General features: G+C 60.3%; 101 protein-coding genes, 1 tRNA gene, 1 other RNA gene and 1 pseudogene. 36 read left to right on the top strand and 68 right to left on the bottom strand.

Features of this window, described 5'->3' with window-relative positions; translation table 11 throughout:
* The coding region (locus BJP06_RS12200; RefSeq protein WP_218161314.1) for a hypothetical protein at positions 1-212 on the top strand (212 nt) is incomplete at its 5' end.
* Between the two features lie 95 nt (positions 213-307).
* Here BJP06_RS12200 and BJP06_RS04405 read toward each other — a convergent pair.
* From BJP06_RS04405 to BJP06_RS04390, 4 genes are read right to left on the bottom strand one after another with little or no spacing between them, the layout of a single operon-like run.
* Complete coding sequence (locus BJP06_RS04405; protein WP_070362871.1) at positions 308-1063, bottom strand: ABC transporter ATP-binding protein; 756 nt, start codon at positions 1061-1063, stop codon at positions 308-310.
* Positions 1060-2082 carry an iron chelate uptake ABC transporter family permease subunit gene (locus BJP06_RS04400; protein ID WP_071572938.1) on the bottom strand — a complete coding sequence of 341 codons (1023 nt, stop codon included), beginning with the start codon at positions 2080-2082 and terminating at the stop codon, positions 1060-1062. The genes BJP06_RS04405 and BJP06_RS04400 overlap by 4 nt, the downstream gene beginning before the upstream one ends.
* The gene (locus BJP06_RS04395; RefSeq protein ID WP_071572937.1) at positions 2075-3049 is read right to left on the bottom strand and encodes an ABC transporter permease; all 975 of its coding nucleotides are present in this window, start codon (positions 3047-3049) and stop codon (positions 2075-2077) included. The genes BJP06_RS04400 and BJP06_RS04395 overlap by 8 nt, the downstream gene beginning before the upstream one ends.
* Positions 3049-4071, bottom strand: a complete 1023-nt coding sequence (locus tag BJP06_RS04390; RefSeq protein ID WP_071572951.1) for a siderophore ABC transporter substrate-binding protein — start codon at positions 4069-4071, stop codon at positions 3049-3051. Before BJP06_RS04390 ends, BJP06_RS04395 begins: the two co-directional genes overlap by 1 nt.
* A 413-nt stretch (positions 4072-4484) precedes the next feature.
* Here BJP06_RS04390 and BJP06_RS11830 point away from each other — a divergent pair, with 413 nt between their 5' ends.
* Positions 4485-5186 (top strand): hypothetical protein, encoded by a 702-nt coding sequence (locus BJP06_RS11830; protein WP_143110537.1) that lies wholly within the window; start codon positions 4485-4487, stop codon positions 5184-5186.
* Between the two features lie 138 nt (positions 5187-5324).
* Positions 5325-5465 carry a hypothetical protein gene (locus tag BJP06_RS12050; RefSeq protein ID WP_177224258.1) on the top strand — a complete coding sequence of 47 codons (141 nt, stop codon included), beginning with the start codon at positions 5325-5327 and terminating at the stop codon, positions 5463-5465.
* A 436-nt stretch (positions 5466-5901) separates the two neighbouring features.
* On the opposite strand, the gene BJP06_RS04375 is transcribed toward BJP06_RS12050, so the two are convergent.
* On the bottom strand, positions 5902-6588 hold the full coding sequence (locus BJP06_RS04375; protein WP_071572934.1) for an NAD(P)H-binding protein: 687 nt from the start codon (positions 6586-6588) through the stop codon (positions 5902-5904).
* 1349 nt (positions 6589-7937) lie between these two features.
* On the opposite strand from BJP06_RS04375, the gene BJP06_RS11825 reads away from it, so the two are divergent.
* Positions 7938-8714, top strand: a complete 777-nt coding sequence (locus BJP06_RS11825; RefSeq protein WP_143110536.1) for a hypothetical protein — start codon at positions 7938-7940, stop codon at positions 8712-8714.
* A 632-nt stretch (positions 8715-9346) separates the two neighbouring features.
* Here BJP06_RS11825 and ssrA read toward each other — a convergent pair.
* From ssrA to prfB, 6 genes are all read right to left on the bottom strand, one after another.
* Positions 9347-9738, bottom strand: a transfer-messenger RNA (tmRNA) gene (gene ssrA, locus BJP06_RS04365).
* 63 nt (positions 9739-9801) lie between these two features.
* Positions 9802-10446, bottom strand: coding sequence for an SDR family oxidoreductase (locus BJP06_RS04360; RefSeq protein ID WP_071572932.1), 645 nt, complete (start codon positions 10444-10446; stop codon positions 9802-9804).
* A 12-nt stretch (positions 10447-10458) separates the two neighbouring features.
* Positions 10459-10953, bottom strand: coding sequence for an SsrA-binding protein SmpB (gene smpB / locus BJP06_RS04355; RefSeq protein ID WP_071572931.1), 495 nt, complete (start codon positions 10951-10953; stop codon positions 10459-10461).
* Between the two features lie 15 nt (positions 10954-10968).
* A complete protein-coding gene (gene ftsX, locus BJP06_RS04350) occupies positions 10969-11871 on the bottom strand; it encodes a permease-like cell division protein FtsX (RefSeq protein WP_071572930.1) in 903 nt (300 codons plus the stop codon).
* Positions 11872-11873: 2 nt separating this feature from the next.
* Complete coding sequence (gene ftsE, locus BJP06_RS04345; protein ID WP_071572929.1) at positions 11874-12566, bottom strand: cell division ATP-binding protein FtsE; 693 nt, start codon at positions 12564-12566, stop codon at positions 11874-11876.
* A gap of 25 nt (positions 12567-12591) precedes the next feature.
* Positions 12592-13695, bottom strand: coding sequence for a peptide chain release factor 2 (gene prfB, locus BJP06_RS04340; protein WP_071572950.1), 1104 nt, complete (start codon positions 13693-13695; stop codon positions 12592-12594).
* 57 nt (positions 13696-13752) lie between these two features.
* On the opposite strand from prfB, the gene BJP06_RS04335 reads away from it, so the two are divergent.
* On the top strand, positions 13753-14565 hold the full coding sequence (locus BJP06_RS04335; protein WP_071572928.1) for an inositol monophosphatase family protein: 813 nt from the start codon (positions 13753-13755) through the stop codon (positions 14563-14565).
* The gene (gene hisN / locus BJP06_RS04330) at positions 14549-15337 is read left to right on the top strand and encodes a histidinol-phosphatase (protein ID WP_071572927.1); all 789 of its coding nucleotides are present in this window, start codon (positions 14549-14551) and stop codon (positions 15335-15337) included. The genes BJP06_RS04335 and hisN overlap by 17 nt, the downstream gene beginning before the upstream one ends.
* On the opposite strand, the gene BJP06_RS04325 is transcribed toward hisN, so the two are convergent.
* Entirely contained in the window at positions 15334-16191 is an 858-nt protein-coding gene (locus tag BJP06_RS04325; protein WP_143110534.1) for a S1 family peptidase, read from the bottom strand. The genes hisN and BJP06_RS04325 overlap by 4 nt on opposite strands.
* 172 nt (positions 16192-16363) lie before the next feature.
* Between BJP06_RS04325 and BJP06_RS04320 the strand changes: the two genes are divergently transcribed.
* The 6 genes from BJP06_RS04320 (at position 16364) to BJP06_RS04295 (ending at position 21196) form a co-directional block, all read left to right on the top strand.
* Positions 16364-17596, top strand: coding sequence for a DUF418 domain-containing protein (locus BJP06_RS04320; RefSeq protein ID WP_071572926.1), 1233 nt, complete (start codon positions 16364-16366; stop codon positions 17594-17596).
* Positions 17559-18005, top strand: a complete 447-nt coding sequence (locus BJP06_RS04315; RefSeq protein WP_071572925.1) for a GNAT family N-acetyltransferase — start codon at positions 17559-17561, stop codon at positions 18003-18005. Before BJP06_RS04320 ends, BJP06_RS04315 begins: the two co-directional genes overlap by 38 nt.
* Before the next feature lie 75 nt (positions 18006-18080).
* Positions 18081-19082 carry an ABC transporter substrate-binding protein gene (locus BJP06_RS04310; protein ID WP_071572924.1) on the top strand — a complete coding sequence of 334 codons (1002 nt, stop codon included), beginning with the start codon at positions 18081-18083 and terminating at the stop codon, positions 19080-19082.
* Between the two features lie 2 nt (positions 19083-19084).
* Entirely contained in the window at positions 19085-20068 is a 984-nt protein-coding gene (locus BJP06_RS04305; protein ID WP_071572923.1) for an iron ABC transporter permease, read from the top strand.
* The gene (locus BJP06_RS04300) at positions 20068-20838 is read left to right on the top strand and encodes an ABC transporter ATP-binding protein (RefSeq protein ID WP_071572922.1); all 771 of its coding nucleotides are present in this window, start codon (positions 20068-20070) and stop codon (positions 20836-20838) included. Before BJP06_RS04305 ends, BJP06_RS04300 begins: the two co-directional genes overlap by 1 nt.
* Positions 20839-20866: 28 nt before the next feature.
* A complete protein-coding gene (locus BJP06_RS04295) occupies positions 20867-21196 on the top strand; it encodes a helix-turn-helix transcriptional regulator (RefSeq protein WP_071572921.1) in 330 nt (109 codons plus the stop codon).
* Here BJP06_RS04295 and BJP06_RS04290 read toward each other — a convergent pair whose 3' ends face one another.
* The 8 genes from BJP06_RS04290 to BJP06_RS04255 all read right to left on the bottom strand — a co-directional run bounded on the left by BJP06_RS04290 (position 21197) and on the right by BJP06_RS04255 (position 27673).
* The gene (locus BJP06_RS04290; protein ID WP_071572920.1) at positions 21197-22075 is read right to left on the bottom strand and encodes an urease accessory protein UreD; all 879 of its coding nucleotides are present in this window, start codon (positions 22073-22075) and stop codon (positions 21197-21199) included.
* Positions 22076-22079: 4 nt separating this feature from the next.
* Positions 22080-22700, bottom strand: a complete 621-nt coding sequence (ureG, locus tag BJP06_RS04285) for an urease accessory protein UreG (protein ID WP_070362890.1) — start codon at positions 22698-22700, stop codon at positions 22080-22082.
* A 22-nt stretch (positions 22701-22722) separates the two neighbouring features.
* Positions 22723-23439, bottom strand: a complete 717-nt coding sequence (locus tag BJP06_RS04280; RefSeq protein WP_071572919.1) for an urease accessory protein UreF — start codon at positions 23437-23439, stop codon at positions 22723-22725.
* Positions 23420-23893, bottom strand: coding sequence for an urease accessory protein UreE (locus tag BJP06_RS04275; protein ID WP_071572918.1), 474 nt, complete (start codon positions 23891-23893; stop codon positions 23420-23422). The genes BJP06_RS04280 and BJP06_RS04275 overlap by 20 nt, the downstream gene beginning before the upstream one ends.
* 100 nt (positions 23894-23993) lie before the next feature.
* Entirely contained in the window at positions 23994-25706 is a 1713-nt protein-coding gene (gene ureC, locus BJP06_RS04270) for an urease subunit alpha (RefSeq protein ID WP_071572917.1), read from the bottom strand.
* Between the two features lie 33 nt (positions 25707-25739).
* A complete protein-coding gene (locus BJP06_RS04265; protein WP_071572916.1) occupies positions 25740-26048 on the bottom strand; it encodes an urease subunit beta in 309 nt (102 codons plus the stop codon).
* Between the two features lie 13 nt (positions 26049-26061).
* Positions 26062-26364, bottom strand: a complete 303-nt coding sequence (locus BJP06_RS04260; protein WP_070362895.1) for an urease subunit gamma — start codon at positions 26362-26364, stop codon at positions 26062-26064.
* Positions 26365-26497: 133 nt separating this feature from the next.
* Positions 26498-27673 carry a DMT family transporter gene (locus tag BJP06_RS04255; RefSeq protein ID WP_071572948.1) on the bottom strand — a complete coding sequence of 392 codons (1176 nt, stop codon included), beginning with the start codon at positions 27671-27673 and terminating at the stop codon, positions 26498-26500.
* A gap of 480 nt (positions 27674-28153) precedes the next feature.
* On the opposite strand from BJP06_RS04255, the gene BJP06_RS04250 reads away from it, so the two are divergent.
* Complete coding sequence (locus tag BJP06_RS04250; RefSeq protein ID WP_071572915.1) at positions 28154-29083, top strand: cation diffusion facilitator family transporter; 930 nt, start codon at positions 28154-28156, stop codon at positions 29081-29083.
* Here the strand turns inward: BJP06_RS04250 and BJP06_RS04245 are convergent.
* On the bottom strand, positions 29080-29445 hold the full coding sequence (locus BJP06_RS04245) for a hypothetical protein (protein WP_071572914.1): 366 nt from the start codon (positions 29443-29445) through the stop codon (positions 29080-29082). The genes BJP06_RS04250 and BJP06_RS04245 overlap by 4 nt on opposite strands.
* 54 nt (positions 29446-29499) lie before the next feature.
* Between BJP06_RS04245 and BJP06_RS04240 the strand changes: the two genes are divergently transcribed.
* Genes BJP06_RS04240 through BJP06_RS04230 form a run of 3 tightly spaced genes read left to right on the top strand, consistent with a single transcriptional unit; the run spans position 29500 to position 33316 of the window.
* The gene (locus BJP06_RS04240; protein ID WP_071572913.1) at positions 29500-30951 is read left to right on the top strand and encodes a DASS family sodium-coupled anion symporter; all 1452 of its coding nucleotides are present in this window, start codon (positions 29500-29502) and stop codon (positions 30949-30951) included.
* Positions 30952-32862 (top strand): sensor histidine kinase, encoded by a 1911-nt coding sequence (locus tag BJP06_RS04235; RefSeq protein ID WP_083433193.1) that lies wholly within the window; start codon positions 30952-30954, stop codon positions 32860-32862.
* Positions 32837-33316 (top strand): response regulator, encoded by a 480-nt coding sequence (locus BJP06_RS04230; protein WP_070975980.1) that lies wholly within the window; start codon positions 32837-32839, stop codon positions 33314-33316. The genes BJP06_RS04235 and BJP06_RS04230 overlap by 26 nt, the downstream gene beginning before the upstream one ends.
* Here BJP06_RS04230 and BJP06_RS04225 read toward each other — a convergent pair.
* From BJP06_RS04225 to BJP06_RS04185, 9 genes are all read right to left on the bottom strand, one after another.
* Positions 33313-34095 (bottom strand): ABC transporter ATP-binding protein, encoded by a 783-nt coding sequence (locus BJP06_RS04225; RefSeq protein WP_070476951.1) that lies wholly within the window; start codon positions 34093-34095, stop codon positions 33313-33315. The genes BJP06_RS04230 and BJP06_RS04225 overlap by 4 nt on opposite strands.
* 4 nt (positions 34096-34099) lie before the next feature.
* The gene (locus BJP06_RS04220) at positions 34100-35101 is read right to left on the bottom strand and encodes an iron ABC transporter permease (RefSeq protein ID WP_083433192.1); all 1002 of its coding nucleotides are present in this window, start codon (positions 35099-35101) and stop codon (positions 34100-34102) included.
* Entirely contained in the window at positions 35094-36269 is a 1176-nt protein-coding gene (locus tag BJP06_RS04215; protein ID WP_071572911.1) for an ABC transporter substrate-binding protein, read from the bottom strand. Before BJP06_RS04215 ends, BJP06_RS04220 begins: the two co-directional genes overlap by 8 nt.
* A gap of 157 nt (positions 36270-36426) precedes the next feature.
* Positions 36427-37611 (bottom strand): acetylornithine transaminase, encoded by a 1185-nt coding sequence (locus BJP06_RS04210; protein ID WP_071572910.1) that lies wholly within the window; start codon positions 37609-37611, stop codon positions 36427-36429.
* The gene (gene argB / locus BJP06_RS04205; protein ID WP_071572909.1) at positions 37608-38543 is read right to left on the bottom strand and encodes an acetylglutamate kinase; all 936 of its coding nucleotides are present in this window, start codon (positions 38541-38543) and stop codon (positions 37608-37610) included. The genes BJP06_RS04210 and argB overlap by 4 nt, the downstream gene beginning before the upstream one ends.
* A gap of 9 nt (positions 38544-38552) precedes the next feature.
* Positions 38553-39713 (bottom strand): bifunctional glutamate N-acetyltransferase/amino-acid acetyltransferase ArgJ, encoded by a 1161-nt coding sequence (gene argJ / locus BJP06_RS04200; protein ID WP_071572908.1) that lies wholly within the window; start codon positions 39711-39713, stop codon positions 38553-38555.
* A 60-nt stretch (positions 39714-39773) separates the two neighbouring features.
* Positions 39774-40829: an N-acetyl-gamma-glutamyl-phosphate reductase gene (gene argC, locus BJP06_RS04195; RefSeq protein WP_071572907.1), complete on the bottom strand. Its 1056-nt coding sequence runs from the start codon at positions 40827-40829 to the stop codon at positions 39774-39776.
* Positions 40830-40993: 164 nt separating this feature from the next.
* Complete coding sequence (gene gdhA / locus BJP06_RS04190) at positions 40994-42340, bottom strand: NADP-specific glutamate dehydrogenase (protein ID WP_071572906.1); 1347 nt, start codon at positions 42338-42340, stop codon at positions 40994-40996.
* A 135-nt stretch (positions 42341-42475) separates the two neighbouring features.
* Complete coding sequence (locus BJP06_RS04185) at positions 42476-43105, bottom strand: LysE family translocator (protein WP_071572905.1); 630 nt, start codon at positions 43103-43105, stop codon at positions 42476-42478.
* Between the two features lie 182 nt (positions 43106-43287).
* On the opposite strand from BJP06_RS04185, the gene BJP06_RS04180 reads away from it, so the two are divergent.
* Positions 43288-44031: a hypothetical protein gene (locus BJP06_RS04180; RefSeq protein ID WP_071572904.1), complete on the top strand. Its 744-nt coding sequence runs from the start codon at positions 43288-43290 to the stop codon at positions 44029-44031.
* Positions 44032-45468: 1437 nt separating this feature from the next.
* Here the strand turns inward: BJP06_RS04180 and BJP06_RS04175 are convergent.
* The 8 genes from BJP06_RS04175 to BJP06_RS12420 all read right to left on the bottom strand — a co-directional run bounded on the left by BJP06_RS04175 (position 45469) and on the right by BJP06_RS12420 (position 54358).
* Positions 45469-48312 (bottom strand): DNA methyltransferase, encoded by a 2844-nt coding sequence (locus BJP06_RS04175; RefSeq protein WP_071572903.1) that lies wholly within the window; start codon positions 48310-48312, stop codon positions 45469-45471.
* A 96-nt stretch (positions 48313-48408) separates the two neighbouring features.
* A complete protein-coding gene (gene efeB / locus BJP06_RS04170) occupies positions 48409-49659 on the bottom strand; it encodes an iron uptake transporter deferrochelatase/peroxidase subunit (RefSeq protein WP_071572902.1) in 1251 nt (416 codons plus the stop codon).
* 1 nt (position 49660) lies between these two features.
* On the bottom strand, positions 49661-50923 hold the full coding sequence (efeO, locus tag BJP06_RS04165) for an iron uptake system protein EfeO (protein WP_071572901.1): 1263 nt from the start codon (positions 50921-50923) through the stop codon (positions 49661-49663).
* Complete coding sequence (locus tag BJP06_RS04160; RefSeq protein WP_071572900.1) at positions 50923-51906, bottom strand: FTR1 family protein; 984 nt, start codon at positions 51904-51906, stop codon at positions 50923-50925. Before BJP06_RS04160 ends, efeO begins: the two co-directional genes overlap by 1 nt.
* Before the next feature lie 487 nt (positions 51907-52393).
* On the bottom strand, positions 52394-52720 hold the full coding sequence (locus BJP06_RS04155) for a hypothetical protein (RefSeq protein WP_071572899.1): 327 nt from the start codon (positions 52718-52720) through the stop codon (positions 52394-52396).
* Between the two features lie 358 nt (positions 52721-53078).
* Positions 53079-53576, bottom strand: a complete 498-nt coding sequence (locus BJP06_RS04150; RefSeq protein WP_071572898.1) for a hypothetical protein — start codon at positions 53574-53576, stop codon at positions 53079-53081.
* 42 nt (positions 53577-53618) lie between these two features.
* Positions 53619-54071: a hypothetical protein gene (locus BJP06_RS04145; protein WP_071572946.1), complete on the bottom strand. Its 453-nt coding sequence runs from the start codon at positions 54069-54071 to the stop codon at positions 53619-53621.
* 41 nt (positions 54072-54112) lie between these two features.
* On the bottom strand, positions 54113-54358 hold the full coding sequence (locus tag BJP06_RS12420; protein WP_369822199.1) for a type IIL restriction-modification enzyme MmeI: 246 nt from the start codon (positions 54356-54358) through the stop codon (positions 54113-54115).
* Positions 54359-54493: 135 nt separating this feature from the next.
* Between BJP06_RS12420 and BJP06_RS04140 the strand changes: the two genes are divergently transcribed.
* Both BJP06_RS04140 and BJP06_RS04135 read left to right on the top strand, forming a co-directional pair.
* A complete protein-coding gene (locus BJP06_RS04140; RefSeq protein WP_071572945.1) occupies positions 54494-54748 on the top strand; it encodes a type II toxin-antitoxin system prevent-host-death family antitoxin in 255 nt (84 codons plus the stop codon).
* Between the two features lie 9 nt (positions 54749-54757).
* Positions 54758-55027 carry a type II toxin-antitoxin system RelE/ParE family toxin gene (locus tag BJP06_RS04135; RefSeq protein WP_071572897.1) on the top strand — a complete coding sequence of 90 codons (270 nt, stop codon included), beginning with the start codon at positions 54758-54760 and terminating at the stop codon, positions 55025-55027.
* A gap of 74 nt (positions 55028-55101) precedes the next feature.
* Here BJP06_RS04135 and BJP06_RS04130 read toward each other — a convergent pair whose 3' ends face one another.
* Positions 55102-57693 (bottom strand): excinuclease ABC subunit UvrA, encoded by a 2592-nt coding sequence (locus BJP06_RS04130; RefSeq protein ID WP_083433190.1) that lies wholly within the window; start codon positions 57691-57693, stop codon positions 55102-55104.
* 297 nt (positions 57694-57990) lie between these two features.
* Between BJP06_RS04130 and BJP06_RS04125 the strand changes: the two genes are divergently transcribed.
* Complete coding sequence (locus BJP06_RS04125; protein WP_071572896.1) at positions 57991-58734, top strand: hypothetical protein; 744 nt, start codon at positions 57991-57993, stop codon at positions 58732-58734.
* A gap of 163 nt (positions 58735-58897) precedes the next feature.
* Here BJP06_RS04125 and BJP06_RS04120 read toward each other — a convergent pair whose 3' ends face one another.
* The 14 genes and pseudogenes from BJP06_RS04120 to BJP06_RS04065 form a co-directional block, all read right to left on the bottom strand.
* On the bottom strand, positions 58898-59377 hold the full coding sequence (locus BJP06_RS04120) for a hypothetical protein (protein WP_071572895.1): 480 nt from the start codon (positions 59375-59377) through the stop codon (positions 58898-58900).
* Between the two features lie 885 nt (positions 59378-60262).
* On the bottom strand, positions 60263-60844 hold the full coding sequence (locus tag BJP06_RS04115) for an NADPH-dependent FMN reductase (RefSeq protein ID WP_022862715.1): 582 nt from the start codon (positions 60842-60844) through the stop codon (positions 60263-60265).
* Positions 60845-60884: 40 nt separating this feature from the next.
* Entirely contained in the window at positions 60885-61157 is a 273-nt protein-coding gene (locus tag BJP06_RS11820; RefSeq protein ID WP_133065267.1) for a hypothetical protein, read from the bottom strand.
* Complete coding sequence (gene nrdF / locus BJP06_RS04110; RefSeq protein ID WP_034666259.1) at positions 61138-62163, bottom strand: class 1b ribonucleoside-diphosphate reductase subunit beta; 1026 nt, start codon at positions 62161-62163, stop codon at positions 61138-61140. The genes BJP06_RS11820 and nrdF overlap by 20 nt, the downstream gene beginning before the upstream one ends.
* A 51-nt stretch (positions 62164-62214) precedes the next feature.
* Positions 62215-64410 carry a class 1b ribonucleoside-diphosphate reductase subunit alpha gene (gene nrdE / locus BJP06_RS04105; RefSeq protein ID WP_070362917.1) on the bottom strand — a complete coding sequence of 732 codons (2196 nt, stop codon included), beginning with the start codon at positions 64408-64410 and terminating at the stop codon, positions 62215-62217.
* 67 nt (positions 64411-64477) lie between these two features.
* Positions 64478-64927 (bottom strand): class Ib ribonucleoside-diphosphate reductase assembly flavoprotein NrdI, encoded by a 450-nt coding sequence (nrdI, locus tag BJP06_RS04100; RefSeq protein ID WP_052093126.1) that lies wholly within the window; start codon positions 64925-64927, stop codon positions 64478-64480.
* Between the two features lie 116 nt (positions 64928-65043).
* A complete protein-coding gene (locus tag BJP06_RS12395) occupies positions 65044-65724 on the bottom strand; it encodes a metal-dependent transcriptional regulator (RefSeq protein ID WP_022862719.1) in 681 nt (226 codons plus the stop codon).
* Positions 65725-66093: 369 nt separating this feature from the next.
* Positions 66094-66513, bottom strand: coding sequence for a single-stranded DNA-binding protein (locus tag BJP06_RS04090; protein WP_070362918.1), 420 nt, complete (start codon positions 66511-66513; stop codon positions 66094-66096).
* 85 nt (positions 66514-66598) lie between these two features.
* Entirely contained in the window at positions 66599-66742 is a 144-nt protein-coding gene (locus BJP06_RS12045) for a hypothetical protein (protein ID WP_165482993.1), read from the bottom strand.
* 165 nt (positions 66743-66907) lie between these two features.
* The gene (locus tag BJP06_RS04085) at positions 66908-67927 is read right to left on the bottom strand and encodes a DUF4192 family protein (protein WP_070362919.1); all 1020 of its coding nucleotides are present in this window, start codon (positions 67925-67927) and stop codon (positions 66908-66910) included.
* Positions 67928-68096: 169 nt separating this feature from the next.
* Entirely contained in the window at positions 68097-68669 is a 573-nt protein-coding gene (locus tag BJP06_RS04080; RefSeq protein ID WP_070362920.1) for a recombinase family protein, read from the bottom strand.
* A gap of 15 nt (positions 68670-68684) precedes the next feature.
* Complete coding sequence (locus BJP06_RS04075) at positions 68685-69860, bottom strand: DUF262 domain-containing protein (protein ID WP_071572894.1); 1176 nt, start codon at positions 69858-69860, stop codon at positions 68685-68687.
* A gap of 3 nt (positions 69861-69863) precedes the next feature.
* Positions 69864-71089: pseudogene (locus BJP06_RS04070) on the bottom strand (adenine-specific methyltransferase EcoRI family protein).
* Positions 71090-71424: 335 nt separating this feature from the next.
* On the bottom strand, positions 71425-71814 hold the full coding sequence (locus BJP06_RS04065) for a heavy metal-responsive transcriptional regulator (protein WP_071572943.1): 390 nt from the start codon (positions 71812-71814) through the stop codon (positions 71425-71427).
* Between the two features lie 112 nt (positions 71815-71926).
* Here BJP06_RS04065 and merA point away from each other — a divergent pair, with 112 nt between their 5' ends.
* From merA to BJP06_RS04030, 7 genes are all read left to right on the top strand, one after another.
* Positions 71927-73351, top strand: coding sequence for a mercury(II) reductase (merA, locus tag BJP06_RS04060; protein ID WP_071572893.1), 1425 nt, complete (start codon positions 71927-71929; stop codon positions 73349-73351).
* 34 nt (positions 73352-73385) lie between these two features.
* Complete coding sequence (gene merB / locus BJP06_RS04055; RefSeq protein WP_070362923.1) at positions 73386-74039, top strand: organomercurial lyase MerB; 654 nt, start codon at positions 73386-73388, stop codon at positions 74037-74039.
* Between the two features lie 126 nt (positions 74040-74165).
* Positions 74166-74381, top strand: a complete 216-nt coding sequence (locus BJP06_RS04050; RefSeq protein WP_071572942.1) for a hypothetical protein — start codon at positions 74166-74168, stop codon at positions 74379-74381.
* Between the two features lie 38 nt (positions 74382-74419).
* A complete protein-coding gene (locus tag BJP06_RS12250; RefSeq protein WP_070762601.1) occupies positions 74420-74983 on the top strand; it encodes a mercury transporter in 564 nt (187 codons plus the stop codon).
* A complete protein-coding gene (locus BJP06_RS04040; RefSeq protein ID WP_071572892.1) occupies positions 74980-75936 on the top strand; it encodes a cytochrome c biogenesis CcdA family protein in 957 nt (318 codons plus the stop codon). Before BJP06_RS12250 ends, BJP06_RS04040 begins: the two co-directional genes overlap by 4 nt.
* A 559-nt stretch (positions 75937-76495) precedes the next feature.
* Positions 76496-77974 carry a relaxase/mobilization nuclease domain-containing protein gene (locus BJP06_RS04035; protein ID WP_255365784.1) on the top strand — a complete coding sequence of 493 codons (1479 nt, stop codon included), beginning with the start codon at positions 76496-76498 and terminating at the stop codon, positions 77972-77974.
* A gap of 37 nt (positions 77975-78011) precedes the next feature.
* Positions 78012-78488 (top strand): hypothetical protein, encoded by a 477-nt coding sequence (locus BJP06_RS04030; RefSeq protein WP_012359769.1) that lies wholly within the window; start codon positions 78012-78014, stop codon positions 78486-78488.
* Between the two features lie 169 nt (positions 78489-78657).
* On the opposite strand, the gene BJP06_RS04025 is transcribed toward BJP06_RS04030, so the two are convergent.
* Entirely contained in the window at positions 78658-80181 is a 1524-nt protein-coding gene (locus BJP06_RS04025; protein WP_071572891.1) for a SulP family inorganic anion transporter, read from the bottom strand.
* A 204-nt stretch (positions 80182-80385) separates the two neighbouring features.
* Here BJP06_RS04025 and BJP06_RS04020 point away from each other — a divergent pair, with 204 nt between their 5' ends.
* Positions 80386-80790 carry a MerR family transcriptional regulator gene (locus tag BJP06_RS04020; protein ID WP_034664654.1) on the top strand — a complete coding sequence of 135 codons (405 nt, stop codon included), beginning with the start codon at positions 80386-80388 and terminating at the stop codon, positions 80788-80790.
* A gap of 333 nt (positions 80791-81123) precedes the next feature.
* On the opposite strand, the gene BJP06_RS04015 is transcribed toward BJP06_RS04020, so the two are convergent.
* Together BJP06_RS04015 and BJP06_RS04010 are read right to left on the bottom strand one after the other, a co-directional pair.
* Positions 81124-81200, bottom strand: a tRNA-Met gene (locus BJP06_RS04015).
* A gap of 134 nt (positions 81201-81334) precedes the next feature.
* Positions 81335-84289 carry a UPF0182 family protein gene (locus BJP06_RS04010; RefSeq protein WP_071572890.1) on the bottom strand — a complete coding sequence of 985 codons (2955 nt, stop codon included), beginning with the start codon at positions 84287-84289 and terminating at the stop codon, positions 81335-81337.
* Positions 84290-84404: 115 nt separating this feature from the next.
* On the opposite strand from BJP06_RS04010, the gene BJP06_RS04005 reads away from it, so the two are divergent.
* Both BJP06_RS04005 and BJP06_RS04000 read left to right on the top strand, forming a co-directional pair.
* The gene (locus BJP06_RS04005) at positions 84405-84902 is read left to right on the top strand and encodes a PPA1309 family protein (RefSeq protein WP_071572889.1); all 498 of its coding nucleotides are present in this window, start codon (positions 84405-84407) and stop codon (positions 84900-84902) included.
* A gap of 19 nt (positions 84903-84921) precedes the next feature.
* Entirely contained in the window at positions 84922-85593 is a 672-nt protein-coding gene (locus BJP06_RS04000) for a hypothetical protein (RefSeq protein ID WP_143110532.1), read from the top strand.
* Here the strand turns inward: BJP06_RS04000 and BJP06_RS03995 are convergent.
* Positions 85590-86678 carry a PDZ domain-containing protein gene (locus tag BJP06_RS03995; protein WP_071572940.1) on the bottom strand — a complete coding sequence of 363 codons (1089 nt, stop codon included), beginning with the start codon at positions 86676-86678 and terminating at the stop codon, positions 85590-85592. The two genes, BJP06_RS04000 and BJP06_RS03995, sit on opposite strands and share 4 nt — an antisense overlap.
* 93 nt (positions 86679-86771) lie before the next feature.
* On the opposite strand from BJP06_RS03995, the gene BJP06_RS03990 reads away from it, so the two are divergent.
* Positions 86772-88166 carry a zinc-dependent metalloprotease gene (locus BJP06_RS03990; protein ID WP_071572888.1) on the top strand — a complete coding sequence of 465 codons (1395 nt, stop codon included), beginning with the start codon at positions 86772-86774 and terminating at the stop codon, positions 88164-88166.
* Here BJP06_RS03990 and BJP06_RS03985 read toward each other — a convergent pair.
* Positions 88163-88672: a M48 family metallopeptidase gene (locus tag BJP06_RS03985; RefSeq protein ID WP_071572887.1), complete on the bottom strand. Its 510-nt coding sequence runs from the start codon at positions 88670-88672 to the stop codon at positions 88163-88165. The genes BJP06_RS03990 and BJP06_RS03985 overlap by 4 nt on opposite strands.
* A gap of 55 nt (positions 88673-88727) precedes the next feature.
* Here BJP06_RS03985 and BJP06_RS03980 point away from each other — a divergent pair, with 55 nt between their 5' ends.
* Entirely contained in the window at positions 88728-89567 is an 840-nt protein-coding gene (locus BJP06_RS03980) for a hypothetical protein (protein WP_071572886.1), read from the top strand.
* 14 nt (positions 89568-89581) lie between these two features.
* Here the strand turns inward: BJP06_RS03980 and BJP06_RS03975 are convergent, their stop codons facing one another.
* Genes BJP06_RS03975 through BJP06_RS03940 form a run of 8 tightly spaced genes read right to left on the bottom strand, consistent with a single transcriptional unit; the run spans position 89582 to position 101904 of the window.
* A complete protein-coding gene (locus BJP06_RS03975; protein WP_071572885.1) occupies positions 89582-91630 on the bottom strand; it encodes an ATP-dependent DNA helicase UvrD2 in 2049 nt (682 codons plus the stop codon).
* Complete coding sequence (locus BJP06_RS03970; protein ID WP_071572884.1) at positions 91631-92392, bottom strand: NAD(+) diphosphatase; 762 nt, start codon at positions 92390-92392, stop codon at positions 91631-91633. It lies immediately after the preceding gene.
* Between the two features lie 7 nt (positions 92393-92399).
* Complete coding sequence (locus BJP06_RS03965; protein ID WP_176754828.1) at positions 92400-93497, bottom strand: TrkA family potassium uptake protein; 1098 nt, start codon at positions 93495-93497, stop codon at positions 92400-92402.
* A 10-nt stretch (positions 93498-93507) separates the two neighbouring features.
* Positions 93508-96807, bottom strand: a complete 3300-nt coding sequence (locus BJP06_RS03960; protein ID WP_071572883.1) for an ATP-dependent helicase — start codon at positions 96805-96807, stop codon at positions 93508-93510.
* The gene (locus BJP06_RS03955; RefSeq protein WP_071572882.1) at positions 96800-99862 is read right to left on the bottom strand and encodes an ATP-dependent DNA helicase; all 3063 of its coding nucleotides are present in this window, start codon (positions 99860-99862) and stop codon (positions 96800-96802) included. Before BJP06_RS03955 ends, BJP06_RS03960 begins: the two co-directional genes overlap by 8 nt.
* An 18-nt stretch (positions 99863-99880) precedes the next feature.
* Entirely contained in the window at positions 99881-100624 is a 744-nt protein-coding gene (locus tag BJP06_RS03950) for a hypothetical protein (RefSeq protein WP_071572881.1), read from the bottom strand.
* Positions 100625-100678: 54 nt separating this feature from the next.
* Positions 100679-101629 (bottom strand): DUF3152 domain-containing protein, encoded by a 951-nt coding sequence (locus BJP06_RS03945; protein ID WP_083329465.1) that lies wholly within the window; start codon positions 101627-101629, stop codon positions 100679-100681.
* A gap of 20 nt (positions 101630-101649) precedes the next feature.
* Positions 101650-101904 (bottom strand): DUF3107 domain-containing protein, encoded by a 255-nt coding sequence (locus BJP06_RS03940; RefSeq protein ID WP_353935606.1) that lies wholly within the window; start codon positions 101902-101904, stop codon positions 101650-101652.
* A gap of 48 nt (positions 101905-101952) precedes the next feature.
* On the opposite strand from BJP06_RS03940, the gene BJP06_RS03935 reads away from it, so the two are divergent.
* Together BJP06_RS03935 and BJP06_RS03930 are read left to right on the top strand one after the other, a co-directional pair.
* On the top strand, positions 101953-103278 hold the full coding sequence (locus BJP06_RS03935; RefSeq protein ID WP_071572880.1) for a DEAD/DEAH box helicase: 1326 nt from the start codon (positions 101953-101955) through the stop codon (positions 103276-103278).
* Positions 103275-104486: a hypothetical protein gene (locus tag BJP06_RS03930; RefSeq protein ID WP_071572879.1), complete on the top strand. Its 1212-nt coding sequence runs from the start codon at positions 103275-103277 to the stop codon at positions 104484-104486. Before BJP06_RS03935 ends, BJP06_RS03930 begins: the two co-directional genes overlap by 4 nt.
* Positions 104487-104535: 49 nt before the next feature.
* On the opposite strand, the gene BJP06_RS03925 is transcribed toward BJP06_RS03930, so the two are convergent.
* Complete coding sequence (locus tag BJP06_RS03925) at positions 104536-104991, bottom strand: hypothetical protein (RefSeq protein WP_252932065.1); 456 nt, start codon at positions 104989-104991, stop codon at positions 104536-104538.
* Positions 104992-105456: 465 nt separating this feature from the next.
* Here BJP06_RS03925 and BJP06_RS03920 point away from each other — a divergent pair, with 465 nt between their 5' ends.
* On the top strand, positions 105457-105720 hold the full coding sequence (locus BJP06_RS03920; protein ID WP_070362936.1) for a WhiB family transcriptional regulator: 264 nt from the start codon (positions 105457-105459) through the stop codon (positions 105718-105720).
* Between the two features lie 132 nt (positions 105721-105852).
* On the top strand, positions 105853-105927 hold the full coding sequence (locus tag BJP06_RS12415) for a 50S ribosomal protein bL37 (protein ID WP_100227335.1): 75 nt from the start codon (positions 105853-105855) through the stop codon (positions 105925-105927).
* A gap of 437 nt (positions 105928-106364) precedes the next feature.
* On the opposite strand, the gene BJP06_RS12035 is transcribed toward BJP06_RS12415, so the two are convergent.
* The coding region (locus BJP06_RS12035; RefSeq protein WP_218161313.1) for an LEA type 2 family protein at positions 106365-106948 on the bottom strand (584 nt) is incomplete at its 5' end.

Here is a 106948-nt window from a genome sequence, read left to right as displayed (position 1 = left end):
CGCAACCAAAAGTCAATGCAATCAAAAAAATAAAAAGTACATTGGCACACTATCGAGTTCTCAAACAACAACCGCACACCCAACAACCAACCCCAACCAGAGCCAGCGTCAAGCAGCTGAAACAAAGCTACACACCCGTAAACACAAAGTCAAATCCAACCAAACCAGCCAGACCCGAAACCGCCCACAAGCAGCAACTTTATTCACTTTGATCATTCCCTCCAAGCGGCCAGGCCGCTCGTCGGCAACGAGGGATAACTTAACCACGAACCAACAAACAACACAAATCGCCTGCGTAACGAGCATTTTAGTGATATGTAGCGAGTGGCCCATCCGGGCCCTCAATTACATGCACGGGCGTGTTGAAGATTTGCGTGAGCAACTCGTCGTTCATGATTTCGCGCGGAGTCCCAAACGCGGCGATCTGACCATCCTTGGTGGCGCAGATGTAGTCGGCGTACTTCGCTGCGAAGTTGATGTCGTGCAGCACGATGATGATGGTCCGCCCGAAGTCCCTCGCGGCGGAGTACAGGTGCTTCATCATTTCCACCGAGTGTGCAATGTCGAGATTGTTTAGTGGTTCGTCGAGAAGAACATAGTCAGTTTCCTGGCAGAGCACCATCGCAACGTAAGCGCGCTGACGCTGCCCTCCTGAGAGCTGATCCAGGTAACGGTTTTCGAGTTCGTGGAGACCAAGGAAGTCGATGTACTTCGAGATGATCTGCTCGTCCTCGGGAGTGAGACGTCCATGGCTGTACGGGAAGCGCCCGAAGCCGACGAGCTGGCGCACCGTCAGGCGCGTCACAAAGTGGTTCTCCTGACGCAAGATCGAGATGATCTTTGCGAGATCTTTTGATTTAGCGCTGGTGACGTCCATACGGCCGATTTCGACGGTGCCGGAGTCGATAGCTAAGAGACGCCCAATCATCGTGAGGAGCGTCGACTTGCCCGCACCGTTCGGTCCAACGAGCGCGGTGATGCCACCAGCGGGAATCTCGATATTGACGGGTCCGATTTTGACGTCGTCGCCGTAGTCTTTGCGGACTTCTTTCAGCGTGATCATAAGCGTCCCTTCTTCAAGATGACTGCCAAAAAGGTGATGCCACCGACGAGCTCAATGATGATTGACACGACGCCCTGCGCATAAAACACGTGGTTCATGATGAAGTAGGCGCCACTGAGTACGCAGAATCCCAGCAGTACTGCCATTGGGAAGATGTAACGGTGGTCGTAGGTATCGCAGAATTGGTACGCGAGCGTCGCTACGAGGAACCCCAGGAACGTCATCGGCCCGACGAGCGCGGTCGAGACCGCCATCAAGACGGAAACCAGCACCAATGTGAAGATCGAGTGGAATCGGTGGCTAACTCCGAGGTTCACGGTGACATCTCTGCCGAGTGCGAGGACGTTGAGGCGGCGTGAGTTGAAGACCAGCAATGCGGTAGCGGCGACCGCGAGCGGAATAGCGACCGGATAGTACTCAGGATCCGCGTTGTTGACTGAGCCGAACAGCCGCGCCGTGAGGACGTCGAACTCGCTGGGTGTCAGGAGGCGCTGCATGAATGTCGACACACTGCCGAGTCCGCCACCGATCACGATGCCAACCAGCAGCATCGCGTGCATATTTGCGTGCTTTCCAGACAACAGCCACGCGTACAGCACAAGGCTCAGGCCAACCATGAGCACCAACTGCAGCACGAACATCTGGAGCGTATATCCATTATTCAGACCCGCGGCGCCAAGGAAGAACACGGTTGAGGTGTGTATCGACACGTAGAGGGCTTCAAAACCCATGATGGACGGCGTAATGATGCGGTTGTTCGTCACCGTTTGGAACGAGACGGTCGCCACCGCTTGGCACAGCGCCACAATCGCCATCGCGATAACCGAGTTCAAACGGCGCTTCGCAATCAACCAGTATCCGGTGGTGCCGAAGTCCATGGGGTTGCCGTAGGCCAGCAAACCCGCGGTAAAGCAGACCGCGGCGATGATAAGGCACGCAAGAATTACCCAGTAGCGGGTTTTGCTCCTGCTGGATTGGAAGGCGCCGACGAAGCGGGCGTCGATAGGTTGTTTAGGCACGGCGACTCTGCCTCACAATCAAGAAAACGAAGACTACCGCACCGATGATGCCCAAGATGACGGACACCGGGATCTCGAACGGGGCGATGATCGTGCGAGCCAGCAAGTCACAAACCGTGACGATGCCGATGCCGAGGAGGCAAACCCACGGAAGGTTGGAGCGCAGGTCGTCGCCACGCATCATGGAAACAATGTTGGGGACAATCAGCCCAAGGAAAGGAAGGTTGCCGACGACCACCGTCACGACGCCAGCTGCGACCGCAACGAGGCTCGTACCGACCAAGATGATGCGACCGTAGTTGAGGCCAATGTTCGTTGCGACGTCCTCTCCGAGGCCCGCGGCCGTGAGGCGATCGGCGTAGAAGAACACGGCGACCACCACGGCGACGACGATCCACAAGACCTCGTACTGCCCGGAAATCACCGAGGTAAATGAGCCGGCGAACCAGATCCCCAACGACTGAAGCAAGTCAGTTTGAAGTGCCCAAAATGTGGAGAATGCGCTGACGACCGCGCCCAGCATGATGCCGACGATCGGGACGATCAGGCTCGAACGCAGCGTCACCCTACGGAGAAATGCAAAGAAGACCATCGTCCCGATAAAAGCGAACGTGACGGAAATGATCATGCGCTGCAGGATGGTGCCATCGGGTAAGAATACGTACGACGCCAGCAAGCCCAGGCCAGCCCACTCGGTGGTACCCGTCGTGGTGGGTTCAACGAAACGGTTCTGCGTGAGCATCTGCATGATCAGACCGCTCATCGCCATTGCGGCGCCAGCAAGCACCAACGCGATAGTACGCGGAACGCGGGTGGTTTTGAACATGTCCCAGCCGTCGTTTGAGCGGAAAACATCGTACTGGCCCACTAATAGGGACAGGACCAGCAGTACGACAATAATGACGAGACCCACCCCTAACTTCCAGTTGAGAAGTTTGGGGTGGGTGCGCGTACCCGGTTGCGCCATTACTTGGCGGCCTCCAGCTTGTCAGCGATCTCGTTCAGGATTTCTGTGTAGGTCAGGATGGACTCGTTGATGTAGGTGTCCTGCGGAGCCACATAGACGTGATTCTCCTTGATCGCGGTGACATTCTGCAGTGCGGCGGAGTCGCTCAGCACGCTCAGCGCAGCCGGAGACTCCCCTTCCTTCTTGATCGCCGCGTCGCGGTCGAGGGCGAAGATCCAATCTGGGTTGGAGTCGGCGATCGCCTCCACGGAAATGTCGTCACCCTTGTGGTCGCTCGAGGCGTTTTCTATCTTCAGCGCCGGAGTGAAGCCGACGAGGTCAAAGAGGGGGCCAAAGGTGCGGCCGATGCCCGGGGCAACATATCCGATTTCACCGCCAGAGACGTTGACAGCCATCACGGTCTGCGCTGGGTCGTATGCGTCGCGAACACGCTGTACTGCCTTGGTGAAGTCTTCGACGGTTTTCTCCGCTTCGGCCTGCTTACCGAAGATTTCGCCGAGCTCGAGGGTCTGGCGGATTAGCTCACGGTCGAACGGCTCGTCGTCGCGTGGCTCAAAGTCAACGAGCACTGCGTTCGGAACAAGCTTCTGGATCTCGTCGTCGTACTTTTCAAAGCGCTGGCCCGAGATGATGACGTCCGGATCAGACGCGACGATGATCTCCAGGTTCGGTTCTTTGTGATTGCCGATGTCCGCAATATCGTCATTGTCTCGCAGGCCCGGAACATCCTTCGAAACCAACTTCTTTGGCGCCGCAACTGGCTTTACGCCCCAGGAGTCCAGAAGCTCGAAGGTACGGTTGTCGAGCGCGACAACGCGCTTCGGCGGAGTCGGCACAGTCTTTTCGCCATAGTTGTCGGTCACGGTCACGGTGCCGTTTTCCGCGGCGGCCGTCGTGGCGGAGGCGCTAGCCTGGGTCTCCGAAGTGGACGCGTTGTTCGACTCTGCTTCAGAGCAGGCGGTCAGCGTCATCGCTGCGGCGGCTGCGACAGCCACGATGGTCTTACGTGAAAAACGAATCATGTTGAAAAGCATCCTCGCTACTCATATCCAAGGGTAGGGTTACCTCGCTCACCCTAAAACACATATAAAAGTTAGGCAAGGCTTAGGGGAAGAAAACGTTTATCGACGTCCCCCTTCCCGTACCCCCGTGTCTTGCATCTACGCAGCTTAGATCGCATCGAACCAGCCATTGACCGCAGCTCCATCTCCTGGCATGATTCACTCTACAGAAAGGTGGTGCCCACAATGACAGCTCCAATGCTTGGCAGGAAAAACACCCGGCAACTTCGAGAATTACGCGACCGGCTGGTAAAAAGTCTCCACCCGCAAACTATCGACGATCTCAAACGCCTTCGCGCTGTCAATGACCTCACGTACGATGAGGCACGGACGCTTTCAGAATACGAGGCCCTCGAGTTTCTAATTGGCGAATAGTGGATAGTAACCAGTTTGAAGCTAAGTTTGCCGCCTTCCAGCAACAAGTCACAGATTTAATAGCAGCCACCGTCTCTGACCACTTGGTTACTGGATTTAGCTTCTGCAACCCTGATACCTGCATGGGATCTTTCGAACTTCTTGCACCCCTCTCATACAAGATCCCAGAAACCGGAGGTGCGGAGCTCCACGTAAACTGCAAAATCACCCTCGATCGTACTGACAGCTTCCTTTCCACTCACTCCAGTAGCTACGGCGTACGCTTTGTCTACGGCCCGAAAAAGAAGCGAAAAGTCCATCCCATTGTTCGGTTTGAGTATCTTCGCGGTTCACAGAAACGTCCTTCCGCACACATTCATGTCAGCTCCAACTCCCCAGCACTAGCTATGTTGCTCGAACGCAACAAACAAAGCGAAGCAGGTTTTGAACAACAGAATCTTCACTACCCCACTGGAGGTCATCATTTCCGTGTTTGCCTTGAAGACGTCATTCAGTTTTGCATCACAGAGCTCGGCTTTATGGGTAAGTCCGGTTGGCAGATGCACGTTGAGGCTGGGCGGCACGAGTTTTTGAAACACCAAATCAATGCAGTGGTGAAGCAGGATTGCGAGACTGCGGCGGAAGTACTTCGCCAGCTCGGATATGAAGTGAGCAGCCCACAAAACCAAATTGACCTACCAGGACGACGTCCCGGCTGGTAACACCTGCTCGAATAGGAAAACTCCCTGGCCTGTGGCGGCAGAACTACTATGCGCTATTCTTAATGTCTACCCCCTTAACTGTGACAGGATACTCGGAGCACTGGATCTCACCGCGTCAGTACGACAGGAGGACCTCAAATGTCCACAATCGCAGTCTTGGCATTCTTTCTCGCCTACATCGTTGCCCCTAGCAGTCCCATCGTATGGATCCTGCTTGCGGTCGCGGTTGTCGCCCTCACCTGGGACACAGTCGCGCTCGTGCGAAAGGATGCTTCCTGATGAACTCACCACTCAACAACGCAGCCATCTACATCCTCGTTACTGCCCTTGCATATCTGGCGACTGGCTGGGCCTGAACGATTGCCGTAGGCGCTGCCGTAGCTCTTTCAGCGTTCTCCCGCCACTTGTACACAGACAAGGCGTAACGCCACTGAGGGGAACAGAAAAGACTCCACCGATCGTCGCCAAGTATGAGCGCCCCCAGGCCAAAAGCCGCCACTCGCAGTGACGGCTACAACTAGCTATGCGTTTTACTCGTCGGCGAAGCAATCCCACGGAGCACCAACGTAATCCGCAAGTTCAATATCCGCTTCGTCTCCCGAAACCAGCTTCATATTCTAGGGACCAATATTCACCGCGTATTCGAGCAAATCTTCACCCGTGTTCAACACTCGCTCGCTCATCACGCTTTACCTTTCGCTTGAGTCTCTGGCCTCTAGATTTCTTTGACGCTACCCTCACCGTCAATAAACTCCAGCGGCGACGCCGGGAATACCTCGCGACCGACCACCTCGGTAACGACGTCCGCAACAAGCTCCCGGGAGGTCGTCATAGTGCTGGTGTGCTGAGTATCCCTATCCAGCACGGCGATACCCCGGGCAGGCTCTTCGGTCAGCGCCGCCGGGCCAAGGATGAGGTAGTTGAGGTCCGTCGAATTCAGCTTGTTATCGACGGCCTTCTTCGACTCGACATACGCATACCACGACTCATCCGAAGGATCAGTCGTATTCTCAGTAGCGCCGACGTACGAAATCATCACGTAAGCCGGTGCCTGTTTGCCTTCCGCAGCTAGCTTTTCCAATCCAGCAATGGAAGCCAGGGCAGCGTCACGGTCGACCGCCCACGTCACTTCGGCGCCAGCACGTCCACCGTTACCGGCTCCCCACACCGCGACGTCGTACTGAGCAAGGAGCTCAGCCCAGGCAACAACGGAGATCTCGGTCAGATCTCGCAGGACAGGGGTCGCGCCGAGCGCTTCAATATCGGCAGCCTGGTCGGGGTCGCGGATGAGGGAATGAACAGTGTGGCCAGCGGCAACGAGTTTTGGCGCCGCCAACAACCCCACCTTGCCGTGTCCACCGATGTACAGAACCTTCTTGCATGAAGTCGTCGTTTCAGTCATGGGCGCCACTGTACGCGTCATCGGCTCTCGCCGACGGCTGGCCGAGACGTGAATCACGCTCAGGCCCCTCAGACGGTGGCAACGTCGCAATGTCAGCGCAAATTCATGAGCTCTTGTGCAGTTGGGCCAAGCTCGTCAGCAGACTCGTTGATCTCTTTCAGCGCAACAACGACGGTGGGGACCGAATACCTTGCGGACGCGCTCGAGTGCTTCGGGCATGCTCAACCCGTCGGCGGCAGAACGTAAAATGACAGATTGTAATTCATGTCCTCGGTCCCAGTCCACGTAGTCTTCAAACCCATTTGAAGCGCCGACAAGCACTTTGTCGTTGTTTAACTCGAGCGCTATAACACCGTTTTCAACCCGCCACATCCACGCCGTCCCCCGGCAAGGCTCAAATGTTTTCGCGTCGTAACATGGCGTCGGAATCATCTCGAGGCCCATGTCCCGGTAGCGGTCTTCACCATCATTGCTACACATCCTGACCAAGCACCTCCGCTTCAATAGTCCTCAGCCCACCCTGACGCTTACTTTTGCTGACCCTATACCGAATCTGTCGCCCGAGCAGGAATTCTTATTCGTCGGACGGGCCAAACAGGCTTATGGTCTTCGCTGCCGACTCATCCCACCCCAAGTACACGCCCTTGGTTCCTTTCGGCAGTGTAAGTCGCAGTTCAGTATAGACCAACTCGTCCTGCCCGTACGTAGACGTAGGCAAGTACCCCGCTGTAAATTCGTGCCTTCGCCAAGCTTATCCACACTTGGGTCGAGCTCTTCTCCAATAGCGCCGCCAACAAGCTTCCATTATCCCCCCTTACGCACGACTTCCAAAGGCTCATCGACTCGCGGTGTCCGTTCAATCAACGCCTCCAATCCATTGACTGTCCTCACTACAGGTGCAGGCTCTCGATGCACAGCGCTCGGGCGGGCGTCAAAGAGTCGAATTTCCGCAACTCCCCCAAGAAGACGACACCGATCACAAAACCTCAACACCCAGGGGCGAACGCCAAGAAAGTCCATGACGACAACGAACCGGCCGACCATAAGCACGTCCGGGGTATGAACAAGCGTTGCCTGCGCGACTATGTCCACCAATCGAAGGTAACCTCAAGATGCAAGGGGGTAGCCAAATGATTGACCCTTAGTATAATTTTCGCGAACCTTACACAGTGAACAATTTAAAATCGTATATTCTAACTGGAAACCAAAATCAAGGAGAGGAGCACTCATGAGTGGGAAAGAGTTCTGGGGATCTTTTTTTGCCATAGTATCACTAAGCTTTCTAGGACTCCTCCTATCTGGGTTTTTCCAGGGCCCAAATCCAACTAGCGTAACGGTGTTGGCAATCGTTGGCACCTTCATTATCTCAACGATTTTCTGGTTACCAACTCTCTATTTCATCAAAAAATATCAAGAAAAAGGAAAGGACTGATCCCAAAATGAAACGGTTATCGTCGTCCCTCTTGACCATTGCTTGCGTCATATCGTTAAGCCATCCAATGGCCAATGCTCAAGAGAACCTTTCATCGCAAGAAAGTGACAAGTGCACCTCTCATTCAACAGCGGAGAATTATCCGGAAGACTCCGGGCGTAAAGCTACAGCAGGCGAAAAGGAAATAATCCAAAAAGGTCTGGTAGATGGAACTATCCCGCACATTGCCGACATAGGCAAGGTTAACGTTAACAAGACATTAACGGTAGGAAAAAATAACGAAGCCGTCTATAGGGTTCCACTCTCTGGAGAATACACCGATACTGATTACATCCTGATCCACACTTTAAACAACACCATCAAGCGAGTAGCTGAAGTTCACATTGAGCAACTCAACTCAAACGATGCACGCCTACAAGTTTGGGTGAACGGAAAACCAGAGTATGACAATGTGATCCGAGAATCGGAGGCTAACTACCAAACGCGTGGGGTACGCGATGCCTGGAATGCGTTTGACAGCTGTCTAAATCATGCCGGTGTCCCTATGGCTGTTGTTACTGCCATCTCAATCGCATGTGGGCTTCTTGCACCTCCTACAGCAGGTGCAGGTGTGCCTCCTTGTATGATTGGAGCTGCAGGCGCCTTTGCTGGGACCGTTAGCTTTTGTTATGGAAGAGCGCTCAAAGCCCTTTAGTACTGTTCAAAACAGCATGGGTGAAAGAAAGGATTCACTCAAATCGAGAAGACGACCGTACCGGTTGTCTTTTCTACGTTATGCGGCACAGTTACGAGCTGTGTAACAGAAAGCGTCTGATGGCGTTGGGCTCTGACGCCCTAGTTGGTAAACACCTCTGATCCCGGCCGTGTTCGGTCGGGAAAAACGATCCACTTTTATATCCGGCAAGATCTGTTCAAGCGCGACGAGAACGCGATGTACAACAACGATCCACGCGTTTCACTCAAAGTCGCAGTCGAGACCTGAGACATCAACCGCACCACACTTCACACGTGTGCCGACGGGTACTGCACTGGCACAAAAACCAAAATTCCAACGTTTGCACATGCTGGTCGTACCCCATGCAACTCACTGCCCAATGTAGAAAAATGCGCCAGCTTTACCAGGAAAACGCGCTGCTAAACGAAGAAGGCAATAGCTTGCTTGCGAAAGGCAGCCAAAAATTTCATGCAAGAGACTGACCAGTTATCCGCCTTTGGCATGTCGACAACCGCGACACCGATTTCTCGGTCAAGCCGTCAAGCCGCCCCCATTCTGGCCACAAATAAGAACAACCCCCCCAGGCCCGTGAGGGTCTGGGGGTTTGTGTTCAGTGGAGCCGCCGGGAATTGAACCCGGGTCCTTCACCACCGCGCCAGGGCTTCTCCGTGCGCAGTTCGCGCACTGCCTCTGCTCGGCCCTCCGGATCAGGCAAACATGTCCGGATGACGGGCCCAGTCAGTGAAAAATGTCCCTTCCGAGGCCCCACTGACAGGGCCGGAAGGCAAGCCCCCTAAGTCGACGCCAGGTACCGGGTCGGGGGCATCCCCGGCCTGACGGACACGCAGGTCGCTGAACCTTTCTAATTAGGCAGCGAGGGCGTAGTCACGCTGAGAGTTCTTCTCTGCGTTTATTGGTTGCTACGACGCTTACGGTGGTCTCTAGCCTGCACCGGCACGCTTCCCCTGGCTTAGTCGATGAAGTCGAAACCAGAATCGACCCCTCGTACTACGGGAACCGTAGAAGCACCACCCTAGCCGACACACGCGGCATCACGCAAGGGCCTTTAAGGGGTTGGGGTGATGCGCAGGAATTCGACCACGGCATCGGGGCCGGCATCGACGGCGAGGCGTGCGGCCTTCGCCACGGACTGTGGCGGCATCTTTGGGCCGTTCATGTCGCCGTGGAGCATGTCGGTGTCAGTGCGTCCTGGGTGCAGGGAGGTCACGCGCACGGCACCGGCTTCTTCCAGGCGAAGGGAATCGGTGAAGCCGCGCAGGCCGAATTTGGAGGCGCAGTAGGCGGAGTTGCCGTCGATACCAAAGAAGCCTGCACCGGAATTGATGGTCAGGATGAGGCCGTTGCTGCGTCGCAGCGCGGGCAAGAGCGCCTTCGTGAGCAGCATCGGCGCGATCACGTTGACTTCCATGGTGCGGCGCAGGTCGGCTTCGGAGAGGTCGGTGAGGCGGGCAGGCGTCATTACGCCTGCGGCGAGCACGAGCACGTCGAGCTCTTCAATGGTTGATGCAGCCTCCGCCACCGCGGCGCTGTCGGTCAGGTCGACTTCGAAGGGGGACGCGCTGGGCAGTGTGCTGACGACCTCGGAGGCGTCGCGGGAGGCGCCGACGTAGACGTGGTGGTCGCGGCCGAGTTCCTCTGCGATCGCGCGACCGATACCGCGGGAGGCGCCTGTGACCAGTGCTTGCTTCATGAAGGTTCCTCCTTAGGCTTTGATGCCTTTGAACTTCCGGCCGAGGTCGCGGGCGATTTCGCGGTCCTCGGTGCGACGTTTGATGGCTTGTCGCTTGTCGTAGTCCTGCTTGCCTTGACCCAGGCCGAGCTCGACTTTCGCGCGACCGTCTTTGAGGTAGAGCGAGAGCGGGATGAGGGTGCGGTTGCCGTCGCGAAGTTTGCCCTGCAGGGAGTCGATTTCGCGGCGGTGCATGAGCAGCTTGCGAGTCCGGCGTGGGGGGTGGTTCGTCCAGTGCCCTTTCGAGTACTCCGGGATGTGCATGTTGCGCAGCCAGACCTCACCGTTATCGATGGTGGCGAACGCCTCAACGAGGGACACTTTGCCTTCGCGCAACGACTTGATCTCGGTGCCGACGAGCACGATGCCCGCCTCCCAGGTGTCCAGGATGTTGTAGTCGTGGCGCGCTTTCCGGTTCGTCGCAAGGACCCCGGTGTTGCTCAGCTTTTGTTTCTTCTTCTTGCCCATAGGCGTTCCACCCTACTACTTCCGCACGTAGCTGCGCAGTGCCACCTGAGCTGCGAGGGCACCGATGACGACGGCCCCAAGTCCGACAAGCGGCATCACTGTCAGGACGGCGGAGTCCGGAACGCGGGCGACGAGTTGGGACGCGTAGAGGTCGCCGAGCATCGGGTCCACCAGTGAGCGCTTCCCTACCCACGCGAGCACGGTGGCGAGCACCGCGCCGATCAGCACGGAGAGCACCGCTTCCAGCACGAACGGGGCCTGGGTGAACCAGCGGGATGCACCAACCATGCGCATAATCGCGATCTGCTCGCGTCGGTTGTACGCGGCGAGCTGGACCATGTTCACGATCAGGAACAGCGACGCCAGTGCCTGCGCCGCGGCGACGACGAACGTCACGTTGCGGAAGGTGTCCATGGTGCCGGCGGCCTCGCGTACGGTGTCGGCCTGGTCGCTGACCATGGCAACTTGCGGCATGTCACGGATGGCGTCGATAGGTGCGATGTCGGACGGGTCCTTGAGGCGCACGTGCAGCGCGGCGGGCAGCGCGTCCGGGGAGGTTTCGCGCACAAGGTCCGGCTCGGACTCCTGGAAGAGCTCCACGAAGCGTTCGTAGGACTGCTCGCGGGAACGGAAGGTCACCTGTTCGACGCGGTCGTCGGCTTGCAGGGTGTCGCGCACCTCGCGGCAGGCCTCGGAGGAGCAGTCGTTGTCCTCAGCGGAGATGGTCTCGTCGAGCTCCACCATGACTTCGACGCGGTCGAGGTAGAGGTCCTTCGTCGCGCTCGTCGCCTGTGAAATGAGGATGCCGGCACCAACCAACACGAGCGAAAGCGCCGTGGTGATGATGAGCGCGATGGTCATGGTGAAGTTGCGTCCGAGGCCGCGGAGGCCTTCGCGGAAAATGAAGTTCCAGTTCATGCTTATCCCCTCACGGTTCCGTAGACGCCGTTGGCGTCGTCGCGAACAAGTTTGCCCAGGTGCAGTTCCATGACGCGCTGGCGCATATCGTTGACGGCGCGCGCGTTGTGGGTGGACATCACAACGGTGGTGCCAAGGCGGTTGATGCGCGCGAGCAGCGCCATGATCTCGTCGGAGGTTCCCGGGTCGAGGTTGCCCGTGGGCTCGTCGGCAAGGACGAGTGGGGGCTTATCGACGAACGCTCGCGCGATTGCGACGCGTTGCTGCTCACCGCCTGACAGTTCGTGTGGCATGCGGTTCGCCTTCGCATCCAGGCCGACCAGCTCGAGTGCTTCTGGCACGAGTTTTGCGATGCGCTGCTTCTTCTTACCAATCACCTCGAGCGCGAACGCTACGTTGTCGTAGACGTTTAGCTTGGGCAGCAGCCTGAAGTCCTGGAAGACGTAGCCGATGGACTGACGCAGCAGGTTTACGTTGCTGCCCTTTAATGCGTTGACGTGGAAGTCGTCGAAGTAGATATCCCCCGAGGTCAGGTTTTCCTCACGGATCATCAGCTGAAGCAACGTCGACTTGCCGGACCCGGACGGGCCGATGAGAAAGACGAAGTCGCCGTCGGCAATTTCGAATGAGACATCGTCGAGTGCTGGGCGTGTGGACGTCGGGTAGACCTTCGTCACGTTGGAAAAAGTGATCACCCGCTACACACTACTACTTCTTCTGTTACTCCTGTGACTGGAGTTGGCCCATGCGCCAGCGGATACCGGCCTCCAAGAAACCGTCGATGTCGCCGTCGAGCACCTTCTGCGGGTCGCCTACCTCGTAGTTCGTGCGCAGGTCCTTCACCATCTGGTACGGGTGCAGGACATAGGAGCGCATCTGGTTGCCCCAGCTGGCGTTGCCACCGGCACCGAGGGCGTCCATCTCAGCCTTTTCTTCCATGCGTTTCTTCTCCAGGAGCTTGGACTGCAGCACGTTGAGCGCGGATGCCTTGTTCTGGATCTGAGACTTCTCGTTCTGGCAGGTCACTACGATGCCGGTCGGGATGTGCGTGATGCGCACCGCCGAGTCCGTGGTGTTTACCGACTGCCCGCCGGGGCCGGAGGAGCGGTAGACGTCCACACGGATATCGGAATCCGGGATGTCGATGTGGTCGGTGTGCTCCACCACCGGTAGCACCTCCACCTCGGCAAAGGAGGTCTGGCGTCGCGCCTGGTTGTCGAACGGCGAAATACGCACCAGCCGGTGCGCGCCCTGCTCGACGGAGAGCTGGCCGTACATATATTCCCCGTGTACCACGAAGGTCGCCGACTTAATCCCAGCCTCTTCCGCATACGAAATGTCGTACACGTCCACGTTGTGACCGTGCTTTTCCGCCCAGCGGATGTACATACGCATGAGCATCTCGGCCCAGTCGGCAGCATCAACACCACCGGCGCCAGAACGGATGTTGACCACGGCTTCGCGCTCGTCGTACTCGCCGGACAGCATCGTCTGCACTTCTAGCGAATCGACGTCCGCTTCGACGGCGTCGAGCTCATCGTCGGCGAGCGAAGGATCGCCTTCCTCTTCGGCGAGTTCGTACATGACGGGGAGGTCGTCGATACGCGAGCGCAAGCTCGTGACCTTCTTCAGGCGAGCCTGGACGCTGGAGAGCTCCGAGGTGACCTGCTGCGCGTGGGCGGGGTCGTCCCAGAGGCTCGGGTCGCCGGCTTGCTGCTCGAGTTCTTTGATGCGCAGGGCCATTTCGTCGAGGTCCATGACCTTTTCGATGGTGGTCAACGTGGCGTCAATACGTTTCATTCGAGCGAGCGTCTCCGGTTGCATACCGTCGAAGTCTAGACGACGCCCCACAAAATGCGCGCACAGCCCCATAATAGGTACATGACTTCTTTCATTGAGCAACATCAAGACTCTGATGACGCAACACTGGCCGCCGCGTTGGTGGAGCATGCTGGCTCGCTTGCGTTGCGGATGCGGGAGGAAGGCCTTGCGACGGATTACAAGACCTCAATTTCTGACGTGGTGACGGAGGCGGACCGCGCCGCCGAGCGCTTCGTCGCGGAGACGCTCGCGGCACTGCGCCCGGACGACGGCGTGCTCGGCGAAGAAGGTGCTGCGAAGCAGGGCGCTTCTTCGCGGACGTGGGTGATCGACCCGGTCGACGGCACATTCAACTTCACGCAGGGCTCGGACTACTTCTGCTCGGCGCTCGCACTGGTGGAGGGGGAGCCCTCAGACCCGGCGCGGATCTTGATTGGCGCGGTGCACCGCCCGGCGATGAAGACGACGTGGCTCGCCCACGACGGCGTCGCGACGCGCAACGGCGAGCCACTGCCCGACCTCGAGGCGGCGTCGCTGCCTTCGCAGGGCCTGGTGACGTACCTGCACCCAACGTTCATGCGGGATGACGCCATCCGGAACGCGTGGTTGCGCGCGGTGCGCGACGCGGCGACGATCCGCATGTGGGGCGCGGGCTCCGTGGACCTGTCCAATATCGCCAGTGGCCAGCTCGGCGGGTGGCTGCAGCATTCAGTTGCCGATTGGGACTGGTTGCCAGGAAAGGCACTCATCGAGGCTGTCGGCGGCGTGGCAAAGAAGGTGCCTGCGGGCGGGGTGACCTGGTGCGTTGCCGGAAATCCACAAACTGTGTCGGAGATTGAAGCTAGGCTTACACAGCATGACGAATCTTTATGACGATGACCTTGCCCTCGCGTTAGAGCTCGCTGATGCTGCGGACGCGATCACGCTCGACCGCTTCGAGGCTTCCGATCTGAAGGTGAAGTCGAAGCCGGATATGACCCCGGTCTCCGACGCCGATGTTGCTGTCGAGGAGGTGCTACGTGAGCGCCTCGCCGAGGCCCGCCCGGGCGACTCGATCGTCGGCGAAGAGTTCGGCGGCGAGACCGTATTCGAAGGCCGCCAGTGGGTAATCGACCCGATCGACGGCACGAAGAACTTCGTCCGCGGTGTCCCCGTCTGGGCAACGCTGATTTCGCTGCTTGTCGACGGCCAACCAGTCTTGGGCGTCGTTTCCGCCCCGGCGCTCGCGCGCCGCTGGTACGCAGCCCAGGGCTCCGGTGCGTGGCGGACGTTCAACAAGGGCAGCCTAAAACGCCTCGAGGTTTCCCACGTGAGTGAACTTGCGGACGCCTCCCTGGCAATGTCCTCGCTCGAGGGCTGGAAGGCCCGCGGCCTGCAGGAGAACTTCATTGCGCTTTCCGAGCGCACCTGGCGCCTGCGGGGCTACGGGGATTTCTTCGGCTACTGCCTGGTGGCCGAGGGCGCCGTTGATATCGCTGCGGAGCCGGAGGTGTCCGTGTGGGACCTTGCTGCACTGTCCGTCCTGGTCACCGAGGCTGGTGGCACGTTTAGCTCACTCGCCGGCGAGCCTGGGCCGCACGGCGGCGACGCGATCGCCACGAACGGGCTGCTGCACGACGCCGCCCGCGAGGTGATTGGCGCCTAAGGCAGACGGAAGCCGTTGTTCAGCGTGGACAGCACCGCGTCCAGCCTGACGGCGCCCGTCGGCGCGTGAATCACGCCCTGCAGCGGGCTGTGGCACGAGACATCAAACGGTGCCGGGAGCACCCCACCGTTCAGGATGCCGACCAGGCGGTCGCCCACCACCACCGGCGCGCCCGAGTCGCCCTGCATGGCGCAGGTGTGGGAGATGTTCATGCTTTCCCAGTCGTGCAGTGTCGCACCGCACGTCCAGCCGGAGGCCACGCCCTGCTTGCACACGATATTTCCGGGCTTCACCGGCTTGCTGCCGAGGTGGTTGATGCGGACGCCGTTGTAGGAGCGGGTGACCTCCGCGTTGGAGCCCAGCTCGATCAGCGCGTAGTCGAGGTCGCGGTTGACGTCCACGATGGTGCCAGAGGGCCCGACCTGCCAGGAGTCGGCGGAGGTGACGGCGTCGCCCGCTTCGCCGCAGTGCCCTGCGGTCAGGGCGTACTTGTGCCCCTTGTCGTCGTAGCCAGCCACGGCGACAGTGCACATTGATTCAGTGCCGTCCGTGCGCTTGACGTAAATCGGGGTGCTCGGCCCGTACAGCGAATTTCCTCGCGTGAGCGCCTGGTTCGATGCTTCCGGGATCCTTGGTGCGTCGTGGAAGGAACCAGGCACACGGTGCAGCACATAGTCAGTCCAGGGTTTTCCGGCGAGGAGCTTCGAAGCGGCGTCGCTACGCCAGACGTAGTTCGGGTCGACATTGCCCTCGTACGCCGAGCGCACCTGCGCATGCGCGGGCGACACACTCCCCATCCCCGCGACCGCGATTCCAACCCCAGCAACGAACGCACAGACTCGGCGCAGCAACATAGGCACCCTTCCACTCCAACCGCAGACGTTTCTTGTGTAACACAATGCCACCTTTTGCACTGTTTTGCCCCATCGGCCCGGAAAGCGGTGCACATTCGGGCGTTGCGACTGGCAACCAGGGATCCCAGGCGGCGGTTGATGCGTACTGTCCCCTGCCGTACGCTTTGGTTTCATGCGCAACGATCATCGACAGCAACGGCTCGTCGTCCCGGATATCGCACGGGGCCTCGCGCTGCTTGGCATCGCCGTCGCCAACGCGATTTCGTACTGGCTCACTCCCCTGAGCACGACAGTCACAGGCAACCACCCCGGCACGTTCGCGGACCAAGCAGCAACTCTTTTCGCGGCGATGTTCGTGCACGTTCGCGGCTTGCCAATGTTCTCCACGCTGCTCGGATTCGGCTTCGGTCTGGTCGCGGCGAGTTTGGCGCGAAAGGGCTACCCATCGGGTGCTGCTAGGCGTGTGCTTGCGCGACGCTACGGGTTCCTCGCACTGTTTGGCCTAGTGCACATGTGGCTGCTGTTCAGTGGCGACATCATGTTGACCTACGGCCTTATCGGTGTGCTGATGGCGCTGCTCGTGAACATTCGCTCCGGCGTGCTCTACATCATCTCCGGAACCATTTTGGGACTGTCGTGCCTCATATACACGCTGATCGCCATACTCTTCTTTGGCTCACCACTGGACCTCATGGCGCCAGCGCCGGACACCAGCTCCTTTGCTCTGTACTTTGCGGATAACCAAGAATTCGCGTTCTACATGACGCTCTCGCAGCCCCTCGTTGTGATCCAGCTGGGGGCGCTTTCCCTCATTGGTTTTGTGTGGGCGCGTGACGGCGTGCTCACCGACGTGAAGGAGCACGCGCGCACACTGTGGGTGTGGGTCGGGGCGGCCGTTGCGGTTGTTATTGCGATTGGTATCCCACTTGGTCTTGCACAGCTGGGCATCCTTCCAGCGTCGACACCGACATTTTGGTCGATCATGAATCAGAGCTTCGGGCTCCTCACCGGCCCCGGCATCCTGGCCGCGTTCGCGCTGGCGACGCAGCACTGGAACCAGCAGCCACCCCGCTGGACCATGCCGATTATCGCGCTAGGAAAGCGCTCGATGTCCGGCTACCTCTTGCAGACGTTCATGCTGCTTCCGACCGCGGTGCTCATCAGCTCCACGTGGCTGCCGGGCCTCGGCGAGTTCCGTCCCATGTTGCTCGGGGCCGCCGTGTGGCTGCTGTCGGTGGCGCTCGCCGCCACGCTTGAACACTTCGACAAGCAAGGTCCATTCGAGGCGCTTCACCGCCACCTCTCGTACGGCCGAACCGGCCGCATCGAGCCGTACCCAGATCCCGCAACCCGAAAGACTGCCCCTCATGAACACACACCGAATCCAGGTAGCACCGCTTTCTGAACTCACCTCACTCGAGGCGTTTGAGCTGTTCAAACTCCGCGTCGACGTCTTCGTTGCCGAGCAGCACTCTCCCTACCGGGAGCTCGACGAGCAGGACGCACACCCGGACACGCTCCATCTGCTCGCATGGCGCGGCACTGAGCTCGAGGGCTGCGCGCGCATCTTCCCCACCGAGGAGGGGCCTCGGTTCGGCAGGTTTGTTGTTGCCCCGAGTGCCCGCGGCACGGGTCTTGGGCCGCGGATCGCGCACACGGGCATCCAGCTCACGGAGCGTTGGCCGGGCGACCTGATCGTCGAGGCGCAATCTGGCCTGGTCTCCTACTACGAGCAGTTTGGCCTTGTCGCGGAGGGCGAGGAGTTCCTTGATACTGGCGTTCCGCACCGTGTGATGCACCTTTGCCGTTCATAAATGTTTTCTAGCTTTTCTTAAGGTTTCGCGCTAGTCTCATTCTGTCACATGATTGATTGTTTGAAAGGATGCGTTATGCGCGCTATCTCCGCCGCTCTTGGCTCTGTTCTCGTTGCGGGACTGGCCCTTACCGGCTGCAGCTCCACAGATGAGCAGGCTCCCCAAGCACAGTCCGACTCGGCCATCACCATCGACAACTGCGGTACCGAGGTCACCGTCCAGGGCCCAGTTCAGCGTGCAACCACGCTCGAGCAGGGCGCAACGGACACCCTGCTCCTGCTCGGCGCTAAGGACCAGATCGCTGGCTACGGTCACCAGAAGGACCTGCCACCAGCAGGCTTCTCCCTCGACGGCCTGAAGGAAGTCAGCCCGTCGGTCCCGAACTCTGAGCAGCTGCGTGACGCAGACACAGACTTCATTTTCTCCCCGTTCGACGAGAACTGGCGCGCTGACGCCGCCGGTACCCGCGAGGAGTGGGCAAAGCTGGGCGTCGCCACCTTCAACCCGAACAGCGAGTGCCCGTCCTACGGCGACAACAAGGGCAAGGACTCCTTCCAGCTGATCGCGAAGGACCTCGAGGACCTGGGCAAGCTCTTCGGCCGCGAAGAGGAGGCGAAGAAGCTCATCGAGAAGCAGACCTCCGAGCTGGAGAACGCGAAGCAGGCGCCTAAGGGCACCACGTTCATGCTGCTCTACTCCTCGGTTGGCGGCTCCCCGTACGTCGCTGGTGGTCCGTCGATCGTGACCAACATGGGCGAGCGCACCGGCATGAAGAACGTCTTCGCCAACCTGGATGAGGAGTGGCCGCAGGTGTCGTGGGAGGCCGTCGCTGAGGCTGACCCGGACGTGATCATCCTGGCGGACCTGCCTGGCCGCGGTGAGCCCGGCGACAAGTGGGAGGAGAAGGTCGCTGACCTCGAGTCCACCCCGGGCACCAAGGAGATGAAGGCGGTCAAGAACAACAGGTACATTGTGGTTCCTGGCGTCGCCACCTCGGCTTCGGCTCGTTCCTACGAGGTTGTGCAGAACATCTCGAAGGCAATTGACGACGGCCTCTTCGACGGAGCAACCAAGTAACTGTGAAGAAGACTGTCACTGTTTCAGCCATCGCGTTAGTACTGCTGGTACTCGCGATGGTTTGTTCTATTCCGATTGGCTCAAGCTCTCTGAGCTTTGCTGAGCTGCGGGGGATTTTCGATCCTGCGTTGCCCGCCCCTTCCCCGCTGCGCATGTCTATTTTGACGGAGCTTCGCATCCCCCGCATCCTGATGGCTGCGATGGTCGGAGCGATCCTCGCGGTGTCTGGTGTGGCGATGCAGGCCATCACCCACAACGACCTCGCCGAGCCCTACCTGCTGGGTATTTCCTCGGGCGCTTCGACGGGCGCTGTCGTGGCTATTCTGTTCTCGACGTGGCAGTACGGCATCATCGCCGGCGCTGCGGTGGGTGCGCTTGTGTCCTTTGGCATGTTGATGCTGCTGCTGCGAAACAGCGCCGCCGACGCCGCGCGTGTGGTGCTGACCGGCGTGCTGATCGGGTTCCTGTTCCAGTCGCTGACCTCGCTGATCGTCACCGCGTCCGGGAACGCCGAGTCGACCCGTGGCATCATGTTCTGGCTGCTCGGTGTGCTCAGCGCCGCCCGCTGGTACACCGTGGTTGCCGTCTTCATCGTCGGCACTATCGGCACGGTGGCGTTGTGGATGATGTCGCGCTACCTGGATGCGCTCTCCCTCGGTGATGCGACGGCGTCCACGATGGGCATTCCGGTTGTGGCGCTGCGCTACGCGGTGCTGGTGGCGGTGTCGCTGATGACGGCGGCTACGGTTGCGTCCGTTGGCGCAATTGGATTTGTGGGCCTGATTGTTCCGCACGCGGTGCGCATGATTTCTGGCCCGCGGCACGCGAGCCTGATCCCGATTTCCGCGGTGGTCGGCGCGATTACGCTTGTGGTTGCCGACGCCATCGCCCGCGCCCTGTTCGCCCCGCAGGAACTGCCTGTCGGCGTGATCACCGCGCTCATCGGCGTCCCTGCGTTCTTCTTGATCCTGCGGAGGAAGCACTGATGTTAGAAGTCAAGAACCTCGAAACGGGCTTCCCTGGCACGACCATCTTGAGCGGCATCTCCTTCGAGCTGGACGCCCCCTCGGTCATCGGGCTCGTCGGCCCGAATGGCTGCGGCAAGTCCACGCTGCTCAAATCCATCGCCGGGGTGCACCCATTCACAGGCGATGTGCTTTTCGACGGTAAGCCTCTCCGCGACTACCCTCGCGCCGAGCGCGTCCACGTGCTGTCGTACGTGGCGCAGCACTCCGGCGACAAGATCCCGCTCACCGTGCGCGAGGTGATCCAGCTTGGACGCAGCGCCGGCCGCGGACCGTTCGCACAGGCCGAGCCAGAGGATGAGGAGATTATCCTCCACGCCCTGCGGCACGCGGACCTCGAGGGCATCGTGGACCAGAAGATGTCGGAGCTCTCCGGTGGCCAGATCCAACGTGCCATGGTCGCTCGCGCGATGGCGCAGCGTTCGAAGGTGATGCTCTTGGACGAGCCCACGAACCACCTCGACCTGCATCACCAGTACAAGCTGATGAACATGCTCCGCCACTTGTCCCGTGAGCACAACACGGTCATCGTGCTGGCGATCCACGACCTGGCACTCGCCGCGCGCTACTGCGACCGCCTCTTGCTGCTGCACGACAAGCAGCTCAAGGGCAACGGCGCGCCAGACGACGTTCTTACTCCAGCAGTCCTTGAGAATGTTTTCGGTGTGAGCGGTAACCTAGACCGAGATAGCCAGGACATCCCGGTGCTGCACATTTCCCATCCGGTGTAGTGAAAACGATTCCAGAAAGGTTTCAGTAGTGGCTCAGTCAGTAGATTTCCCCCGTTGGACCGGGATTTTCAAGATCCTCGGGGACCAGACCCGGTTGACGCTGCTCGCTGCGATCCACCACGCTGGCCAGCACAAGCTCACTGTAACCGAGCTTGCAGAGGTCACAGAGGTGCGCATCGCAACTGCTTCCGCCGCGTTGCGCGCGATGGAAAATAACGGCACGGTGGCATCGAAGCGTGACGGCCGCAGCATTTACTACGCCATCGCAAACGATGACATCCATGAGCTTTTGCACTGGATAGGTGCGGGCCATGCCCACAATCATGGGCATGGCCCGGATACGGCCAGTAGCAAGTAACTAGTACTGGCGCAGGTCGATCGGCCCCTGGCCGCGCGTCTCGGTGCGAACCACGTTCGCTGCCGCCTTAATGATGCGCATCAGGTCCTCTGTCCAGTCAGCAACACCGCGAAGCACGAAGCCTGGCACTTCGGTCTCCGTGACCGAGGCGCTCGCAGTGCCCTCGCCTTCCAGGGAGTTACGCACAGCGTCTCTCACCTTCTCCAGGAGCTCTGGAGTCACGTTCGGGTCGATGCAGATCGCTGTTGCGAAGTGAGTGTGCTGGCCCAGGAAGGATTCCTTCACGTCGTTGAAGAGTTCCTTCGTCGGCTCGATGCGCACATTGTCCACCACAGCAAGCTTGCCGTCGACGCGCACAACGTTGCGCAGATGCGCCTGCTCGTACAGGAACTGGCCACCGTCTGGGGACCAACCCGGTGTGACGATGTCCGACATGAACAGCTGCGATTCCGCGTCCATGTTGACGGTGATCTGCTGGCGGAAGTCCGCCTCCCGGTACAGAATCAGCTGGTCCGGGATGTACTCCATCACTGCGTTGCCGTGCAGGGTGAACTCCACGTTTTGCACGACGTAGTCGTCCGGAGTGCGGTAGACCTTCGCCGCGGACTGGTCAGTCAGGAGCACGGAGGAGTTCGGCTCCACTTCGACTTCCATCCGGTACACGTCGCCACCAACGTATCCCCCTCCGGGGTTGGCGATGGTGTAGTAGACCTGGCCGGAGTCATCCAGGTAGTGCGGGCGGATGATCTTGAATGCACCCTTGTGGTACTGCCGCTTCGCTACGGACTTGGTACCGCCAATACCGATACCGAGCTCCAGTACACCAGTTTCCTCATGCGGCGGTTCGTGGGTGAAGACCGCGCTTGACTCGCCCCACATCAAGCTACGCCTTGGTGTCGAGATCTTGCATGAGCACATCTCGACGAATCCACTCGATGACCTGGTCAAGGCCTTCGTCGGTCTTGAGGTTGGTCAGCACGAACGGCTTGTCACCGCGGAACTTCTTCGAGTCATCCGCCATGACCTGCAGGTCAGCACCGACGTACGGGGCAAGGTCCGTCTTGTTGATCACGAACAGATCGGACTTGATCATGCCCTGGCCTGCCTTGCGCGGGATCTTCTCGCCCTGGGCCACGTCGATGATGTAAATCGAGAAGTCGACGAGCTCCGGGGAGAACGTTGCGGACAGGTTATCGCCGCCGGACTCCATGAACACCAGCTCCAGGTCCGGGTGGCGGTTCAGCAGCTCCTCGTAGGCGGCCTCGTTCATCGAAGTGTCTTCACGAATAGCGGTGTGCGGGCAGCCACCGGTCTCTACGCCGATGATGCGGTCCTCTGGCAGCACGCCATCGCGAGCGAGGATGCGTGCGTCCTCAGTGGTGTAAATATCGTTGGTAATCGCGGCCATGGAGATCTCTCCCTCAAGCGCGCGCGTAATACGCTCGATGAGCTGCGTCTTGCCGGAGCCAACAGGGCCACCGACACCAATCTTAATAACTGACATAATTCAACATTCCTTCCAAGGTTTAAGACATAAACATGCGCGAATGCAGGAACTCGTGCTCCATCTGCGCGATTTCCATATCCGGCGCGGCCACACCCAAGTCGTGGATTGTGTGATCCATAGTCACCGCTGCGTAGCGCGATACCCAGTCATACACTCCGACGAGGAGTCGCTGCCCAGCGTCTTGACCGAGCGGAATCGCGCGGATGGCGTTCTGCACCATCGACGTCGCCAGCTGCATGAGGTACGCCTCGACGGCGGTGTACTCCTCCACCCCGGCTGCGCCGAGCACCAGCCCGAACGCGATACCGGGGTTGCCCTTGTATTCGCGGGCCGCAAGACCGCGGTCGTACTCGGTGACGAGCGCATCGCTGGCGTCGACAATCTTGGCGACCTTCGACATACGCCGACCCATCGACTGCATCGCGGCACGCAGCTCCTTCGGCGTCTGCGTCGCGTGCACCAGAGCATCAAGCTCAGTGAGCTTTTCGACGCGCTCCGCCTCCGACAGGCCAGACTGCTGCAGCTCGACCGCGAACCGAGCCGCGAGGGCGTCGTTAAATGTGGCCTGGTATAGGTAACCACGCAGCCATTTCGCGAACGTGTCGGCGTCGTGGACGGTATCGCGCTGCAGGTAGGTTTCCATGCCCGCGGAGTGCGCGAAGCCACCAGTCGGCAGTGCGGAGTCGGTAAGGTGCCAGACGACGAGCTGGCTGCGGTTAGTGGGTGTGCTCTGCATGACGGAACGCCTTCGGCATCACGTATTCACCGCGGTGGTAGGACACACCCGTGTGCTGGATGTGGTGCTCCACCGTGTGGTCGTAGCGAACGACCATAACGTCCTTATCGAACCCGTGCTCACCAGCGGCGAAGAACTGCGCCTGGAGGTGACGGTTACCGAGCGCGTGAGCGACCTCGAGGGCCTCGCGGATAGTCGCCGGTTCGATCACCAGGACGTCGGAAGCCGCGATCTTTGCGACGATCAGCGTGTCTCCCTCGCGGGCCAGAATATCGCCATCGACGAACTCACGGAAGTCACTGTTGAGACTGATGCCGAGTTCGGTGCCCTGTTCGGTGGTCACGCGCTGGATGCGCTTGACGCGGGATTCGTTGTCGAACACGACGTAATCGCAGTTCGACGTATCAATACCCTCGGTGGTATTCACGTTGCCGAGAACCTCAGTAACGATCATTTTACGATAACTACCTTTCGTTAATTTTTTGGTGGCAGAAATTAAAAAGCGAGCTGAGGCAGCATCTACTGCCCCTGCTCGCCTCTGCTACTTGTCCACCTTAGAACAAGAAGTAGCGCTGTGCCATAGCCAATTCTTCAGCTGGCTCGGAGTGGATTTCCTCGCCGTTGACAGTCAGTACGTAGGTCTCCGGATCGACCTTGATGTCAGGCGTCTCGGAATTGTACTTCATGTCTGCCTTGGAGATGTTGCGCATGCCCTTGGCCTCGACGAATCGGCGGTTCGTGTTCAGCGCGTCCGGCACGCCGGCCTCGAATGCGGCCGTCGGCAGGAAGGTAACGCTCGTGCGACGGACAGCGTCACCGTACGCTGCGTAGGAGTAGCGCATGGTACGTGGCTGTGGCGTCGGGATGGATGCGTTGGAGTCGCCCATCTCGGCACGTGCAACGTAGCCGGACTTCAGCACGATCAGCGGCTTGACGCCGAAGTGCGCTGGCTCCCAAATCACCAGGTCAGCGAGTTTGCCCTCTTCAACGGAACCGACAGCGTGAGCGATGCCGTGAGCAATTGCTGGGTTGATGGTGTACTTGGACACGTAACGCTTGATGCGCTCGTTGTCGTTGCCCTCGGAGTCGCCCTCGAGCGGACCACGCTGCTGCTTCATGCGGTCAGCGACCTGCCACGTGCGCAGCACAACTTCGCCGACACGGCCCATTGCCTGGGAGTCGGAGGAGGTGATGGAGATGATGCCCATGTCGTGCAGGACGTCCTCCGCCGCGATGGTCTCCTTGCGGATACGGGAGTCTGCGAACGCCACGTCCTCCGGGAGATCCGGGTTCAGGTGGTGGCAGACCATGATCATGTCAAGGTGCTCATCCAGCGTGTTGCGGGTGTACGGCAGCGTCGGGTTGGTCGATGCTGGCAGCACGTTCGGGTGGCCAGCCAGCTCGATGATGTCCGGCGCGTGGCCGCCGCCAGCACCCTCGGTGTGGAAGGTGTGAATGACGCGGCCATCAATTGCCTTGGCGGTGTTGTCCACGAAGCCACCCTCGTTGAGGGTGTCGGTGTGGATCGCGACCTGGACGTCCATCTCGTCCGCGACCTTGAGCGCGTTGTCGATGGTGTTCGCGGTCGCACCCCAGTCCTCGTGAATCTTCAGGCCGATTGCGCCGGCCTTGATCTGCTCACGCAGCGGGTTCAGCGCGGATGCGTGGCCCTTGCCAAGGAAGCCAACGTTGACCGGGAAGTCAACCGAAGCCTCGATCATGTGCTTGATGTTGGTCGCACCGGCGGAGACCGTCGTCGCGTTGGTGGAATCAACTGGGCCAACGCCGCCACCGATGAGGGTGGTGGTGCCGTTATCCAGGGCAGCCATGACCTGGTCTGGGGAAATGAAGTGAATGTGGGTATCCACCGCACCGGCGGTGACAATCTTGCCCTCGCCACCGATGACCTCGGTTGCAACACCAACGACGATGTCAATGCCGTCCTGGATATCTGGGTTGCCTGCACGGCCGATCTTGAGGATCTTGCCGTCCTTGATGCCGATGTCAGCAACGTAGATACCGGTGTAGTCAATAATGATCGGGCCCGTGATAACGAGGTCCGGAATCAGTTCCTCACCGGTAACACGGGAGTTCTGACCCATGCCGTCGCGGATAACCTTGCCGCCACCGAAGTTGACCTCTTCGCCTGGCTTCAGCAGGTTCTTCTCAACGCGTGCGATCAGCGAGGTGTCCGCGAGGCGGACACCGTCACCGGTGTGTGGACCGTAAAGCTCGGCGTACTGACGCCTATCGATCTCATATGCCATTTTGTTCCCTTCCTTAAAGCTTTCGTATTCCGTTTACTTGACTGGGCCGTTGACCTGGCCGTTGAAGCCGTGAACTTCGCGCTTGCCGCCGAAGTCGATGAGCTCAACAGTGCGGGAATCGCCTGGCTCGAGACGGGCTGCGGTGCCCGACGGAATATCGAGGCGCTTGCCCATCGCAGCTTCGCGGTCGAACTCGAGGGCACTGTTGGCTTCTGCAAAGTGGAAGTGGGAACCGACCTGGATCGGACGGTCGCCGGTGTTCTTCACCTCGAGCGTGATCGACTCGCTGCCTTCGTTCAGGATGACCTTGCCTTCTTTGATGAAGTATTCGCCTGGAATCATGGATAGTCTCCTTTTATCGGATTGGGTTGTGGACAGTGACAAGCTTGGTGCCGTCAGGGAAGGTTGCCTCAACCTGGACGTCAGAGATCATCTCCGGAACGCCTTCCATGACGTCGTCACGGGTAAGTACCTGAATGCCTTCAGACATCAGCTGCGCTACGGTCTTGCCGTCGCGGGCGCCCTCCATGAGGTAGTCCGTGATGAGCGCTACCGACTCTGGGTAGTTCAACTTCACGCCACGCTCCTTGCGGCGACGTGCCACATCGGCAGCAACCACGATGAGCAGCTTTTCCTGTTCGCGCTGGGTCAGCTTCATTTCTTCTCCTTGCTCGTTGACGATGATTATTCGATTATTTGCCGATGCCCCGCCTGTGCCTTTCGGAACAGACGGGGTTCGGGTTTTCACTGTAGTTGTGAAATCTTTCGGTTCGCCCCGAACCTACTCCGAATTAGTGGTGATGGTGGTGCTTCTTCGGGTTATCCGAGGCTTCTTCCGGTGAGTGTCCGGGCGCTAATCCCTCTCTAATGAGTTGTTCATCGAGCGAGTGGTCCGGATTCTCATGGTCGGTTTTCATCTTTGATTTTGTAAACATTGAGAACAGTCCGTTCTGGTATGCCACTGTACCCAAAATCAGGAAGATACCGACGATCTGCAGGACGGATGGGATCTCACCGAACAGCGGAGCCGCAATGATGACGGAGGTAACCGGCGAGAGCAGCAGAATACCTGCGGACAGGGTCGGGTCGAGCCAGACCGTGCCGTACTGGACGAAGGTCCACGCCAGCGCCTGGCCAAGGATAGCCAAGCAGAGCAGGTTGAACCAGTTCCAAGTCGTCAGCGCGTCACCGACGGTGTGCTCAGGGTCAACCAATGGGAGCTGTCCGTCAATCAGGACGCCGTTGACAAAGTCGAATCCCTTACGCGGCGAGATGAAGAATGCCACGATTGTTGGCGCGATAGCCTGGGCACCCATCGTGTACATCATCGGCTGGACGTAAAGGTCCTTACGTGCAGAGGTACCAGCCTTGCGGGAGAGGTAGAGGTAGAACGAGTAGCATACACCCGAGGTCAGGCCGAACATGGTACCCAGCGTCGCGGTCTTAATGCCGTAGATGGACTCCGGCCCACCAGATGCCTCGGCAGCCTCGAAGACGCCACCGGTCAGCATCACACCGACGGCCATGATCGGGACAAGGATCAGGAACACCGGCGGAATCTTGTACTTATCAAAGACAGCAGTCAGCATCGGCACGATGATGACCTGCAGGTTCAGCAGAATCGCAGCAACACCCGCGCCTACGTAGAAAATGGAGTAGTTCCAGCACGTGAAGTCCACGCCCAGGAAGAGGCCGGAAGCGATGGAGAGCATGATGCCCTTCTTGCTCAGCGACTCTTTCTTGCGGATTTCCATAACACCGAACGGGATCAACACGAGGCAACCGATCACAACACGCAGGAACGCCTGCGTCGCCGGATCCATGTTCGTAGCTTTGACCCACAGCGGGGTGCCTGCAAGGAACGCAGTGCCGAGAGCGAGGAACAGCACCGCCTTGCCGTGACTGACGGGTTTAATCGGCGGACCCTTGATGTCCGCTGCCATAGAGGCGCTAGAAGTATTTGACATGCTCAACACCATACATTCCTGACAAGAATTCAGAATCCTTTAAGGCCCTAGTTGCATATATTGCGCTGCAGTGCATATATAGCCCCACTCTGAGCGACTTTATAAAAGTTGCATTCATATTTTTATACATTTTGATTACCCCCAATTGAGGGTGGGTGCAAGCAGTACAAACGTACTGCAATCTGCATATTTTCCAGAATTATCACAGGAGCTGACCCTAAAATATTAAAATTTCAACTCCCCGCTTGACCTTTTAACACTCAATTGTTCGTTTGAGTGTTCCATACTTGCCGTTTCATTTATTTATAAATCAATTATCAAATATTCGCTTGTTTATCTTTAAGGTATATCCTCGTTTTGATAGGCCATTTTTGGAGCCGGATGACACCTCTCCTCCCAGATCCCGCCAAACGAACTCCCCTTCCCTTTCCCCGGCTGCTACGATATTGCAGGTCAATCAGGGAAGGCGAAAGAACAACCATGCCACTGTCCGAAATAAACACCGAGCGTAAACAGGAACAGCACCGCCTCGAACGGTTCATGTGGCTCTCGATTGCCGCGTCCATCCTCACCATCGCACTAAAGATGGCGGCGGCCGGTATCACCGGCTCCGTCGGTTTCCTCTCCGACGCCATCGAATCCGTCATTAACCTAATCGCTGCACTCGTGGGCCTGTGGGCACTCAAACTTTCCGCGAAGCCCGCGGATGAGAACCACAACTTTGGCCACGCGAAGGCCGAGTATTTCTCCGCGCAGGTGGAGGGCTCGCTGATTTTGGTGGCGTCCGTCGCGATTATCTACACGTCCGTGCAACGCATTATTCATCCGCAGCCGGTCGAGCAGATCGGCATCGGTTTGGCGTTCTCTGTTGCTGCGACTGTACTAAACCTCATAGTCGGTGTTGCGCTGGTGAAGGCAGGTAAGAAGTACCGTTCGTCAACCCTGGATGCCGACGGCCACCACCTCCTCACTGATGTGTGGACCACGGTTGGCGTGATTGTGGGCATCGCGGCGGTCTGGATTACCGGCTGGCAGTTGCTCGACCCGATCATCGCACTGTGCGTCGGCTGCAATGTCCTCTTCACCGGCTACCGCCTCCTCAAAGGCGCCATCCTCGGCCTGCTCTCGGAAGCGCTACCGCAAGATGAGCTGGCGAAGCTCCACGGTTTCCTCGATAGCTACGCTGCCGAGCACGACGTCGAGTTCACGTCGGTGCGCACGGCTGCGTTTGGTCGTGATCGGCTCATCAGCCTCGTCATGCAGGTCCCCGGTGGGTGGACTGTGGCGTACTCTCACGAGCACGCCGACGCCATCGAGGACGGGGTCACTGCGGCCATCGGTGAGTCGGAAACGATCGTGCACGTGGAGCCTGCCGGGTACCACACCCGCACCGGACCAATCTGGGCTTAAGACCCGTTTTCAGTCAGTGACGCATACTGCTCGCTGAGCTTGTCCGCCTCCGTGACGTAAAACATTGCGCGCTGCCCCATCGACTCGTCGCGCTCGTCAGTACGGGCCTGCAGGTCCTCAATTTCGGACTCAGGAACGCCGATACCGCGCATCTCATCCGTCTTCGTCCAGATGGCAACGATAGCGTCTTCGAAGGCGGGCTCGTCCATGACGCCCGGATCAGCGTCAGACTCCGACGCGGCCTCCTGCGAAGCCGGTGGTGTGCGGTTTTGTTCGAATGGGAGAGGTTGGGTGGTGCACGAAGTGGCCGTCGATAAGCAGGTGGCGGCAAGGGCTGCGGCGAAGAACTTTGAGTGTTTCATTCTGATTATTCTAACCTCCCAAATTCGCTGGTCATACGATTAAGATACGAAGGTATGGCCGTACAGCATGGAACTATTCCGCCACCGGCGCTCCAGCAGCGCACCCCATCACTTTCGAAGAAGCAGTGGGCGGGCCTGATTCTTGGCGTGGTGCTCTTCGCACTCCCCTTCCTTTTCAACATTCCAGGGCTCGAAGCGCCGGGCCAGCGGATGCTTTCGATTTTCCTCCTGGTGATTGTCTTCTGGATCCTCGAGCCGATTCCACTGACCGCGACCGCGGTGTTGGTGATCTTCCTCGAGGTCATCCTGCTCTCGAAAGGCGCGATCGCCGACCCGACGGGTGGCGTTGAGGCGCTGAAAGAGACGGTGCTGCCCGCATCCGACTACTTTGCGGCGCTAGCGAACCCCGTCATCATCCTGTTCTTGGGCGGCTTCATGATTGCGCACGGCGCTGAAAAGTTCGGGTTGGACAAGAACTTAGCCGCAATCATGCTGCGGCCCTTCCCTGACAAAGCGCGGCTCACGGTGCTGGGGCTGATGCTCATCACCGCGGTGCTCAGCATGTTCATGTCGAATACGGCGACGACGGCCACGATGTTCGCAGTCGTCATCCCGATTCTGCGCACCTTGCCGCCGGGAAAGATTCGAGCCGGTGTCGCCTTGTCGATTCCGCTGGCGGCGAACGTAGGCGGCATAGGCACCCCGGTGGGAACACCGCCGAACGCGATCGCGATTGGCGCGCTGGCGGAGTACGGCATCAAGGTGTCATTCGTGCAGTGGATGCTGCTGGCCGTCCCGTTCATGCTGGTTGTACTGGTGTTTGCCTGGCTGTTCCTCTGCTTCGCGTTCATCCCCTCGGAGACGCGGATCTCGATTGAAATGGACGCGTCTTGGGATACGTCGACGAACGCGAAGCTGTTTTACGCCATTGCGGGACTGACGATCGCCCTGTGGATGAGTGAGCCGCTGCACGGGGTCTCTTCGAACATCGTTGGGTTCTTCCCTGTTGTTGCGCTGCTGAGCCTGAAAGTGATGAAGGGCAAGGACGTCCAGGCGCTGGACTGGCCGGTGTTGTGGCTGGTTTCCGGCGGTATTGCGCTGGGCACGGGCGTGGGCGCGACGGGCCTGGATGACTGGTTGGTCGGCTCTGTGGACTGGAAGGTGCTCGGCCCGATGATGATCCTGGCGCTGCTGGGCCTGATCGGTTTTGCCATGGCGAACGTCATTTCCCACTCGGCAGCGGCGAACCTACTGGTGCCGCTGGCGGTGTCGCTCGCTGTCACCCTTTCGGAGCCGAGCCCAATGCTCATCGCTGTCATTGTGGCGATTGCTTGCTCGTTGGGTATGTCACTGCCGATCTCTACTCCGCCGAACGCGATTGCGTACGCCACGAAGGAGATCTCTATTCCGCAGATGGCGCAGGTCGGCCTGGTGGTGGGCACGGTGGCAACGCTGCTGCTGATCTTCGTGATGCCGTCGGTGTGGACGATGATGGGGCTGCTGTAGATGATTCCTCACTCGAAAATCGCGGTCATCGGTGCGTCGGAGGCGTCGCGCACAGTCCAGAGCATCGTGCGCGACGCGTTCGGCGACACGCACACGGTGCTCACGTTCCCCTCGCTGACGGAAATGCCGCGCACAGAGGACCTCGCGCTCATCACTGTGACGGTGCACGAGCATGGGCTGACCAAGGATCACCCACTCGTCGCCTTTCTTGACGACGCCCACTACGAACACACCCGCATCATCGTCTTGACTACGGCGCCCTCGGTGTCGGGCCTGGACCGGCTCAGTGAGCTGGGCAGGCTCGACATGCTGGTGTACACCCCCGAGATCCACGAGGAGGCGCTGGCTCGGAACCTGCAGCAGCAGCTGACACGCTACTGGGCGTCGCGCTACCACGACAACCCCGAGCTGGCGTCAAAGTACGACCAGCCGGCCGCGCCGGCCCTGGATGTGGAACTGACAAACGAGGAGATTGTCGGGCGCATTATTGATGCAGCCGACCGCCACCTTGGGCGCCAGCCACGCCTGGTGTTTCCTCCCGGGGTGAACCTGACCACGGAGGGCAAGGAGGTTGAGGAGGTCATCTTGACTATCTCGGGCGAGGTGGTGCTGCAGCGCAGCACGGACGCCGGGGATATTACGATGCACCGCGGATCGACAGGCCAAGTGATTGGGCTGTTGGCGCTGGCGGGTACGCGCATCGGGTTCTTCACCGCGCGGACTACGACAGAGGTCACTGCGGTGCAGCTGCCGATGGACCAGCTCAACTACCTGCTCGACATCGCCCCTGGCCTGGACCGCATGCTCGCTGTGTTGCTGGTGCGTTCCTACGACCGGCGCCTACGGCGCTCCGAGGACAGCCAGGTGCACCAGCACGAGATGACCGTGGAGCTGGAGCAGGAGCGCGCACGGCTGAGCACCGCCCTGCGAAACCTGGAGGAGGCCCGCCGCGAGCTGATGAGCCAGGCCCGCTTCGCCTCACTCGGTGAGTTGGCGGCGGGGGTCGCCCACGAGCTGAACAACCCGATGGCCGCGATTGAGCGAACGGCGGCGCATCTCGGAGAGGACGTCGATAAGCTGCTTGCGGCGAGCCCGAACCGGAAGTGGCGCGAGGGCGTACTGAAGGCGTTTGAGCAGGCAAAACGTGCACCATCGGTGAGTACGAAGGAGGCGCGCAGGTTGCGGCGTGAGCTCACCGAGATCATCGGCGACCGCGCGCTTGCGCAGCGCTGGGTGCTCGCCGGTCTGCACGACGCCGCCTTTGCTAAGCAGGTGGCTCGCTCCCGCAGGCTCGACTTCGAGACCATCGAGCGCGCTGCGGCGATCGGCACTGGGGTGCGTAACCTCTCCACCGCGGCGACCCGCATCACGGAACTCGTGGCCTCGCTGCGCTCGTACGCGCGCCCCGACGGCGACCCCGTCACCGACGTCAATGTCCACGAAGGTATCGACGACACCCTCCGGCTGATTTCGCACCGGCTCGACCACGTCGAGGTCATCCGCGACTATGCGGAGCTGCCCAACATCACGTGCATGCCGGGCCAGCTTGCTCAGGTGTGGACGAACCTGCTGACCAACGCGGCGGAGGCGATGCAGGACACCGGCGTTGGCGGCACTGTCACGATTAGAACCAGCGCGCCCGAGCCGGGCTGGGTCGAAGTCGACATTATTGATGACGGCCCCGGCATCCCCGGCGAGCGCCTCGAGCGGCTCTTCGAACCGCGTTTCACCACGAAGAACGGCCAGGTGCGCTTCGGGATGGGCATCGGCCTGACTGTGTGCCGAAGCATCATCAATAAGCACCACGGAACCATCACGCTGGAGTCCTCGCCACGAGGCACCCAAGCCAGCGTGCGCCTACGTATCAACGGACCAAGGAGACACCATGAACCTCACCATTCTGATTCTTGAAGATGAAGCCGAAGTGCGCGCCGCCCTTGAGCGCGACCTCCTCTTGTTCGCGGACACCGTCCGCTTGGAGGTTGCCTCCAACGCCGACGAGGCATGGGAGGTGATCGACGAGCTCAGCGACGACGGCGACCTCCTCGCGCTCGCGCTGTGTGATCACCGCATGCCCGGGACCACCGGCGTGGAGTTCCTTGTGCAGATGATGCAAGACCCACGCACCGCGGCGACCCGGAAGGTGCTGGTAACCGGGCAGGCGCAGCTCAAGGATACCGTGCACGCGGTGAACGAGGCGAACCTGGACTACTACATCGCTAAGCCGTGGGACGTCGAGAACCTGCACAGCGTAGTGCGTGACATGTTGACGGACTACGTGGAGGCGCTAGACATCGACCCGCTGCCCTACTTCGAGGTGCTGGACCAGCAGCGGGCGCTGAAGCTTACCCGCCACCGGGACTAATGGATGGAGGTTGGTGAGTGCTCGGGCGGGATCTTCGGGTGGTCTAACAGGTCGAACCCGAAGAGGATCCGGTCCTTGACTCCCGCCAGAATCGCCTCGACGGAGTAGACGTCGCGGAACGTTTGCTTCGTAAACACTTCGGCGGGTGAGCCTTCGGCATAGATCTTGCCTTCGTGGAGCACGATGATGTGGTCCGCGAAGCGCTCAATCAGGTCGATTTGGTGCAGGCTTACTACCGTTGTGATGTTTCGTTCAACCGTGAGCGCCTTGATTTGGTGCAGGATTCTGTACTGGTTTTCGATGTCGAGTGCGGACGTGGGCTCATCGAAAAGCAGGATGTCTGGCCGTTTGACCATGGCCTGCCCGATGAAGACTTTTTGGCGTTGGCCACCGGACAGGTTGCGGATGGCGACGTCGCGCAAGGGCTGCAACTCAAGCATGTCGAGCACCTCGTTGACGTCGTCGATGTCTTCCTGCGTGGTGCGGATGCCCAGCTTGGCAACTTTGCCGATCATCACCGTTTCAAACACGGTGAACGGTAGGTCGCCTTCCGTGTGCTGGTTCAGGTAAGAAATGTTACCGGTGGTTGTAATCTCGCCGGAGATCTTCTTGCCGCGCCCTTGGTTGTGTGAGCGGACAATCGACGTCATCAGCGTGGTCTTGCCAGCACCGTTGCGCCCCATCAGTACGGTGACCTCGCCGGGTTTGGCTTGGAAGCTGATGTTGTTGATGATCTGGCGCTCGCCATAATCGAACGAGAAGTTCTTGACGCGAATCATGCCGCTACACCGCCCTTTGACGGCGCTGGCTGGTAAGCGCGTAGACCAGGAACGGAATGCCGATGATGGAGCTGATGATGCCGATTGGCACCACAACCCCAGGGACGATCAGCTTCGAGAGTATAGAGGACACCAGCAGGATCATCGCGCCGAGGATCGCGGAGCTTGTCAGGTAGAAACGCTGGTCTTCGGAAACGAGGCGGCGTGCCAAGTGCGGCGCGGCCAGCCCGATGAACCCGATCTTTCCGCAGAAACTCACCGCGAGCGCGGTCAGAATCGAGGCCAAGACGAGGGAGAGGATCTTCACGCGCCCGACTTTGACGCCGAGCGCTTCCGCTCGTGCTTCACCGAACTTCAGCGCGGTCAGGTTCCACGCGTTGCGCAGCAGCACCGCGAAGACAACGACGAACGTCGAGAGCAGGATCCACGCCTGCGGATACGAGGCGCGGGTGAGCCCGCCCATCGTCCAGAAGACGATGTACGACAGGCTCTCTTCTGACGCGCGGTACTGGATCAGGGACAGGAAGGCGTCGAAGAGGAAGTTCAGCGCGATGCCCGCAAGCACGAGTGATGAGTTGCTCATCTCGATGTACTTGCCCACCGCGAAGATAACCAGCACGGAGACCAGCGCGAGCAGCAGCGCACCGCCGGTAACGAACACCATCGGCAGCGCCATCACAAAGACGATGGCTGCGCCAAGGCTCGCTGCCGAGGACACGCCAAGCGTGAACGGGCTAGCAAGCGGGTTATTCAGGATTGTCTGCATCACGGCGCCCGCCAACCCCAGGCTCATCCCCACCCCTACTGCCATGAGGGCAGCTGGCATGCGCATGCGGAAGAACGCAATGTGCTCAACCGAGTCAGGGTCTAGCACGGCGGAGAAGTTTGAGAGCTTGATGTCGGCGGGGCCGACGCAAAGATCCACCACGAAAAGGACGACGACCGCCAAAATGGCAAATGCGACCAGAAGTCCTTTCGGGAGGCTTTTTGTTGGTGCCTTACTCATACTTGATGAACCAGGTTCCCTCGTATGGGATCGGCATGTACTTATCGAAGTACTCCTTGATCAGCGCCTCTGGATCCAGGTCCGCAAACTCCTCCGGGTGGAAAAGCTTCGCCAGCTGCGCGTAGGAGTAGAAGTCGAGCATTTCGCGGGTCATCGGGTGCCCGATGGCGTAGAGCTCGTTGTTCTGGATCGCCTTGAGCTTGTCCCAGCCTTCGCGCTGGCGGAACGGCTCCATCGAGGCCAGCGCCTCCTCATTGGAGACGGAGAAGCCCATCTTGACCGAGTCCGGCTGGTTCGCCCACAGGGATCCTGAGAGCACGATCTTGTCCGGGTTGCTGACCAGGACCTGTTCCGCGGAGAGCGCCTCGGCGTCGTCCGCAGCCATGAAGTGCGTCGCGATGTTGTCCGCGCCGACGGCGTCCAGGATGGCGCCCCACATGATGCCGGCGCCGTAGGTGTTGCCGAATTCGGTCGGGCCGTTCGAGGTCGTCTCAAAGTAGACCGACGTGGTGTGGTCCAGCTTCGAAGCGCGCTCCTCGATGTCGCCGACGACGTCCTCGTAGAACTTCGTGATCTCGTCGACATTCTTCGTCAGCCCAGTGGCTTCAGCGATGATCTTGGTGGACTGAATATGGTTTTCCAGCTTTTGGCTGTGGTAATCGATGTAGATTACCGGGATGCCAGTCTGTTCAGCGATGACATCCATCTTTGCTTTCTGGCGAACCGGAGCAATGACTCCGTCGACACCCATCGTCAAAAGTTGTTCGGCGGAGATCTGATCCTTCGTCGCATCACCAATCTTCGGGATATCAGCAAGCTCCGGGTTCGCCTCAAGCAAAAGGTCCCACAGGTCCTGTCGGTTGGACTCGAGGCCCTTATCCATCGTAGCGATCTTAGACGTGTAGTTGTCCCGGTCAAGGGCCGCCATCGTCAAAAGCGGCCCGCCAGAACCAGAAAGCTGAATGGCTGCGTGCTCGAGTGGCTTCTCCAGCTGAATCGTGTTCCCGGTGATGTCCGTGATGGTCACTGCATGCGAGGCGTCTGCGGTAGTCTGGCTCGTTTCCGAGGCAGGCTCGTTGTCCGCAGGGCTGCTGCATCCAGTCACTGTCCACATCATCGCGGCACAGAGCACTACAGCTGGGAGGGATTTCTTCGCGGAGAAGGCCATGATTATCGACTTTCACTGTGGTTTGGTTGCACCGATTCCGAGCAAGGAATGTGAAGGCGCAAGGGTGGATGGCTCCACCCCACTAGCAAATGTTCAATTAATGAATTGAACAATCAAATTACAGCACATGCGAAAGCGATACGTCAAGCCTGTCAAATTATTGTGAGACCTCTTCTGAGGCCTCCGCAATCGCGGCCGTGAGGCGCCCAACCGCCTGCGCAATTTCCTCGTCGCTGATCACCAGCGGCGGCGTCAGGCGGATCACGTCATCCGCCGGCGCGTTGAGGATCACGCCGTGCTCAAGGCCAAGCTTGACGACGCGCTTCGCCACCGGCTGCTCCAAGACCACGCCGAGCATGAGCCCACGCCCGCGGACTTCCTTCACACCCGGGATCTTCGAGGTGGCGTCGTAAAGCACCTGACCTTTGCGACGCACCTCCGCGAGGAAGGCGTCGTCGATGGTGGCCAGCACTGCCGTGGCCGCCGCGCACGAGACTGGGTTGCCGCCGAACGTGGTGCCGTGACTGCCCGGAGTGAAGAGCTTCGCCGCCTCGCCGCGGGCGATCGTCGCGCCGATGGGCAGGCCGCCGCCGAGGCCCTTGGCCATAGTGATCACGTCCGGGAGCACGCCCTCGTGCTGGAAGGCGAAGAAGTCGCCGGTGCGGCCGACGCCAGTCTGCACCTCGTCGGCGATAAAGAGGATGCCGTGCTTGTCGCACAGCTCGCGGACCTGGGTGAGGAAGCCTTCCGGGGCGGGGATGACGCCGGTCTCGCCCTGGATGGGCTCCAGGATGATGGCCGCGGTGTCGGAGGGGTTCTGCTCCACGAGTGCGGTGAGCGCCTCGATGTCGCCGTAGGGGTAGAACTCCACGCCGACGGGCAGCGGCTCGAAGGGCTTTTGCTTGTCGGGCTGGCCGGTCATGGCGAGCGCGCCCATGGTGCGGCCGTGGAAGCCGTGCTGCGCTGCGAGGATGCGGCGGCGACCCGTCAGGCGCGCGAGTTTGAAGGCGGCCTCGTTGGCCTCGGTGCCGGAGTTGCCGAAGTAGACGCGGGCGGTGTCATCACCGACGTGCTCGCGGAGTGCCTCGGCGACCTTGACCACGGGTGCAGAGCCGAACAGGTTCGAGACGTGGCCGAGCGTCGATAGCTGGTTGGTGACCGCCTCGACCACTGCCGGATGCGCATGGCCGAGCGCGTTGACCGCGATGCCGGCGAGCATGTCGATGTACTGCTTGCCATCCACGTCGGTCACGGTGGAGCCGGAACCTTCGACGAGTTCGACTGGCGGAACCGGGTAGTTATCTAGAAGCGCGCCCGCCCAACGCTGTGTGAAGTCCTTCATGCGTCATCCTTTCTAAAAATGGTGCCGTCCGGGTACTGGGAACGGTCGTAATCATCTGGCAGAACCATGGTGCCCACCCCGCCCATCGTGAGCAGCTCAAGCAGGACGGAGTGCGCGACGCGCCCGTCGATGACGTGGGCGGCTTTCACCCCACCCCGCACTGCAGTCAGGCACGCCTCCATCTTGGGGATCATGCCCGAGTCCAGCGCTGACAGCATCTGCTCGAGGTCCCCGGCCTCGATCTTAGACAGCAGCGAGTCCCTATTCGGCCAGTCTGTATAGAGGCCCTCCACGTTGGTGAGCACCACGAGGCGCTCCGCGCCGATCGCCGCGGCGAGTGCGCCAGCTGCCTCGTCGGCGTTGATGTTGTACACCTCGCCGTTCTCGCCCGGCGCGATGCCGGAGACCACCGGGATGCGCCCGGCCTCGATGATGTCCATGACGGCGGCGGGGTTCACGTCGGTGATCGTGCCGACGAGCCCGATGTCGCGGGTTTCGCCGTCGACGTCGACGGTGCGGCGCTTCGCGGTGAACAGCCCGGCGTCCTCGCCGGAGGTGCCCACTGCGTACGGCCCGTGGGAGTTGATCTTGCCCAGCAGGTCACGCCCGACCTGGCCGAAGAGCACCATGCGCACCACGTCCAGGATCTCCGGGGTGGTGACACGGAACCCGCCGACGAACTCGCCACCGTCGAGGCCGAGGCGGGAGAGCATCGCGCTGATCTGTGGGCCACCGCCGTGCACGACGACGGGCTTCGCGCCGACGGTGCGTAGGAAGACCATGTCGGCAGCGAAGGCGGCTTTGAGGTCTTCATCGATCATGGCGTTGCCGCCGTACTTGACCACCACAATTTTGTCGCGGTAGTGCTGCAGCCATGGCAGTGCCTCTGCCAGGACGGTTGCCCGCTGCTCGCTGCTGAGATTCGGTAACATGGATGCCTCCTAGCTGCTGTATGCGGAGTTGATTTCGACGTAGGCGTGCGACAGGTCGGTGGTGCGCACGGTGGCGCTGCCCTGCCCGCCGGTGCCGAGGTTGACGACGACCTCGATGTCCGCCCCGCTCAAGTCCACGTCGCGCGCGCCCGGCGCGCCCGCGGACTGCTCGCACACGGTGTGCCCGTTGAAGGTGACTGAGATGTTCTCGGCGTCCATCTCGGCGTCTGCCATGCCGACGGCGGCGAGCACGCGGCCCCAGTTCGGGTCGGAGCCGAACATTGCGGTCTTGACTAGGTTGTCGCGCCCGATTGTCCGGGCTGCGTTGAGCGCCTGGGCGTCGTCGGCTGCGCCTTCGACGGTGATGGCCACGCGCTTGGTCACGCCTTCGGCGTCGGACTGCATCATGGCGGCGAGCTGCGAGCAGGCGTCCTGCATCGCGGCGTCGAGTTCCTCTTGCGTCGGGGTGACGCCGCTTGCGCCGCTGGCCATGGCGATGACGGTGTCGTTGGTGGAGGTGGAGCCGTCGATATCGAGGGTGTTGAAGGTGGTGGCGACGGCGCGGTCGAGCGCGGCTTGCAGCGCTTGGCTGTCGACGTCCGCGTCCGTGGTGATGCACACGAGCATGGTGGCAAGCGACGGCGCCATCATGCCAGCGCCCTTGCCCATTCCGCCGAGCGTCCACCCGTCACCATTGACGACGACCTCCTTCGCCACCGTATCCGTGGTCTTGATGGCGACGGCGGCGTCCGCGCCATGGTCGCCGAGCTGTTTCACAACGACCCCGATGCCGTGCTCTATCTTGTCCATCGGCAGCAGGTCACCAATGATGCCGGTGGAGCACACCGCGATCTGCGAGGCGTCCACCCCGATACCCTCGGCGGTCAGCTGCTGCATCGCCTTGGCGTCCTCGACGCCCTGCGCGCCGGTGCAGGCGTTGGCGTTGCCGGAGTTAAACACGACGGCGGAAATAGCGCCGCCCGTGATTACTTCGCGGCTGACCTTGACCGGAGCCGCGAAGACCTTGTTGCGGGTAAACACGGCTGCAGCCGCGTTCTTTGGCCCTTCGTTGACCACGACGGCCATATCCGGCTTGCCGGATGCCTTGATGCCGGCCGAGGTTGCTGCGGCGCTGAATCCCTTGGGGGCGGTAACACCAGTAGTGCTCATGATGAAAATGTCCTTTACAGTCCGTTATGAGAAGAAGTAGAGATGGAGTGAGGCTGGCGGTTACGGAGCCACCCCGGCTCGCGAGAGCCCCGCGGTCTCTTCGAGCCCGAGCGCAAGGTTCATGCACTGCACGGCACCGCCGCCGGTGCCTTTGGTGAGGTTATCGATGGCGCTGGTGACCACCAGTTTCTTGGCCGATTCGTCGACTTCTACCTGCACGTGGCACATGTTTGAGCCGACCACGTGCTGCGTCTGTGGCTGCTGCCCTGCCGGAAGTAGGGTGACGAAGGCTTCGCCCGCGTAGGCGGATTCGTACGCCGCGCGGACAGCGGCAGCATCCACGCCCTGGGCAAGCGACGCCACCACGGTGGTGAGGATGCCGCGCGGCAGCGGTGCGAGCACCGGCGTGAAGCTGATGCCGACCGGAGACTGCGCTACTTCCTGCAAGTTCTGATGGATCTCCGGGGTGTGCCGGTGGGTGCCGCCAGCGCTGTAGGCCTTCAGCGAGCCCATCGTTTCCGCGCCCAGCATGGCAACGCTCGCCTTCTTGCCCGCGCCGGACACGCCGGTGACGGAGACGATAGTCAGGTCCGGCTCGACCAGGCCGGATGCCACCGCGGGCCACGCCGCGAGCGTAGCGCCCGTCGGGAAGCAGCCGGGCACCGCGATTCGCGTGGCTGCTGCGATCTGCTCGCGGTGGCCGGGCAGCTCCGGCAGGCCGTACGGCCAGGACCCGGCGTGTTCGGAGCCGTAGTAGTGCTGCCAGGCATCGGCGCTGCGCAGGCGGAAGTCCGCAGCACAGTCGATGACCGTGACCTCCGGCGGCAGCGCCGCGCCGATCTTCGCGGAGTGCCCGTGTGGCAAGCCGAGGAAGACGACGTCGTGGCCCGCGAGCACCTCTACCGTGGTGGGTTCGATGACGCGGTCGGCAAGCTCGGGCAGGTGCGGCATGAGCTCCCCGACCGAGGCGCCCACGTTGGATGCCCCGGTGAGCGCACCGATTGCAAGCTCGCCCGCGAGGTATGCCGGGTGGCCGAGTAGCAGGCGGAGGATCTCGCCGCCGGCGTACCCGGTAGCGCCCGCGACTGCTACGTTCAACACTTTTTGCTCTGACATACACGGCAGCGTAACAGATATACGGCGCGCTGTATGTTATTCAGAAAACTTTTTCGCCCACTACCCCCGAAAACACAATTGCCCACCACCGAACCGGCCTTAAGCCAGTGTCGGCAGTGGGCAACCGAGCGTATTTTATGCCATCAACGCATATTCATATATCCCTAGATGACACCCTGCGCCAGCATCGCGTCAGCAACCTTCTTGAAGCCCGCAATGTTCGCGCCGGCCACGTAGTCGCCCTCCATGTCGTACTCCTTCGCGGTCGAATCGACCGTCTTGAAGATGTTCGACATAATCTCGTGCAGGCGCTGGTCGGTGTACTCGAAGGACCAGGAGTCGCGCGAGGCGTTCTGCTGCATCTCCAGCGCGGAGGTGGCCACGCCACCGGCGTTGGCCGCCTTGCCCGGCGCGAACGCGATCCCCTTCTGCTGGAAGTAGTGGGCAGCCGCAGGGGTGCACGGCATGTTTGCGCCCTCGGCGACGTAGCGCACACCGTTGTCCACGAGGAGTTTGGCGTCGTCACCATCGAGCTCGTTCTGGGTGGCGCACGGCAGGGCAACATCCGCCTGGACCTCCCACACGTTGCCGTCCCGGTGGTACTCGACGCCCTCCCCGGCCTCAGCCGCGTAGGTGGAGATACGCCCACGGCGCACTTCCTTGACGTCCTTGAGCAGTTCGATGTCCACACCGTTCGGGGTGGTGACGTAGCCGGAGGAGTCCGACATGGCAACCACCACGCCACCGAGCTGCTGCACCTTCTCAGCAGCGTAGATAGCCACGTTGCCGGAGCCGGACACGATAACCTTGGAGCCCTCGAAGGTCTCGCCATGCGTCTGCATCATCTCGGAGGCGAGGTAGACCAGGCCGTAGCCGGTTGCCTCGGTGCGAACGAGGGAGCCGCCCCACTTCAGGCCCTTGCCGGTGATCACGCCGGACTCGTGGCTGTTTTCCAGGCGGCGGTACTGGCCAAAGAGGTAGCCGATCTCGCGGGCGCCAACGCCGATGTCACCGGCTGGCACGTCGCGGTATTCGCCGATGTGGGTGTGCAGCTCCGTCATGAAGGACTGGCAGAAGCGCATGATCTCGGCGTCGGACTTGCCCTTCGGATCGAAGTCGGAGCCACCCTTCGCGCCGCCGATTGGCAGGCCGGTCAGGGAGTTCTTGAAGATCTGCTCGAAGCCCAGGAACTTGATAATGCCCAGGTTCACGCTCGGGTGGAACCGCAGCCCGCCCTTGTATGGACCGAGCGCGGAGTTGAACTGTACGCGGAAGCCGCGGTTGACCTGGATTTGCCCGTTGTCATCGACCCATGGGACGCGGAACACAAGCTGGCGCTCTGGCTCGCAAAGACGCTCGATGAGTCCGTAGTCAGCGTAGTGAGGATCCTTATTGAGGACGATCTTGAGGGAGTCAAGCACTTCCGCGAGCGCCTGGTGGAACTCCGGCTCCCCCGCGTTCCTCATCTGCAATTTGCCGTAATAGTCAGAGATCTGCTGATCGATAGACATGTGAATCCTTTCTTCGTGGCGCCCCTTCCGTGGCGAGCACTATATTGACTGGACCCCTGTTAGTTTTCCCTCATTGCAAAAGCGTCGCAGGAAAAAATCCACCAAATTTTTGCGACATAAGTCACATTTTCTGCGCTAATTCGCCAGCGTTTCCACGAAGTAGAACAGCCCGATGCCCAGGAAAATGATCCCCGGCAGGTACTGCAGGCCCGGGATGTTGCGCAGCTGCGTCCGCGCCGCCACCTGAATCAGCACGGACATCGCACTAAACACCAGCAGCGTCACCCCCAGCAGCAGCCCCAGCATGCTGAGCTTTTCCGCCAGCCCATCGTAGCGGCTCATCAACGGGGTGAAGAAGGAGGTGAAGAACACCAGCGCCTTCGGGTTCGAGATGTTGGTGACGTATCCCAGCCGCACCGAGGCACCCGCCGTGCGCGCAGCCACGCTCGCCACTTCTTGCTCTTCAGTACTTTTCGACGCCCCCTTCGCCCGCCTCACGCTCCCCCACAGACCAAACGCGCCGAGCAGCATCAGCGCCACTGACCCCGCCAGCGGCAGTACCACCGACAGCGCGGGCACGACGTGCAGGATCGCCTCAATCCCGAGCAGCGCGAGTATCGACCACGTTGCCACTCCAAGCATCGCCCCGAGCGCAGTCCAAAACCCCGCCCGCTGCCCGTAGCGTGACGTCTGCGTGCCGATCGCCACAATGTCCGGCCCCGGAATCGCCATCACCGTTGCCCAGGTGAGCACGTCTACGAACACGGGCGGACCTCCTCCGTATCGGGCCGATGATTTCAGTAGGAGCAAGGATATGCGTTGTTTGTGGCGTCCGGGAGCGATTCTGAACTCGAACGTATCTGCGACTGTGAGCGAGCTTGCCCACCGACGTGTCGAACTCGTTCGGTACATTGCAGCAACACCAACAACACCGAAGGAGTCCAATCATGACAACGCCCACAGCGCGGTTCCACGGCTACCCGAAACGCCCCGTCCCCGATATTTTCGGCGGCTCCGACTGGGACCTCCCGATGACCGACCGAGATAGCGACTCTATCTTTTTCCTCGTGGAGTACCTGAAAATCACCGACCCGGAGAACGCGAACGAGCCGACGGCCTACACAATGCTCCGCGAGCTTAAGGACGAACACCGCGCAATGGAAAAGGGAGTATTTGACCGGCTTCGCGAGACACCAGGCATCCAGGAGGAGAAGGACCAGGCGTTTTACCGGGTGATGTTCCAGTTCCGCCAGTACCAAGCCGGGCAGCTCGTGGCCAAAGCCCTGGAGGCCACGGACGAGAACCCGTACAAGGTGGTCGGGATGATGCGCTACCACCACCCATCTATAGAATGCGCCTGGGTTGTCGACGCCGTCATGAAAACCACCGTGGAGGAAGCACTAAAGACGCTCGGGAGGGACCACAGCCCGCAGGCCGTCGAGGAACTCTGGTTGGAGCTCAACGAGGAGGCGGACCTGTTCGCGAAAACGAAGAAGGTACTACGCCTGGCCGGGTGGGCGAAGGACATCGCCGACATCCCGCGCAGCAGCGAGGCGATGAAACAGATCTTCCTACAGGACCAGCGCGAGGCCGCCTGGACCGTGATTGACCAGCACCTGACAGAGCCCATCAACGCACTCATGGACCAGCAGGAAGAGGAAGACCCTTGGGCGGTGGACTGGGACAGCTAGGTGTTGTCCCCTGCTTGTTCACTGGCTATCTTCGCGTAGTTAGCGAAGAGCAGCTCCTGGCGCTGACGCTCGTTCGCAACTTTGCGAATAACGGCCACATGGCGCCTGGGTGATCCGCTACCGGATACTCACCACGCGGCTTAAGGGACATTTTGTGTGTATAAATCTATCTGGTTTCCTGGGATGACCTCGGACAACAACCAGATATGGTTTTCAAAACAGTTCCATTCGCCCGTTTCGAGAAACCAACACCAAATGACGTCTGGTGTGTGGTATGGAGTCTGCGGGTAGCGCAGGGACCCCAGCGAGACCGAGGGCTCTAGGGGGGCTAGAACCAGCCGCCTGTGCGTTGGGTGGTCGCAAATAGCCAGGGGGACGAGCAAAGCCCTTGACGTGCACGATTCTGGTCGCATCGAGGTATCGGGTGTTCCGGTCGACCTCATTGCGTCGACCAACCCAGGTCAGCGCGATTTGGATGGTTTTGGGGCTATTTTGCCGATTTTGCGCTGACCTGCGTTGGTAAACCGGAGTAGGTCGACGGGAGTAGGCCGACGGGCCGAAAGAATTCGATACCGGCATTGACCATCAGTGGAACCCCAGCTTAGGAGTGAGAAAAGGGTGAGCTGGACGGAGCTAAACACACACAAAATGTCCCTTATCGCGACACGCCGTGTTTACACACAAAATGTCCCTTAAGCCCACCACGCCGCTACCATTTCAGAATTCTAAACACCTGCAGCTGCGCTGTCATCGATGTGCATGACCGCTGGCCAATCAGTCCGATCCGCTGCTCGTGGCCCAGCCAATCCTTCGGCATCGAAGCATGCCGCCACAGATAATGAAAGGCCCCGGTCATTTGTGCATTTCCCTCATGGGAAAGAGGCTTAACCAGGGATCTATCGGTGCCCACTCTACAGGGCCTCTTCCAACAAATACAAAGCTACTGCTGTCGGAGGTCCGCTTCGAAACCCCAGTGTAAGCGTGAGAAAAGGGCGGCTGAACGCGGTTAGTCACACACAAAATGTCCCTTAAGCCAATTCTTTGCGATTGAAAATCAGGTCGCGCCCCCATTTGATTTGTTATGCAAAAGCCCCTCTCGCATTTGAGCTTGCAACGCATAGGCTTGGAGAGGGTATCTCTTGGCTCGGAGTATATACATCTCCAAAGCTTTAGAGCAATTTTTTGCCCTAGCAATTCTCGGGACGAGGTCAGAGTGAGCTGTCTGAGGTGCCCTGATACGAAATCATCCGTCGGCAAAACCGACCTGGCCCGAGCGTTACTTAACGTTGCAGCATTCGCGATTCTCCATTCCAGGAGCACACCGACCGTAGTCGTTTGCTTGGCACGACTATGTTCGACAAAGGAAATAGACTACCGCTCGAACAAGGTCGGTTGGACCGTTCGCATTTTTCGATTGCTCCTTCCTCGTCCTGTCGCTTATTTGGTCATCTTCCCGTAGTTAGCGAAGAGCAACTCTTGGCGTTGACGCTCGTTCGCAAGTTTGCGAGGTGCCCCAAATGCCTTGTCGACTTCCTTATCCAACGCGTCGTGCGCCTTGAGCAGCGCCGGGTCCATCGCGAGCGGGTTGTAGTGTTCCGCCAGCGAACGCTCCGGGTGCAACTCACGGGCGGCCAGCACTTTCTTGCCCGCGTCGATGATCCGCTGGCGAGTTTTCTCGTTTAGCTCGGGGACGGGGAACGTGTTCCAGGTCAGCGTGTTTGCAAACCGCAGGCGAGACTCTAAGCGCCCGCCGACGGTGCGTTGCCACGTAATGAACATCGACGACGAAATGAGCGCAAACGCGAAACCGGTGGGATCATCAACCATGAACGCAAGGTTGCTCGCAACAACGTCGCCCGAGACTTGCTGCGCTGTAAAGAAAGGGCGCGTTTCACTCACAACTGACGGTACGCAAAGGTATTCACCGGTAGGTTTACGGACTTCCGCGAACCTATATGGAACCGCGGCAAGCTGGCGTGTAGCCGCTTTCTTACTCTTCTGGCGAAATGCCTTAACTGCTTCTACTCGAGCGCGTAACTGCTTCGAACGCGTTACGTCAGACGGGTTAAAGTCGTCGTCTGCCATCCAGAGACACCAACGGTCGATTCCGCGGACCAATTCGCGTGACCCTTTAAAAGGACGCAAGTATTTCTTCGCGATAGCGTCCGCTTCGATAGTTTCTAGCTCATTTACTTCGACGATGAGATTGCCACTATCTACAGGTTTTGATCCAAACACCGCAGGCACTATCTCTGTAGAAAGGGGTTTGCTTCGCTTAGAGACGAGCACGTTTGGCCCATCGATCAGATAGGCGTTGATTCCCCGGTCAATTCGTTGCTCTACGCCTTCGCCTTGCGTGTCCGGATAGTCCCACAACCGCTGTTTCGCTCCGCGATCGCGAGTGAATCCAACAATGACACAGTGCACAGCCGCCTTACCTGGAGCTTCGGAGTCCCATGCGAATGTGCGGTGTGCGAACTTGATCCGCCACCCTTCCCAAATCAACGGTCCGAATAGTGCTGGGACTGGTTGGCCTTGGGTGATCGAGTTGGTAGTGACGTATGCGAACTCACCTTGACGTTCGGCGAGTAGTGTTTTGGCTTGGGCGTGCCAGCCGGTGACGTAGTCCAGGTAGCCGTCGTAGTCTTTGCCCCACACGTGTTTCATGTCGGCAGTTTGTTCTTTGGTCTTCGTGTACTGCCCGATGAATGGTGGATTGCCGAACACGTAGGTTTGCCCGGTGGTTTCTGGTAGGACGTTGCGCCAGTCCACCGCGAGCGCGTTACCGTGCGTGATGTGCGCGGTGATGCTGATCGGTAGGCGCTCCGGTGCGAGTCCTACTCGGTCGGCGAGTTCACGGTTCGCCTGGTGGTCTACGAGGAACATTGCGGTCTCGGCGATGCGGGCTGGCCACCAGTTCAGCTCGATGCCGTAGAACTGTCCGATGGAAAGCTTCTGTTCCCACGTGATATCCAGTGACATCGCGGTGTTGCCTTCGCGTTCGCGGATCGCAACGATGACGTCGGTTTCGATCTTGCGTAGTTCGCGGTAGGCGACGATGAGAAAGTTTCCGGAGCCACATGCGGGGTCCATGAATACGTGCGTGGCCAGGCTGTCGCGGAACTCGCGAAGCTTCTTCACACTGGTCGACTTCGAGTTGATGAGACGGTCGGCTTCTTCGCGGAGCTCGTCGAGAAATAGCGGGCCGAGCGTCTTCAAGATGTTCTTCTCGGACGTGTAGTGCTCACCGTCGTCGCGACGCGCCTCCTTCGACTTCACAAGCTGGAAGAGTGAGCCGAAAATTGCCGGGGAGATGTTGGTCCACTGGAAACGGCAGGCGACCAGGATCGCGTCGCGCATCTCCGGGGTGAAGAACTGCGTCGGCATCATGGTTTCAAACAACGCGCCATTGACGTACGGGAACGCGGCCATGGAGTCAGGGACGCGTCGGCGGCGCTCCTCCGGAGTGTTGAGGACCTCGAACAGACCGGCAAGCTGCGTGCCGAGGTTCTCACTGTTGGTGTGCTCAAGAATGAAACGATAAAACAGGTCCTGTTCCCACAGCCCTGCATCATCACCGAACAGCAGGAACAACAGGCGCGTGAGGAACATGGAGGTTTCCTGCACCGCGAGCTCCTCGTCTTGCATGTAGGTGGGGGCTGCGTCGCCAACTTCTTCGTCGACGTCGTCACCGACCATCGCGGTAAACAGGTTCGCCATGATTTTCGACGCCGCGATCGAAGCCTGGGTCTGCTCAACGTGCGTGAGCTTGTCCTCGTAGCCCGCCAGGAATTTGAGTTCGTCGACGTGGTCCGTGATTTCTTCGAGCGGGAACTCGATGTTGAATCGAGTCTCTGGGTCGCCGAGGCGCATGAGTCGGATGCGGTAGAAGTCGGTGGCGATGATGTAGCGGGGTTGTTCGGCGTCGTTGACGGTGCCGCCGAGGAGGTAGTCGCGGGCTTGGTCGATCGCTACTTGCAGGTCGACGCCCGGTTTCTTCGCCTCACCGATAACCACGCCCGGCCAGAAGAGGTCAATGTAGCCGCGCTGCCCACTCGACGCTCGCTTCGCGTCCTGTTCGAACAGGTCCATGCGGGAGGCGGTGATGCCGAAGCATGCGAGGAGTTCCGCCCAATACGACTGCGCGTACTTGCGTTCCAGTGCGCCCTCGTCGAGCGAGCGCCACCCGTCGAGGCGTTCGTTCCAACGGTGTTTGAAGCCGTCGAGGTTGCGGCGCATGGTGGCGCGATCAAGGCGCGGAGCAGTTGTCACAGAACTCATACAGGTAGCTTAACGGAGGCGTCCGACATGCGAGCGGGCGATCGTCGAAAAGAAGCGCGGGCCGAGAAGATCCCGGTCCCGCGCTCCAGCGTGGTGCTAGGCGAACATGCCCTCGCCAACAAAGCCAGTATCACCTACACCTGGCGGGATGAGGTATGTACCGGTTTTGGTGGTCTTGAGATATTCCTGGAGCATCTCGTCACGCGACATCGACTGGTGTACCTTGGCGAACCGATCAACGGTGCGTGTAAACGCAATGAAGAACAGGCCTGCGTCGAGGCGCCCCTGCTCGTTCGACCCATCAACGTAGTTGAACGCTCGGCGCAGGATGCGGATGCCATCGTTCTGGTCGGGGTGCACGTTGAACACGTGGGAGGCATGGTCGATAACAGGGCGGCCGCGTTCATTGGTGGCGGCAAAATCCGGTTCGTCGAACTCATCAGTGCCAGTGAGCGGCGCACCTTCGACCTTGTCACGCCCCGTGACGCGCTCCTGCTCCTTCAACTGAAGCGTGTCCCACACCTCAATGTTCATGGCGATACGCCGCGCTGTCAGGTACGACCCACCCGCAGCCCAAGGCTGCGAAGAGTCCGCCGGAATCCACACGTGCTCATCCAACGCTTCGGTGTCCTCTGCTCGGATGTTCCTAGTGCCGTCTTTCTGCCCGAAGAGGTTGCGTGGAGTCGGTTCTTCACGGGTGGTCACGGCGGCCTTACCAAAGCCAATCTGTGTCCAACGCAGCACTGCATCTGGCACGGCCAGACGCGTCAGATTGCGTATGGCGTGGGTGGCAACCTGGGGGTCGTTCGCGCATGCCTGGATGCAGATGTCGCCGTCGGACTGCTCACGGTTCAGGAAGTCGTTCGTCATAGGCGGCATCGCGGTGAACTCATCTGGCAGCTTGTCAGCTAAACCAAACTGGTCACGAAATAGGCTTCGGCCGAAGCCAATCGTGATGGTCAAAGCGGAAGGTCCCAAATCAAACGCTTCGCCAGAATCGTCAGGTGGGAAATCCTCACCGCCACCGAATGCGCCTTTCGCGCTCACCTCACCACCGAGCGTCAATCGCCGTGCAGCATTCGTCCAGCGCTGCAGGAGGTCGATGAGGTCCTCGCGGGAGGCCTTCTTGTCCATGTCGAACGCCGCGAAGTGGAGGCTGTTTTGCATCGGGCTGACAATCCCAGCTTGGTGCTCGCCAGCGAAGTCGATGATCAGCTGGTTGTTCGTGCCGTCGGCGTTATCGCTCGCATCCTCACGAGATTCATCCCGCGAACAAGCAGCGGCGACGGCACCGGCAGCACCCAGGCCGCCGAATGTTAAAAACGTGCGTCGGTCAAACCCAGTCATGTTAGGACTCCGCCTCCGTATCAACGTTGAGTCCCAGCACGGTACCAGTCAGGTTCGACAGCGGCTCACGCAGCGCATCCAGCGCACGGGTCAGCTTCGCCTGCTGGCCAGCGTCGACCTCGTCGTAGTCGACGTACCCGGTCTCCAGGCTGCCGTACTGATCGAGAAGCGCTTGGATGTCGTCGAAGCGCGACTCGATCTCGCTGACCAACTTGGCACCTTCCTCACCGCGCTCTGCGGCGATGCCCTTGACCATGTCGAACGCGATGCGCGAGCCCTGGATGTTGGCCTGGAAGTCATAGAGATCCTTGTGCGACCACCAGTTTTCCTCACCAGTGACCTTGGTGGTGGCTACCTCTTCGAGCAGCCCCATCGCACCGTTGGAGACGGTGTCCACAGTGATGTCGTTCTCCGCGGCGAAGTCGTCGGCCTGCACGGTGTCGTGCAGCGCCTCGACGTCAGCGACGAGGGTGTCAGCGATCTCGCGGCGCTTCTCCGGGGAGGACGGCTCCCAGCCTTCGCGGGCAGGTGCGCCGTCGGCGTTCTTGGTGTCGGCAGCTGGTGGCCACAGGTCCTTTTCCATACGGTGGAACCCGAGCCATTCGGTGAAGGTCGGGTCATCTTCCTTGAGCTGGTCCGCCTCGGCAATGTAGTCCACTTCGCGGTAGTCAATGCGAGCGTCGAGAACACCGAGCGCCTCAGCGATCGGCTCGATGCGCTCGTAGTGGACACGGGTGGTGGCGTAAAGATCCTTGGCCTTGGCATCGTCGCCTGCGGCGTATGCTGCGGCGAACTCCTCGACCTTTGGCAGCAGCTCTGCGACTTCGTTCTTCACAAAGTTGACGTAGTTGTCGCGAGCCTCGTTGAAGCGCACCTCATCGGACTCGTCGTACTGAATTGGTTCACCAGTCACAGTGAATTCAGCCTGGCCGATGTTCGGTCCGCGCAAGCCTGGCTTGCAGGCGGTGAAGTAGGAACCCGGTTCAAGCTGGACGGTGAGGTCTGCGGTGCTGCCAGGGGTGATGTTCTCGCGTTCGGCGATGACGCGCAGTCCGTCCTCTGCCAGCAGGTAGAACTCAGTGACACGCTCACCGGAGTTAGTGATGGAGAAGGTGCTGGTGCCGGATTCCACCGAGTCTACGGCGACCGTGCAGGCGTCCTCTTTCGCCTGCACTTCGATAGTGTCACCGGCACTGTTTTCCACGCATCCCGCGAGCGGGAGCGCGAGAGCAAGGGTGGCGACAAAGACAGGACAGCGTTTCATTATGAGACCTTTCGTGTGTTCTCGGTGTGTGCTGAAGAAGTTTCGTTATTCAGTTTCTTGGCGTCGATACGCTTCTTCCCTCGCACGTGTCCTACAAAGATCGGGCCAATGATGGCAAGGTAAGCGCCCCAAGCAATGACCTGCAGCCACGACATTTGAGGCATAAACCCGGTAAACGCTTGCAGCAACGTGGCGACGATGCCTGCGGGATCAATAAACTCGTCCAGGTTGAACGCCCAACCGAATGGGAACGACGCCATCCAGAATGGGTACGAGGCGAAACCTGTGAGCACCTCGCCTGTACGCGGATGCGTCGGAGCAATCGGCGCGCCGGAAAACGGGCCAGGGAGGAACTGTGCCTCCTGCAAATCATGAACGGCGTACGCGAGGATGCCCGCCGCGACGACGATAAGCAACGCACTCGACCACGTGAAGAACGCGCCCAAATCCAGTCGAAGAGCACCCCGGTAGATCAACCAGCCCATCACGATGGCGACGCCGATGCCGGCGAATGCACCAATGACAGCACTGGGCGTGGTCATCCACCCCCACAGCAGGAGTGTGAGCTCGATGCCTTCACGGGCGACGGCGACAAACGCGAGCCAAAACATCGCCTGCTTGCCTTTCGTCAGCGCAACGCCTGTTTTGTCCTCAAGCATGGTGCGCAGTTTGCCACCCTGATTGCTTAACGAGAGAACCATTCCGGTGATCATGGCTACCGCAATCAGGGACATGAAACCACCGATGGCTTCTTGAGCGCGGAACGACAACCCGTAACGCCCGAACGTAAACAGAGCGCCGAGCGCAGTGCAGATTGCTGCTGCCAAGACCACTCCCACCCACACGGTGCGGGCGGCGGTGTTCAGGTGGCCCTCTCCGATGTTTGAGCTGGTGCGGCGTTGGATCGCAGCGAACAACATCCCGACAATAAGGGATGCTTCCAATCCTTCGCGGAGACCGACAAGGAAAGCGGCGATGAACATATGTAGAACTTTCTCGTGTGTAACCTGGCCCGCCAATGCGCACTAGCCCACAAAGCTAAGGCCGCCCTTGGCGAGGCAAGCCTAATCTTAGGTGCTCGCCCGCGAGAAAGTAAGAGTTTCGCTAGTTATATGCTTAACGGGGGGTAAAAACGGGGCTTCTTCCCCGCTGTTTCACCGCCGCCCGCCTTACACTTAGACGACCAACCCAGCCCGTTTGACCAGAGCGTAGCGCGGCCAGGCCAAGGTTCGAAGCAGTTGCCACAGAACTCATTCCGGTAGCGTGCTGCAAGCGTCCGACACGTGCGTGGGCAATCGTCGATACGCTTATGTCTGTGCCAAGATTTCAACCGCTCGAATGCGTGTAAAGGGGTACCTGGCCAGGAATTCCAGCACGGGATCCGCCCATAGCATGAGGCACGAAGCCTCAGCGTCCTCCGCTCATCAAAATTAGTACTGAAACTGGTCTGCCCAAGCCGTTTTTGCCGCCCTACTCCCGCTCTTCGCTGAAGTAGTACCCAATGATGCGCCAAAGGACACTGATGATGACTGCGGTAATTAAGTACGCGCTGAACGCATAGCTAAAGTTCCCGCTGCCCTCATAGTTAGACATGACCCTACACATCGCGACATTTCGCACGTCATATACGAGATAAACAGGTGCTATTACAACCATCACCACTAAGAACCTGTATGGAGAAAGCACTTTTCGCTTCACTGAAAAGGGGTCTAGGAAGAATTGGATTAGGAACCCAATTATCATGATGAATAAAGCGCTGAACAGCGCGACCACAGCACCGAGCACCACAAGGATCATGTTTCTCTCCTAATTTTTTGGGGGTAACGCCACGACTTTCATTATGTCCAATCTTCGGTTCCCTGTGTCACCTGGACGGGGTCTAGCTCCCTATCGGTCGTGGTGTCGCTTGAGGGGTCTCCCGATCACGTCGGGTTGCAGACGTCCCCTACGACTCGTTGCCACGCGAAAACGCTGACGAGGAAACTCGAGCAAGCACCAGCCCGTTCCGGTCGAGGTACTTAAGGAGTGCGACGCTGGTCGTCGAAAAACGGACGGGCTGCGCGAAAATGCGCGACCTGCATCGCACTCCTTAAGCACCTCGACACGAGCAAAACTCTGCAGATAAATCGAGCTACAACGCCTTTTAGCCGCAAATCTAGGTGCTAGTTTCCTCCGAACGTGACCCCTCTTCCGCAAGTCGATGTTCGACTTTCACGCTGGATGTATAGAGCGCCTCCGTAAAAGCGAGATCCCCGCCTTCCATAATCTCTCGTGCAGACTCTGCGACAATGAGCATCGAGCCGTTCTCCGTCCGGACCCCGAGGCCAAACGAGAGGTAGAGGGCTGGCTTGTCCACGAGCATGGGAACGAAGTCCCAAACGCCATCAACCTGATCGATATACCAGCACCCCAACAGGTATGTGATTGCGTTCTGACGCTCCTCTTCGCCGAGGTCCGAATCGCGGATCCTCTCCACTGAGCTCCGCGGGAAAGCGGCCCCACGGAGATTCGTGACATCCATATCCGGCGAGACGAGAGGCGGCTGTAAAGTCTGGTATTCGGTAAGCAGGGCGCGCGACTCTTCGTCAATCTTCTTCAGGCGCGGCCCGTAGGAATCAGCAAGGAAATCGCTGGCGTGCACGTCGGTGCTCATGAGGCTGCTCCTTGTAGGTTTCATGCCGGTACTGGTACCACTTTAATCACGCACCCATATTCGATTCAGCCCATACGCAAAACCCAGCAAATCGCTCCACGTTGTGGGAACGAAACGTTTCGTATCAACTCTCATCCAAGTGATACGATCCGGATCCTCAAAACTGAGTGTTTGAAGAAACAAATCGCCAGCAATTTCGTACGCCCACAAATCATGGACATTCTCATACTCGACCGAATATTCTCGGAACGTTCCCTCGGGCTGAAAGAGGGTTTCAAACCCCACGAAGGTTTTCCCGGTCGACGTTTCTACTTCCAAAACGAGATATAAAAATGTATCAATCCAAGCGGCAGCCCCATGAAACTTCGGCAAGTCCACGACACCTTCAACCCTAGAATTGCTTTCACTCAACACATCCTTATTGAGGATGTCCGCCAAATAGTTTGCAGCGGCCTTTAAATCGAATTGATGCTCTGGGACTTTTGCCATTTTCATAAATCCAAAGTGAGAAATTCTGCAGGGTATACGCCCGCGCGTCACCAGATGCTAACACGCGCCTTACCGAATCCGCGCGCCCAGCAGGCAAACGTGGTCCAGGTTGGCGTGTTCGCGACGCGAATGTCTGACTTCAGACGTCGCCCTACGACACGCTGCCACGCGATACACACTGACGAGGAAACTCGAGCAAACTGCAACCCGTTCCGGTCGAGGTGTTTAAGGAGTGCGACGCTGGTCGTCGAAAATCGGCCGGGCTGGGTGAAAATGCGCGACCTGCATCGCACTCCTTAAACACCTCGACTCGAGCAAAGCCTTGCAGATCAATCACGCTACAGTGCCTTTTTTGCCCACAAGCCCGAATCGGAACGACCAGTGAAATATCGCTGCCAACCGATATGTACAAGATGTACATTTACGTTATGGAAATAAAATCAGTGACATCCAGCGAGTTCCGCAAAACGCAGAGCCAGCTATTAGAGGAAGCGCAGCGCACACCTGTCGTTATCACCAGCCGAGGCAGCCGTGCTCGCGCAGTTGTCGTCTCTCCTACATTCTTTGCCCGCGCTGTCGAAGCTCTCGAGGACCTGGAAGACATCCACGCCGCCGAAATTGCTCGGCAAGAGAGCGAGGAAATCTCGTTTGAGGACCTCAAAAAGGAACTCGGCTTCGCGTAAAGCTCGGTTATGTCAAACGCCACTTATCGCATCACCTTCAAATCTTCTGCTGCGAAGGAACTACGCAAACTCGACAAGCAGACCCAGAAGCGCATCCTTACCGCAATCGATGCCTTAGCACTCGATCCCCGGCCTAGCGGGGTGAAGAAGCTACGTGCTGAGTTTGACCAGTACCGCATCCGCGTCGGGCATTACCGCGTCGTATATGAGATTGCGGACGGTGAGCTCCATATTCTTGTGCTGCGCATCGCGCACCGCAGGCATGTCTACCGAAACTAGCGCCCATGCTGATAGGCGTCGAAGCCTCCGGAACCACTCAAGCGTGCGACCTACATGACGCTCAATGCTCAGGATCAGCCCAACCCAGCCCGTTCGGCCAGCACCTGGGCCGTCACCGAGCGAGAATCCGGCTCCGTCCCCTGCTGGGCAACTGCCGTCGGCGTCCCGGTGGCCAGGATCTGGCCGCCTTCGTCCCCGGCGCCTGGGCCGACGTCGATAATGTGGTCGGCCTGCGCGACCACCCGGAGGTCGTGCTCGACGACGACCACTGTGGCGCCGTCGTCGACAAGGTGGCGCAGCTGGGCGAGCAACAGATCAACATCCGCCGGGTGCAGCCCCGTCGTCGGCTCGTCCAGGAGGTACAGGCTGTGCTTGCGGCTGGAGCCGCGCTGCATCTCGGAGGCCAGCTTGATGCGCTGCGCCTCCCCGCCCGAAAGCTCCGGGGACCCCTGCCCCAGCCGCAGATAGCCCAGGCCGAGCGCGTGCAAGAATTCGACAGAGCGCAGCACCTTCGGCTCCTCCGCGAAGACCTCCAGCGCCTCGTCCACGGTCAGGGCCAAGATATCCGCGATGCTGCGACCGTTCCACTGCACCTCAAGGATCTCCGGTTTGTAGCGCTTGCCGTGGCAGGCCGGGCAGGTGGTGTACGTGCCCGGCAGGAACACCAGCTCGACCTCGATGCTGCCCGCACCGTCGCACTCCGGGCAGCGGCCCTTCGTCGTGTTATAGGAAAAGTCCGACACCGACATGCCCCGCCGCTTGGCCTCTGGGGTCGCAGCGAAGAGCTTGCGGACGTGATCGAACAGCCCCGTGTAGGTGGCCACGGTGGAACGCACCGTGCGCCCAATCGGCTTCTGAGTGATGTGCACCAACCGGCGGATCTTATCGACGCCCTCTACGCTGTCCACCCTGAAATCCTCAGAGGGATCGGATCCTGCCGCCAGCTCAGCATCCGCATCCTGGTCCGAGGCCTCGTCGGCGCCGACCACCTGCTTTGCTGAGCGGGACACCACGTCGGCAAGTACCCCGATGACCAGGGTGGATTTGCCGGAACCGGATACTCCCGTGACGGCAGTGAGCGCCCCGAGCGGGAAGTCCACGTCGGCGCCGTCGAAGGCGCGTGCGTGCACGCCGCGCAGGCTGATGGAGTCACCGGTGCCTGCAGGGGTGTCCGTCAGTTCGGGGAAACCCTCGTTCAGGGCGATCGCCGTGGGCGAGCCCAACTGCTCGGCGTTGACGCGGAACTGGTCAATAGGCCCAGAGAACACCAGCTCCCCGCCGCGCTCCCCTGCACGCGGGCCGATATCCACGATCCAATCGCACCCCGCCACGAGCGACATGTCGTGCTCCACCAGCAGCACCGAATTGCCAGCGTCAATGAAGCGCTGGAGCAGCTCGGAGACCGCCTTGCGCTCCACCACGTGCAAGCCCGCCGAGGGTTCATCCAGCACATAGGTTGTGCCGAACAGGCTCGAGTTCAACTGAGATGCCAGCCGCAGGCGCTGATGCTCGCCGGCAGACAAGGTCCGTGCCGGGCGGGAAAGGCTTAAGTGTCCCAGTCCCAGCTCATTCGCCGCGCGCACCGTGGGCAGCACCTGATCCAGCAGCAGCTCTTCGGCCTCGTCGTGCTCGTTCCACTGCTGCTCCGTGATGCCGCCCAGGCGGTGGAGGCGCTCCTCCAGCACAGCCAGCACGTCCTTCAACGCCAAGTCGTTGAACTCGTCGATGGCGTAGCTGGCGTAGGTGACCTGCAAGGTATCCGGCTGGAAACCGCGGCCCTGGCACGTCGGGCACGTCGATGAATGCATGAAGGACAGCACCCGACGACGGTTCTTATCCGACTCAGTCTCCGCCAACGTGTCCGTGAGGTACGTGGCAACCGAGCGCCACTTGCCTTTATACGACCCATGAACCGCGTTTTCGTCCCGCACCGGGTGGACGGTGACCACCGGCTGTTCGTCCGTAAACAGGATCCAGTCGCGGTCCTTCTGCGGAATGTCCCGCCACGGGACGTCCAGCGGGTAGCCGAGGGTGCCCAGGATGTCCCGGAAGTTCTTCCCCAACCACGCCCCCGGCCATGCGGCGATCGCGCCGTCCCAGATGGACAGGCTGGGATCCGGCACCATCGACTCCTCCGTCGGATGGTGCACGGTACCAGTGCCCTGGCACTCGGGGCACATGCCGGCCGTGGTGTTGGGAGAGAAGGCGTCGGAGTCGAGCCTGCCGTATTCCAGCCGCTCGCGCATGCCGTCCGGGTAGCTGCCGGAGCGGGAAAAGAGCAGCCGGATACTATTCGACATATTCGAGATCGTGCCCACGGAAGAGCGCGCTCCACCCAGGGTGGTGGACTGCTGCAGCGCCACTGTCGGCGGCAGCCCCGCGACCGAGCCGACGCGCGGGTTGACCGCGCCACCGATCAGACGCCGCGCAAACGGCGAGACGGACTCCAGGTAGCGGCGCTGTGCCTCCCCATGAATCGTGCCGAAGGCCAGACTGGACTTGCCCGACCCCGACACACCGGTGACCGCCACGAGGGTATCCCGAGGCAGGTCGACGTCGATGTGTTTCAGGTTGTGCAGGTGCGCATCACGCACCCGAATCATTGGATCGTGACCCGCACGCGCCGAAACGTGCGCAGCCGGGGACTCGGACGTGGAGTGAATCATGGTGGCCACCCTACCGTGTGGGCTGCTCCCCTATCTGGCGAGGTAGCTGATCGCTTTGGACGCGGCCCGGGACGATCTTCCAGGTATAACAGCCTCTTCGGAAAACCTCCGCCGAAGCAATCACTGGCCATATAAAGAAAAGTCGCAAATCTTTGCGATAGAAAACACGCTGAGATACCCCTCTGACCAGCGCTGACTCAAACACAGAATGCCAATATGCCGTCCCGTCAGCATAACTCCATGCCGTCATGTCGGCATGCCTGCATAGCATTACCCAAAAAGTAGAAGGGAGTAACGATGACCACACCACAGATTCAATTTCACGGTTACCCGAAGCGACCAGTACCAGACATCCTGGGAGGATCGGATTGGGACGTTCCGATGGTCGATCGCGACAGCGACTCGATCTTTCTGCTCGTGGAGTACCTGAAGATAACCGATCCGGAGAACGCGAACGAGCCGACCGCGTACAAGATGGTGTCCCAACTCAACCAGGAGCACACAGAATTGGAGCGCAAAGCGATCGACGTACTGCGCTCGACACCGGGCATTCAACAGGACAAGGATCAATCCCTGTACCGAATAATGTTCCAGTTTTTGCAGTACCAAGTAGGACAGCTCGTGATTAAAGCCTTGGAAGCGACGGGAAGGAACGCAACGAGGCTGGTAGGAATGATGCGCTGGCACAATCCAGGGATCGCACCAGCAGAAACGAACGACGCAGTGATGAAGACTACCGTGGAGGAAGCACTGAAAACGTTGGGCAAAGACCACAGCCCGCAGGCTGTCGAGGAACTTTGGCGGCAGCTGAACCAACAGGTCGATCTGTTGTCGCAGACTCGGAGAGCGCAGCGATTAGCGGGATGGGCGAAGGACATCCAGAGCCTTCCGGACAGCAGCGACGAGATGAAACGAATCTTCCTGCAGGATCAGAACGAAGCCGCCTGGACGGTAATCGACCAACATCTGACGGAGCCGATCAACGCGCTGATGGAGCAGCAGGAAGAAGAGGATCCCTGGGCGGTGGACTGGGACAGTTAAGCGGGGTTGTCGATACCGCAACTCGTTCTGGCACACCGGTTCGGTTTGACCGGTCAAGCTTGGAACGGGTTGCGTCCTCGCCGCGAGCGTGCGTCGAAGCCAACATTGAGGCAATACGTCCCGCGCAGCACGGAATACACGGTGCGCTCAATATCGTGTGCGCTCATGACTGCCCTGCTTCAAATTGCTCGAACGCGTGTTTTGCCTCAATAAGATGGATACGACGAACCGCCTCCTCAACGACTTCGCCTACAACGCTCCTAACATCGCCCGTGCCCAGGAGAGCGTTGACAGCATCAATCTGTTCATCCGTCACTTCGTCGTCGACACCCGCAGGAACCTGGTAATACTTGGCCAACAAGTACCTAGAAAGGTCTTCTGTCAACGCGTTCAATCGCTGAAACTGCGCTCCAAGGGTTTCCGGCCCCAAAAGCCGCACTGCTTGGTCAATGCCAAAGACCTGCCACCCGCTTGCATCCGCCTTGCTGTCATCTCCTCCCCATGTTGCCGCGCACTCGGCGATATGTGATACGAGCAATTCTTTGGTTCGGTGCTTAATCAGGCTCCATGCCCGTGGCGACACACCGTTAAAAGCCCTGCTCATTGACACAATGTGTTCATTAATCGTGGTTGTTTTCATCATGGCAATACTCCATCTGCGAATGCTTGTCTATATTTAGACGCTGGAGACCGCGTCTCGGTTCCCAACGCTATTGCTCGAAGATCGAGTGTGGGCGTAAGCGACATTTTGTGTGTATATGTCTATCTGGTTTCCCGGGATGGCCTCGGCCAACAACCAGATATGGTTTTCAAAACAGTTCCATTTGCCCGTTTTGAGAAATCAACACCGAATGACGTCTGGTGTGTGGTATGGAGTCTGCGGGCAGCACAGGAACCCCAGCGAGATCAAGGACTCTAAGGAACTAGAACCAGCCGCCTGTGCGTTGGGCGGTCGCATATAGCCAGGGGGACGAGCAAAGCCCTTGACGTGCACAATTCTGGTCACATAGAGGTATCGGGGGTTCCGGTCGACCTCATTGCATCGACCAACCCAGGTCAGCGCGATTTGGATGGTTTTGGGGCTATTTTGCCGATTTTGCGCTGACCTGCGTTGGTAAACCGGAGTAGGTCGACCGGAAGAAGTCAACGGGAAGAGGTCGACGGACCGAAAGAATTCGAAACCGGCATTGATCATCAGTGGAACCCCAGCTTAGGCGTGAGAAAAGGGTGGGCTGGACGCAGCTAAACACACACAAAATGTCCCTTATCGCGACACACCGTAAAAACACACAAAATGTCCCTTAAGCCCCTAACAGGATGTCGCCAGGGTCAGTGTCCAGCGACAGCGCTAAAACCGCTCTATTTCAGCGAAAATCGAAGAATTAGAGCGGTGTTTTTTGAAGCGTCCTGGGTTCAGATTCAGGTAACTCAAGGATGAGTGTGAATCCGGGGTTTGTGTCTTTGAGAAGGCCCTTTAGAAGCCTTCAAGTACTTCGTAGAGGGCGGTGGCTAGGGTTAGTCGCCGTCGCTAGCTGTGCTTGGCTGTTAATGTCATGTCGACCAACTGCAGGAAGCGTATAACGTAGTCTTTGACAAAGCCTGCGGTGCCTTCATTGAGATGGCCGGAGTCTTCGAAGAGGGTGGGGGATTGGCCAAGGAATACCTCGGGCTGACCAGGAAGCGGCATATCGAAGTAGGACAGGGCGAGCCGGAGGTTCTTCTGTGAACTGTAGCCGCCCATGCGGCCTACAGAGTGACTGATGATACCTGCGGGAAGGTTCTTCCAAGCCACATCCGAGTTGGGCTTGGAACCGATGTCCACTGCATTCTTGAGACAGGCAGGGATAGTACGGTTATTTTCCGGGGTAACAAAGAGGACGCCGCTCGAGTTCTTGATGGTGTCGCGGAAAGTGGTGTACTCAGCTGGAATGGGCTTGTCCGTGACCGAGGGGTCATCGTAGTCGAAGTCATAGAGCGGCAAGTCACGGATTTCAACGATGTCTGCCTGGTAGTTTTCAGGGATCATTGTGAGCACTTCGTGTGCAATCTTGCGCGCAAATGAGCCGCGGCGCAGGCTGCCGACGATAACACTAATGCGTGGGGTGGTCATAGGAAGTCCTTTCTTCTTAGTTGGGCGTAGGTACGTGCGATCAAGGGAGAAAAGGCTTGCAGCCAAAGGCAGGCGGTGGCCCGGCGGCGTGGGCGGCAGTAAGAAAGTTATCCACTTTGTCTTCTTCATGGCGGAAGTACAGTTCGATGAGTCCTAACAGTCCCCCGAGGACGGCCTCCCGTGCGGCGGACGTATCCAAAAGCCGCATGGCTGCTGGTTGGTTTCCTTCGCGGATGGCTTCAAACAGCGCGATGGTCTCAAGCCAGCTTCCTTGGTCTGGTCGTGGAAACGGTTTAGAAATCCCAGTCATCATCACTCGTTTCTTCAGCGGTGCCAATGACATAGGAGGAACCGGAGCCGGAGAAGAAGTCATGGTTTTCATCTGCTCCAGGTGCTAGGGCAGCGAGGATTTCCGGGTTCACTTCCGTTTCTTCAGGTGGGAAGTAGTCCGGGTAGCCCAAATTCATGAGCGCCTTATTGGCGTTATAGCGAACGAATACAGCTACATCATCCATGAGCCCCAACGGCTCATATAGCTCGCCGGAATAATCCAGCTCTAGGGCATAAAGCTCTTCGAGCAAGGAAATAGTGAAATCATGCATCTCCTGTTGCCGTTGTGGAGCAGACGTTTCCAGTCCGCGCTGGTACTTGTAGCCTGAGTAGTAACCGTGCACTGCCTTGTCACGCAGAATGAGGCGAATCATGTCTGCCGTATTTGTCAGGGTGGCGTGGACGGAAAAATGCAGGGGAAGATAGAAACCCGCGTAGAGAAGCAGCGAGGAAAGCAGCGTCGATGACACTTTGCGCTTGAGTGGATCGGGTCCAAAATAATGAGTGAGCACTTTTTTGGCGCGTGCCTGGAGAAGGTCATTATTCACCGCCCAGCGGTATGCCTCATCAATTTCTTTCGTACTGCTCAAAGTAGAAAACACTGAAGAGTAAGAACGGGCATGGACTGATTGCATGAAGGCGATGTTGGTATACACGGCCTCCTCGTGCTCGGTGCGGGCATCTTGGATCTGACAGATTTCGCCCACAGTGGCCTGGACGGTGTCCAGGGTGGTGAGTCCCGTGAACACCCGCATGGTGAGGTTGCGTTCCTCCGGTGTCATCCTCTGCCACGCCGGGAGATCGTTTGAAAGTGGAACCTTTTCTGGCAACCAAAAGTTGGCGGTGAGGCGGTTCCACACTTCAAGATCCTTCTCATCGCTCACCCGATTCCAATTGATGGCGCGGATGCGGGCTGAAGGGTCATGCCGGTAACTTGGCGGCGTAACTGAGATGCTGGTTAGCTCAGCAGTGTTTGATGTTGAAGACATAGCTTCTTTCTTTCTTGATGGATGGTTGTGAATGAAGGAAGGACCGTGTTCCTACAGAGCACAGGAAACGCAGCCTTCGACCTCGGTTCCCTGGAGTGCAGGTTGGCGTAAACGGATGTAGTACAAGGTCTTGATTCCGGCTTTCCAGGCATAGATTTGTGCCTTGTTGATGTCCCGCGTAGTGGTGTCAGCGGTGAAGAACAAAGTCAGGGAAAGCCCTTGGTCCACGTGTTGGGTGGCCATAGCGTAGGTGTCGATGATTTTTTTGTACCCCACGGTGTAGGAGTCATCGAAATACTCCAAGTTGTCGTTGGTCATTTCCGGTGCGGGGTAGTACACGCGCCCCAAGCGGCCTTCCTTGCGTATTTCAATCTTGGAGGCAATCGGGTGTATGGACGCGGTGGAGTCATTGATGTAGGAAATTGATCCAGTGGGTGGAACTGCCTGCAAGTAGGCGTTGTAGATGCCGTCTTGCATCACTTGGTTCTTGAGCCGTAGCCAATCCTCGCGTTGAGGAATCTGCACGCCAGCCTCATGGAATAGCTGTTTTACGTGGTCAGTGGCCGGCGCCCAGTCTTGGTCGATGTACTTGTCGAAGTAGACGCCAGTGGCATAGGTGGATTCTTCAAAGCCAGTGAATCGTTGACCTTTCTCAACCGCTAGCGCATGGGATGCACGGAGCGCATGATAGGTCACGGTCAGGAAATAGATATTTGTAAAGTCCAGTGCTTCGGCGCAGCCATAAGGAATACGCTTGGAAGCCAGGAAACCGTGGAGATTCATTTGGCCCAACCCGATGGCATGCATGGATGCATTACCGTGAGCGATGGAAGGAACAGCTTCGATATTTGTTAGGTCTGAGACCTTCGTGAGAGCGCGCACCGCGGTTTCAACAGTTTCCCCAAAGTCCGGTGATTCAAAAGCTTTAGCGATGTTGAGCGACCCTAGATTGCAGGAAATGTCCTGGCCAACGGTGGTGTAGTTACCTGAGGCGCCGTAGGTGGATGGCGTGTTGACCTGGAGGATCTCACTACACAGATTGGACATATTGATATGTCCTTTGAGGGGATTAGCGCGGTTGACCGTATCCTCAAAGAGTATGTAGGGGTATCCAGATTCAAACTGAAGCTCAGCCAGCGTGGTGAAAAACTCGCGGGCCTTGATAGTCGTATGAGAAATTCGCGGATTGGAAACCAGCTCGTCGTAATACTCGGTGATAGACATGTCAGACATGGCTACGCCGTACTCGCGAGCGATGTCATACGGGCTAAAAAGATGCATATCCTTGTTCTCTTTGGCCAGCTGGAAGGTTATATCTGGAATAACAACTCCCAGCGAAAGAGTCTTAATGCGGACTTTCTCATCGGCATTTTCCCGCTTGGTATCCAGGAAACGAAGAATATCTGGATGGTGCGCATGTAGGTAGACGGCTCCAGCGCCCTGTCGAGCGCCCAATTGGTTGGCATAGCTGAAGCTATCTTCCAGAATTTTCATAACTGGGACTACGCCGGAAGCTTGGTTCTCAATCCTTTTGATTGGGGCTCCGGATTCGCGCAGATTGCTCAGTAACAAGGCCACACCACCGCCGCGTTTTGAAAGCTGCAGTGCAGAGTTCACGCTGCGGCCAATGCTTTCCAAATTGTCTTCGATGCGAAGGAGGAAGCAGGAGACCATTTCGCCACGCTGGGCTTTTCCTGCGTTGAGAAAAGTAGGGGTGGCGGGCTGGAAGCGTCCGGTCATGATGTCATCCACCAGCTTCTCCGCAAGCTCTTCATCGCCCTGTGCAAGGTACAAAGCTGTGGTGGCGACGCGTTCTTCGTAGCCTTCCAGAAATCGCGAGCCATCAAAGGTTTTCAGTGCGTATGAAGTAAAGAACTTAAATGCGCCGAGGAAAGTGCGGAACTGATGCTTGGCTCGGTGGGCTCTGTCGTACATAGTGCACAGAAAATCGTCATCATAAAGCTCAAGGAATTCCCGCTCGTAGTATTCGTTATCAACCAACCACTCCAAGCGCTGCTTGGTGGATTCAAACTGATGCATGCGGGGAGTGACATGGTGCGCTAAAAAGTCTTGTGTTGCCTCAATGTCCTTGTCGAACTGGATTCTTCCCGAATCGTCGAATAGGTTCAGCTGCGCGTTGAGTGCATGGTAGCTCTTGCGCTTACCGACACCGCCGGCATCGTCTGCTGAAGCGGTGCGGGGCGTAGGGCCAATGGGCTGTGTGGGGGTGGCCTTAAGTGGCGGCATTGTGGTTTCCAATCTGTGTGTTGCGGATGTGGTCTTCATTTTGTGGGAAATCAATGGGGTGTAATTGTTAGTTGCTTTGCTGCTCCCAAAACTTGTGAAGGCCCTGCTTTACAGCGGCAACGTCCTTCTGCGTGCCGAGTAGCTCGAAGTGATACAGCTCTGGAACGTGGCACTTAGCGGAAATGATGCGGCCGGCGACGCAGTAAGCGCTTCCGAAGTTGGTATTGCCTGAGGTAATCACGCCCCGGATAAAGGAACGGTTGATTGGGTCATTGAGGAAGTCGATGACCTGTTTGGGGACTGCGCGTTTGAGCGAGCCACCGCCGTAGGTTGGAACGATGAGTACGTACGGGTGTGAAACCTGGATCATTCCGGTTTTCTTGGGCCGCAGTGGAATGCGCACTGCGGGTCTATCTAAGCGTTCGACGAATCTTTTTGTGTTTTCAGAAACGCTAGAAAAGTACACCAAATCTGGTGAGTCTGACATGACAATCCTGCTCATCCTGGCCTTAGCCATAAGTGGGATAGGTGATGATCGAAAAGATTAACTACGTACTACCGTAGTTGCAAACTACGCCGCACCGTAGTTTTTAAAAGGGCAGGTAGGGACAGGATTAATGAGAAAGGGAAAGACTACAGGCTGTGGTGTGCTACAAACACTGCGTCCGTAGCTGGGCGCCCAAGTACTACCCACTGAGTACTGTCGGCTACCTGTACTTCGAGCGATTCTGAAAAGGGCGTTCCTTCGCGCGTGGTAAGAACAGCCCCAATGACGATGCCTTGCTCTTTGAGGAAGGCCAGCAGTTGTGGGTCGGAATCAGAAATGCGTTCCACGGTCACCTGCGGTTGTGCGCCGCTGTCGGTGAGACGGTGCGCACTGGGGATAGTGACCTGTCCATCAACCGTAGGGATAGGGTCGCCGTGTGGATCCCTAGTGGGGTAATTGAGGAACTTATCCACGCGCTCTATGAGCATGTCAGACACCGCGTGTTCAAGATTTTCGGCTTCATCATGGACCTCGTCCCACGTATAATCCAATGCTTGAACCAAAAAAGACTCAAGCAATCGGTGGCGGCGCACCATGACCAATGCGTACTGCCTGCCAAGTTCGGTTAACTCCACAGAGCCATAGGGCGTGTGTGACACGAGCCCTTGCTTCGACATTTTGCGCACTGCATCGGAGACCGAGGAGAGCTTGAGTCCCAGCTGTTTCGCTATAAGTGTGGCGGTAACGGGCTCGGATGACCATTCCTTTAGCCCCCAGATAGCTTTCAAATAGTTCTGGGTACTGGTGGACAGCTCAGAAACAGACATGAGTAAATGTTAACCCAGCTTCCGTATGCGCCTTAGGCGCTGTGCCCCAACGCTCATAGCGAACAGAGGCCAAGTTTGAGAGGAATGCCGGTAAGGTGGGGCCAGTTAAAGCATTCTTCACTTGAAGGAGAACCACTAATGTCTGAGAAGATTTCAATGAACTTGAAGTGCGCCAGCGTAGTGCGTAATGGAATGGCTAGTACACAGTGCAGTAAAACAGCGCATGTAATGGCTCATGTAATGCACTGTGTAGAGACAGAGCGTCTGGAGCAGGAGTATCAGCGCTCCCGTACTGGACGGCGACGGCGTTATGCGTGGTCTGTGCTGAAAAAATAACCCCGCAGGTTTCCCTGCGGGGTGTTGTTGCAACTAGAACGGCACTTCTTCAGAGTCATTAGCAGCAGCGTTATCTGCGCTGTTCTCGCGGCGTGCTGCTCGTGCCTCAGACTCCTTCTTGGAGTCGATCAGCTGCACAGTGTCGATGCGCGCTACCAGCGGATAGTGCTTGTTGCCGTCCTTATCGGTGTAGTTGTCAGTCTTCAGCGAGTAGCTCACTGCAACGCGATCACCAGCGCCGATGCATCCGAAGACGCCGAGGTTCTTGGCGTCAGCCACGTAGCCAGTGAGTTCGACAATCTCTGATTCCACCTTGCCTGTGGACTTGTTCTTGAACGTATTACGTGCGTAGACGTTGAGCTTCACCGTCGCACCGCCGTTTGCGTGCTCAAAGATCTTCGGCTCGCGTGCTGCGTTGCCAACGATGGTGCCATTGTTAAACGGGTTGGACATTGTGATTTCTCCTTATATGAGTGAGTGTGTGATTGTCTTTCAATTGTGTGTTTGAGCAGCGGCTTTGCTGCTGCTGTAAGTGCTGTTACAGCACTGCCCAGGGCAGATGTGCCCCTGCTGCTTCCAGGTCGCGTAGCTCTTGTGCGGCACCCGGATCGGCGTCTTCGCCATCCATGCCGTCAGACATGAGGTAGAGCAGCTCTAGGTCTTCGTGGGTGTAGTGGTACATGGCGTGCCTCCGTGTCGTGGATTGATTCTCAATCCGTTCTTTGAGACAGCTCTGCTGTCTAGAGACCTCTCCCCTGCTCGGTGGAGATTTCCTTCTTCCCTGGTCACGGCGTGGGTAGAAAAGAAAAACCCCGCTACAGCAACTGCTGCAACGGGGTGTGAAGTACTAGTTTTCGAACAACTGCACGCGAGCCTGAGCACCGCCCTCGTGAACCACTTCTGCGAGACGACTGCCCTCGCCAATGTCGATTAACTTCGCCACCAGCGACGGGAACGTCTCTTTGCTGCTGATCTCGGTGGCCCTGTGTGCGGCAACGCCAGCCAGACCCGTCTGGCCGGTTGCCTGGGCCAGCACGGCGACAGTGGCCGTAAGCTGTGCCCTCATCCCAGGCCAGTGAGCCGGTACAGCGCGCATCACCTGCTCAGCGAACTTGAGACCTGCTTGTGGCTCCTCAAGCAGCGCAGCAAGCAATGGATCACGCAAGCGCGGTGTCGTGAAGCACTTCAGCGCAGATCGGATAGCACGCGCACTCGGCTGCGTCATCCCCGCCGCTGCCTGCTCGTACTCACGCTGCAGTACGTCTCGGAAGATGGGTGGAACATACGCCAGCGCGTCTTCGATGATGTCTTCATGCTCTGCGGCGTCGATGTCGTGCTCGGTGCTGTTCAGCCTGTTCTCAATCTCTTCACGCGAGAGCGCTGGGAGATCGCCGGTCTGCTCAAGCAACTGCTGTAGCGCTGCTGAGGCGTGGATGTTGCTGATTCTGCCCGCCTGTGGCTCACATGAGTTTGGGTGCAAGTACATCGCACACCAGGCAGTACCAGCGGTGATTTCTGACGTTTGAATGACCGCCAGTACCTCACTGCGCAGCGGGGAATCCTCGCTACAGAGGAAGTGCGCCGCTGCATCTGCTTCAACCATGTCGTCGGTGATGACGTACGCCGCAACAGCGTCGAGATCCAGCGTCTCAGTCCATGCTGCGAACTTCTCACGATCCTCGGTGAGCTGTTGGATCGCTCCGTCGAGATCAAGCCGGGCAAGTGGCCCGAGGCTCAGGCTGTGCGTGTCGCTGTCTTGTTTGAAAAACGCGAACACCAGCGAGTCCTGCGGGTAGAAGCCCAGGATGCCGGGGATGTTTGCGAGAATCTCGCCGTGAGAGGTAAGTGTCTGCGAATAGTTGGACATGAAACACTCCTTGCCAAATACGGGATGTGTAAGGTCAGTCCCGTATTTGGTCCCGGCTCTGCCGGGCGGTGTTACCACCGCCCGGCAGCACCCCAGCGTGCTCAGTGCGTCGCTAGTGCTCACCTGGTGCTTGCTTGCAGGACACAAGCACTAGCGGCGCAGCCTGTGCTTAAGCGTCTGCTTCGATACGCTCAATAGCGCGGTAAATCGTTGGCCTGGACACGTTGAACGTCCTCGCCACTGCACTCACGGACTTACCACCATCGATGAGTTCTTTTGCGACTTGTGCCTGTTCGTCGCTGAGCTTGGGCTTCGGCCCGGCTACCCTGCCCTGCGCACGGGCGTGAGCCACGCCTTCACGGGTGCGCTGAACAAGCAGGTCACGCTCCCACTCAGCCAAGCTGGCCATGACGTTGATAACCACTTTGTCGGTGGGCTTCGACGTGTCCAGCGCTGGCTCCAACACCTTGACGTTGATTTTGCGTGCAGCCAGGTCGGCGATGGTGTTCACGGTATCTGCGAGGCTGCGGCCGAGCCTGTCGAGGCGCGTAACAACGAGCGTGTCGTCGGGGCGCATGTATGCGAGAGCATCGTCGAGGCCAGGTCGCTGCCAGTTGGTGCCGGAGATGGTGTCTGAGTAGATGTGGTCCGGGTCGCAGCCAGCGTCGATGAGCGCCTCGCGCTGGGTATCAAGTGACTGCCCCTGCTTGGACGTTGAGACACGGGCGTAGCCGATGAGCATGGTTAATCACCGACTTTAAGCGTTGCCCTTGGCACGGTTGTGCGACTTGCAGAGCAGCTCACAGTTGCTCTCCTCGGTCGATCCACCCTTGGACCACGCAGTGACGTGATCAGCGTCCATTTCTTTAAGCGCCCAGATCTTTGCTTTCTTCTCATCGTGACCGATAGCGCAATACGAGCAGTTGGAGACACCCTTCTGTTTTGCAGCATCAGTCTGGCGCTTGTAGACGCGCTTCTTCACCGCTTCAGTGAAGACACGTACGTTAAGTAGTTTGGTGTCTGTCTTGCCGCCAAGCAGGTACTCGTAGATACCCTTCTTGGACTGAATTTGCGGGTCAGACAGCAGCTCCTTTGCAGCAGCCGTCATCTCAGTCGCGTTGTAGCCCTGGCCGCCGTACTGCTCATACAGAGTGTTCCATTCGATGCCTCGCATGGACGTGTCTGTCATTTTGAACACACTTGCTGCCCAGTCGATAACTGCAGTGAAGTAAGTCTGTAGTTCGTTGCAGTTATCGTCTTCACGGTGCTTTGCCATGTAGCTGTCGATGGTGGTGCCTTCACGCTGAGCGATCCAGTCAAGGGCTACCTCAAGCACCTCCTGGCGAGCAGGGTCGCCTTTTACGAAGTTCGACCATTTCGACATGACCGCAGAGCCGGAGTTGGAAAAGACCTTCTTAGCAGCATCAACGAATGGGCCAGAGTACACGGCGTTACGCAGCTCTTGGGCTGTCAGCGGCACACCAACGATGTTGATGGTCTTGAACCACTCCTTGATCTCAGACTCAGTGCCATTGCAGTCGTAGATAAGCAGCTCAGTCTCAAGGATCTGCTCTTGCTGGTGCTCACTCAGCGACGAGAAGTACTGTTCGTTGCCGTCGGTATCTTTGACGACGAACAAGTCCTTGAAGAAACGGCCGATAGAGGTAATACGCTGCTGGCCGTCAAGGATCTCGAACTTGTCTTCGTCCTGCTTGGGCTGGTTGAAGTAAATCAGCCCCAGCGGATAGCCCTTGAGCAGCGAGTCAATGACGGCAACATCTTTCTTACCGTCGTTGTAGATGTAGTTGCGCTGGTACTCAGGCTGGATGGTGAGGTTGCCAGCCAAACCGTACAGACCTTTGCCTTCGAGTTCGTTGTAGTGGAATCCGTCAACGATGTCACGGATCTTGCGGGGGTTGAGTTTTGCTTCCATGGCTTAAGACTCCTTGACATTGGGGTTGCGGTGGCGGATAAGAACTCTGCAATACGGTTTAGTAAAGAATTGTCCGTCGACCTCGTAGTACGTCACGTCTTGAGGCTCTGTGTCATGCGGTATGGCGGCACCGTCATTAAGCTTGCCCACCCGAGATCTAACGCCGTTCTTGCTGACCTGAATCTGGGTTGGATAGTTCTTGAGCTTCAACCCCGAATGATCGTCCCATGCCTGCGTGATCCCAAGGATTTCAAACTGGTCTGGGCTGTACTTATCGAGGAACGAGATGGGAACACCCATCATGTCGTTGTAATCGTTGGGGATTGCTTTGGTCTCCGGTACTTCTATCGCGTCGTAATTGTCGTACTTTGGATACCTCACGTTTCGGACCGTCTTTGAACCGTAGATCAGGTTGTCCTCCATCGACATGAGCACGAGCTGTTCATGTCGGCGTCCATGCTCAATGTTGGTAAACCATCTAACACCCTTTACACGGACGAATTTATTCCCCTGTTCATCCACACGCTGACCTGCAGCGGTAAGCGGGTAACTTTCGGGTACACGAAATTCGCGATCACCACTTGAGATTGAGGGGCCGTACCAAACCTTGTTGTCTTTGAAAAGCGGGAATACCTCTTTATAGGTAACTGCGTTCATGTTCCCGATAACGGAGAACTGGACGTCGCCATCAATCAGCCACGCAAGGAACTCGCGGAATAGGGAGAACGGTGGGTTGGTGATAACGATGTCGGCTTCATCGCGGAGTTTCGTGACCTCTTCAGAACGGAAATCGCCGTCGCCTTCAAGATAATCCCACTGGAGGTCTTCTTTGTTAAGGCGCCCGTCATCGTTAAGGTCCTTGCCCTGTTCCATGACGTAAATGCGTCCCCGGAGCCAAGTGTCGTCTTCGTTGAACTTCTCGTCCTGGTCCTCACCAAGTGCGAAGTCCAGCAGCATCTGCCCCTTCTCAGTCACGGCTGGGTTTGATGCTGGCACATAAGACGTAGAGACCAGCTTCTTCAAGCCGAACTTCTCAAAGTTCAGTGCAAAGTACTTGGTGAAGTTACTTGCCCCGGGTCGTCACACGGCAGCAGAACTGTCTTACCTCTGAATACGTCGGGATCGTATTCGAGATAGGCTTGCATCTCGTTTTCAATGTCATTCCACTGCGTGTAGAACTCGTCCTTCTTGGCAGTCTTGGCTGTGCCTAAGTTAGTATTGCCGCCCATTGCCTACATCACCTTGTAGATTGATTCAGTCTTCATCCGGCAGTGAAGAATGAGAGAACCCGGGTGAAGCAAGGTTCTCAGATAGCGGAAGACCCCGGGGAGCAGGGGGGATTGCTCGACCCAGGGCCTTCGGACGCCTGCGGAGCAGGAACCCACCCCAGCGTCATCACGAAACTATCATTTGTACAAGCAGCGTGCAGGTCTTACGCGTTAGGGATGACTACTACGTCAGTCAATTTGTCGATTTTGCTGATGAGCTCTTCCTCAATTTTGTAGATCTGGCGGTATCTTTTTGCGAGAGCCTTTTGGCGGTCCAGGAGGTGTGCCCAATTGGATTACAAGTACCTACACACTTGATCGGTGCTGCACGTTTCAGGGTCCGGGTGTGCGGCGTCCTGTCTGAGGTCCGCGATAGTGTCGCGCAGCACGGAGAGCTGCGCGATCTGCTGCTCGATCTCAGCGAGGCGCATGTCAAGCAGGTCGCGCACGTGCTCGCAGGGCGCCTGGCCGCCGTCGCGGATGTCGAGGATCTGGCGGATCTGGGCGAGGGTCAGCCCGGCGGCCTGGCCCCGGTGGATGAACCCGACCCGACCCACGGCATCCTCGGCGTAGTCCCGATAGCCGGAGGCCAATCGCTCGGCCGGAGGGAGCAGCCCCGACTCCTCGTAGAACCGCAGGGTCTTGGTCGTGGTTCCGGTTGCTTCCGCAAGCTGTCCGATCCTCATGTTCGCCGATTCCCTTCCAATGGCCACCACACTTGACTTGACCTTCCATTGTACTGGAAGGTTCACAATGGTTCCATAGGAACTTTTGAACCACAGGGAAGAGACATCTGGAATGACAAACGAAAAGTTCGATCTGGCGATTATTGGTTCCGGCGGCGGAGCGTTTGCGGCCGCGATCCGGGCCACCGAGCTGGGCAAGCGCGTCGTGATGGTGGAGCGCGGCACCGTGGGCGGGACATGCGTGAACACGGGCTGCGTCCCGTCGAAGGCGCTCCTGGCTGCCGCGGAGGCCCGCCACGTGGCGTTGGATTCGGCCCGCTTCCCTGGGGTGGCGGCCTCGGCGGGCCCGGTGGACATGCCGGCCCTGATTCAGGGCAAGGCCGCGCTGGTTGAAAGCATGCGCACGGAGAAGTACGTCGATCTGGCCGCGGACTACGGGTGGACGATGATCTCGGGGGACGCGTCGTTCACCGGAACCCAGGACGCACCGCTGCTCCGGGTGATCTCCCCGGATGGTGCAGTGAGAACGATCGAGGCCGGGCACTACCTCGTGGCCACTGGCTCCGCACCCTACGTGCCCCCCGTTCCCGGACTGGCCGAGGCCGGGTACCTGACCTCGACGACGGCGATGGAACTGGACGAGGTGCCCGAATCAATGCTGATCCTGGGCGGAGGCTATGTTGCCCTGGAGATGGCACAGCTTTTCTCCCGGCTGGGCTCCCGGGTGACCATGCTGGTCCGTTCCCGGTTGGCCTCGCAGGAGGAACCGGAGGCGTCCAAGGCGTTAGCGGGGGTGTTCGCCGACGAGGGGATCCGGGTGGTCCGGCGGGCCATGGCCGACTCCGTGGCCTCCGGCCCGGACGGGGTCTCGGTGACGGCAAACGTGGCCGGGGGCGAGGAGGTGTTCCGCGCTTCCCACATCCTCGTGGCACTGGGCCGCCGCCCGGTGACCGAGGGACTGGACCTTGACGCCGTCGGGGTGAAGACCGGCGCATCCGGCGAGATCGTGGTCGATTCCCGCCTGGCCACGTCCAACCCGCGGGTTTGGGCCGCCGGGGACGCGACCGGCCATCGGGAGTTCGTTTACGTCGCAGCGGCCCACGGCGCCCTGGCCGTGGACAATGCGTTCACCGATGCCCTGGCCGAGGTCGACTACCGGCACCTGCCCCGGGTCACCTTCACCAGTCCCGCCATCGGGGCGGTCGGGATGACGGAAAAGGAAGCTGTCGCCGCCGGGATCAGCTGCGAGTGCCGGGTCCTCCCCCTGGAGTACGTGCCGCGAGCCGTGGTCAACCGCGACATCCGCGGCTTCATCAAGGTTGTCGCGGACCGCGACACCGGACGGATCCTGGGCCTCTCCGCGGTGGCCAAGGACGCCGGGGAAATCGCCGCCGCCGGCGTCTACATCCTCGAAGCGGGCATGACCACCGCGCAGGTCGCCGCCGCCTGGAGCCCCTACCTGACGATGGCCGAGGGCATCAGGATCGCCGCCAAGGCCTTCAACACCGACGTCTCCAAGCTCTCCTGCTGCGCCTGAGCTGCAGCCCCCACTACCGAAGCAAAGGAATGCCATGACCGCCACCGACCAGGCCCTCACCTATCTGTTGTCCCCCGCGCGCTCCGGAATAGACCCGGAATTGTTCGTGCCGCTGCTGCGGCTCCTGGCCGAGGGCGAGCCCGTCACGGTCGCCGAACTGGCCACCGCCAGTGGCCGGAGCGAAGACACGGTCCGGCAAGGACTGGCCGCCGTCCCGGACACCGAGTACGACGACGAGGGCCGCATCATCGGCCTGGCCCTGACGATGCGGCCCACCCCGCATCGCTTCACCCTGGCCGGGGAACAGCTCTACACCTGGTGCGCCCTGGACACTCTCTTCTTCCCGGCCCTGATCGGGAAGGCCGCAACCATTGAGTCGACCTCCCCGGGTAGCGGGACCCTCATCCGGGTGATGACGGGCGCGGACGGCACGGTGACCTCCGTACAGCCGGCCACCGCCGTCGTGTCCATCATCAGCCACCCGGGCACGGGGCCGGTGCGGTCATCGTTCTGCAACCAGGTCCACTATTTCGCCTCCCGCGAAGACGCCCAGCCGTGGTTGGATTCCCATCCCGACGGCGAAGTCCTGGACATCGAGGCGGCACACCGGGCCGGTGCCGCCATGGCCGCCGCCCTCCTCGCCGCGGCCGCCACGCGGGCCCCCGCGGCGCAGGACTCCTGCTGCTGAGCTTTAAAAGGACATGACATGACCCAGCACCCAGAACAGCCAGACACCGGCCATCAACCCGTCCGGCAGACCGGTCGCCCCGGGCGATACCACACACTGGCCGCAGGAATCGGCATAGCAGCGGCCATGATCCTGTGCTGCGCAGGACCCATCCTCATCGCCGCCGGAGCCCTCGGCGCGATCGCCGGATTCTTCTCAAATCCCCTCGTGTTACTCGCGGCCGCCACGGTGCTCCTGGCCGGGATCATCGCCGTCACCAGGCAGCGAAAACGCCGCAGGACCGACGACTGCTGCCCTCCCGCACCCCCCGAGCACCACCGCACCGACCACGGCACCGCCTGAGTCCCCATACCCATTTCTGGAAGGAACCACTAGACACCATGACATACCCGAGATCCCGCCGTTCTCTGTCCGTTCCCCGGCCCAGGCACCTCGCCTCCGCCCTGTTTCTGACAGCGGTCATGGCACTGACAACCGCCTGCGCCAGCTCACCGAGCGGCCCGTCGGCCGCGCCAGGCGGTTCGTCGCCCGACGCGGCCGGTGCCGTTGCTGTTACGGTCTCCGACATTGACGGCACTACCCGGACCATCCCGGACGGTAAGCCCGCAGCACTGTTCTTCTTCTCTGTCGGATGCGGTGAGTGTGTGGAAGGGGCCGATTCCCTGAACAAGGCCTCCACGGCCCTGGGAAGCTCGGCCGACTACCTCCTGGTGGACGTGGACCCCCGAGAACCGAAGGAGACCATCAACGGATTCCGCGATTACATCAAGGCCCCTGAGCTCCCTGCCGTCATCGACACCGGGGCCACACTGACCACCCGGTACAAGGTCACCTCCATAAGCACCCTGGTGGTGGTCGACGCGAAGGGTGACGTTACCTTCCGGGCCACCGACCCGTCTGCGGAAAAGATCCAAGAAGAACTCACCAAGGCCGGCGCCCAATGACAGCCCTGCTTGCCCTGGCCTTCGCCGCTGGAATGATTGCCCCGGTCAATCCCTGCGGTTTCGCCCTCCTGCCCGCCTGGATAGCCCAGACCATCGGGGACGCCCGGACGCGCCCGCTCGCGCTGCGTCTGGCCCACGGGCTCCGGGCCGGGCTCGCGCTCAGCTTCGGCTTCGCCGGGACCCTGGCAGCCTTCGGGCTGATCGTCAGCGCGGGCGCCAGGACCCTGATCAGCGCAGCGCCCTGGCTGGGAATGGCCACCGGGGTGATCCTTCTCCTGCTGGGCCTGGCCATGCTCACCGGACTCACACCACGGCTCCGTCTGCCGGCCTGGGCCACGAAACCCCGCACACAAGAAGCTGCAGGGGCAGGTCACAAAACCGGGCGCATGGTGGCCTTCGGGGTCGGATACGCCGCAGCATCCCTCGGCTGCACCCTCGGGGTGCTCCTGGCCGTGATCGCCCAAGCCCAGGCCGTCGCCAGCTACGCCGGGCTGCTCGCGGTCTTCGCCGCCTACGCCGCAGGCTCGGCCACTGTCCTGATGCTCGTTTCGGCAGGCACGGCCATCGCCGGGGCCGCCCTCGGGCGAAGAATCACCGGCCTGGCCAAGCACAGCAACCGCATCGCCGCCTTCATCCTCACCATAACCGGCGCCTACCTCAGCTGGTATTGGTATCCCGCCGCCACCGGCGGAACCGCGCAGGCCAACAGCCTCGCCGTATGGTCAGCCGCCGCCAGCGCCTGGATCAGCGACAACAGCACCCTGATCGCAGCCCTCGCCGCAGCCGTGGTGCTCGCATCGGCATTGGCCGCCCTCAACCGGCGCAGGAGACTGCGCATCAGACAGGGAACGCCGCCCACAGGCGAGGGCCCCGGGCAAAGCGGGGAACCCGACTGCTGCACACCAACTCCGGACAACAACTCGACCGAGGACCGGCCAGGCACGATCCCGTAGCTGGCCGAGGACTCCCAAAAAGCAAGGGGGAGAGGGAACCTTGCCCATCTTCTGGCAAACGAGGCGCCCGTCTATCAGGACAGGTTGGTACAGCGGCATCAGGCCGGAAGTCAATTCGTGCAGAGGACTTCGGGCAATCCGTCAGGAGCCCTCTGTGCCGCCCCATTACGAGATAAATAGGCAGACCCCCGAACTGCCGGCTCCCGTGGCGTTCCTTCGTTGCCGCCGTCCTCGCAATCAGTAAGCAATGCACCGAAAACCTGCGCCGCGTCGTTGGAGCGTCGCAGTTCCGTTTGGTGCAGGATTTTGCCCCCCAGTGCACCAGCTAGTGCACCAAATGGCGATCCGATCACAAAATGAAGAAGACCCCTACCAGCATCTGCACTGGTAGGGGTCTCATCTTAGTAGCGGGGCAGGATTCGAACCTACGACCTCTGGGTTCTCACCCTCAAGTTCGAGCCACCTGCAGTTATTACCCTTTTACCTGCTGATTAGAGAGGTATAAGCATACTGGGCCTTACTGCGCCTTACCGCGGATTACCGACTCTTAAGTCCCGTTTTGAGTCCCACTTTCTTCACCGAGATTCAAGGCTCCCCGCATAGCGTCGACATCAGTCCAATCCGTGTAGTTGCGCGCGTTCACGTCGACGTCAAGCGCACTGACGAAGCAATTATTTATATCCAATCGTGGGCTAAAGACGAGCTGGATAAGGATAACCCGGCCGATGTAGCTCGGGCTAATGCGGCTGGCTCAGAGCTGGCGATGCGGCTGACGCAGGGCACGGGAGTTCCGTTTACCGTGGCTACGCACACCGACAGTAAAAGCGGCTGTGTCCACAACCATATCGTCTTTGCCAACCACGATACGCAGACAAAGAAGGCTGCACCTCGGGATATGCGCAACTGGTACAAGCTGCGCAATATCAACGACGAGCTGATGCGCGATTTGGGGATGCGTGTCCTGGAGCGAGAGCCGGAAATATCGCTGCTTCCTGCTGAGCGCAGGGCACGCAAGGAGGGCAAGTCCACAGACTCGACGGGCCTGGGCGTGGATGAGCTGACCGCAGCCACGTGGGCTGATTTTGCCCGCAAGCGCATGGATGAGCTGTGCGCGGATAAACAGGTGGCAGATGCTGACGACCCACTGGCGAAGGCAGTAGAGATTGCTGGCAAATACAACCTGTCTCTAAAAGTGCAGCCCAACTCAAAAACCGAGGGTGAGTCGCTAACCGTGGCCCTGGTCGACGACGACGGCGAGGATGCCTACTTCACGAACACCACGAAGGCCGGACGTACTCGAAAGCGTAAAGCAGCTAAAGCTGGCTCAAAATTGGGCCGCAGCTACTCGCTAGAGGGTGTGACCGAACGCGTTAACGAGGCCCAATCAGCCCTTCTTGCGCGGCAGCTTGCAGCACTTCAAGCCAATTCAACCGATGACGACCTGGAGGCGAAATACGGCTCCAGCCTTCTCGATGACGAGGAGGAAGAAAACTATAACAACCAGGAGGTATTCAATCATGGTGTCAGTGACCGAGATGACGAAGCTAGCCCAAGCAGCGGCGAAAGGCAAGATGGACAGCGTCTTGAAGGTTCTCAGCCCACGCCTGGACAAGGCGGAGAAGGCTATCAAGACGCTGCAGGAGAAACTGAAGAGTCTGCCGGAGAATACAGGGGACATTCTCAGTTCTCTGCCCAGCGACTTCTCGACGAGGTTGACGCAAGCGGAAAGCGAATTAAGGAACGTAAAAAGCAATCTCGCCGCAAACAAGAACTACGTGAGCAGCAGTCACTTCCAAGTAACGATGATGGAAGTGCAGCAGATGATCACCGGGCTGATAAGGAACATCGAGGATCTGCCCAACGGCCTGGAGGGGGTAAAAGGGTACCTAATCGAGATAAGCGAGCAGATGTCGCGTCTGACAAGGATGCAACAGCTGGTACTCAAAGCAGCCGAAAGCCCCATCCATCTCGACAAGGATTCCAGCCAAGCAGTAGCCCAGAGCCTGAACGCTCAGATGACTTCGAGCCTGACTTCTAGCCTGGAACCGCTGGTAGAAGTAGCTGTATCTGAGGCAATGTCGAAAGAGTCCGAAAGCCTGCACAAGGCAGCAGAAGCATCTAAGAAGGCTCGCAGCGCCCTGCTCCAGGAGAAGGAGTCCAACGAAAAGCTGCTGGAGAAGATACGTGCAGAGCGCAAAAAGTACAACGACGACATGGAAAAGTCGAACACGAACTTTATTAAGGCCTGCATGTCTGCCTCGTGGATTGCAGCCAGTGTTCTCTTCGTTGCTATCGCACTCGTTGCTGTCGGAGCCTTGGGGAACGGGCTGCTAAGTATGCTCGGCATACCCGACGGCGTGTCTGCCTTGTGGGGTCACGTCCAGGAGGCCAACGGCATCGGCCCAACACTGGGCTGGTTGGCGTTAACACTTATCGTCATAGGGGTTCTTATAGCGCTTATGACCTGGATGTTGTCCCAGGCTGCGCCGGGTATTGCTCACTTAGTCGAGGAATACCGTCGCAATCACCCGAGGAAAGAAACGAACCACTAACTAGAACACGTGCACCGTAAAAAGTAAAAATCCCCACAACACAGCGTAGCGGTTAACCGCTACGCTTCTTTTATGCTCTTCCTATGCCCCAACTTTGCAACAGCACCAATAAACTGGCGCCCCGGTTATAAGTTGGGGCGCCAAGTCGATGTGCTCGAGTCGGGGGATGTTAGTGGCCGGTGCCAAGCCGGCCAGACAGGCGGTTCAGCCGGTCCTGACTGGGACCGTCGAGCCCGATAATGGACACGGTTTTGCCTCTGTCCTGGAACTTCTGCGTAATCGCGTCAAAGGTCGCGACCGTGGAGGCATCCCAGATCTCCGCCTCAGTGAGATCAATAGTGATATGACGGGCAGAATCGGTGTAATCAAAGCGATAAACCAGGTCATTGCTTGATGCCCAAAACAACTGGCCATGCACCCGGTAGGTACGAGTATCAATCTCGCCATCGCCGTCGCCGTCGATCTCGGAGACCTTTTCAATGGAAGCGATATGTGCCATCCGACGGGCGAACATGATCATCGCGGTGACCACACCCAACACCACACCAATGGCCAGGTTGCTGGTGGCTAGGGTGGCAATAATCGTCACGGCCATAACAATGGTCTCAGAGACCGGCATGAGTTTAAGGGTGCGTGGATGCACCGAGTGCCAGTCGATGGTGCCGACCGAGACCATGATCATGATTGCCACCAGCGCAGCCATCGGGATCATGCCAACGATGTCGCCCAGTGCCAGGACCAGGACCAGCAGGAACACACCGGCTAACAGGGTGGATAGGCGGGTACGTGCCCCGGATTCGCGGACGTTGATCATGGTTTGACCGATCATCGCGCAGCCACCCATGCCGCCGAAGAGACCGGAGGCAATATTAGCCACCCCCTGTCCCCAGGATTCACGAGTTTTATCGGAATGAGTGTCGGTGATGTCATCGACGAGCTTGGCGGTCATCAACGATTCCATGAGACCGACCACGGCCATGGCCAGGGCATAAGGCGCGATGATCTGCAGGGTCTCCAACGTCCACGGCACGTTCGGAATAAACAGGGACGGTAAGGTCTCCGGCATCTTGCCCATGTCCGAGACCGTCGGGACAGTCAAACCGGCGGCAATGACCAAACCGGTGAGCACGATAATCGTGACCAGCGGGGCGGGGATCACACTGGTGAGCTTGGGGAAGAAAATCATGATCACCACACCCAAGCCGACGAGTGGGTAGACTATCCAAGGCACATCAATGAGGTGTTCGAGTTGGGCGGTGAAAATCATAATGCCCAGTGCATTGACGAAACCCAGCATCACCGATCGGGGGATAAAACGCTGAAGTTTCGCCACACCGAGGGCGCCGAGCACGATTTGTAGGACACCGCCCAACAGGACGGTGGCGATGAAATAATCCATCCCGTAACCACGCGCCACAGGAGCAATGACTAGGGCAATAGCCCCGGTGGCGCCGGTGATCATTGCCGGGCGGCCACCGGTAAAGGCGATCGCAATGGCCATGACTACCGAGGAAAACAGACCCATGGCTGGGTCAACACCGGCAAGGATGGAAAAGGCAATGGCCTCAGGGATCAGCGCCAGGGATACCGCCAGTCCGGCCAGAATCTCTATACGGATACGGGCGGGGGAAGAAAATGCGTAACGGAAGGATGCGATGATCCCGGTAGGGGCATCAGCGCCGTCTGGACTCAGGAGGGGGCGGGGGCCGCCGTGCTAGTTTCAGTCATAGATGTCCAATCTTTGAGGGGATAGGTAACTGGGCGAACGCCCGAAAGGAATCCAACCCTCTAGTAACTTTAGGTTTGGTGATGGTGGTCATGGTAGCGGGAGTTTTACTCAACCGCCAACCCAGGCACAGGAACCCGTGGGCAACATCACCGTGAAGGAGAACAGGCAATGCAAAACAGTAATTTCAAGATCGGCGAGGTCGTTGACCAGACGGGGTTGTCGATTCCCACCTTGCGTTATTATGACAACGTCGGCCTGATTACCCCATCGGGGCGTAGCCCTGGTGGGTTCAGGCTTTATAGTGAGGCTGATGTACGTCGTGTTTTGCTGGTGCGACGGATGAAACCGCTGGGGTTTACTCTGGATCAGATGCGGGAATTCCTGGAAGCTGCGGAGATTCTTCATAGTTCAGATGGCGGGCAGGAAAGTGATACCGCACAGCAGGCACGGAGTAATGCCAAGGCCACCCTTGCCGACATTCGTGAGGAGACGCGCACCCGCTACGAAAAGCTACGCAAGCAAATTGCCTACGCTGAGGAATTCCTCGATCTGGTCAACACCCTGGCACCCTAAACTGCCCCCATCCTTCGCAGGGAGAAAAAGACCATCGTATTGAATGCGCTCTGTCGAATCGCGTTCCAGATGAAGTGGACGAACGCCCGCGGCCTCTCCGGAGTGGATGGCGATAGTACAGAGGACTTCTGAAATCCGTGCAGACGACTCCTCAAAACGACACAGTCATCCAAGGTCACAAAATCGAAAATTGTCACTTAACCCCATCACTTCCAAACCGGCTTAAGTGACAAAATGCCATCGCTAAAGTCCCGATTTGAGTCCCAGGACGTGCGCCTTAAGAGAAATAACTAAAGCCCCTACCAGTGTTTCTCCTGGTAGGGGCTTGGAAGTTGGTAGCGGGGGCAGGATTCGAACCTACGACCTCTGGGTTATGAGCCCAGCGAGCTACCGAGCTGCTCCACCCCGCGTCGGGTGATGTTGAATTTTCACCTGTTGCCTTAACGGGCAACGAGTGATAACTATACGCACGACCCTTAAAAACACCAAATCCCCTGCGCACCTCACGGATTGGCAGGGGATTCAGGCTGTCACACGGGAAGGGCTACATGCTCTGGTATTCCTTCACCGCACGGTCGAGCGCGTCGAGCGCCTTGCCGTACTCCTCGAAAGAGCCGTTGCGCGCGCCTTCCAGGTTGCGCAGTGCGTCGTTGATGTTGTTCAGGGCCTCATCCTTGTTACCGGCAGCTGCTGGTGCTGGGGTGTCGGTCTTCTCACCATCGGCTGGTGCTTCCTCGGCAGGCTTCGTGTTGCCCTTGTCGTCAACGATGTCGATGTCCTGGGCGGCCTCAGAGTGAATGCCAACCTGCTTGAGCGCCTGGGAGATCGTCGGAGCGTAGCCAACCTGGCCGCGGTAGAACACGAGCACGCGCAGCAGCTTCGGGAAGGCGGACGCCTGGTCCTTGCGCTGCGAGTAAATCGGCTCCACGTAGAGGATCTCTCCCCCGCCGACCGGCAGGGTGAGCAGGTTACCGTTCTTCAGGTCGTTGGTGCCCTGCCACAGGGTGCGGTCACGCGCCACCTGGTCGGAGGACATCAGTGCGTCCTGCGCCTGCTTCGGGCCCTGGGTCTGCGTGTTGGTTGGCAGCACGCGAACGGTGATCTGGCCGTAGTTCTCCGGGTCGGAGGAAACGGACATGTGCGCGGACAGGAACTCACGGTTCAGGCCACGGAACGGCGTAATCAGCTGGAAGGAAGGCTGGTTGGTCTCCGGGTCGCCGGCAACCACGTAGTACGGAGGCTGGTTGAGCTCCTTGCGGCCTTCCGGCGCGGTCGGGTCGTTCGGCACGGACCAGAAGGCGTCGTTGTTGAAGAACACGCCTGGGTCGTTCACGTGGTAGCGGGCCAGCAGTTCGCGCTGCACCTTGAACAGGTCCTCCGGATAACGCAGGTGGTCGCGCAGCGAATCGGAGATGTCGCTTGCCGGGCGCACGGTGTCCGGGAACGCACCCATCCACGCCTTGAGCACCGGGTCGTTCTCGTCGAACGCGTAGAGGTCCACCGTGCCGTCGTAGGCATCAACGGTGGCCTTGACGGAGTTGCGAATGTAGCCGACGTTGTTGTTCAGCAGACGCTGCGTAGTGCCGTCCGGGTTCAGTGCGTCCTGCGTCGTATCGGTCAGGGATTCGCGCGTTGCGTACGGCAGCTGGGACAGCGTGGTGTAGCCGTCCACGATCCACTTGATCTTGCCGTCGATCACGGCTGGGTAGGTCTTGGAGTCCGTGGTCAGCCACGGCGCGACCTTCTCAACGCGCTCGCGTGGGTCGCGGTCGTAGAGAATCTTCGACTCTGAGCCAACGCGGTCAGACAGCAGGAACTTCAGCTCCTGGTACTTCGCGGAGTACGCGATGCGGTTGACCCAGTTGCCGATGTTGACGCCACCTTCTCCCTGGTAGGTGTAGGTGGAGCTGTCCGTGTCGTACTCGACGGGGCCCTGGCCGTTATCACCGACGATGGCGTAGTCTAGCCCGTCGTTCGCGGAAGCGATCACCGGGCCGTAGTAGACGCGGGGCTCGTCGACCTGGATGCCCAGCTCGTCCGCCTGGTCCTTCTCAGCAGCGATCGCGTTAGTCTGCAAATCGGAAACGGTGAAGATCGGCAGGCCACCACGGGTGGAGCCTGCGTCCTGCGCGGCCTCGTCAACGCGGTTCGCCTGCGCTGCAATGAAGCCGTTGCCGTGGGTGTACACGGTGTGGCGGTTGATCCAGTCACGCTGGTTTTCGCGCAGCGCGTTCGGGTCCATCTCACGGGCGGCGACGACGAAGTCGCGCATCTTGCCCTCAACCTCGTAACGGTCCATCGCCAGCTGGTCAGGGAAGCCGTAGAAGTTACGCAGCTGCTGGTTCTGGGTAAAGGTCGGGGAAATGATCTCCGGGTCCAGCAGGCGAATGTTGCTGATCGTCGCGGCGTCGTCCGCGACCTTGTCGTTGGAGACCTTTTCCGCGCCCCAGTTGTCCTGGTACTTCACTTGCTCGTCCGTCAGGCCGAACGCGAAGCGGGTGGCCTCAATGTTGCGGGCGATGTACTCGGATTCCTTCGACTGGCGGTTCGGCTTGACCGAGAACTGCTCCAGCAGCGCCGGCCAAACGCCCCCGACCACAAGCGAGGACACGAGCATCAGCACCGCAGCCATCACAGGAACTCGGAAGTCCTTATATACAACGGACGCGAAAAACGCCGCCGCGACAAGCACTGCGATGACTGTCAGGATCACCTTGGCCGGCAACGAGGCGTTGACCGTGGTGTAGGACGCACCGGTGAAGATGTCGTTCTGCGAGTACAGGAGGGTGTAGCGCTCCAGCCAGTAGCTGACTGCCTTGAGCACCATCCACAGGCCGGCAGTCACAGCAAGCTGCACGCGAGCGGCCGTCGAAATGTGGCCCGGTACCCCACTGACCTTGTTGCCAATGCGGATGCCGCCGAGCAGGTAGTGGCCCACCGCGCCGACGATGAAGGCGACGAGCAGGAGGAGTGAGAGGCCGTCGATAACCGCGGTGATACCCGGCAGCGCAAAGGCGTAGAACCCGAGGTCCTTCCCAAACTGCGGATCATTCACACCGAAGGATTCCCCGTTGAACCACAGCATGAACGTGCGCCACAGGCGCTGCCCTGCCAGGCCAGAGAAGATCGCGACCACCACTGGAACCCACACCAAGAGCGTGCGAACGCCCTGCTGCAGGTTCACCTTGGTCCGCGTGTCGCCGACAACGGCTTCGAAGCTCAAGGCTTCCTTCGTGCGGCCCCGCCACGCACACCACGCGGCGAGATAGGTGATCAGCGCGCCGACGGCGGCGAAAATTACAAACAATGCCACTCGCGCCACGATGACGCGGTTAAAGACCCCACGGAAGTCAAGCTCCCCGAACCAAAGAAAATCGGTGTAGAGACCGATCAGGATCGGGATGAAAAACAGCAACACACCGAGCACACCAATCGTGACGGCGAGTCCGGAGTTCTGCTTTTTCGCGTGGGGCTGTGGCTGGCTAAGGCGGGTGGCCAAATCCTGCTCCTTCGAAATAGTCTTAGTACGCGTATTAAGGTTCTACCTTAAAAAGTGTAACGCCTGAACTGACAGAAGGGTTCCCGTGCTCAACCAACAAGCATTAAATAAGGCCATGTCCGAAGCCGTCGAGTTCGTGCACGCGGAAGGCTGGGACCAAGGGCCAACGCTCTTCGCACTCGTGCCCTCCTCCCTGCTTGTGGACGAGCTCGAGCAACTCGAGGTTGACGACGCCTCTTCGCCCCTGACCCTCGTCGTGCAGGACAACCTGCCGGAAAACATCCGCCCCGGCTCCGAGGAGCTGGCGGAGTACGTGGCGCGTATCGCCTGGCCGCACGCGGTGGAGGGTGCCGTGCTGGCGCAGGAGATCATGTTCCGAGACACCAGCAGCGACGACCCTTCGCCGCGCCCGGCGCGCCTCTTCTCCGGTGTGCTGCGCGAGGAGGGCATTGAACAGACGCTGCTGCAGATGCGCCTAACCGAGGAGGAGCTTGAGGAGCGCGGCCTGTTCGCCCAGGATGATATTGAGCTTCGCGGCGGGCCTAACGTGGCGCCGAATGTGATTGCTGCGTTACGCTACGGTTTGGAACAAGACCCTGATGAGCTGTCCTAAGAGGTTAAAGGAGCACAAGGTGGCTACATTTTCGAACGTTTGGCGTCGGCGCGTCGGTACGCCAGCGGTGCTGGCGATGGCGCTGGTGGTAGCCACCGCGTGCGGTGGCAAGGACGAGCCGTCGGAAGATCCGACCACGACGGAGGCGCCGACCACCTCCGCTGAGACCACGGAGTCGCCTTCGCCGTCGGAGTCTGAGTCTGAGTCCGCGGAGGCTACGACGGAGGGGACGTCGACAAGCACCACGAGCAGCGCAAAGAAGGACGATAACGGCGTTGCCGAGGTCGCCAAGCAGTTCTCGACGCTCGCTCCGCCCGAGTTCTTCGAGAAGCTGGACAGCTGCACCCCGACCGGCCTGCCAGACGCATTCGACTGCAGCAGCTCCGAGATGGGCCAGTTCCAGTTCATGGAGTCTGAATCCGTCGCCACCACGAGTACGCAGGTGCTCACCGAGCTGCGCTCGAGCGAGGTCGTGGAGGACACCGGCCGTTTCGTGGTCGGCTGGTCCACGGTTGGGTCCTCCGCCGTGGTGACCGTCATTGATAATGACAAGGGCCAGATTATGAAGCAGCTGCTCACCATGGACCGCGAAGGCCCGCGCGAACACATCTACAAGCTCGGGCTGGCGAAGCGCCCGGAGGGCGCCACCACCCCTGCGGAGGCAACCACCTCCACCGAGTCTGAGTCCTAGCTGCAGCTGCGCACCGGCTGGCCGTGGGCGAACGCGTCCATGGCCTTCACGGCGTCATCAAGCGTTTTGACTGCCGCGACCTGCATCTCCCCGCTGTCCGTGCGCATGACTTCCGCGCAGTTGCCCTCGGGCGCGAGGAAAAGCTCCGCGCCTGCGTCGCGGGCACCTGCGATCTTATGGGAGATGCCACCGATCGGGCCGACCTCCCCCGACTCATCAATCGTGCCGGTTCCGGCCACGAACTTCCCGCCGTTGAGCAGGCCCGGCGACAGCTTATCGATCACCGCCAGCGAGAACATCATCCCGGCACTCGGCCCGCCCACATCGTTAAGGTTGTAGGTCACCTGCACGCCGTCGGCCGGAGCGGACGTCATCAAGATCCCCAACATGGGCACCTTCTTATCCTCCGGATTCGCGCCGAGGGTGATCTCCTCCGTGTGCGGCGCACCGTCACGCAGCACGTCGACGCTGAGCCGGTCGCCGGGGGCGTGCTCGCGCACTATCTGCTGCACCTCCCGTGGCTGCGAGACGTCCTTGCCCCCGACCCTCGTGATGGTGTCTCCTGCCTGCAGCGCACCGCCTGCGGCGCTGCCCTCCATCACCTCGTGGACCACCACCGTGGTCGGGCGTCCAAGGTAGTGCATCGCGGCGATCGTGGCCGCCGACTCCGAGGCAACGAATGCCTCCTGGTTGCGCTGCTTCATCTCCTCCTGGTTCGTGTTCGGAGGCATGATCTGTTCCAGCGGCACGATCGTGTCATCCGTGGTGATCCAGCGGGTCAGCGCCTGCACCAGCGTCATGTTGGTGCGCACGGACACCGTAGTCATGTTGAGGTTGCCCTCTGTTTTATCGGAGTCCGCTCCATCAATCTCCACGACGGGCACGCCCTCAACATCGCCGAGCGTGTTAAACGTAGGCCCCGGGCCCTGCGCCGCGTACGGCACGGCCAGGGAGATATCGGTGCCGGGAATGTGGTCGAGGCTCAGCGCCGCGGCCAGCACCCCAAGCGGGATGGCGCCCCACACAATCGTGGCGAGGCGGCGGCTGCGCGGCTGTGCCTGTGCTTGTTCTTGCTCGGCGTTCATCACGCCCACAAATCTTAGATGTTCGCCCACAGCGTTGCGATTTTCCAGCTTGCAGCCGACACAACCTGCGCACACGACTGTAGGGTGGTGCCTATGAGTAATGGATTCGGATTTACCTTCCCCAACAACGACAACGACGGTGACAACGGTGACGACGAGCGTCGCAACCAGCAGAACAACCCGTTCGCCGCGTTCGGGTTCGGGGGCAACGTTGGCGGTGGCCAAGGTGGCTTGGGCGATATTTTGAACCAGTTCGGGCAGATGCTCTCCGGCATGGGCTCGACGATGAACGCCCGCACAGAGGGCGAGTCCGTGAACTTCGAAATGGCGCTGCGCATGGCACGCCAGCACGTCGGCGACAAGGCTGCGGTCTCCGCGGGGGATCGCACCGCGGTTGAGGAGTCTGTACGCCTCGCCGACCTTTGGCTTGACGACGCCACTACGCTTCCTTCCGCGAACGCCCAGCCGCGCACGTGGAATGCGGACGACTGGCTGGTTGAGACCATGCCGATGTGGAAGCGCCTGGTCAACCCCGTTGCGGAGCAGATGAACCGCGCACAGCGAGACACCATGCCTGCCGAGGCCCGCGAGATGATGGGCCCGATGGTCGGCATGATGGAGCAGATGAACGCCATGAACTTCGGCGTCAAGCTCGGCCACGCCCTCGGCGACCTTGCCGAGCAAGCCCTGACCGGCTCCGACTTCGGCCTGCCCGTCGCCCCCGCAGGCGTGACGGCCATCTTGCCGAAGAACGTCACCGCCGCCGCCAAGGGCCTCGAGATCCCCGGCCAGGAGGTCCTGGTCTACATCGTGGCCCGCGAGGCCGCCCGCCAGCGCCTGTTCAAGCACGTGCCGTGGCTCGTCGAGCGCCTCGTCTCCTCCGTTGAGGAATACGCGGCAGGCCTGGAGATCGATACCTCCCAGCTGGAGGAGATGGCCCGCGGCCTGAACCTGGAAAGCGGCGACCCGCAGGCCATCCAGGAGGCGCTGCAGCAGCTTGAGGGCGCGGACCTCTCCCCGCGCGTGACCTCCCGCAACGCGTCCGCAACCGCCCGCCTGGAGACGCTGCTCGCGCTCGTCGAGGGCTGGGTCGACGTTGTCACCGACGCTTCCCTGGCAGACCGCATCCCGTCGACGCCGCAGCTCGCCGAGGCGTGGAACCGCCGCCGCGCAACTGGTGGCTCCGCCGAGCGCGCGTTCGCGAACGTCGTCGGCATCGAGCTGGGCGCCCCGAAGGTCCGCGAGGCCGCTGAGCTGTGGCGCCGCGTCGAAACCGCCGTGGGTCAGGTCCGCCGCGACCAGATTTGGGACCACCCGGACTTCCTGCCGGCCCCTGAGCACCTGTCCAACCCGGCGGCGTTCATCGACACCCTGCTGGACGATTCCTCCGACGACAACTTCGACGAAGAGTTCGCCCGCCTGGAAGAGGAGCTGCGCAACAATCCCGAACTCAAGCGCGACGACGAGGACGGCTCCGACGAGGACTAGCCTTCTCCGCCGAACCGCTGGTAGGCCTCAAGGTAGCCCTTCGCGCGTTCCGCGAGGGGCGCTTTGTCTGCCCACTCCCAGAACGTCGGCCCGTGCCCCGGAATAAAGGTGTGCGTCAGCTCGTGCACGATCACCGCGTCGAGCACGTAGCCCGGCACGTGCTGCAGCCTGTCACTAATCCGAATCGTGCCCGTTGACGGGGTGCAGCTTCCCCACCGCTTCGTCTGGTTCGACACCCACCGTATCGAGCCCACTTTCGCCCGCCCCTCAAGCACCTGCTCGTTGAGCGCCTCCGCGCGGGCTTGAAGGTCGGCGTCGCTGACGTGCTGGTGGCGAGTCTTCTTCCGGATCTTTAGCAGCATCTCGGCCACCGCCTCGCGCTCCTCGCGCTCGCTGAACCGGGCTGGGATGCGTACTTCCACGACGCCGTCGATAAGCCGGGCCTGCACTGTGCGCGTGCGCCGCGGCGAGCGAATCACCCGATACTCAAACTCCGACTCTTGCATGCCGAAGATTGTATGCTGTACAACCGACACAGCTTAAGGGGCATGAGGGGGAAGCATGTGTAACCAGTCGGATACTGTCATTGCGCTGGCCATGGGGGTACAGATACTCAGCAGGGGCCCGCACGCGCTGCAATTCGGGCTCGACGCCACACGCAGCGGCATCATCGAAGTCGGCGACGCCCGCGCAGTCGCCGCGGTGCTCGACTCGCTGTCCACACCGAAGCCCCTCCCCGAGGCGGTTCGTCGGCTGGCGGTTTCCATGGACGCGGATGCCGCGCGCAGCCTCATCCAGGACCTCATCGCCTACCGCGTCCTCGTCGAAGTTTCACGCCGCGAGGTCCTCCTGGTTGGCACCTCAACACTGGCGAACACGCTGGCAGAAACACTGCGCGCCAGCGGCATCCACGTGCGCTTCCCCGAGCCCACCCAGCCACTGTCCCGCTTTCTTTTCGACGCCCCTTCGCCCCTCCCGCTCATCATCGTCGACCAGGCGCACCGCACCCGGGCGCTTGCCGCGTACACCCGGCACCGCACCGGCCCCGTGCTTCCGGTCCTGCAGATCGACACCCGCGTCCTCATCGGCCCCTACACCGTCGGTGTGGAAGGCCCGTGCCTGATCTGCCGCGAACACTACCTGCTTGAGCGCGACCCACAGTGGGCAGCGATCGCCGCTGCGGCACCCGCCGGCGTGCGCAACCCGGACCCGGTCGTAATCCAGGCAGGCGTGGCCGCCGCAGCAACCATGACCAGGCGGATCTGCCAGCTGCCGGACCCGCCGGGCGTATCCGCCCCGGACCCCCGCACCGGCGACACCCTGCTTGTGGACCCCTTCAACCGCACCCCACTCAAGACGCTTCACCTGCAGCCACACCCCGACTGCCCGCTGTGCTTCTAGGTGGTTTGTCGCGGCTAGCGGAACTCCGCCAACGTTTCCAGAACCTCGGCGCCGTAGCGCTCCACCTTCACCGGACCCACCCCCGACACGGCGAGCAGGCCCTGCTCGTCCTCCGGCATAGTCTCCGCGATGGCGAGCAGGGTGGCGTCGGAAAACACCATGTAAGCGGGCTGCTTCGCCGCGCGCGACGTTTTGAGCCGCCAGCGCTTCAGCGCCTGGTAGACGTCCTCGTCGATGTCGGCGTCGCAATCCTGGTGCCGACCGAGCGCCTTGTCCGCCGGCGCGAAGAGCACGTTGCCGCACACCCGGCACCGGCGGGTCTGCTTCAGCCGCTGCGGGGTTTCCTCCGCCTCAAGCTCGGGCACCAGCCCGTCCAGGAAACGCGAGCGCGACCGCGACTTCCTGCCGCCCTCCTGCCTGGCCAGCGCCCACGATAACTGCAGGTGCTCCCGGGCGCGCGTCACGCCGACGTAGAAGAGCCTGCGCTCCTCCTCGATGTTCTCGTCGCCCGCCTTGATCGCGTGCGAGATCGGCAGCGTATTTTCCACCAGGCCCACGAGGAAGACCGCGTCCCACTCCAGGCCCTTCGCCGCGTGCAAGCTGGCGAGCGTGACCCCATCAATCGCCGGTGGTTGCTTCGCCTCCGCGCGCTGACGCAGCGAACGCAGTACGTCTTCCAGGCTCGAGGCCTCCTTGGTATGCACGATCTCCTCGATGAGGTCCACAAGTGCGCGCAGCCCCTGCCAGCGCTCCCGGGCCTGAGCGCCTTCCGGCTCCGTCGGCGTCAACCCGAGCGGCGCGAACGCCGCCTTGGCCACCACCACCGGGTCATCCGGCAAGTCGTGGCGTCTGGTTGCCGCGACGAGCGCCTGCAGCGCCTCGCGGATCTCGCCGCGTTGGAAGAAACCTTCCCCACCGCGCACCTGGTAGACGATGCCCGCATCCGCGAGCGCAGCTTCAAACGCCGCCGACTGCGCATTAATCCGGTACAGCACCGCGATCTCCTTGGCAGGTACCCCGGAATCGATCAGGCGCTGTACCGCCGCGGCGACCTCGCGGGCCTCCGTCGGCTCGTCGTCGTAGGCGTGGAACGTCGGCTGCGGTCCGGACTCTCGCATACCGATCAGCTCAAGCCTGGTCCCCGCGGCCCTGCCCGTCGCGCGCGAGATGACCGCGTTTGCCAGCTCGGTGATTTCGGGCGTCGAGCGGTAGTCGCGCTGCAGTTTCACCACCGTGCCGTGCTCGTAAGTGCGCGAAAAGTTCAGCAGGTAGTCCGGGGTCGCGCCGGTAAAGGAGTAAATCGTCTGGTTCGCATCCCCCACCACCGTCAGGTCATCGCGCTGCCCAAGCCAGCCCTCCAGCACGCGCTGCTGCAGCGGAGTCACGTCCTGGTACTCGTCAACCACGAAGGACTGGTACTGGGAGCGGAACTCCTCCGCCACCGCGGGCGCGTTCTCCAGGGCACCCGCGACGTGCAGGAGCAAGTCGTCGAAGTCGATGAGCATGCCTTCCGGGCTCGTCTTCGCTTCCTCGTACAGCCGGTAGACCTCCGCGACCTTCTTCGGATCCGTCGGCGGAGTTCGGTTGGTATCCGCGATGCGGTCCACGTAGTCCTGCGCGCCGATCACGCTCGCCTTCGCCCACTCAATCTCGCTCAGTAGGTCGCGGACCATCTCCTTATCTGACTCCAGCCCGGCTGCGCGAGCCGCCCTCCCCACCAGCGGGAACTTGTTGTCCAGCAGCCGCCACGGCAGATCCCCCGCAATCTGCGGCCAGAAGTAGCGCAGCTGCCGCATCGCCGCCGAGTGGAACGTGCGCGCCTGCACGCCGCCAATGCCCATCGTGCGCAGACGGTCGCGCATCTCCCCTGCCGCACGCTGCGTAAACGTCACCGCCAGCACCCGGTTCGGGCTCACCGTGCCCTGGTCAATCATGTGCGCGATGCGGTACGTAATCGTGCGCGTCTTACCCGTCCCGGCGCCGGCCAGGATGCACACCGGGCCACGAGGAGCGGTCGCTGCAATCCGCTGATCCTCATCCAGCAAGCTCAGATCTACAGCCACTTACGTTCCTCTCCGTTCCTCGTTGAACTCTCCACGAGCCCATTGGTCAATCATCCGCCGCGCAATCGTCCCCGGCAGCGCCAGCGTGACAGTGCCCAGCTCGTCGCGGCGCAGCCAGCGCAGCTGCGTCAGCTCCCCATCCAAGGGGCCCACAGCATCAACATCACTTGTCGACGCCACCATCCCCAACATCAGCGCACCCGACAGCGCCCACGGCTGCGACCCAACATAGCGCACGCCCCCGACACGACGCCCCGTTTCCTCCCACACCTCACGGGCGAAGGCATCCTCGATGGTCTCACCGACGTCGATGTAGCCCGCGATCAGCGTGAAGTAGCCCGGGCGGCGCGCATTCTCCCCCAGCAAAATCCGCTCCCCGTCCGTCGACTGCACCACCCCGATCACCGACGGGTCAATGCGCGGAAACAACGGCTTCCCGCTGGCGCCACGCGCAACGATGCCCGCCTCGCCCCAGGCGACTTCGCTGCCGTCGCGCGGGTCGAAGCGCAGCTGGCGCTGGTTACGCAGCAGACCGAACCCGCGTGCAACCAGATACTCGCTTGCGTGGCTGCGGCAAGTGCCGAAGCGCTCGCCCAATGCCTCAAGCTGCGCCTCGCTCACCAGCACCGCCCACACATCGTCGCCGACGTGCACCGTGTTCTCGGCGTGGGGTTGGGCGGAGTGGGCGTCGAAAAGCGTGGGCGTGCCATCGGCTCCAAGCACAAACCTGCCGGCGGCATCGAAGGCAATGAACCGCTTCATAGGCCGCCTACTCCGTCGGGCGCGTGCGCTCAGTCAGCGGGGTCGGCTGCGTCATCTGCACGAACAGCAGCCGGTCGCCGGGCTCAACCGTCTCGGCCTCCGGGGCGTCAATGCGGTAGAGCTCGCCGGAGCGCACCACACCCAGCACAATGTCGGCGAGGTGACGCGGGTTCGCCCCGACCTCGTCGTCCGCGATCGGACGCTCCGCAACCGCGAAGCCCTCGTCCGGGCTGAGCAGGTCCTCCATCATCTCCACCACAGGTGGCGTGACCGTCGCAATGCCCAGCAGGCGGCCCGCCGTTTCAGAGGAGACCACCACCGAGTCCGCGCCCGACTGCATCAGCAAGTGCTGATTCTCACTCTCACGGACGCTGGCAACGATCATGGCGCTCGGCGCCAACTCACGAACAGACAGCGTGACCAACACCGCGGTATCGTCCGAGGACGGCGCCACCACAACTGAGCGCGCACGCGCCACACCCGCGACCTTCAGTACGCTCGAGCGAGTGCCGTTGCCGTGGACGGTGACAAGGCCGCGCTTCTCGGCGTTCGACAGCACCACGGCGTCATCATCAACAACAACGATGTTGCCCGGCGCGGTACCGCCCGCGAGCAGCGCATCCACCGCGGACCTGCCCTTCGTGCCGTAGCCGATAACGATGGTGTGATTGCGCACTGTTCTCCTCCATTGCTGAATCTGTAGCGTCTTGCGGGAATCCTCCGTCAACACCGACAACGTCGTACCGACCAAGAGCATCAGGAATGCCACACGGCACGGCGTGATGACCAAGATATTCATCAGGCGCGCGCTTTGCGTCACCGGCGTGATGTCGCCGTAGCCGGTCGTTGAGAGCGAAACCGCCGAATAGTACAGGGCGTCGATAAAGGTCAGTGGCTCGGTGTACCCCTCTTTGTCGAAGTAGACCACCGTCGCCACGGCCAACACCAACATGGCCGCGTAGCCGAAGCGCCTTGCCATCAACGCCCATGGAGTGGTGCGTTCCGCCGACGGAATCCGAACGACATCCAGCAGGGTGTGCACCGGTATTTCCGACGGATCCGCATCCGCACGGAACCGGTCACTCCATGACAACGCAAACGGCAGTTTCACTCCGCTATCCTTCCTCGCTACTACGGCGTGAAACTGTACCGGAAGTTGCGCCGTTTGCTGCATCTTCCAACAACTTCGTCAGCTGCTGCGCATCCGGAAGCTCCGTCGCGGTGAAGTCCTTTCCGTCGCGGACATAGAAGAACACGGCCTTCACTGGGCGGCCGTCGTTAGCGATTCGCTTCCACGCCTCCGTGTACACGGCAAGCTGCAGCTTCGCTGCCTCCATCGCCGCACCCACCGGGCGGTTGCCGGTCTTCCAGTCCACCACGACCCAGCCGTCGCCGTCCGCAAAGACCGCGTCCATGCGGCCGCGCACCACCGCCTTGCCGAGCGCCAGCTCAAACGGGCACTCCACGTGCGTCGGCGTCTTCGACGCCCAGTGGCTGCTCTCGAAGTTGGCTTTCAGTCGCTTGAGCGTCGAGGGATCTACCTCAAACTCGCCCATGCCCGGCAGCTCGTCCTCAGTGAGCAGCGGGTGCGCACCGTAGAAATCCTCGATCCACTCGTGGAATGCGGTGCCGCGCTTCGCGTACTGGTTCGGCTTGAACGGCACCGGGCGACGTGCCCGGCGCGCGAACTGTTCCACGTCCGCCTGCATGGCCACCACATCCGAGGCGGTCAGCTCACCAGGCAGCATGACGGGCACGTCCGGCGACTGCGCCGCCTTGTGCTCCTCAATGAGCGCGGTGGCGTCGCGCTCCCACAGCTCGTAGAGTTCGCCGGCCGCGGGCGCGATTTCAGTCTCGAGCGCGCCCCTGACCAGCTCACTCGGGCGAGTGGCCTGACTACTGGCAGCGTGCGCCGCTTCGTAGGACTGCACAGGCCACGTGCCGACGGCCACCTCCGGCTGCTGTACCGTTTTCTCCGCATCCTCGTCCTCGACCTGCTCCGGCAGCTCGAGGCCCTCGAACGCCGCGAAGTGCTCGTACGGCCCGTTCGTATTCTTTTTGCCGCCCAGAGAGATGTTCGACCCGGTAAGCAACAGCCTGTTTTCCGTACGTGTGATAGCCACGTAGAACAGGCGCGCCTGCTCCTCAGCGAGATCCTCGCCGATGTGCTTGCGCCACGCATTGGCAGCGTTCTTAAACTGCGTGCGGTGCTCTACCTCTGCGAACTCCTCGTAGATGTCCGGGTCACCGAACGTCTCAGGCTGCAGGAATGGGATCTGGGCGAGGAAGGTCTCAATCTTTGAGCTGTAGGTGTCCTTATCCGCGTGCAACACAGCGACGGTATCCCACTCCAGGCCCTTCGCCTTGTGCACCGTCAAGATCTGCACGCGGTCCCCGCGCACGGTGACGTTGCCCGGCGCAAGCCCGTCCTCCTGCTGCTTCGCCAACTCGAAGTAGTCCAGCAGCGCTTCCACGCTCGTGCCCGGGTACTCCTCGACGTAGTGCAGCAGCTGGTCCAAGTGCACCGTGCCTGCCGACGAGCGCCGCGCCAGCACCTCAACGCGAATACCGAAGACCTCGATGATGTCCGCGAACAAGTCACTGAGCCGCTTGCCCAGCGAATTGCGCCGCAGCTGTCGCAGCCGCGACGCCAGCAGCTGCAGGCGCTTGTAGCCTTCCTCGCTGTAGCGCTCTGGCTCGCCCAGGTCCGCCACCGCGTCCGCCAGGCCCGCGGGCTTCGCCGACTGCATCTTCAGCGCCTCCGCCTCGAGTGCAAGCTGCGTCAGCTCCTCGATGAGGCGCTCCTCCGGGTCCGCGGGCACTGGCCTGGCTGCTTCCTCCTCCGCGACCGGGCCGTCCGCGCGGGCTTGCAGGTTCTTGGCACGTGCGGCGAGCGCCTCCATATCCGCTAGCCCGAGCCCGACCGACGGCCCACCCAGCACGCGCAGTGCCGCCTCAGAATCCTCGGGGCGGACCAACATCGTGGCCACAGCCAACGTGTCCTGCACCTCCGGGGTATCCAGCAGGCCGCCGAGCCCCACGATCTCATACGGCACACCACGGGCCTCAAGCGCCTGGGCGATCGGCTGCGCATGCCTGTTCTTCCTGGTCAGCACCGCGGCCGAGAGCTTACCGCCCTGCTCAAACTGCTGCTGCAGCGCGTCGGCAACGAACTCAATTTCTTCCTCCTCCCGCTGGAAGAACTGCATCTCCACGTCGCCTGCCGCAGCGTCCTTGCGTGGCTCCAGAGGCGCGACGGCACGATCTTCCCCGCTGCCAAGGATCGCGGTGGAGACCTGGTTCGCCATCTCAAGCACCTTGCTCGGGTTACGCCAGGAGATGGTGAGCTGCTTCTTCTGCGCCGGCACACCGCCCGCGGCAGGGAAATCCTCCACGAATGCCGCGAGGTTTTCCGACGTCGCCCCGCGCCAGCCGTAGATTGCCTGCATCGGGTCGCCCACCGCAGTCACCGTCAACGTGGGGTCCTGGCCCTCGCCAAACAGGCTGCGCAGCAACACTCGTTGCGAATGCGAGGTGTCCTGGTACTCGTCGAGCATGACCACGCGGTACTTCTGCCGCTGCGCAGCACCGACGGACGCGTGCTGCTCCGCGAGCGTGGCCGCAATGTTCATTTGCTCGTTGAACGTGACCACACCACGCTCACGCAGCGCCGCGTTAAGCTCCTCAACCAGCGGCAACATCAACTGGCGCTGGCGCTGCTTGTTGCGCCACCCCGTCATGGTCTTGCAGAATTCGGTTTTGCTCCGCGGCGACTTCGGTAGCGATTCCGTCTCTTTCAGGAAGATCTCCGCGGCCTCGTAAATATCGTTTGGGTCTGCCAGGGCGTTGCCCATCGCCGTGGTGAGCTTCAGTAGGTCCTCCACCACTGTGCTCATCGCGGGGGCAGGGGCACCTTCCGCGATGAGTGGTTTGTTGTAATTGCTCACGACTTCGACGGCGATCGCATGCAGCTCAGCCTGCGTAATCAGGCGCGCGTCCGGCTCTACCGGGACGAGCAGCCCGTAGTCGCGAACGAGCTCGCCCGCGTACGAGTCGTACGTAGCAACAGTCGGCGCGATAACCTCCAGGCTTTCCGCCAGCGCGCCCGAAGGATCGAGCTCCCGTACGAGCTCCCGGTGACGAGCCAACGCCTGCAGCCGGTTCCGGATCCGCTGCCCCAGCTCGCGGGCCGCCTTGCGGGTAAACGTCAAGCCGAGGACTTCCTCCGGCCGCACATACCCGTTGGCGACGAGCCATACCACGCGGTCCGCCATCGTCTTCGTCTTGCCCGCGCCAGCACCGGCCACGACCAGCATCGGCCCCGGCTCGGCACCAATCACGTCGGCCTGCTGGCTACTAGGGGGAAATGCGTCCCCGAGCGCCTGGAAGAGTTCCTGGGGTGTGAAATCAGCCATTGTAAATCATCGTCCCTTCGATCTGGACCGGGCACAGCGCGCGCACAGCGCAGTAATCGCAGTGCTTGCCCGCCTGCGCTTCGAGTTGCGGCCCTGTTGTCTTGCCGGGCAGCGGTGCAATGAGTTCGGTGAAGTACTCGAGTTCTTCCTCTTCTTTGCGCGGTTGCTCGCGCGTGGTTGCGGCGTTCGTTCCGTGCTTCGAGTACACGAGCGCCGCCCCACCAACGTCCAGGCCCTCTTGCCCATCGGTGGACGTCACAACGCGAAGATCGTCGCCCTCACCGATGAGTTGCCCATGGCTCAGCGCAAGCTGGTACGCCATAAGCTGCTCGCACTCCTTCGCGCTATCTACGGAGAGCATCGTCGAGCCAGTCTTCAGGTCAACGATGTGCACGCTGCCGCTTTCTTCCTTATCCAGCCGGTCGGCTCGCCCGCGGATATGGACGTCTTCTGCGACCTGGACGGAGATCGGCACCTCCATGCCCACAACCTCGAACTTCTTCGCGCGATTTTCCCACCACTTGTTGGTTCGCTCCAGCATCGCCTCGAAGTCGCGGACTTGGGCCTCGGCCTGCCACGCGGGGGCGTCAACAATCGCGCGGTACGTGGCCAGCGTGTGCATCCGCGCCTGCTCTTCCGGCACGCCTCGGCCGAGCGCCTCGAAGTAGGCGTGCACGATCGATCCGATCACCATCGGCATCGAGCTATCAAAACCGAGAGTGCGCTCGAGCACCGAGCTCATCGGGCACTTCAACAGCGCCTCAATCCTCGACGGCGACAGCGAACGTTGCCCTTCAACGGGCTCATTCGTCGAAGGCTCCGTGGTAGTCCACCACTGCTCCGGGTCCGCAAGCGGCACCCCGGCCTCCACCAGCCGCGCAATCTGGCGCGCGGCCTGGCGCCGGTCTGCCTCCGTACTGTGTTCCTCGTCCGCGAGTGTGCGGCGTAACTCCCCCAGGAAATCATCGCGGGACAGTACGCGCACAACCGTAGCCTCCGCACCGTCATCCCCAGCCACGGCGTCCTCCGCGGACAGCGTCACCAGCTGCGGGGATATGCCGGTTTCCTCGCAGAGCTCCTCAATGAACCGGGACGGCTCGATGACCTCCTCGCCGTCAGTCTGGTCGACTGCCGTGACCAGGACGCGCTCCGTCGCGCGGGTCAACGCCACGTGGAACAGGCGACGCTCCTCCTCGAGGCGCTCACGCAAGTGCGACACCGGGGTGGCGGGATCCACGTCGTGGTCAACCAGGTCCACCAGATCCTGCTGGCCGAAAATCGAGCCGGTCTCGCCAAGGCTCGGCCACTCGAGGTCCTGCACACCAGCAACGACAACACGGCTAAACTGCCTGCCCACCGCGCCGTGCGCGGTCAACAGCGCCACTGCGTCCGGCGTGGCCGCTCGGCGATCGCGCACACCGGTGGGCAGTTCCTGCTCCAACATGCTGTTCACGAACAGCTCGAGCCCACCCTGCGTTTTACGCTCGGTGAAGTCACCGGCGGCGTCGAATAACGCCATGACCGCATCCAGATCCCGGTCAGCCTGCGAGCCCGTCGTGCCGCCCCGAAGCGCAACCGCAGTGAGGTGATCTGCCAAACCCGTGGCGTTCCACAGCGCCCACAACACCTCCTCGACGCTGCCGTCAGCGTCGTAGACCTCCCTGGCGGCATCCAACACCTGGCGGATGCGGTGCAGCATCTGCAGCTCACGGTCAGTGAGTACCTCGCCGAAATCCGGCAGCTCTGCCTTGGAAACAACAAGGTCACGCAGCGTTTCCTCCGCACGCGCCTCTGGTTTCCAACGCCGCAGGCCGCGCAACAGGCGGCGCAGCGTCACCGGGTCCGTACCACCGATGGGCCCAAGCAGCAGGTCACGCCACTGCTCAACCGTCAGCGGTGTGTACAGCGACTGCAACCCAAGCAGCAGCGAGGCAACAATGCGTTGCTCGCTGAGCACCACATCCGTCGGATTCAGGGCTACCGGCACGCCCGCGTGCAACAGCGCGCGGCGGAATGGCTCAATCATCCCTGACGAACGCACAATGACCGCCATATCCCGAAACGCGACCTCCTCCTCGAGGTGCGCGCGACGAAGTGCGTCCGCCACCGCCGCGAGCTGCGCCGTCGGCGTCTGCGCTAGCGCCACCGAGACCTCCGGCGCACGCCGCGTCTGCCCCAAGTCAATCACCGTGTGCTCAAGGCCCCCCAGCGTGGCAAAGAACTCCGGGCTTGCCCCGCGGAACTGGTAGACGGACTGATCCAAGTCACCACCCACAACCCCGAGTGTGGCCCCCTGCAGCAGGCGCTGCACGAACTTTGCCGCCGCGGGCGAGAGATGCTGGGCGTCGTCCACAATCACGGTGTGCCACGTCCGTCCCAACGGCACGTCGAGCGCCCTGGCAATCAGCTCGGATGCCGAGTAACGCACCGTCCCGGTCAGCGCCATGACCTGCTGGTATTCCTCCAAAAAGTCGCCGGCCGCGCTCCAAATCCCCTGCCCGTAGCGGGCTCCGAGCACCTTGAGCTGCTCAGCGTCCAGCCCGCGCTCGATCGCGCGCAGCAAAAAGTCACGCAGCTGGCGCGCAAAGCCCACCATCGGCAATGCCGGGCGCAGCTCCGCAGGCCAGCTCCCCCGGCCATCCTCAACATGCCCCTGCAGCAATTGGCGGATGACCGCGTCCTGCTCCGCGCCAGAAATCAGGCGCAGCTGTTCCTGCTGCTCCCGCAGCACGGCAAACGCCAGGGAGTGCACAGAGCGCACCATCGGGCCGTCGGCAACAAAGTCAGTATCAGCGAGCCGCTCCGAAATCTCCGCCCTGATCCGCGCGGCGGACTCCTTCGAATCCGTCAAGAACAAGACGCCCTCCGCGTCCGACTGCCGCTTCGCCGACGCCACAAACGTATCGATGAGAAAGCTGGTCACCCCCGAACCCGCCTGGCCGGTTACCTTCCATAACCCCTCGGTGGGAAGTGGCTGCGACCACGCTCTATCGTGCGCTTGGTGTTCGCGCGGGACTAAAAACGCGCGGGGTGTGGTGGACTGCTGGTCATTCATGCCCACCATTGTGGCATGTTAGCGGGACATAAGGAGCTCGGAAACCTCCGAAAACTTCGAACGCGCGTTCGCATTCTGGAACGTTCCGTCGTGCTGCGCCATCCGCATCCGGAAATCCAACGCGCGCCCCGCCAGGAACACAAGGTCCGGAATGTGGGACCAGCGCTCCACGATTCGCGGATCGACAGCCCCGGCGAGCAAGGCGTCGACAATTACGACGGCAGCCGAATACCCCCTCGGGCGAAGCCGCGCCGAAGGTACAAGATCCGTCAGCACGGGCGCGGCGTAGCCCGAAAACAGCGTGTGGGAGAGCACATCCACGTGCGCCACACACAGCCCCTCAGCACTGGCATCCTCGTGCCCCTTCCACGCGCCGCGATCCGCCTCTGCGATCACGTCAGAGCTATCGCGTTCGGGCAGCTCCTGCGCCACCTCGGCCTGCTGCAGCGCGCGCTCCAGCGCAAGCGCCGCCGCCACAGCCTCATCCACGCGGGCCGCCGGCGCACCCGGCGAGAACTCGTTGGCCACGAAGCCAGCCACCACGAAGCGCCCGTCCGTCGCACGCACCGGACGCGCAACGTGCACCCCCTCAAGGTGGTCAGCGATGCGCTCACGCACCTTGCCCGACCACGCCGCCGTCGGCGCAGCCTGCGAAATCACAATGCGCCCAAATTTCTTCGCCTCACCCCAGGCAGCATCAGGTGTCGACGCCGCCTCCCCATCAACCTGAAACGCCGACAACACATGCTCGGGAATAGTCACAGCGCAGCTCGCCTTCCTCTCGTCGCCTGTTTATAACTACAACAACTACAGCACTTACAACACTGCCGGGCGCGGGTACGGCCACGGGTTCGACCTGCAGGTGTCCTGGTTATCCGGGTACACCTCTTCCTTATCAAAGGAGTACAGCTGCGCATTGTTCAAGCTCAGCGTCTGCTGCATCATCACCGGCGCCAGCACGCCATTTTCCGGGCACGGCTCGTGGTGCGCGAAGCCGAGCGCATGGCCAACCTCGTGATTGATCAGGTACTGGCGGTAGCGGCCCAGATCCCCCTCATACGGCGCAGCACCCCGGACCCAGCGGGCCTCGTTCAAAATGACCGTGTCCTCGCCGGTCACGCGAGTGCGGCAGCTGGTCTCCATTTCAAGGTGCACGCCGCACAGCTCTCGCGTTGTCGCCGCGGACGCGAGCCGAATCTTCAGCGATGGCTCATCGGCCGCCGTGACGTGTTCAAACCGGAAGCGCGGGTCGTTGGTCCAGCCACGGGGGTCGCTCAAGGTGGCGTCGACAAGCGCGGCGACAGCCTCATTGCCCCCGTACAGTGCCGTGTCGAGCCCATGCTCCACCTCAACAACGAAGCGAACCGTGAGCTCATCCCCCTTGCCAGCCTGCATCCCAGGGTGGCCAACCTCGTAGAAGGTGCCTTCCCCAGTCTCCGTGAACGGACCTCCCGGCGGCAACTGCAGTACGTCCTGCTGGCCTTCCGGCAGCACACTCACCGTGCGCGAGGCCTCGTCACCGTCAGGCTGCTCGACCGCGCTGTCACCAGCGCTTCCCGCAAACACCTCCCCATCGGGGTTTTGCAGCATGTTCACAATCACGAACACCGTCAGCACAGCCAACACCGGAATCGCGTAGGCGCGCCACCCGTACTCGCGGGCGAAGCGCACAAGCCGACCCTCCGCTTCCGGGTCTACCGCGGTGAACTCACCGTCGTCCTCAAAGTCCCAATCCTCGAAAACGTCGGTGTCGTGATTGTTCTTCATGGTCGTAAATGTAGCGGGTTTTAACGCATGAACCCAACGGAACGAGCCTGCGCAGAGCCAAGCTCAACGTACGCAATCTTCTCGGTGCGCACCAAGTACTTCTTACCCTTGTCATCCTCCAACGTCACCGTCGGGGTCTGATCCTCAATCGCCTGCTTCACCGTATTGAGCACATCCTCATGCCCCTCAGCAATCGCGATGGAGAGCTCACGTGCGGTGTCTGCAAGACCGATCTTGATATCCATATGTTCGTTTCCGTCCTTATCGTTGTTCATCTTCACGGATGTCAATCCATTGTAACGGCCTACAGCTAAGATGAGGGCGTGTCCAAATCAGCTGCTAGAGAACAGTCACCCGATTTTCATGAGCTAGGGGTCGCCGCCGAACTCATCGATGCCCTCGAGGAGCTCGATATCCATCGCACATTTTCCATCCAGGAACTTGCGATCCCCCTCGCGCTCGACGGCCGCGACATCATCGGCCAAGCCCGCACGGGAATGGGCAAAACCTACGGCTTCGGCATCCCGTTGCTCGACCGAGTATTTGACGACGCCACCATCGCCGAACTCGACGGCACACCCCGCGCCCTCGTGGTCGTCCCCACCCGCGAGCTCGCCGTGCAGGTCGGCGACGACCTGGAGCGGGCAGCGAAGTACACCCCGGTGCGCGTCGCCACCATCTACGGCGGGCGGCCCTACCAGGAGCAGATCGACGCACTACACAAGGGCGTCGACGTCGTCGTGGGCACGCCCGGCCGCCTCATCGACCTCTACCACCAGGGCGAACTGCAGCTCGACCACGTGGCGATCCTCGTCCTCGACGAAGCCGACGAGATGCTCGACATGGGCTTTTTGCCCGACATCGAAACGCTGTGGTCCGCCCTGCCTGACCAACTGCAAACGATGCTGTTCTCCGCGACCATGCCCGGCCAGATCCTGCAGCTGGCGCGCTCCAAGATGAACACGCCGATCCACATCCGCGCCGAGCAAGGCGAGGAAGCCGCCTCCACCCACGAAAGCACCAAACAGGTCGTGTTCTACGCCCACCACATGGACAAACCCGAGGTGCTCGCGCGCGTCCTGCAGGCCAACGGCCGCGGCAAAACCATCATCTTCACCCGCACGAAGCGCTCCGCCGCGCGCGTCGCCGACGACCTCGGCCAGCGCGGCTTCTCCGTCGGCGCCGTCCACGGCGACCTTGGGCAGGGTGCGCGCGAGGCCTCCCTGAACGCTTTCCGCGAAGGGGACGTCGAAATCCTCGTCGCCACGGATGTTGCAGCACGCGGCATCGACGTCGACGACGTCACCCACGTGATCAACTACCAAGTCCCCGACGACCCAATGACCTACGTCCACCGCATCGGCCGCACCGGGCGCGCAGGCCACTCCGGCACCGCCGTGACCATGGCCGACCTCGACGAAACAGCGAAATGGGAAGCAATCAACGAGGAACTTTCCCTCGACAAGCCCCAGCCCCCAACGTGGTTTTCCACCTCCGAAGAGCTCTTCGAGGCCCTGGACATTCCGGACTCGGCTTTATCCACGGTGGGCAAACCGCGTAAAGTGCTCGGAGCACGCCCGCAACGCTCGGGCGAGAGAACACCCTCCACGAGACGTGGAACGAACCGCTCAGGAAGGAAACGGCGTTGAGTCAGCCCCTACGTCGCACCCGCAACGACTTGATCGCGACCGCAGTCATCACCGCGATCGCGATCATCCTCCTTGCCATCGCGTTTTTCACCGCACCGATCCGCAGCTCTCACCTGGAGCCGGCGGCGGAGGAATATGAGAACGCGGGACGCCTCGCCGTCGTCCCCTCGAAGGTCGAGGAAGCCTTCCGCCTTCCGGACACCTCCCCCGGCGTCCAACCCGTGATCGCTGCAGGCATGATCATCACCTACAACGACGGCACCATCACCGCAACCACGCCGGCCGGCGACACCGCCTGGACCTACAAACGCCCGAACGAGCTATGCCTGCTCGGCCATGCGTGGGACAAGATCGTCGCAGCGTACCGCGACAATGCTGGCTGTGGGGACGTCGTCACGATTAACGCGCTCACCGGCGAGTACGCGGGCACACGCTCCGCCATCGCACCCGAGGTAATTACGCGAGTGCAGTCCAACGACCGCGTCGGCTACGTCAGCTCCCACCGCGTCGAGTTGTGGCGCTCCGACATGGTCAAGACCGTCGAATACGGCTACAACGAGGCCCCGCAGGAGCCGGACATGCAGCCAGAGTCCTGCACCATCAACTCCGCGCTGACCCGCACCGACCTGCTGGCGACCACGGAGTACTGCGACGACGGCCCCAAGCTCAAGTTCCAGAACACCACCCCCGAGGACTCCCGTGAGCCCGAGATGTACGAAAGCGTCGACATCTCCGAGAACGCCTACCTCGTCGCGGTGTCCCAGGACGCGGCCGCGATCTACGACCCAGACAGCCACAAAGTCCGCACCTACGACAAGGACGGCAACGACCTCGCCGCCTCCGAAATCCCGCCACTGGATGGCCCGCAGAAGATCGACCAAATTGTCGACGTCCTCCCCGTCGCCGACTTACCCCACCACATGACGTACCACGAAGGCGACACCCTGCTGCTCATGGAACCCTCCCGCCTGAGCGTTACCGGCGTGTTCCAGGGCGCGCTTGGCACCGGCTTCCCCGCCGGCGAGCGCCTGCTCTACGCCTCCGACACCGGCATCGCCGTCGCCAACTGGGACGACAACAAGGTGGAGAAGATCATCCCCGTCGATCGTGGCGGATACACCGGCCCCGTTTACATCGACTCCGCCGGCACCACGATCGTAGAAAAGCGCGGCGAGGAGATCGTCGTTCTCAACACGAACCTCTCCTAACGCCGCGCACCCCGACCCCGCGCCCGTCGCTAGTTAGCTGTTAGCTCTGTTAGCGGCGGGCCTTTTTCAGTTCATACATCGCCTCTTGGTAGGCCGCTGACGCCGGGTGGAACACCGTAATCAACACGAGCACCGCCGAAAGCGCCGTCGCCGCACTGAGTAGGTGCGCGCCCCCGAGGAACATATAAAACGCCACACCGAGCAGGATCGCCTCGATGAGCACGATCGCGCCCGAGCCCCTTGGCCGTCCCCGCAGCGTCGAGATAGCCACAAACGCGACAAAACCGAAGACGATGGCAAGGAACACCGCCGTGCCCAACGCCACGTAATGGCTTGCTTCCGCGCTCGATTCAATGCTGCTATCGCTAATGCCTTCAATCTGGGCGTAGATCAGCATGATGATGTAGCCGAGCATCGCCAAGCACTGCAGCAACACGACGACCGCTCCGAACCGCAGCATGCCCGGAACGCCAGTGTGGGCCAATGAGTTTTCTTTGCTGTTCACACAACGGAGTCTAATGATCAGGGGCAGATTCCGACACCAATTGCGGTTTGGGCAATTGACGATTTGACCTTAGCGAACACATATGTCAGCTAATTCTTTTCTTATATATGCAGCTCAGGGAGCTAAGAGCGTTCTATCACAGGAAACTCACACCACATATGAGCGGCAACAATGAATACAATCCATATGATTCCAATCACACTTTTGCCCAGAACCCTAGCGGAACGGCGAAATACATGCCATCATTTTCGAGTAGCAAAAATTACGGGCTGGTGTCACAGCCCTTAACCCTAAGTCACCACAGGGTTAACGCCAGGTCTGGAAGTGGAGTCCCGCACGATGCGGAGCACTCGCCCGGGCAATGGAATCAAACTTAGTTTGCAACACGCCCCAAAAGGGTTGTGAATGTGGTGCGCAAAAAATACATAGTCACGAAACATTTTTGATCTTGAAGGAGTACTTATTATGGATTGGCGCCACGAAGCCGTTTGCCGCGACGAAGACCCAGAACTCTTCTTCCCTGTCGGCAACTCCGGCCCTGCACTCGCTCAGATCGCCGAAGCCAAGCTTGTTTGCAACCGCTGCCCAGTCACTTCCCACTGCATGAAGTGGGCACTGGAGACCGGCCAGGACGCCGGCGTCTGGGGCGGCCTCTCCGAGGAAGAGCGTCGCGCCCTGAAGCGCCGCAACAAGGCCCGCGCACGCAACCGCGCACGCCTGTCGGCATAGCCTCCTTAGGCTTTTGCCGGTGCCTCTCGCAGAATTTCCTCGGGGGATTTCACCACACTGCGGCAACAACGATAAACTGAATACTTCGTAACTAGGTTTGCACCTAATTCATCGCATTTTAAAGGAGGCACCATGAGCAAGCGTGGCCGTAAGCGTAAGGACCGTCGCAAGAAGAGCGCGAACCGCGGTAAGCGTCCAAACGCATAAGAACGCGAACACTCCCCATCGGCAAGGACCTTGAGCCCACCCGGTGGGGAGTTTTTCGTGCCCTGGTCCGCTGGCATTGCGGGGTGTTTTGGTTGCCTGTGTGGTGGCTGGGCACCACATTCCTACCGCATGCAGACGCGACCAGCAAGCTCTCGCAACGACGGGCCTCAAAACCCGGAATTAGGTGCGCCACCTGCTGATGCCCCGCGCGCCACTAGAAAATAGTTCCCACGCCCGGGAACCATTTTGTGTCTGGGGCCGGTTCCGGTCGACCAGCACCGGCGTTTCTCCAAGTCGCGACGACTGTCTACGAAGATTGTTCCCGGTTTCACTGATCTTCGGGGAACTATCCCGAACCCCGCACAACAACAAAGAAGGGGCCTGTGCCACCAGGAACACTCCCGGTATCACAAGCCCCACGGCCCACTACCCTTTGTTTAGAAGTGCAGACCACCAGACATCGCAGCAGCAACACCACCACCAATTAACAGCAGCAGCACCACAATCGGAGCAACAATCGCCGCGATATTCGTCTCACCAGCAGGCGCACCACTTACATCACCAGCACTCGGTGCTGGACGCTGCGTGGTCAACTGCGAAGACTCATGCTTACCAGCCTTCGCCGTCGTCGTCGGGGCAGCCTGCGCATCCGGCTTCGGCGCACGCGATGCACCAGCCATCGCCTCACCATCAGCATCCGCATCCATGACCGCGGCAACATCAAACCGGCCAGCAAAGGCTTGGGAGCCATCCTCATTGACCACACGCACATCCAACGGCAACGACGATGTCTTGACCACACCCACCGTCACCGGCAACTCCACCGTCGCCTCTCCTTGACCAGCAACCGTGACAACCTGCTCGGCCTTCCCAGACGGGTAGATCACCTCAAGGCGCATCCGGGCCGCATCCAACCCAGGATTTTGAACCTTCAAGCTCACCGTATTCTCACCACGGTGAAGCTCAGGGTCACCTACAACAGCAACCTTCGCGCTGCCCTGCGCGGCCTCAGCTTGCTGCA

Origin of the sequence: Corynebacterium sp. NML120713, from assembly GCF_001875735.1 — a bacterium.
Lineage (GTDB): Bacteria > Actinomycetota > Actinomycetes > Mycobacteriales > Mycobacteriaceae > Corynebacterium > Corynebacterium pseudogenitalium.
The sequence above is the reverse complement of the archived record's forward strand: the minus strand, read 5'-3'. Positions and strand labels throughout refer to the sequence as shown.

Coding starts and splice junctions, on each gene's coding strand:
- BJP06_RS04405 (WP_070362871.1), bottom strand. CDS start 1,063: ATGATCACGCTGAAAGAAGTCCGCAAAGACTACGGCGACGACGTCAAA.
- BJP06_RS04395 (WP_071572937.1), bottom strand. CDS start 3,049: ATGGCGCAACCGGGTACGCGCACCCACCCCAAACTTCTCAACTGGAAG.
- BJP06_RS04390 (WP_071572951.1), bottom strand. CDS start 4,071: ATGATTCGTTTTTCACGTAAGACCATCGTGGCTGTCGCAGCCGCCGCA.
- BJP06_RS12050 (WP_177224258.1), top strand. CDS start 5,325: ATGTCCACAATCGCAGTCTTGGCATTCTTTCTCGCCTACATCGTTGCC.
- BJP06_RS04375 (WP_071572934.1), bottom strand. CDS start 6,588: ATGACTGAAACGACGACTTCATGCAAGAAGGTTCTGTACATCGGTGGA.
- BJP06_RS04360 (WP_071572932.1), bottom strand. CDS start 10,446: ATGAAGCAAGCACTGGTCACAGGCGCCTCCCGCGGTATCGGTCGCGCG.
- smpB (WP_071572931.1), bottom strand. CDS start 10,953: ATGGGCAAGAAGAAGAAACAAAAGCTGAGCAACACCGGGGTCCTTGCG.
- ftsX (WP_071572930.1), bottom strand. CDS start 11,871: ATGAACTGGAACTTCATTTTCCGCGAAGGCCTCCGCGGCCTCGGACGC.
- prfB (WP_071572950.1), bottom strand. CDS start 13,695: ATGCAACCGGAGACGCTCGCTCGAATGAAACGTATTGACGCCACGTTG.
- BJP06_RS04335 (WP_071572928.1), top strand. CDS start 13,753: ATGACTTCTTTCATTGAGCAACATCAAGACTCTGATGACGCAACACTG.
- hisN (WP_071572927.1), top strand. CDS start 14,549: ATGACGAATCTTTATGACGATGACCTTGCCCTCGCGTTAGAGCTCGCT.
- BJP06_RS04325 (WP_143110534.1), bottom strand. CDS start 16,191: ATGTTGCTGCGCCGAGTCTGTGCGTTCGTTGCTGGGGTTGGAATCGCG.
- BJP06_RS04320 (WP_071572926.1), top strand. CDS start 16,364: ATGCGCAACGATCATCGACAGCAACGGCTCGTCGTCCCGGATATCGCA.
- BJP06_RS04315 (WP_071572925.1), top strand. CDS start 17,559: ATGAACACACACCGAATCCAGGTAGCACCGCTTTCTGAACTCACCTCA.
- BJP06_RS04310 (WP_071572924.1), top strand. CDS start 18,081: ATGCGCGCTATCTCCGCCGCTCTTGGCTCTGTTCTCGTTGCGGGACTG.
- BJP06_RS04300 (WP_071572922.1), top strand. CDS start 20,068: ATGTTAGAAGTCAAGAACCTCGAAACGGGCTTCCCTGGCACGACCATC.
- BJP06_RS04290 (WP_071572920.1), bottom strand. CDS start 22,075: ATGTGGGGCGAGTCAAGCGCGGTCTTCACCCACGAACCGCCGCATGAG.
- ureG (WP_070362890.1), bottom strand. CDS start 22,700: ATGTCAGTTATTAAGATTGGTGTCGGTGGCCCTGTTGGCTCCGGCAAG.
- BJP06_RS04280 (WP_071572919.1), bottom strand. CDS start 23,439: ATGCAGAGCACACCCACTAACCGCAGCCAGCTCGTCGTCTGGCACCTT.
- BJP06_RS04275 (WP_071572918.1), bottom strand. CDS start 23,893: ATGATCGTTACTGAGGTTCTCGGCAACGTGAATACCACCGAGGGTATT.
- ureC (WP_071572917.1), bottom strand. CDS start 25,706: ATGGCATATGAGATCGATAGGCGTCAGTACGCCGAGCTTTACGGTCCA.
- BJP06_RS04265 (WP_071572916.1), bottom strand. CDS start 26,048: ATGATTCCAGGCGAATACTTCATCAAAGAAGGCAAGGTCATCCTGAAC.
- BJP06_RS04260 (WP_070362895.1), bottom strand. CDS start 26,364: ATGAAGCTGACCCAGCGCGAACAGGAAAAGCTGCTCATCGTGGTTGCT.
- BJP06_RS04255 (WP_071572948.1), bottom strand. CDS start 27,673: ATGTCAAATACTTCTAGCGCCTCTATGGCAGCGGACATCAAGGGTCCG.
- BJP06_RS04250 (WP_071572915.1), top strand. CDS start 28,154: ATGCCACTGTCCGAAATAAACACCGAGCGTAAACAGGAACAGCACCGC.
- BJP06_RS04245 (WP_071572914.1), bottom strand. CDS start 29,445: ATGAAACACTCAAAGTTCTTCGCCGCAGCCCTTGCCGCCACCTGCTTA.
- BJP06_RS04240 (WP_071572913.1), top strand. CDS start 29,500: ATGGCCGTACAGCATGGAACTATTCCGCCACCGGCGCTCCAGCAGCGC.
- BJP06_RS04235 (WP_083433193.1), top strand. CDS start 30,952: ATGATTCCTCACTCGAAAATCGCGGTCATCGGTGCGTCGGAGGCGTCG.
- BJP06_RS04230 (WP_070975980.1), top strand. CDS start 32,837: ATGAACCTCACCATTCTGATTCTTGAAGATGAAGCCGAAGTGCGCGCC.
- BJP06_RS04225 (WP_070476951.1), bottom strand. CDS start 34,095: ATGATTCGCGTCAAGAACTTCTCGTTCGATTATGGCGAGCGCCAGATC.
- BJP06_RS04220 (WP_083433192.1), bottom strand. CDS start 35,101: ATGAGTAAGGCACCAACAAAAAGCCTCCCGAAAGGACTTCTGGTCGCA.
- BJP06_RS04215 (WP_071572911.1), bottom strand. CDS start 36,269: ATGGCCTTCTCCGCGAAGAAATCCCTCCCAGCTGTAGTGCTCTGTGCC.
- BJP06_RS04210 (WP_071572910.1), bottom strand. CDS start 37,611: ATGAAGGACTTCACACAGCGTTGGGCGGGCGCGCTTCTAGATAACTAC.
- argB (WP_071572909.1), bottom strand. CDS start 38,543: ATGTTACCGAATCTCAGCAGCGAGCAGCGGGCAACCGTCCTGGCAGAG.
- argJ (WP_071572908.1), bottom strand. CDS start 39,713: ATGAGCACTACTGGTGTTACCGCCCCCAAGGGATTCAGCGCCGCAGCA.
- argC (WP_071572907.1), bottom strand. CDS start 40,829: ATGTCAGAGCAAAAAGTGTTGAACGTAGCAGTCGCGGGCGCTACCGGG.
- gdhA (WP_071572906.1), bottom strand. CDS start 42,340: ATGTCTATCGATCAGCAGATCTCTGACTATTACGGCAAATTGCAGATG.
- BJP06_RS04180 (WP_071572904.1), top strand. CDS start 43,288: ATGACAACGCCCACAGCGCGGTTCCACGGCTACCCGAAACGCCCCGTC.
- BJP06_RS04175 (WP_071572903.1), bottom strand. CDS start 48,312: ATGAGTTCTGTGACAACTGCTCCGCGCCTTGATCGCGCCACCATGCGC.
- efeB (WP_071572902.1), bottom strand. CDS start 49,659: ATGACTGGGTTTGACCGACGCACGTTTTTAACATTCGGCGGCCTGGGT.
- efeO (WP_071572901.1), bottom strand. CDS start 50,923: ATGAAACGCTGTCCTGTCTTTGTCGCCACCCTTGCTCTCGCGCTCCCG.
- BJP06_RS04160 (WP_071572900.1), bottom strand. CDS start 51,906: ATGTTCATCGCCGCTTTCCTTGTCGGTCTCCGCGAAGGATTGGAAGCA.
- BJP06_RS04155 (WP_071572899.1), bottom strand. CDS start 52,720: ATGATCCTTGTGGTGCTCGGTGCTGTGGTCGCGCTGTTCAGCGCTTTA.
- BJP06_RS04150 (WP_071572898.1), bottom strand. CDS start 53,576: ATGAGCACCGACGTGCACGCCAGCGATTTCCTTGCTGATTCCTACGGG.
- BJP06_RS04145 (WP_071572946.1), bottom strand. CDS start 54,071: ATGAAAATGGCAAAAGTCCCAGAGCATCAATTCGATTTAAAGGCCGCT.
- BJP06_RS04140 (WP_071572945.1), top strand. CDS start 54,494: ATGGAAATAAAATCAGTGACATCCAGCGAGTTCCGCAAAACGCAGAGC.
- BJP06_RS04135 (WP_071572897.1), top strand. CDS start 54,758: ATGTCAAACGCCACTTATCGCATCACCTTCAAATCTTCTGCTGCGAAG.
- BJP06_RS04130 (WP_083433190.1), bottom strand. CDS start 57,693: ATGATTCACTCCACGTCCGAGTCCCCGGCTGCGCACGTTTCGGCGCGT.
- BJP06_RS04125 (WP_071572896.1), top strand. CDS start 57,991: ATGACCACACCACAGATTCAATTTCACGGTTACCCGAAGCGACCAGTA.
- BJP06_RS04120 (WP_071572895.1), bottom strand. CDS start 59,377: ATGATGAAAACAACCACGATTAATGAACACATTGTGTCAATGAGCAGG.
- BJP06_RS04115 (WP_022862715.1), bottom strand. CDS start 60,844: ATGACCACCCCACGCATTAGTGTTATCGTCGGCAGCCTGCGCCGCGGC.
- BJP06_RS11820 (WP_133065267.1), bottom strand. CDS start 61,157: ATGATGACTGGGATTTCTAAACCGTTTCCACGACCAGACCAAGGAAGC.
- nrdF (WP_034666259.1), bottom strand. CDS start 62,163: ATGTCTTCAACATCAAACACTGCTGAGCTAACCAGCATCTCAGTTACG.
- nrdE (WP_070362917.1), bottom strand. CDS start 64,410: ATGCCGCCACTTAAGGCCACCCCCACACAGCCCATTGGCCCTACGCCC.
- nrdI (WP_052093126.1), bottom strand. CDS start 64,927: ATGGCTAAGGCCAGGATGAGCAGGATTGTCATGTCAGACTCACCAGAT.
- BJP06_RS12395 (WP_022862719.1), bottom strand. CDS start 65,724: ATGTCTGTTTCTGAGCTGTCCACCAGTACCCAGAACTATTTGAAAGCT.
- BJP06_RS04090 (WP_070362918.1), bottom strand. CDS start 66,513: ATGTCCAACCCGTTTAACAATGGCACCATCGTTGGCAACGCAGCACGC.
- BJP06_RS12045 (WP_165482993.1), bottom strand. CDS start 66,742: ATGTACCACTACACCCACGAAGACCTAGAGCTGCTCTACCTCATGTCT.
- BJP06_RS04085 (WP_070362919.1), bottom strand. CDS start 67,927: ATGTCCAACTATTCGCAGACACTTACCTCTCACGGCGAGATTCTCGCA.
- BJP06_RS04080 (WP_070362920.1), bottom strand. CDS start 68,669: ATGCTCATCGGCTACGCCCGTGTCTCAACGTCCAAGCAGGGGCAGTCA.
- BJP06_RS04075 (WP_071572894.1), bottom strand. CDS start 69,860: ATGGAAGCAAAACTCAACCCCCGCAAGATCCGTGACATCGTTGACGGA.
- BJP06_RS04065 (WP_071572943.1), bottom strand. CDS start 71,814: ATGAGGATCGGACAGCTTGCGGAAGCAACCGGAACCACGACCAAGACC.
- merA (WP_071572893.1), top strand. CDS start 71,927: ATGACAAACGAAAAGTTCGATCTGGCGATTATTGGTTCCGGCGGCGGA.
- merB (WP_070362923.1), top strand. CDS start 73,386: ATGACCGCCACCGACCAGGCCCTCACCTATCTGTTGTCCCCCGCGCGC.
- BJP06_RS04050 (WP_071572942.1), top strand. CDS start 74,166: ATGATCCTGTGCTGCGCAGGACCCATCCTCATCGCCGCCGGAGCCCTC.
- BJP06_RS12250 (WP_070762601.1), top strand. CDS start 74,420: ATGACATACCCGAGATCCCGCCGTTCTCTGTCCGTTCCCCGGCCCAGG.
- BJP06_RS04040 (WP_071572892.1), top strand. CDS start 74,980: ATGACAGCCCTGCTTGCCCTGGCCTTCGCCGCTGGAATGATTGCCCCG.
- BJP06_RS04030 (WP_012359769.1), top strand. CDS start 78,012: ATGTCGAAAGAGTCCGAAAGCCTGCACAAGGCAGCAGAAGCATCTAAG.
- BJP06_RS04020 (WP_034664654.1), top strand. CDS start 80,386: ATGCAAAACAGTAATTTCAAGATCGGCGAGGTCGTTGACCAGACGGGG.
- BJP06_RS04005 (WP_071572889.1), top strand. CDS start 84,405: ATGTCCGAAGCCGTCGAGTTCGTGCACGCGGAAGGCTGGGACCAAGGG.
- BJP06_RS03995 (WP_071572940.1), bottom strand. CDS start 86,678: ATGAACGCCGAGCAAGAACAAGCACAGGCACAGCCGCGCAGCCGCCGC.
- BJP06_RS03990 (WP_071572888.1), top strand. CDS start 86,772: ATGAGTAATGGATTCGGATTTACCTTCCCCAACAACGACAACGACGGT.
- BJP06_RS03985 (WP_071572887.1), bottom strand. CDS start 88,672: ATGCAAGAGTCGGAGTTTGAGTATCGGGTGATTCGCTCGCCGCGGCGC.
- BJP06_RS03980 (WP_071572886.1), top strand. CDS start 88,728: ATGTGTAACCAGTCGGATACTGTCATTGCGCTGGCCATGGGGGTACAG.
- BJP06_RS03970 (WP_071572884.1), bottom strand. CDS start 92,392: ATGAAGCGGTTCATTGCCTTCGATGCCGCCGGCAGGTTTGTGCTTGGA.
- BJP06_RS03960 (WP_071572883.1), bottom strand. CDS start 96,807: ATGGCTGATTTCACACCCCAGGAACTCTTCCAGGCGCTCGGGGACGCA.
- BJP06_RS03955 (WP_071572882.1), bottom strand. CDS start 99,862: ATGAATGACCAGCAGTCCACCACACCCCGCGCGTTTTTAGTCCCGCGC.
- BJP06_RS03945 (WP_083329465.1), bottom strand. CDS start 101,629: ATGAAGAACAATCACGACACCGACGTTTTCGAGGATTGGGACTTTGAG.
- BJP06_RS03940 (WP_353935606.1), bottom strand. CDS start 101,904: ATGAACAACGATAAGGACGGAAACGAACATATGGATATCAAGATCGGT.
- BJP06_RS03920 (WP_070362936.1), top strand. CDS start 105,457: ATGGATTGGCGCCACGAAGCCGTTTGCCGCGACGAAGACCCAGAACTC.